This is a genomic window from Aeromonas sp. s13, from assembly GCF_040907905.1.
Classification (GTDB): domain Bacteria; phylum Pseudomonadota; class Gammaproteobacteria; order Enterobacterales; family Aeromonadaceae; genus Aeromonas; species Aeromonas veronii.
The window spans coordinates 56,556-171,898 of sequence record NZ_JBFOCS010000078.1; the positions used below are offsets into that span (position 1 = coordinate 56,556).

General features: G+C 59.3%; 96 protein-coding genes (2 of these 96 cut by a window edge). 61 read left to right on the forward strand and 35 right to left on the reverse strand.

All coding sequences use genetic code 11. From position 1 onward, the window contains the following. From AB5Y82_RS17365 to dapB, 4 genes are all read right to left on the reverse strand, one after another. On the reverse strand, positions 1–84 hold the 5' portion of the coding sequence (locus AB5Y82_RS17365) for a DUF1615 domain-containing protein (RefSeq protein WP_368174297.1). 1,068 nt of this gene lie to the left of the window's left edge; only the first 84 of its 1,152 coding nucleotides appear in the window; the start codon lies at positions 82–84; its stop codon lies off the left edge, out of view. Between the two features lie 301 nt (positions 85–385). After that, a complete protein-coding gene (carB, locus tag AB5Y82_RS17370; RefSeq protein WP_368174298.1) occupies positions 386–3,610 on the reverse strand; it encodes a carbamoyl-phosphate synthase large subunit in 3,225 nt (1,074 codons plus the stop codon). Positions 3,611–3,630: 20 nt separating this feature from the next. Beyond that, the gene (gene carA / locus AB5Y82_RS17375) at positions 3,631–4,767 is read right to left on the reverse strand and encodes a glutamine-hydrolyzing carbamoyl-phosphate synthase small subunit (protein WP_005337628.1); all 1,137 of its coding nucleotides are present in this window, start codon (positions 4,765–4,767) and stop codon (positions 3,631–3,633) included. Positions 4,768–5,436: 669 nt separating this feature from the next. Beyond that, positions 5,437–6,249 carry a 4-hydroxy-tetrahydrodipicolinate reductase gene (gene dapB / locus AB5Y82_RS17380; protein ID WP_005347132.1) on the reverse strand — a complete coding sequence of 271 codons (813 nt, stop codon included), beginning with the start codon at positions 6,247–6,249 and terminating at the stop codon, positions 5,437–5,439. A 273-nt stretch (positions 6,250–6,522) separates the two neighbouring features. Here dapB and AB5Y82_RS17385 point away from each other — a divergent pair, with 273 nt between their 5' ends. The 5 genes from AB5Y82_RS17385 (at position 6,523) to serA (ending at position 12,447) form a co-directional block, all read left to right on the forward strand. After that, the gene (locus AB5Y82_RS17385) at positions 6,523–7,503 is read left to right on the forward strand and encodes an alpha/beta hydrolase (RefSeq protein WP_252655578.1); all 981 of its coding nucleotides are present in this window, start codon (positions 6,523–6,525) and stop codon (positions 7,501–7,503) included. Between the two features lie 430 nt (positions 7,504–7,933). Continuing rightward, the gene (locus AB5Y82_RS17390) at positions 7,934–9,268 is read left to right on the forward strand and encodes a Na+/H+ antiporter NhaC family protein (RefSeq protein ID WP_252655675.1); all 1,335 of its coding nucleotides are present in this window, start codon (positions 7,934–7,936) and stop codon (positions 9,266–9,268) included. Between the two features lie 210 nt (positions 9,269–9,478). Next, positions 9,479–10,075, forward strand: a complete 597-nt coding sequence (locus AB5Y82_RS17395) for a 5-formyltetrahydrofolate cyclo-ligase (RefSeq protein WP_075115211.1) — start codon at positions 9,479–9,481, stop codon at positions 10,073–10,075. 161 nt (positions 10,076–10,236) lie between these two features. Further along, positions 10,237–10,890: a ribose-5-phosphate isomerase RpiA gene (gene rpiA, locus AB5Y82_RS17400; RefSeq protein WP_005353106.1), complete on the forward strand. Its 654-nt coding sequence runs from the start codon at positions 10,237–10,239 to the stop codon at positions 10,888–10,890. 324 nt (positions 10,891–11,214) lie between these two features. Further along, positions 11,215–12,447 (forward strand): phosphoglycerate dehydrogenase, encoded by a 1,233-nt coding sequence (serA, locus tag AB5Y82_RS17405; protein WP_368174299.1) that lies wholly within the window; start codon positions 11,215–11,217, stop codon positions 12,445–12,447. Positions 12,448–12,528: 81 nt separating this feature from the next. Here serA and AB5Y82_RS17410 read toward each other — a convergent pair whose 3' ends face one another. After that, on the reverse strand, positions 12,529–12,909 hold the full coding sequence (locus AB5Y82_RS17410) for a diacylglycerol kinase (RefSeq protein WP_111899524.1): 381 nt from the start codon (positions 12,907–12,909) through the stop codon (positions 12,529–12,531). 144 nt (positions 12,910–13,053) lie between these two features. Between AB5Y82_RS17410 and AB5Y82_RS17415 the strand changes: the two genes are divergently transcribed. Further along, the gene (locus AB5Y82_RS17415; protein ID WP_111899523.1) at positions 13,054–14,121 is read left to right on the forward strand and encodes a 3-deoxy-7-phosphoheptulonate synthase; all 1,068 of its coding nucleotides are present in this window, start codon (positions 13,054–13,056) and stop codon (positions 14,119–14,121) included. Positions 14,122–14,358: 237 nt separating this feature from the next. On the opposite strand, the gene AB5Y82_RS17420 is transcribed toward AB5Y82_RS17415, so the two are convergent. The 3 genes from AB5Y82_RS17420 to AB5Y82_RS17430 all read right to left on the reverse strand — a co-directional run bounded on the left by AB5Y82_RS17420 (position 14,359) and on the right by AB5Y82_RS17430 (position 17,058). Continuing rightward, the gene (locus AB5Y82_RS17420; RefSeq protein WP_162632481.1) at positions 14,359–15,156 is read right to left on the reverse strand and encodes an ATP-binding cassette domain-containing protein; all 798 of its coding nucleotides are present in this window, start codon (positions 15,154–15,156) and stop codon (positions 14,359–14,361) included. A gap of 65 nt (positions 15,157–15,221) precedes the next feature. Beyond that, positions 15,222–16,229 carry a vitamin B12 ABC transporter permease BtuC gene (gene btuC / locus AB5Y82_RS17425; RefSeq protein ID WP_368174300.1) on the reverse strand — a complete coding sequence of 336 codons (1,008 nt, stop codon included), beginning with the start codon at positions 16,227–16,229 and terminating at the stop codon, positions 15,222–15,224. Between the two features lie 97 nt (positions 16,230–16,326). Continuing rightward, positions 16,327–17,058, reverse strand: a complete 732-nt coding sequence (locus AB5Y82_RS17430; protein ID WP_111899520.1) for an ABC transporter substrate-binding protein — start codon at positions 17,056–17,058, stop codon at positions 16,327–16,329. A gap of 112 nt (positions 17,059–17,170) precedes the next feature. On the opposite strand from AB5Y82_RS17430, the gene AB5Y82_RS17435 reads away from it, so the two are divergent. Together AB5Y82_RS17435 and tapW are read left to right on the forward strand one after the other, a co-directional pair. Then, a complete protein-coding gene (locus AB5Y82_RS17435) occupies positions 17,171–17,527 on the forward strand; it encodes a DMT family protein (RefSeq protein ID WP_005337656.1) in 357 nt (118 codons plus the stop codon). A gap of 58 nt (positions 17,528–17,585) precedes the next feature. Then, the gene (gene tapW, locus AB5Y82_RS17440; protein ID WP_005353124.1) at positions 17,586–18,725 is read left to right on the forward strand and encodes a type IVa pilus ATPase TapW; all 1,140 of its coding nucleotides are present in this window, start codon (positions 17,586–17,588) and stop codon (positions 18,723–18,725) included. Positions 18,726–18,818: 93 nt separating this feature from the next. Here tapW and AB5Y82_RS17445 read toward each other — a convergent pair whose 3' ends face one another. Continuing rightward, positions 18,819–19,268: an isoprenylcysteine carboxylmethyltransferase family protein gene (locus tag AB5Y82_RS17445; RefSeq protein WP_368174301.1), complete on the reverse strand. Its 450-nt coding sequence runs from the start codon at positions 19,266–19,268 to the stop codon at positions 18,819–18,821. A 173-nt stretch (positions 19,269–19,441) separates the two neighbouring features. Between AB5Y82_RS17445 and alr the strand changes: the two genes are divergently transcribed. After that, on the forward strand, positions 19,442–20,668 hold the full coding sequence (gene alr, locus AB5Y82_RS17450; RefSeq protein WP_368174302.1) for an alanine racemase: 1,227 nt from the start codon (positions 19,442–19,444) through the stop codon (positions 20,666–20,668). A 64-nt stretch (positions 20,669–20,732) separates the two neighbouring features. Here the strand turns inward: alr and AB5Y82_RS17455 are convergent, their stop codons facing one another. The 7 genes from AB5Y82_RS17455 to AB5Y82_RS17485 form a co-directional block, all read right to left on the reverse strand. Then, positions 20,733–21,677 carry a TerC family protein gene (locus AB5Y82_RS17455; RefSeq protein WP_005337664.1) on the reverse strand — a complete coding sequence of 315 codons (945 nt, stop codon included), beginning with the start codon at positions 21,675–21,677 and terminating at the stop codon, positions 20,733–20,735. Positions 21,678–21,979: 302 nt separating this feature from the next. Beyond that, complete coding sequence (oppF, locus tag AB5Y82_RS17460; protein WP_005337666.1) at positions 21,980–22,975, reverse strand: murein tripeptide/oligopeptide ABC transporter ATP binding protein OppF; 996 nt, start codon at positions 22,973–22,975, stop codon at positions 21,980–21,982. Continuing rightward, positions 22,976–23,956 (reverse strand): ABC transporter ATP-binding protein, encoded by a 981-nt coding sequence (locus AB5Y82_RS17465; RefSeq protein WP_005337668.1) that lies wholly within the window; start codon positions 23,954–23,956, stop codon positions 22,976–22,978. It abuts the gene before it with no gap. Positions 23,957–24,010: 54 nt separating this feature from the next. Further along, positions 24,011–24,922 (reverse strand): oligopeptide ABC transporter permease OppC, encoded by a 912-nt coding sequence (gene oppC / locus AB5Y82_RS17470; RefSeq protein WP_005337670.1) that lies wholly within the window; start codon positions 24,920–24,922, stop codon positions 24,011–24,013. A gap of 14 nt (positions 24,923–24,936) precedes the next feature. After that, the gene (gene oppB, locus AB5Y82_RS17475; protein ID WP_005337672.1) at positions 24,937–25,857 is read right to left on the reverse strand and encodes an oligopeptide ABC transporter permease OppB; all 921 of its coding nucleotides are present in this window, start codon (positions 25,855–25,857) and stop codon (positions 24,937–24,939) included. Positions 25,858–25,955: 98 nt separating this feature from the next. Then, on the reverse strand, positions 25,956–27,575 hold the full coding sequence (locus AB5Y82_RS17480; protein ID WP_159157201.1) for an ABC transporter substrate-binding protein: 1,620 nt from the start codon (positions 27,573–27,575) through the stop codon (positions 25,956–25,958). Positions 27,576–27,854: 279 nt separating this feature from the next. Next, positions 27,855–28,490, reverse strand: a complete 636-nt coding sequence (locus tag AB5Y82_RS17485; RefSeq protein ID WP_005337678.1) for a YchE family NAAT transporter — start codon at positions 28,488–28,490, stop codon at positions 27,855–27,857. An 840-nt stretch (positions 28,491–29,330) separates the two neighbouring features. Between AB5Y82_RS17485 and adhE the strand changes: the two genes are divergently transcribed. Continuing rightward, entirely contained in the window at positions 29,331–31,997 is a 2,667-nt protein-coding gene (adhE, locus tag AB5Y82_RS17490; protein ID WP_019446648.1) for a bifunctional acetaldehyde-CoA/alcohol dehydrogenase, read from the forward strand. A 524-nt stretch (positions 31,998–32,521) separates the two neighbouring features. Here the strand turns inward: adhE and AB5Y82_RS17495 are convergent. From AB5Y82_RS17495 to AB5Y82_RS17505, 3 genes are all read right to left on the reverse strand, one after another. Continuing rightward, complete coding sequence (locus AB5Y82_RS17495; RefSeq protein WP_005337681.1) at positions 32,522–33,262, reverse strand: YebC/PmpR family DNA-binding transcriptional regulator; 741 nt, start codon at positions 33,260–33,262, stop codon at positions 32,522–32,524. A gap of 102 nt (positions 33,263–33,364) precedes the next feature. Beyond that, complete coding sequence (aspS, locus tag AB5Y82_RS17500) at positions 33,365–35,131, reverse strand: aspartate--tRNA ligase (protein WP_368174303.1); 1,767 nt, start codon at positions 35,129–35,131, stop codon at positions 33,365–33,367. A 32-nt stretch (positions 35,132–35,163) separates the two neighbouring features. Beyond that, positions 35,164–35,415, reverse strand: coding sequence for an FmdB family zinc ribbon protein (locus tag AB5Y82_RS17505; protein ID WP_005337686.1), 252 nt, complete (start codon positions 35,413–35,415; stop codon positions 35,164–35,166). A gap of 162 nt (positions 35,416–35,577) precedes the next feature. Here AB5Y82_RS17505 and AB5Y82_RS17510 point away from each other — a divergent pair, with 162 nt between their 5' ends. From AB5Y82_RS17510 to AB5Y82_RS17535, 6 genes are all read left to right on the forward strand, one after another. After that, a complete protein-coding gene (locus AB5Y82_RS17510; protein ID WP_111899515.1) occupies positions 35,578–36,426 on the forward strand; it encodes a DUF72 domain-containing protein in 849 nt (282 codons plus the stop codon). Positions 36,427–36,701: 275 nt separating this feature from the next. Next, positions 36,702–37,448 carry a carboxy-S-adenosyl-L-methionine synthase CmoA gene (cmoA, locus tag AB5Y82_RS17515; protein WP_005353159.1) on the forward strand — a complete coding sequence of 249 codons (747 nt, stop codon included), beginning with the start codon at positions 36,702–36,704 and terminating at the stop codon, positions 37,446–37,448. After that, entirely contained in the window at positions 37,445–38,422 is a 978-nt protein-coding gene (gene cmoB / locus AB5Y82_RS17520; protein WP_368174304.1) for a tRNA 5-methoxyuridine(34)/uridine 5-oxyacetic acid(34) synthase CmoB, read from the forward strand. Before cmoA ends, cmoB begins: the two co-directional genes overlap by 4 nt. Positions 38,423–38,474: 52 nt before the next feature. Then, positions 38,475–39,263 (forward strand): ATP-dependent zinc protease, encoded by a 789-nt coding sequence (locus AB5Y82_RS17525; RefSeq protein ID WP_005337698.1) that lies wholly within the window; start codon positions 38,475–38,477, stop codon positions 39,261–39,263. A 3-nt stretch (positions 39,264–39,266) separates the two neighbouring features. Further along, positions 39,267–40,805 carry an inactive transglutaminase family protein gene (locus tag AB5Y82_RS17530; protein WP_005337699.1) on the forward strand — a complete coding sequence of 513 codons (1,539 nt, stop codon included), beginning with the start codon at positions 39,267–39,269 and terminating at the stop codon, positions 40,803–40,805. Positions 40,806–40,808: 3 nt separating this feature from the next. Next, the gene (locus tag AB5Y82_RS17535) at positions 40,809–41,774 is read left to right on the forward strand and encodes an alpha-L-glutamate ligase-like protein (protein ID WP_005337700.1); all 966 of its coding nucleotides are present in this window, start codon (positions 40,809–40,811) and stop codon (positions 41,772–41,774) included. Positions 41,775–42,110: 336 nt separating this feature from the next. Here AB5Y82_RS17535 and AB5Y82_RS17540 read toward each other — a convergent pair whose 3' ends face one another. Beyond that, positions 42,111–42,713, reverse strand: coding sequence for a peroxiredoxin C (locus AB5Y82_RS17540; RefSeq protein WP_005337701.1), 603 nt, complete (start codon positions 42,711–42,713; stop codon positions 42,111–42,113). 146 nt (positions 42,714–42,859) lie between these two features. Here AB5Y82_RS17540 and AB5Y82_RS17545 point away from each other — a divergent pair, with 146 nt between their 5' ends. The 3 genes from AB5Y82_RS17545 (at position 42,860) to AB5Y82_RS17555 (ending at position 44,899) form a co-directional block, all read left to right on the forward strand. Beyond that, positions 42,860–43,768, forward strand: a complete 909-nt coding sequence (locus AB5Y82_RS17545; protein ID WP_005337702.1) for a hydrogen peroxide-inducible genes activator — start codon at positions 42,860–42,862, stop codon at positions 43,766–43,768. A 193-nt stretch (positions 43,769–43,961) separates the two neighbouring features. Further along, the gene (locus AB5Y82_RS17550; protein WP_005337703.1) at positions 43,962–44,411 is read left to right on the forward strand and encodes a C40 family peptidase; all 450 of its coding nucleotides are present in this window, start codon (positions 43,962–43,964) and stop codon (positions 44,409–44,411) included. Between the two features lie 311 nt (positions 44,412–44,722). Further along, positions 44,723–44,899: a hypothetical protein gene (locus AB5Y82_RS17555; protein WP_005337704.1), complete on the forward strand. Its 177-nt coding sequence runs from the start codon at positions 44,723–44,725 to the stop codon at positions 44,897–44,899. Between the two features lie 169 nt (positions 44,900–45,068). Here the strand turns inward: AB5Y82_RS17555 and dsdC are convergent, their stop codons facing one another. Beyond that, positions 45,069–46,013 carry a DNA-binding transcriptional regulator DsdC gene (gene dsdC, locus AB5Y82_RS17560; protein ID WP_111899514.1) on the reverse strand — a complete coding sequence of 315 codons (945 nt, stop codon included), beginning with the start codon at positions 46,011–46,013 and terminating at the stop codon, positions 45,069–45,071. A gap of 222 nt (positions 46,014–46,235) precedes the next feature. Between dsdC and dsdX the strand changes: the two genes are divergently transcribed. From dsdX to AB5Y82_RS17575, 3 genes are all read left to right on the forward strand, one after another. After that, positions 46,236–47,573 carry a D-serine transporter DsdX gene (gene dsdX / locus AB5Y82_RS17565; RefSeq protein WP_368174305.1) on the forward strand — a complete coding sequence of 446 codons (1,338 nt, stop codon included), beginning with the start codon at positions 46,236–46,238 and terminating at the stop codon, positions 47,571–47,573. 16 nt (positions 47,574–47,589) lie between these two features. Beyond that, positions 47,590–48,921, forward strand: a complete 1,332-nt coding sequence (locus AB5Y82_RS17570) for a D-serine ammonia-lyase (protein ID WP_182963584.1) — start codon at positions 47,590–47,592, stop codon at positions 48,919–48,921. A gap of 308 nt (positions 48,922–49,229) precedes the next feature. After that, positions 49,230–49,406: a hypothetical protein gene (locus AB5Y82_RS17575; protein WP_005337712.1), complete on the forward strand. Its 177-nt coding sequence runs from the start codon at positions 49,230–49,232 to the stop codon at positions 49,404–49,406. A 72-nt stretch (positions 49,407–49,478) separates the two neighbouring features. On the opposite strand, the gene icd is transcribed toward AB5Y82_RS17575, so the two are convergent. Beyond that, complete coding sequence (gene icd, locus AB5Y82_RS17580) at positions 49,479–50,732, reverse strand: NADP-dependent isocitrate dehydrogenase (protein WP_005347179.1); 1,254 nt, start codon at positions 50,730–50,732, stop codon at positions 49,479–49,481. A gap of 156 nt (positions 50,733–50,888) precedes the next feature. After that, positions 50,889–51,764: a helix-turn-helix transcriptional regulator gene (locus AB5Y82_RS17585; RefSeq protein ID WP_368174306.1), complete on the reverse strand. Its 876-nt coding sequence runs from the start codon at positions 51,762–51,764 to the stop codon at positions 50,889–50,891. 116 nt (positions 51,765–51,880) lie between these two features. On the opposite strand from AB5Y82_RS17585, the gene manA reads away from it, so the two are divergent. The 8 genes from manA to AB5Y82_RS17625 all read left to right on the forward strand — a co-directional run bounded on the left by manA (position 51,881) and on the right by AB5Y82_RS17625 (position 68,923). Continuing rightward, on the forward strand, positions 51,881–53,071 hold the full coding sequence (gene manA, locus AB5Y82_RS17590; protein WP_368174307.1) for a mannose-6-phosphate isomerase, class I: 1,191 nt from the start codon (positions 51,881–51,883) through the stop codon (positions 53,069–53,071). Between the two features lie 643 nt (positions 53,072–53,714). Then, positions 53,715–56,411, forward strand: a complete 2,697-nt coding sequence (locus tag AB5Y82_RS17595) for a GH92 family glycosyl hydrolase (protein ID WP_368174308.1) — start codon at positions 53,715–53,717, stop codon at positions 56,409–56,411. A gap of 55 nt (positions 56,412–56,466) precedes the next feature. Then, positions 56,467–58,869, forward strand: coding sequence for a GH92 family glycosyl hydrolase (locus AB5Y82_RS17600; RefSeq protein ID WP_111899508.1), 2,403 nt, complete (start codon positions 56,467–56,469; stop codon positions 58,867–58,869). Positions 58,870–58,931: 62 nt separating this feature from the next. Continuing rightward, complete coding sequence (locus AB5Y82_RS17605) at positions 58,932–61,454, forward strand: GH92 family glycosyl hydrolase (RefSeq protein WP_111899507.1); 2,523 nt, start codon at positions 58,932–58,934, stop codon at positions 61,452–61,454. Positions 61,455–61,759: 305 nt separating this feature from the next. Beyond that, positions 61,760–64,198: a GH92 family glycosyl hydrolase gene (locus AB5Y82_RS17610; protein WP_111899506.1), complete on the forward strand. Its 2,439-nt coding sequence runs from the start codon at positions 61,760–61,762 to the stop codon at positions 64,196–64,198. Positions 64,199–64,640: 442 nt separating this feature from the next. Further along, entirely contained in the window at positions 64,641–66,533 is a 1,893-nt protein-coding gene (locus tag AB5Y82_RS17615) for a PTS fructose transporter subunit EIIC (RefSeq protein ID WP_111899505.1), read from the forward strand. Positions 66,534–66,766: 233 nt separating this feature from the next. Continuing rightward, complete coding sequence (locus AB5Y82_RS17620) at positions 66,767–67,519, forward strand: DNA/RNA non-specific endonuclease (protein ID WP_182933849.1); 753 nt, start codon at positions 66,767–66,769, stop codon at positions 67,517–67,519. A gap of 300 nt (positions 67,520–67,819) precedes the next feature. Beyond that, positions 67,820–68,923, forward strand: coding sequence for an ElyC/SanA/YdcF family protein (locus AB5Y82_RS17625; protein WP_368174309.1), 1,104 nt, complete (start codon positions 67,820–67,822; stop codon positions 68,921–68,923). 82 nt (positions 68,924–69,005) lie between these two features. On the opposite strand, the gene AB5Y82_RS17630 is transcribed toward AB5Y82_RS17625, so the two are convergent. Continuing rightward, entirely contained in the window at positions 69,006–69,380 is a 375-nt protein-coding gene (locus AB5Y82_RS17630; protein ID WP_042056473.1) for a DUF805 domain-containing protein, read from the reverse strand. Between the two features lie 368 nt (positions 69,381–69,748). On the opposite strand from AB5Y82_RS17630, the gene AB5Y82_RS17635 reads away from it, so the two are divergent. After that, positions 69,749–71,674 carry an FAD/NAD(P)-binding protein gene (locus AB5Y82_RS17635; RefSeq protein WP_043821315.1) on the forward strand — a complete coding sequence of 642 codons (1,926 nt, stop codon included), beginning with the start codon at positions 69,749–69,751 and terminating at the stop codon, positions 71,672–71,674. Further along, entirely contained in the window at positions 71,671–72,876 is a 1,206-nt protein-coding gene (locus tag AB5Y82_RS17640; RefSeq protein WP_111899501.1) for a cytochrome c, read from the forward strand. Before AB5Y82_RS17635 ends, AB5Y82_RS17640 begins: the two co-directional genes overlap by 4 nt. Before the next feature lie 87 nt (positions 72,877–72,963). Here the strand turns inward: AB5Y82_RS17640 and AB5Y82_RS17645 are convergent, their stop codons facing one another. The 3 genes from AB5Y82_RS17645 to AB5Y82_RS17655 form a co-directional block, all read right to left on the reverse strand. Then, the gene (locus AB5Y82_RS17645; protein WP_162632473.1) at positions 72,964–73,299 is read right to left on the reverse strand and encodes a DUF3634 family protein; all 336 of its coding nucleotides are present in this window, start codon (positions 73,297–73,299) and stop codon (positions 72,964–72,966) included. Between the two features lie 106 nt (positions 73,300–73,405). Then, the gene (locus tag AB5Y82_RS17650) at positions 73,406–74,374 is read right to left on the reverse strand and encodes a nucleoside hydrolase (RefSeq protein ID WP_042057853.1); all 969 of its coding nucleotides are present in this window, start codon (positions 74,372–74,374) and stop codon (positions 73,406–73,408) included. Between the two features lie 223 nt (positions 74,375–74,597). Beyond that, positions 74,598–74,891 carry a hypothetical protein gene (locus tag AB5Y82_RS17655; RefSeq protein WP_005353197.1) on the reverse strand — a complete coding sequence of 98 codons (294 nt, stop codon included), beginning with the start codon at positions 74,889–74,891 and terminating at the stop codon, positions 74,598–74,600. Positions 74,892–75,103: 212 nt separating this feature from the next. Between AB5Y82_RS17655 and AB5Y82_RS17660 the strand changes: the two genes are divergently transcribed. Genes AB5Y82_RS17660 through AB5Y82_RS17675 form a run of 4 tightly spaced genes read left to right on the forward strand, consistent with a single transcriptional unit; the run spans position 75,104 to position 78,883 of the window. Next, the gene (locus tag AB5Y82_RS17660) at positions 75,104–76,549 is read left to right on the forward strand and encodes a coniferyl aldehyde dehydrogenase (RefSeq protein WP_368174310.1); all 1,446 of its coding nucleotides are present in this window, start codon (positions 75,104–75,106) and stop codon (positions 76,547–76,549) included. A gap of 11 nt (positions 76,550–76,560) precedes the next feature. Then, complete coding sequence (locus tag AB5Y82_RS17665; RefSeq protein ID WP_368174311.1) at positions 76,561–77,181, forward strand: TetR/AcrR family transcriptional regulator; 621 nt, start codon at positions 76,561–76,563, stop codon at positions 77,179–77,181. Continuing rightward, positions 77,162–77,680, forward strand: coding sequence for a hypothetical protein (locus AB5Y82_RS17670; protein WP_005361659.1), 519 nt, complete (start codon positions 77,162–77,164; stop codon positions 77,678–77,680). The genes AB5Y82_RS17665 and AB5Y82_RS17670 overlap by 20 nt, the downstream gene beginning before the upstream one ends. Before the next feature lie 18 nt (positions 77,681–77,698). Then, complete coding sequence (locus AB5Y82_RS17675; RefSeq protein WP_368174312.1) at positions 77,699–78,883, forward strand: iron-containing alcohol dehydrogenase; 1,185 nt, start codon at positions 77,699–77,701, stop codon at positions 78,881–78,883. Positions 78,884–78,886: 3 nt separating this feature from the next. Here the strand turns inward: AB5Y82_RS17675 and AB5Y82_RS17680 are convergent, their stop codons facing one another. Beyond that, positions 78,887–79,192 carry a hypothetical protein gene (locus tag AB5Y82_RS17680; protein ID WP_139493967.1) on the reverse strand — a complete coding sequence of 102 codons (306 nt, stop codon included), beginning with the start codon at positions 79,190–79,192 and terminating at the stop codon, positions 78,887–78,889. Between the two features lie 194 nt (positions 79,193–79,386). On the opposite strand from AB5Y82_RS17680, the gene AB5Y82_RS17685 reads away from it, so the two are divergent. From AB5Y82_RS17685 to AB5Y82_RS17730, 10 genes are all read left to right on the forward strand, one after another. Then, complete coding sequence (locus AB5Y82_RS17685) at positions 79,387–79,647, forward strand: GNAT family N-acetyltransferase (RefSeq protein WP_005337747.1); 261 nt, start codon at positions 79,387–79,389, stop codon at positions 79,645–79,647. Further along, positions 79,634–80,224: a nucleotidyltransferase family protein gene (locus AB5Y82_RS17690; RefSeq protein WP_368174313.1), complete on the forward strand. Its 591-nt coding sequence runs from the start codon at positions 79,634–79,636 to the stop codon at positions 80,222–80,224. The genes AB5Y82_RS17685 and AB5Y82_RS17690 overlap by 14 nt, the downstream gene beginning before the upstream one ends. 71 nt (positions 80,225–80,295) lie before the next feature. Further along, complete coding sequence (locus AB5Y82_RS17695; protein WP_368174314.1) at positions 80,296–82,119, forward strand: SulP family inorganic anion transporter; 1,824 nt, start codon at positions 80,296–80,298, stop codon at positions 82,117–82,119. A gap of 108 nt (positions 82,120–82,227) precedes the next feature. After that, positions 82,228–83,589, forward strand: coding sequence for an MATE family efflux transporter (locus tag AB5Y82_RS17700; protein ID WP_005361670.1), 1,362 nt, complete (start codon positions 82,228–82,230; stop codon positions 83,587–83,589). Further along, on the forward strand, positions 83,586–84,197 hold the full coding sequence (locus AB5Y82_RS17705; RefSeq protein ID WP_005361671.1) for a hypothetical protein: 612 nt from the start codon (positions 83,586–83,588) through the stop codon (positions 84,195–84,197). The genes AB5Y82_RS17700 and AB5Y82_RS17705 overlap by 4 nt, the downstream gene beginning before the upstream one ends. A gap of 275 nt (positions 84,198–84,472) precedes the next feature. Next, positions 84,473–84,688 (forward strand): YdcH family protein, encoded by a 216-nt coding sequence (locus tag AB5Y82_RS17710; RefSeq protein WP_005337763.1) that lies wholly within the window; start codon positions 84,473–84,475, stop codon positions 84,686–84,688. A gap of 162 nt (positions 84,689–84,850) precedes the next feature. Then, positions 84,851–86,044 (forward strand): extracellular solute-binding protein, encoded by a 1,194-nt coding sequence (locus AB5Y82_RS17715; protein ID WP_368174315.1) that lies wholly within the window; start codon positions 84,851–84,853, stop codon positions 86,042–86,044. After that, positions 86,041–88,179, forward strand: a complete 2,139-nt coding sequence (locus AB5Y82_RS17720; RefSeq protein ID WP_368174316.1) for a diguanylate cyclase — start codon at positions 86,041–86,043, stop codon at positions 88,177–88,179. Before AB5Y82_RS17715 ends, AB5Y82_RS17720 begins: the two co-directional genes overlap by 4 nt. A gap of 139 nt (positions 88,180–88,318) precedes the next feature. Continuing rightward, the gene (locus AB5Y82_RS17725) at positions 88,319–88,978 is read left to right on the forward strand and encodes a YceH family protein (RefSeq protein WP_139473807.1); all 660 of its coding nucleotides are present in this window, start codon (positions 88,319–88,321) and stop codon (positions 88,976–88,978) included. A gap of 84 nt (positions 88,979–89,062) precedes the next feature. Further along, positions 89,063–89,620: a HutD family protein gene (locus AB5Y82_RS17730; protein ID WP_368174317.1), complete on the forward strand. Its 558-nt coding sequence runs from the start codon at positions 89,063–89,065 to the stop codon at positions 89,618–89,620. 109 nt (positions 89,621–89,729) lie between these two features. Here the strand turns inward: AB5Y82_RS17730 and azu are convergent, their stop codons facing one another. Beyond that, the gene (gene azu, locus AB5Y82_RS17735) at positions 89,730–90,170 is read right to left on the reverse strand and encodes an azurin (protein WP_005337768.1); all 441 of its coding nucleotides are present in this window, start codon (positions 90,168–90,170) and stop codon (positions 89,730–89,732) included. A 335-nt stretch (positions 90,171–90,505) separates the two neighbouring features. Between azu and AB5Y82_RS17740 the strand changes: the two genes are divergently transcribed. The 11 genes from AB5Y82_RS17740 to AB5Y82_RS17790 all read left to right on the forward strand — a co-directional run bounded on the left by AB5Y82_RS17740 (position 90,506) and on the right by AB5Y82_RS17790 (position 103,237). Then, on the forward strand, positions 90,506–91,552 hold the full coding sequence (locus AB5Y82_RS17740) for an FAD:protein FMN transferase (RefSeq protein WP_362771338.1): 1,047 nt from the start codon (positions 90,506–90,508) through the stop codon (positions 91,550–91,552). A 159-nt stretch (positions 91,553–91,711) separates the two neighbouring features. Continuing rightward, the gene (locus tag AB5Y82_RS17745; RefSeq protein ID WP_368174318.1) at positions 91,712–93,358 is read left to right on the forward strand and encodes a tetratricopeptide repeat protein; all 1,647 of its coding nucleotides are present in this window, start codon (positions 91,712–91,714) and stop codon (positions 93,356–93,358) included. A 69-nt stretch (positions 93,359–93,427) separates the two neighbouring features. Continuing rightward, the gene (locus tag AB5Y82_RS17750; protein WP_005353221.1) at positions 93,428–94,390 is read left to right on the forward strand and encodes an ion channel; all 963 of its coding nucleotides are present in this window, start codon (positions 93,428–93,430) and stop codon (positions 94,388–94,390) included. Between the two features lie 115 nt (positions 94,391–94,505). Continuing rightward, complete coding sequence (gene xthA / locus AB5Y82_RS17755; protein ID WP_368174319.1) at positions 94,506–95,312, forward strand: exodeoxyribonuclease III; 807 nt, start codon at positions 94,506–94,508, stop codon at positions 95,310–95,312. A gap of 134 nt (positions 95,313–95,446) precedes the next feature. Next, positions 95,447–95,878, forward strand: a complete 432-nt coding sequence (locus AB5Y82_RS17760; protein ID WP_111899492.1) for a PPC domain-containing DNA-binding protein — start codon at positions 95,447–95,449, stop codon at positions 95,876–95,878. 8 nt (positions 95,879–95,886) lie between these two features. Then, positions 95,887–96,465 (forward strand): ECF transporter S component, encoded by a 579-nt coding sequence (locus AB5Y82_RS17765; protein WP_110302414.1) that lies wholly within the window; start codon positions 95,887–95,889, stop codon positions 96,463–96,465. After that, positions 96,465–97,166, forward strand: coding sequence for an energy-coupling factor transporter transmembrane component T (locus tag AB5Y82_RS17770; RefSeq protein WP_111899491.1), 702 nt, complete (start codon positions 96,465–96,467; stop codon positions 97,164–97,166). The genes AB5Y82_RS17765 and AB5Y82_RS17770 overlap by 1 nt, the downstream gene beginning before the upstream one ends. Beyond that, positions 97,163–97,981, forward strand: coding sequence for an energy-coupling factor ABC transporter ATP-binding protein (locus tag AB5Y82_RS17775; protein ID WP_111899490.1), 819 nt, complete (start codon positions 97,163–97,165; stop codon positions 97,979–97,981). Before AB5Y82_RS17770 ends, AB5Y82_RS17775 begins: the two co-directional genes overlap by 4 nt. Further along, positions 97,968–98,849 carry an energy-coupling factor ABC transporter ATP-binding protein gene (locus AB5Y82_RS17780; protein ID WP_368174320.1) on the forward strand — a complete coding sequence of 294 codons (882 nt, stop codon included), beginning with the start codon at positions 97,968–97,970 and terminating at the stop codon, positions 98,847–98,849. The genes AB5Y82_RS17775 and AB5Y82_RS17780 overlap by 14 nt, the downstream gene beginning before the upstream one ends. Before the next feature lie 74 nt (positions 98,850–98,923). Continuing rightward, positions 98,924–100,123: an efflux RND transporter periplasmic adaptor subunit gene (locus AB5Y82_RS17785; protein ID WP_005353223.1), complete on the forward strand. Its 1,200-nt coding sequence runs from the start codon at positions 98,924–98,926 to the stop codon at positions 100,121–100,123. Between the two features lie 9 nt (positions 100,124–100,132). Next, entirely contained in the window at positions 100,133–103,237 is a 3,105-nt protein-coding gene (locus AB5Y82_RS17790; RefSeq protein ID WP_124928955.1) for an efflux RND transporter permease subunit, read from the forward strand. Between the two features lie 59 nt (positions 103,238–103,296). Here the strand turns inward: AB5Y82_RS17790 and AB5Y82_RS17795 are convergent, their stop codons facing one another. From AB5Y82_RS17795 to AB5Y82_RS17805, 3 genes are all read right to left on the reverse strand, one after another. Continuing rightward, positions 103,297–104,382, reverse strand: coding sequence for an HlyD family secretion protein (locus AB5Y82_RS17795; RefSeq protein ID WP_005361696.1), 1,086 nt, complete (start codon positions 104,380–104,382; stop codon positions 103,297–103,299). After that, the gene (locus AB5Y82_RS17800) at positions 104,379–104,684 is read right to left on the reverse strand and encodes a hypothetical protein (protein WP_021231217.1); all 306 of its coding nucleotides are present in this window, start codon (positions 104,682–104,684) and stop codon (positions 104,379–104,381) included. Before AB5Y82_RS17800 ends, AB5Y82_RS17795 begins: the two co-directional genes overlap by 4 nt. Before the next feature lie 302 nt (positions 104,685–104,986). Then, positions 104,987–106,171 carry an OmpP1/FadL family transporter gene (locus tag AB5Y82_RS17805; RefSeq protein WP_111899487.1) on the reverse strand — a complete coding sequence of 395 codons (1,185 nt, stop codon included), beginning with the start codon at positions 106,169–106,171 and terminating at the stop codon, positions 104,987–104,989. Between the two features lie 391 nt (positions 106,172–106,562). Between AB5Y82_RS17805 and AB5Y82_RS17810 the strand changes: the two genes are divergently transcribed. The 4 genes from AB5Y82_RS17810 to AB5Y82_RS17825 all read left to right on the forward strand — a co-directional run bounded on the left by AB5Y82_RS17810 (position 106,563) and on the right by AB5Y82_RS17825 (position 112,391). After that, positions 106,563–107,063 carry a hypothetical protein gene (locus AB5Y82_RS17810; protein WP_368174321.1) on the forward strand — a complete coding sequence of 167 codons (501 nt, stop codon included), beginning with the start codon at positions 106,563–106,565 and terminating at the stop codon, positions 107,061–107,063. Positions 107,064–107,359: 296 nt separating this feature from the next. After that, the gene (locus AB5Y82_RS17815) at positions 107,360–108,868 is read left to right on the forward strand and encodes an efflux RND transporter periplasmic adaptor subunit (protein ID WP_162632472.1); all 1,509 of its coding nucleotides are present in this window, start codon (positions 107,360–107,362) and stop codon (positions 108,866–108,868) included. Continuing rightward, positions 108,865–111,993: an efflux RND transporter permease subunit gene (locus tag AB5Y82_RS17820; protein WP_368174322.1), complete on the forward strand. Its 3,129-nt coding sequence runs from the start codon at positions 108,865–108,867 to the stop codon at positions 111,991–111,993. Before AB5Y82_RS17815 ends, AB5Y82_RS17820 begins: the two co-directional genes overlap by 4 nt. A 44-nt stretch (positions 111,994–112,037) precedes the next feature. After that, positions 112,038–112,391 carry a copper-binding protein gene (locus tag AB5Y82_RS17825; RefSeq protein WP_368174323.1) on the forward strand — a complete coding sequence of 118 codons (354 nt, stop codon included), beginning with the start codon at positions 112,038–112,040 and terminating at the stop codon, positions 112,389–112,391. Between the two features lie 119 nt (positions 112,392–112,510). Here AB5Y82_RS17825 and AB5Y82_RS17830 read toward each other — a convergent pair whose 3' ends face one another. The 3 genes from AB5Y82_RS17830 to AB5Y82_RS17840 all read right to left on the reverse strand — a co-directional run. Continuing rightward, positions 112,511–113,428 carry an ABC transporter substrate-binding protein gene (locus AB5Y82_RS17830; RefSeq protein ID WP_368174333.1) on the reverse strand — a complete coding sequence of 306 codons (918 nt, stop codon included), beginning with the start codon at positions 113,426–113,428 and terminating at the stop codon, positions 112,511–112,513. Positions 113,429–113,511: 83 nt separating this feature from the next. Continuing rightward, positions 113,512–114,315, reverse strand: coding sequence for an ABC transporter ATP-binding protein (locus AB5Y82_RS17835; protein WP_005337795.1), 804 nt, complete (start codon positions 114,313–114,315; stop codon positions 113,512–113,514). After that, positions 114,315–115,343: the 3' portion of a FecCD family ABC transporter permease gene (locus tag AB5Y82_RS17840; protein WP_368174324.1), read on the reverse strand. 9 nt of this gene lie beyond the right edge of the window; the window shows 1,029 of its 1,038 coding nt (coding positions 10–1,038); its start codon lies beyond the right edge, outside the window; its stop codon occupies positions 114,315–114,317. Before AB5Y82_RS17840 ends, AB5Y82_RS17835 begins: the two co-directional genes overlap by 1 nt.

Consider the following 115,343-nt stretch of genomic DNA (forward strand, 5'->3'; position numbering starts at 1 on the left):
CGCGGAGGCGGGATCACTGGCACAACCAGCCAGCAACAAGGCAGAGCAGAAGGCAAAAAGACGACAGGAAGGCAAAGCGGTCATAAGCATGTCCATTTTTTGTTGGCCCTACAGGCAGCGCCGCTGGCACTGCACTGACAAGCAAAGTAGGGCCATTGTAGAGGATTGCTTGCTGCAGTTGAAACCCGCGCTCGCAGCATCCCCTCCCCTTGCCAGCTTTTGCCACCCCACACGCCATCCGTTGTCTGCGATGCGGAACTCATGACCTTCCTCAATGGCTCACCCGGCCCAAGCCGGACGGTGAGCGACAGATAAAAAGAAACCCCCGCCATCGCTGGCGGGGGTTGGTCGTCTGGCAAGTCGGGCTGATGCCCGCTGCAAACTCTTAGCGGTTTTTCACCTTCTGGTGCAGCTCCTGCACCGAGTTGACATTGGCGGTGGCATCCACGCTGATGGCCATGCAGGTGGCAAACGCCTCATTCATGGTGGTGGTATACGCCACTTTGTTCTGCAAGGCGGCGCGACGCAGCTGCTTGGAGTCCTGGATCGCCACCCGCCCTTCGGCTGTGTTGACGATGTAGGTGTACTCGCCATTCTTGATGCGGTCGAGAATGTGCGGGCGACCTTCGTGCACCTTGTTGACCAGGCGCGGGTTGATGCTCGCCTCACCCAGCGCGACCGCGGTGCCGTGAGTGGCATCCAGCTCGTAGCCCAGCTCCAGCAGCTTGGCAGCCAAGTCAACCACCTGCGCCTTGTCGCTGTGACGCACTGACAAGAGGGCTCGACCCTCTTTCGGTACGGCGTGGTTGGCACCCAGCTGCGCCTTGGCATAGGCCTCGGCAAAGCTGCTGCCCACCCCCATAACCTCACCGGTAGAGCGCATCTCTGGCCCCAGCAGCGGGTCAACCCCCGGGAACTTGGCAAACGGCAGTACCACCTCTTTCACCGAGTAGTAGGGCGGGATTATCTCTTTGGTAAAGCCCTGTTCTTGCAGCGACTGGCCGGCCATCACACGAGCGGCAATCTTGGCCAGCGGGGCACCGGTCGCCTTGGAGACGAACGGCACGGTACGGGCGGCACGCGGGTTCACCTCGATGAGGTAGATGTCATCGCCCTTGACCGCGAACTGCACGTTCATCAGACCGATAACGCCGAGCTCCAGCGCCAGCTTGCGCACCTGCTCGCGGATTTCGTCCTGAATTTTCTTGGACAAGGTATAGGGAGGCAGGGAGCAACCGGAGTCACCGGAGTGGATACCGGCCTGCTCGATGTGCTCCATGATGCCGCCGATGACCACGTCGGTGCCGTCGCAGATGGCATCTACATCCAGCTCGGTCGCATCGTCCAGGAAGCGATCCAGCAGTACCGGCGATTCGTTGGAGACGCTCACCGCCTCGGCGAAGTAGCGACGCAGATCCTGCTCGTCATAGACGATTTCCATGGCGCGGCCACCCAGCACGTAGGAGGGGCGAACCACCAGCGGGTAGGTAATGCGCTCGGCCAGCAGCACGGCCTGCTCCAGCGCGGTGACGGTGCCGTTTTCCGGCTGCTTGAGGCCGAGGCGCTCGACGGCAGACTGGAAGCGCTCGCGGTCTTCGGCGCGGTCGATGGCATCCGGACTGGTACCGATGATCGGCACGCCATTGGCTTCCAGTGCACGGGCCAGTTTCAGCGGGGTCTGGCCACCGTACTGGACAATCACGCCCTTGGGTTTTTCGATGCGGACGATTTCCAGCACATCTTCCAGGGTCACCGGCTCGAAGTAGAGACGATCCGAGGTGTCGTAATCGGTGGAGACGGTCTCCGGGTTGCAGTTGACCATGATGGTCTCGTAACCGTCTTCGCGCAGGGCCAGCGCTGCGTGCACGCAGCAGTAGTCGAACTCGATACCCTGACCAATACGGTTCGGGCCGCCGCCGATGATCATGACCTTCTCGCGGTTGCTCGGGGCCGCCTCGCACTCCTCGTCATAGCTGGAGTACATGTAGGCGGTGTTGGTGGCGAACTCGGCGGCGCAGGTATCGACCCGCTTGTAGACCGGGAAGATGTTGTGGCGGGCGCGCAGTTTGCGCACTTCCCCTTCGGCCACGCCGAGGATCTTGGCCAGACGGGCATCGGCAAAGCCTTTGCGCTTGAGGGCGCGCAGGAAGTCGGCATCTAGACCGGCCATGCCGCGCTCTTTCACCTCTTCTTCCAGCTTCACCAGATCTTCAATCTGTACCAGGAACCAGGGGTCAATCTTGGTCAGCTTGAAGATGCCATCCATGGAGAGACCGGCGCGGAATGCATCGGCGATGTAGAAGATACGGTCGCTACCGGCATCCTGCAGCTCGTGACGGATGCGGGTCAGGGAGTCCGGGGCATTGAGGTCAACCATGGGGTCAAAGCCGGTTTTGCCAGTTTCGAGGCTGCGCAGCGCCTTGTGCAGGGACTCCTGGAAGTTGCGGCCGATGGCCATCACTTCACCGACCGACTTCATCTGGGTAGTCAGACGGTCGTTGGCACCGGCAAATTTTTCGAAGTTGAAGCGCGGCACCTTGGTGACCACGTAGTCGATGGCCGGCTCGAAGGAGGCCGGAGTGCGACCGCCGGTGATGTCGTTCATCAGCTCGTCGAGGGTGTAACCGATGGCGAGCTTGGCAGCGATCTTGGCAATGGGGAAACCGGTCGCCTTGGAGGCCAGCGCAGAGGAGCGCGACACCCGCGGGTTCATCTCGATGATGACCATGCGGCCATCTTTCGGGTTGATACCGAACTGGACGTTGGAGCCGCCGGTCTCGACGCCGATCTCGCGCAGTACCGCCATGGAGGCGTTACGCATCAGCTGGTACTCCTTGTCGGTCAGCGTCTGGGCTGGCGCGACCGTGATGGAGTCACCGGTGTGGATACCCATGGGGTCGAAGTTTTCGATGGCGCAGACGATGATGCAGTTGTCGTTGCGATCCCGCACCACCTCCATCTCGTACTCTTTCCAGCCGATCAGCGACTCATCGATGAGCAGCTCTTTGGTCGGCGACAAGTCCAGACCGCGCTCGCAGATCTCGACGAACTCTTCGGTGTTGTAGGCGATGCCGCCACCCGAGCCACCCATGGTAAAGGAGGGGCGGATGATGCAGGGGAACCCGACCATCTGCTGCACGCCCCACGCCTCTTCCATATTGTGGGCGATGCCGGCACGCGGGCACTCCAGACCAATGCTGCGCATCGCCTTGTCAAAACGGGAGCGGTCTTCGGCCTTGTCGATGGCGTCGGCGGTGGCACCGATCATCTCGACACCGAACTCGGCCAGCACGCCATGCTTCTCCAGCGCCAGTGCGCAGTTGAGCGCAGTCTGGCCGCCCATGGTGGGCAGGATGGCGTCCGGGCGCTCTTTCTTGATGATTTCGCGCACCACTTCCCAGGTGATGGGCTCGATGTAGGTGGCGTCTGCCATCTCCGGGTCGGTCATGATGGTGGCCGGGTTGGAGTTGACCAGAATGACGCGGTAGCCCTCCTCGCGCAGGGCTTTGCACGCCTGGGCGCCGGAGTAGTCAAATTCGCAGGCTTGGCCGATGACGATGGGGCCGGCGCCGAGGATCAGGATGCTCTGAAGGTCATTACGTTTTGGCATGAAACTCTTTCCTCTATTTCTTAGGCGCGATACTGCTTAATCAATTCAATAAAGTGGTCAAAAAGACCGGCACAGTCGTGCGGGCCCGGGCTCGCTTCGGGGTGCCCCTGGAAGCTGAAGGCCGGACGGTCGGTGCGATGGATGCCTTGCAGGGAGCCATCGAACAGGGAGACGTGGGTGGCGCGCAGGCAATCCGGCAGGCTGTTCTCGTCTACCGCAAAGCCGTGGTTCTGAGCGGTGATCATGACGGTGTTGTCATCGAGGCTCTTCACCGGATGGTTGGCGCCGTGGTGGCCAAACTTCATCTTGACGGTCTTGGCACCGGAGGCCAGACCCAGCAGCTGGTGACCCAGACAGATGCCGAATACCGGCGTGTTGGTATTAAGGAAAGCCTTGATGGCCTCGATGGCGTAGTCGCACGGCTCGGGGTCGCCGGGGCCGTTGGAGAGGAAGATGCCATCCGGGTTCATCGCCAGTACCTCGGCGGCCGGGGTCTTGGCAGGCACCACGGTCAGGCGGCAGCCACGGTCAACCAGCATCCGCAGGATGTTGCGCTTGACGCCAAAGTCATAGGCTACCACGTGGTATTTCAGCTGGTCGGCATCCGGGGTGACGTGCCCCTTGCCAAGCTGCCAGCTCCCTTCGGTCCAGTTGTACGCCTCACCAACCGTCACCTCTTTGGCCAGATCCATCCCCTTCAGACCGGGGAAGGCGCGGGCCTGTTCGAGGGCATAGGCTTCATCGACCTGTTTCCCGGCCAGAATGCAGCCAGCCTGAGCGCCTTTCTCGCGCAGGATGCGGGTCAGTTTGCGGGTGTCGATGTCGGCGATGCCAACGATGTTGTGAGACTTGAGGTATTCGGAGAGGGATTGCTGATTTCGGAAATTGGAGGCAAGTATCGGAAGGTCCCGGATGATCAATCCCTGAGCATGGATCTGACTGGACTCTTCATCTTCGCTGTTGGTGCCGGTGTTGCCTATATGGGGGTAAGTGAGGGTGACTATCTGACGGGAATAAGAGGGATCGGTGAGGATTTCCTGATAGCCCGTCATCGACGTATTGAAAACCACTTCACCAACGGAACATCCCTCGGCGCCTATCGACACGCCTTTGAACACAGTTCCATCTTCCAGCACTAGCAATGCAGTGTGATTCAAGACAACCTCCAGTTATTTAGCTTTAAATTCAGCAATTTACCTGGGTGTTGCGGGCTCGGTTCCGGTCTTGGACAGGACTCGAACCCGGCAGATTTCTGGCAAATTGGGCGCATTCTACTTAAAAAAAGTGGCATTTCAACGTCTTTTCTCAGATGAAATGCATCTAAATTCAATAAAAAAGCAACATTACCCATTATCTATGCACTTAATCGCTTTGCAACCCCCTCCCGCGAAAGAAAAGGAAAAACCACCATCAAAAGATGCCACCAAGCCAGCGATAACGACAAAAACAAACAAAAAAAGCAATTAAAACAATGGCATTTATTTTTACACAAAAAACATTAATGACAAATTTAACGCTTTTATGATGACAAGATTGAACATGAAAAATGGAAAACGTTTTTCCTCATTTGAATTTTTAGTCTTTTTCAGCCCGTGTAAAAAAATGGCTTTATCCGCCATAAAGATGCTCAAATCTGTTACCTGGTGATGACATTCAGGAAGGGGAAATCTGGCGGATAACGCAATAGTGTGATTTATAAGGCGTTCAGTTAAAAATTGCAGGCAGCGTGTCTTTTTACACAAACTCTGGCTGACTGACAGCAAAAACCCCGGCAAGCCGGGGTTTTTCACTGGATAGCAGTAGTACGAAAGTGCCGCTCAGAGGCATCACTTGAGATTGAGCACATCCTGCATGTCATAAAGACCGGCACCCTGCTGACCAAGCCACTTGCCCGCCCGCACAGCACCGTTGGCGAAGGTCAGGCGACTGGAGGCCTTGTGGCTGATCTCCACCCGCTCGCCGATATCGGCAAACATGACGGTATGCTCCCCCACCAGATCGCCGGCGCGAATGGTGGCAAAGCCGATAGTGTTGCGATCCCGCTCGCCTGTGATCCCCTCGCGACCATAGACGGCGCACTCCTTGAGATCCCGGCCCAGGGTTTTGGCGACCACTTCCCCCATGGAGAGCGCAGTACCGGATGGCGCATCCACCTTGTGGCGATGGTGGCCCTCGATGATCTCGATGTCGGTGTAATCCCCCATCACCTTGGCGGCCTGCTCCAGCAGCTTGAACACCAGGTTGACCCCGACCGAGTAGTTGGAGGCGAACACGATACCGATCTGCTTGCCAGCCTCTTTCAGAGCAGCCTTGCCTGCATCGTCAAAACCGGTGGTGCCAATCACCATCTGCTTGTGGTGGGCCAGCGCAAAGGCCAGATTGGCAAGGGTCACCTCGGGGCGGGTGAAGTCGATGATGAGATCAAACTCATCGCGCACCTTGTCCAGACTATCGCTGATGGCCACGCCCAGATGGCCCAGCCCATTGAGCTCACCGGCATCAAGGCCGATCACCGCCGAACCCGGCCGCTCCAGCGCGGCACCGACCACTACGCCATCGGTGTTGGTGATGGCCTCCAGCAGCACCTTGCCCATACGACCATTACAGCCCATCACGGCCACACGGATCGGATTGTCCATCTCCACCCTCTCATCTCTTTTAATTATGGAAAGAGACCGTTTTACCAGCCCGCGCCGGGTTTGAAAAGCCATGATGCCACCACGCCTTGCTGCGCTCGCCAACGGCAGCGCACACTGGCTGGCCAAGAACTTCCTTTTGGTCACAGGCCGTTTTTCATCGTCTCACTCCATCATTTGGCAGACCGGGTGCCATCTGATAGGTTCGAACGAGTGAAATGCCAGCATAAGCAAAATCAGGGCAACGCCCGTGTCGATATCAAACGAGGTGCAAGGATGAGCGCAGGATTGCTGTTTGCTGTGGGGTTGATATCACTGACCCTTGTCATACTGGCCGCGGCTCTGCTGTTTGGTGGGCCGAGCTCGGCATCGGCGATGGCCAGCATCAACGACCCTTTCAAGGGGAGTGGCTGGAGCAACATGCCACCCCTCTCAAGATACCCGGCGCGTGACGGCACACAGTTGGCCTATCGGCACTATGGCGCAAAGGAGCACGCAGAGAACAACAAGGTCAAGGGCAGCGTGGTACTGGTTCACGGCTCTTCTGCCAGCAGTCAGAGCATGCACAAGATGGCGAACGCCTTTTCGCAAGCGGGATATGACGCCTACTCCCTCGATATTCGCGGCCATGGCGCATCGGGCGACAAAGGCACCATTGCCTACATTGGCCAGCTTGAAGACGATCTGGAAGATTTCATCAAGTCGGTGGCCCCCGGCAAGCCTGCAACACTCGTCGGCTTCTCGTCAGGGGGTGGCTTTGTGCTGCGCGTTGCTGGCAGCACGCGACAAACCCTGTTCGAGAGCTATCTGCTGCTCTCCCCCTATCTCGGCCCCACCGCCGCCAACTACCGGCCCAACAGCGGTGGCTGGGTACGTGTCGGCTTGCCTCGCCTCATCGCCCTGAGCATCCTCAACGGTCTCCATATTTCCACACTCAACCATCTGACCGTGCTGAACTTTGCCCTTAATGATGAGGCGAAATCTCTGCTGACCCCCTCCTACTCCTTCAACCTTGCCTCTAACTTTCAGCCAGAGCGCGACTATCAGCAGAATTTACGCAATGTGCAACGCCCCTGCGCCGTGATCGCGGGCGCAAATGACGAAGCCTTTCACACAGATCAACTTGAACCTGAGTTAAGACGTCTCGGCATCTCCTGGCCTGTCACCCTGCTGCCCGGTATTGGCCACATTCCGCTGACGCTGGAACAGGATGCTCTCGCGACAGCCGTTCAGGCGGTGGAGAAACTGACACAGTAACCACACATCCTGGGTCTTGTGTCCACGCGTTCTGGAAATATCCGCACCAGGCTCACATAGAGAGATGTAGCTGACGTTTGGCAGCGGGAGAAATCCCCAAGATGGCATGCAGAGATCTTATCGTTTACCTCTTTCCTTATTAAAGGCACGCGATATCCCCAGATACCCGCGGACTGCGCCAGAACAGCAATGAACAATAATCAGCACTAACTTTTTTTTCCGAATATTCTTTGGATATCTCAATAACACCAGAATCATCAAACAAAAACACCTATCCATCTGGACGTCTATCTTGACCAAGCGATGTTGACTCACTACTGTGGGCACCCCAATGCGGCAGGATGCCCGCCCTGTTTTCCCCCTATCCCTATCCGATACAGGTACAAAGCAGTTTATGACAGGAGGTCATTGTTCAATGTCAGAGGAACACATGATCCAGACTCAACCCAGTGCCAGGGCCTTGTTGCCACTTCTGGTTTTTCTCGCACTCTTTATCGGTACCGGTACCTGGCTGACCCTGCAGGGGGTCGAATTCGCCTTCTATCAGCTGCCCGCTCCGGTTGCTGCCCTGCCTGCGGTGATGCTCGCCCTGCTGCTTGGCAAAGAGAGCTTCAACAGCAATCTGGAGACCTTCTTCAAGGGGGTCGGCCACAGCAATATCATGGCGATGTGCCTTATCTATCTGCTGGCGGGGGCCTTTGCCAGCGTGGCCAAGGCCACCGGCGGGGTTGATGCCACCGTGGCGCTGGGCCTGTCACTCATCCCCGGCTGGGCGCTGTTGCCCGGGCTGTTCCTCATCTCTGCCTTTATTGCTACTGCTATGGGCACCTCCATGGGCACCATAGGTGCCGTGGCGCCGGTCGCGCTGGGCGTGGCACAGGCGGCCGGTATCGATCCGGTGCTGATGGCGGGAACCATTCTCTCCGGCGCCATGTTTGGCGATAACCTCTCCATCATCTCCGACACCACCATAGCAGCAACCCGCAGTCAGGGGTGCGAGATGAAGGACAAGTTCCGCGAGAACTTCAAGATTGCGGCCCCTGCCGCCATCGCGGTGATCCTGCTCTATCTGACCTTGGGCTCAGTGGGTGAATCACCTGCCAGCAGTAGCGCCATCGAGCTGTTCAAGGTGATGCCTTATCTGCTGATCCTGGGGCTGGCGCTCGCCGGGGTGAATGTGTTTGTGGTGCTGGGGATCGGTATTCTGGCCGCCGGTGCGGTGGGCATGATCAACGGCTACGCCATCGGTCAGTTCAGCAAGGATATCTATCAGGGCTTTACCGGCATGCAGGAGATCTTCCTGCTCTCCATGCTGATTGGCGGCCTCGGCGCCCTGATGGAACGTCAGGGTGGACTGGCATGGATCAGCGAGCGCATCAGCGCCCTGATTGCCCGTTTCACTCGCGAGCACAACGGTGAACAGAACGAGAAAGCGGCAGAGCTCGGCATCGCCGGGGTGGTGAGCCTCACCAACCTGTGCACCGCCAACAACACGGTGGCTATTATCGTCGCCAGCAAAGTAGCCCGGGATCTGGCCGAACACCACGGAGTCACCCCGCGCCGAGCCGCCTCCATGCTCGATATTTTCTCCTGCGTTGTACAGGGTCTGATCCCCTGGGGCGCACAGGCGCTGCTGCTGGGCTCCATCTTCGCCCTGTCACCGCTGGCGGTAGTGAGCATGAGTTTCTACCCGATGGCACTCGCGGTAGCGGCACTCATTGCAGTGTTTGTGAAGCACCAGATGCGCGGCAAAGCTGACAAGTAACAGACCAGAGGCTGGCGCGCCGACATGCTGTCAACAGGGGCCACACCCTGGCCCTTATTGACTCACTGTCGGATCCGCCAGCATTTATCCTACCGTCCCGGGCATCAGCCGTCCGGGACGGGGTTCCCCTCCCCCCTTAACGTCAAGAGTGAATGTGCTAAGGTAGAGCGCGTTCAAGCCATCGATGCGCAGCTATACCAGAGGTTCCCCATGCATGAGTCCCAACCCGAACGTCAATCCCTGCGCCAACTGGTTCGTCAACGCCGCAAAAATCTGAGTCCGGCCGAGCAGCAGGCGGCGGCCCAACAGCTGCTGGCCCAGTTCAAGCAACACCCCGAGATCCTCGCCGCCAAGCGCATTGCCCTCTATCTGGCCAATGATGGGGAGATCAATCCCTTGCCCACCATCCATTGGCTGTGGGCCCAGCACAAAGAGGTCTACCTGCCGGTGCTCCACCCCTTTACCCCGGGTCACCTGCTCTTTTTGCGCTATACCGCCACCAGCCCCATGGTACGCAACCGCTACGGCATCGAAGAGCCGGAGCTGGATATCCTGCAGGTGGTGCCCCACAGCACGCTCGATCTTATCTGCACCCCGCTGGTCGCCTTCGATGCCGAGGGCAATCGTCTTGGCATGGGGGGCGGCTACTACGATCGCACTCTCGCCATCTGGCATCAGCACAAGCTGGGCCCCAAGCCACTCGGTATTGCCCACGACTGCCAGCAGGTAGATGCCGTCCCGCAAGAGGAGTGGGATGTGCCGCTGCCCCAGATCATCACCCCGAGCCACTGCTGGCGCTTTGAATAGGCTGTTTTTGGCAGGCAGTCCCTGCTTTGTGCGCGCAAACGCAGAATAAACAGGCAAACGATTTACAAAGTCCCTCTTTTTGCCCTGGAACGTGAGCAACAAGGTCGCGACGGGGTACCGGGTTGGATATAATGCGCCCGCTTTTTTCTTAAGGAACGATCATGACTCAAGATGAAATGAAGAAGGCGGCCGGTTGGGCTGCGCTCAAGTATGTGGTTCCCGGCACCATCGTCGGGGTGGGCACCGGCTCTACCGTCAACCACTTTATCGACGCGCTGGCGACCATGAAGGACGAGATCAAGGGGGCGGTATCCAGCTCCGTGGCCTCTACCGAGCGCCTCAAGGGCTTCGGCATCACCGTATATGATCTCAACGAGATCGACGCCCTCTCCGTCTATGTGGATGGCGCCGACGAGATCAACGCAACCCGCGACATGATCAAGGGCGGTGGCGCAGCCCTGACCCGCGAGAAGATCGTTGCCGCCGTCGCAGACAAGTTCATCTGCATCATCGACAACACCAAGACCGTCGACGTGCTTGGCCAGTTCCCGCTGCCGGTGGAAGTGATCCCGATGGCCCGCGAATACGTGGCCCGCGAAATTCGCAAACTGGGTGGCAACCCGGTGTGGCGTGAAGGGGTGGTCACCGACAACGGCAACCACATTCTGGATGTGAAAGGCATGGCCATTACCGACGCCAAGGCGTTGGAAGTGCGACTGAACGCCATTGTTGGCGTGGTCACCAACGGCCTGTTCGCCGCCCGCGGCGCCGATGTGGTCCTGATCGGTACGCCGGACGGCGTGATTACCCAGTAATCCCGATACCGGTAACACAGTGCAGCGGTATTCTCCCTCGCCCGCCAACGCCACTCTGCCAGCCCTGACGCAGCAGCGGCATTGATTGAGCCCCGGGATGGGATATGACCCAAACATTGCACTGTGAATAAATGACGGCGCCTGATGGCGCCGTTTTTATTTATCCCTCAACAAGTTGCATACGGATGTTTACAACATTCGTTGATAACTTCAAAGAATTTGACTTTCGTCACAAATATTCCCTCTCCCAAACGTTTTTGCTACTTTACGGTTTTCTTCGCACACCAAATCTGCACTTACGTTTGCACATACAGAGGGATCGTCATGACTGCCAAGTTTTCGTTGGACAAGGATAAAATCAAGGTTCTGCTGCTGGAGGGGGTTCACCCCAACACCGTAGAGACCTTTCGTGCCGCAGGTTACACCAGTGTGGAGTATCTCAAGACCTCGCTCTCCGAAGAGGAGCTGATCGAGCAGATCCGCGACGTCCATTTCATCGGGCTGCGCTCCCGCACCCAGATCACCGAGAAAGTCCTCGACGCCGCCAACAAGCTGGTCGCCATCGGCTGCTTCTGCATCGGTACCAACCAGGTCGAGCTGGAAGCGGCCCAGATCCGCGGTATTCCGGTCTTCAACGCCCCCTTCTCCAACACCCGTTCGGTCGCCGAGCTGGTACTGGGCGAGATCCTGCTGCTGCTGCGCGGCATCCCCGAGAAGAACGCCAAGTGCCATCGCGGCGTGTGGGAAAAACTGGCCAACCGCTCGGTGGAAGCGCGCGGCAAGAAGCTCGGCATCATCGGCTACGGCCACATCGGAACCCAGCTTGGCATCATCGCCGAGAGCATCGGCATGAAGGTTTATTACTACGATATCGAGAACAAGCTCTCGCTGGGCAACGCCATTCAGGTGCCGAGCATGGTCGAGCTGCTGAATATGTCTGACGTCATCAGCCTGCACGTGCCGGAGACCGCCTCCACCAAAAACATGATCGGTGCCGAGCAGCTGCGGATGATGAAACCGGGCGCCATCTTCATCAACGCCGCCCGCGGTACCGTGGTGGATATCGATGCGCTGGCTGACGTCATCAAGAGCGGCCATATTGCCGGCGCCGCCATCGACGTCTTCCCGGTCGAGCCCAAGTCCAATGAGGAAGAGTTCCAAAGCCCGCTGCGTGGGCTGGAGAATGTCATCCTGACCCCGCACATTGGTGGCACCACCCATGAGGCGCAGGAGAACATCGGGCTGGAAGTGGCCAACAAGCTGGTCAAATACTCCGACAACGGCTCCACCCTCTCCGCCGTCAACTTCCCTGAAGTGTCGCTGCCGGGCCACAAGGGCTCCAGCCGCCTGCTGCACATTCACCACAACCAGCCGGGCGTGATGAACCAGATCAACCAGATCTTCGCCGAAGAGGGGATCAACATCGCCGGTCAGTACCTGCAGACCAGCAGCCATATCGGTTACGTGGTGATCGACGTGGAGACCGAGCACAGCGAGAAGGCGCTCGCCAAGCTCAAGGAGATCAACGGCACCATCCGTGCCCGCATCCTCCACTGATAGCCCCTTATCTGCGCAGCAAAAAGCCCGTCGTGATGACGGGCTTTTGTATGAAGTAGAACCTCAAAGCAGCGTGATGGCTTACCACCACCCCAACAGATTGCGGCCCACCAGCGCCCCCCATACCAGGGCATTGAGGGCCAGCGCGATAAAGACGGCGGCAGAGCCCAAATCCTTGGCGCGACCGGAGAGCTCATGATGCTCGGAGCCAACCCTGTCTACCACAGCTTCAATGGCGGAGTTGAGGATCTCGACGATCACCACCAGCCAGCTGATGACGATAAGCAGCAGGATCTGATTGAGGGAGTCGCCAATCCAGAAGGCAAGTGGCATCAGCAACAGGATCAGCATCAACTCCTGCCGAAACGCCGCCTCGTTAATCCAGGCTGACTTGAGCCCCTTCATGCTGTAACCGGTTGCGTTGATGATGCGGGTGACCCCGGTTGCCCCTGGCTTTGCCACGCTAACTACCTCATTTGGAATCGATTTTGGCCTCACATCCTATCAGAGCCCCCCAAGGTTTCAATCAGGGGACTTTTGCTTTATTTTATCTCTTTGCTTTTTCGCCCCTTGCGGCTGACACCACCCACTCGAGACTTGAGTTGTATGTCCATTCACACAGATGAATTGCGCACCCGTCGCCTGGAGTCACTGATCACTCCGAGCGAGCTTGCACACGCGTTTCCGATCACCGATACCATTGCCCAGAATCTGCTGGATGCCCGTCGCGAAGTGGAAGCCATTCTGGCCGGAGACGATCAGCGCCTGCTGGTCATTGTCGGCCCCTGCTCTATCCATGATCCCGCTGCTGCTCGCGAGTATGCCCAGCGCCTCAACGCCCTGCGCGAGCAGTATAAAGAGAGCCTCTGCATCGTGATGCGCACCTATTTCGAGAAGCCGCGCACCATCGTCGGCTGGAAAGGGCTGATCAACGATCCGCGCCTCGATGGCAGCTTCGACGTCAACGAAGGGCTGAAACTGGCGCGCAAACTGCTGGTCGACATCAACGAGATCGGCATGCCCACCGCCACCGAATTCCTCGATATGGTGACCGGCCAGTATATTAGCGATCTCATCACCTGGGGCGCCATCGGCGCACGTACCACCGAATCCCAGGTACACCGCGAGATGGCCTCGGCTCTCTCCTGCCCGGTCGGCTTCAAGAACGGCACCGACGGCAATACCCGCATCGCCATCGATGCGGTGCGCGCCGCCCGTCACAGCCACATCTTCTATTCGCCAGACAAAGACGGCAAGATGACCATCTACCGTACCGCCGGTAACCCCTTTGGTCATGTGATCCTGCGTGGTGGCCACCGCCCCAACTACGACACCGCCAGTGTCGATGAAGCCTGTGAAGCGTTGGCCGATGTGGGCCTGCCGGAGCGTCTGGTGGTCGATTTCAGCCACGGCAACAGCATGAAGGATCACCGCCGTCAGCTGCTGGTGGCGCAAGATATCTGCGATCAGCTGCGCCGCGGCCGTACCGGCATCGCCGGCATCATGGCCGAGAGCTTCCTGGTGGAAGGGCGTCAGGATGTGGAGAACGGCTGCGCCGCCACCTTTGGCCAGAGCATCACCGATGCCTGCCTGTCATGGAGCGACACCGAAACCCTGCTGGCGATGCTGGCCGAAGCCGCGCTGGTACGGCTGAACAAAGCAAACCTGCGGTAAGACTGCGACATCACCCTTCGGCCAGAGCATCACTGATGCCTGCCTGTCATGGAGCGATACCGAAACTCTGCTGGCGATGCTGGCAGAGGCGGCGCAGGTGCGCCTGAGCAAACAGGCTTGAACTGCGAATAAAACCAATGGGGCCGGTATTTTTGATACCGGCCCCTTCTTCTTGCTGTCAGCCGATTACGCTTCGCTAATCGGCCCTACATGCGCCCTCTTTCCTGTACACCCTACTCACAAACTGGGCATAAACCACACGCGCCCTGCCGCTTCGATACGGTCGGTGCGAATCTGGAACACCTGCGCCAGCAGCGCTTCATCCACCAGCTCGACACCCCCTTCACGCACCACCGCGCCCCCTTGCAGGCAGAGAATGCGGTCGGCCCAGTCGATGGCCAGATTGATATCGTGGATGGCGAGCACCACCAGCAATCCCTGCACGGCCAGGGTTTTCAGCAAGCGCAACAGCGCCAACTGATGATGCAGATCGAGCCCTGCTAGCGGCTCGTCTAGCAGCAGCACCTTGCCGGTCGGATTGAGGCTCGGCCACAGCTGCAACAGGGTGCGGGCAATCAGCACCCGCTGCTGCTCGCCCCCCGACAACCGGCTGAAGTCACGAGCCAGCAAAGCTTCCAGCTCCAATGCCTCGCACAATGCATTTATCGCCTCGTTCTGTCTGGCAGGTGCAACCATCTCATCGAGCCCCAGGCTCAACACCTGAAACACCGGAATATGAAACAGCTGGGGCTGACGCTGGGGCAGCATGGCGCGCCGTTTGGCAAGCTCGGGCCAACTCATGTCAGTAAGCACTTCCCCCCCCAGCAGCACTGTGCCATCGGCGGGTAAAATCCCCGCCAGCGCCCCGAGCAGGGTCGACTTGCCACTGCCATTGGGGCCAAGCAGCGCCACCAACTGGCCGCCATGCCAGCGGATATCTAGGGGAGAGAGCCGTCCGGCAATGGCGAGTGCGCGCGCCTCCAGCATCGGCGCAGCAGCACGAGAAGAAACCGGCATGGGATCAGCGGGTGACATCGGCATCTTGCCTCAACAACGGGTAAATAAGAAGACTGCGCGCCCCGACCAAATCATGCAGATATTCATGCAGCACCATCGGCAGTTTGCCTCAATAGCAGGTAGATAAAGAGCGGCGCCCCCACCGAGGCGGTGATGACGCCGATAGGCAACTCCCCCGCGCTCAGGGTGGATCGAGCAACCAGATCGGCCGCCAGCAGCAGGGCCCCGCCGCCAAGCGCCGAAGCAGGCAGCAAAAAGCGCTGATCGCTGCCACCGCAGAGCCGCAGCAGATGGGGCACCACCAACCCGACAAAACCGATGACACCACACAACGACACCGCCACACCGGTCAGCAGACAGACCGCCAGCACCAGCCGCATCCGCATCTTGTCGACATCCATCCCCATCAGGCGGGCCTGGGTCTCCCCCAACAACAACTGTTGCAGCGCCTTGCCCTGCCAGCAGAGCCAGCCCAGGGTGAGCGGCAGCACCAGCCACCACCAGCCGAACTGCTGGCTGCCGTAAGAGAGGCTGCCCATCATCCAAAACATGAATTCACGCAAGGAGCCATCATCGGCAAAGTACATCAACCAGGTCATGGCGGCATTGGTAAGAATACCGATGGCGACGCCAAACAACAGCAAGCGGGCATGACCGAGACGCGCCCGGCGAGCCAGCCGAATGAGCAGCATGGTCACCAGCAAGGCGCCACCAAAGGCCGCCAGCGACAGCCCCCAGCCGGGCAGATAGAGGCCGAGGGACTTGGCCACCGCCATCGCCACCATGGCGGCTAGTCCGGCTCCACTAGAGACGCCAAGCAGACCGGGTTCGGCCACCGGGTTGTGCAGCATCACCTGCAACACGGCGCCGCCACAGGCGAGCGCTGCGCCAGCCAATAGGGCCAGCAAGGCACGCGGCAGACGCAGCTCCAGCAGGATGCGCTGTTCGAGCTCGCCAAGGGGCTGCCAGGGCAGCAGCACAAACTCGCCCCAGACGAGGGAGAAGAGAAACAGCAGCAGGGTCAGCAGCGTCAGGCCACAGAGCCAGCGCCGCTGCCAGCGCTGCTGGCGGGCGATAAGGGAGAGGTACAAGGAGGATCCCCGAATAACAAGGCTTCCCCCCGGCCCTGTCGCAGCGCCAGGGGAGAAGCAGGAAAAGGGCATGATAACAGTGGCTTGCCACCCAAGGTCAAGGCTGGTAACGCTTGGCCATCACGCTTATCTCGCCGCTGGCCACCAGATTTTGCAGCGCCACCAGCAAGGGCTGGCGCAGCGACTGGTGAGGTGAGTGCTTGCTCATCCCCAGATAGAGGGTCACCGGCGTGGCGGGGCGGTAGTCCGCCTTGCCTATCCGGCTGGCATTTCCCTGACTCAGGGCATAGTCCACCTGACAGTCGGTGCCAATCATCAGCGGCAGGTGGCCGCGCTGCACCATGCGCAGCAGCTGATCTTCGGTGGGTACTCCGTGCTTGTCGAGGCGGCTGTCACTGTTGAAGGGCTCAAAGTAGGCGGAGTTGAGCACATAGCCCACCTTCACCCCCTGCAGATCGCGGTATTGGTGGATCCGGGCCACATTGACCGGCTGACCATAAAACGCGGGCCAGCATTGGTAATAGGCAGGCTGCAGATAGTCGATAAACTGCGCCCGCTCGGCGGTATAGGCGAGGCCAATCATCAGATCGACCTGACCGGTCTGCATCTGCTTGAGCGCCCTGCCCCACGGCATCCGCCGAACCTGCAACTCAATGCCGCTCGCCTGTTGCAACCGGCGCAGGATGTCCATGTCGAGCCCCTGCAACCGGCCATCCGCTTGCAGGATGCGAAATGGCGGCCACAGATCGGTGGCCACCGTCAGCGTCGGGGCCGCACGCACCAGCATGGCAAATAACAGTAACAACACTATCCCGCATAACTTGCCCATCCCGTCGCATACCTCGCACGGCTTATCCTGTTGGTTAAAAATACCCTCCCGCACCACGTATGAAAACCCATGGTTCAGGGATAAAATGCGCCGGATTTTCAAGGAGAACCCTATGAACCCGATTTTCACCAGTATCGGTCTGCTGCTCTGCAGCAACGTCTTTATGACCTTCGCCTGGTACGCTCACCTCAAGAGCATGAACCATAAACCCTGGATCATTGCCGCCCTGGTGAGCTGGGGTATCGCCCTGTTCGAATACCTGCTGCAAGTACCCGCCAACCGCATCGGCCATACGGTGATGAGCGTGGGCCAACTTAAAATCCTGCAAGAAGTGATCACACTCACCGTATTCGTCCCCTTCTCTATCTTCTATCTCAAGGAAGATCTGAAATGGGACTATCTCTGGGCAGGGCTCTGCATTCTCGGTGCGGTCTTTTTTGTCTTTCGCGAGAAACTGACCGGCGCCTGAGGCTGTACACTCAATATCATCCCGCTCATGGCATCTCATTGATCGACGAGGCAAAAAAATGGAATTGCGAGACATGTTACAGATCCTGGCCAAGCAGGATGGCTCAGACCTCTATCTGTCGACCGGCGCGCCCCCCTGCGCCAAGTTTAACGGCGGCCTGCGCCCCCTCAACGAAACACCGCTGGAGCCGGGTGAAGTGGCGCGGATCGCCGCCGAGATCATGGATGGCGAGCAGAAGCAGCAGTTCGAGAAGGATCTGGAGATGAACCTCGCCATCTCCCTGCCCCAGATCGGCCGCTTTCGGGTCAACATCTTCAAGCAGCGCAACGAAGTCTCTCTGGTGGCCCGCAACATCAAGACCGAAATCCCCCGCTTTGAAGATCTCAAACTCCCGCCTGTGCTGCTCGACACCATCATGGAGAAACGAGGCCTAGTGCTGTTTGTCGGCGGTACCGGCTCGGGTAAATCCACTTCGCTGGCGGCGCTTATAGACCATCGCAACCGCAACAGCGGCGGCCACATCATCACCATCGAGGATCCGGTAGAGTTCGTTCATCGTCACCGCAAGAGCATCATCAACCAGCGGGAGGTGGGGGTAGATACCCGCAGCTTCCACGCTGCCCTGAAAAACACCCTGCGTCAGGCGCCGGATGTCATTCTTATCGGCGAGATCCGCGATCGCGAGACCATGGAACATGCGCTGGCCTTCTCCGAAACCGGCCACCTTGCCATCTCCACCCTGCACGCCAACAACGCCAACCAGGCGCTGGATCGCATTATCAACTTCTTCCCCGAGGAGCGCCGCCCCCAGCTGCTCAACGATCTGGGCAACAACCTCAAGGCTTTTGTCTCCCAGCGGCTGGTGAAAACCACCGATGGCGGTCGCCGGGCCGCGGTGGAGATCATGCTTGGCACCCACACCATCCGCGACATGATCAAGCGCGGCGAATTTGGCGGCCTCAAAGAGGTGATGGAGAAATCCAAAGCCCTCGGCATGGTCACCTTCGACAGTGCACTGTTCGATCTGGTGGTGGAAGGGGTAATTGAGGAAGAAGAGGCGGTGAAGAACGCCGACTCGGCCAACAACCTGCGCCTCAAGATCAAGCTGTGGAAGGAGAAGGGACAGATTGCCAGCAGCAGCGATGCCACCGGCTGGAGCCTCGAACCCACCAAGGACGAGAAGGGCGATTTTTTCTAACTAGCCCCTCGAGAACCCCGGGCCCGCCCGGGGTTCTCTTTATCCAGCACGGCTAACCCGACTTAGCCCTCAGCTCACGCAGATCACAGCCAGTCAGCACCAACGGCGAACTCGCTGGCAATACGCCACATACTCGTCGCCGAAACGGGCGCGCAGCAGCCGCTCCTCCGGCATGATCTGAAAGCGGGTCAGCCAGGCCACCAGCACGATTGGCCCAACCCAGACCCAACTTCCACCGAGATAACAGCCCCAGGCGGCCAGCCAGCAGAGCAGCCCCAGATACATGGGATTGCGGCTGACACGATAGACGCCACAGGTCACCAGACGACTGGTGTGCTGAGGTTTGGTGGGGCTGACCGTGGTCTGGTGGTGACGAAACCGCTGCAGGGCACCAAAGCCCATGATGGCCCCCGCCACGACCAGCATAGCCATCGGCGTCATTGCCCAGATGCCGGGCTGGCTCTCCCCTCTTAGCCACCACATGGCCCCTGCACAGAGCAGGAAGATCAGCGGTGGTGGCAAACGTAACTCAAGATTGACCATTTTCTTCCCCTGACGAGTGTCGGCCGAACCCGTGTTGCGGTAGACTCCCACCCAGTCAGCGCCTGTTGAGAGTGACAAAGATCATAATAATAACAACAAGTTGTGGTTAAACCACCACCAATGTGGCCGACCCCGTCCAAACTATCCAACGCGAATAACAAAAAGGAATCACCATGCACAAGAAAACTCTGCTGGCTACCCTGATCTTCGGCCTGCTCGCGGGCCAAGCCGTTGCGGCTCCCTATCTGCCCCTTGCGACGGATCATCGCAGCGGCCAGGAGCAAACCGCCAGCAACGCCTGGTTGGAAGTGGATCTGGGCGCCTTTGAACACAATATCCAGACCCTCAAGGATCGCCTCGGCGAGAAGGGCCCGCAGATCTGCGCCATCATGAAGGCCGACGCTTATGGTCATGGCATCGACCTGCTGGTCCCCTCCGTGGTCAAGGCCAATATCCCCTGCATCGGCATCGCCAGCAACGAAGAGGCGCGCGTCGCCCGCGAGAAGGGCTTTACCGGCCGTCTGATGCGGGTGCGTGCTGCCACCCCGGATGAAGTAGAGCAGGCCCTGCCCTACAAGATGGAGGAGCTGATCGGCAGTCTGGTGAGTGCCCAGGGTATCGCCGATATCGCCCAGCGCCACCACACCACCATTCCGGTGCATATTGCACTCAACTCCGCCGGCATGAGCCGCAACGGCATCGACCTGCGTCTGGCCGATGCCAAGCAGGATGCACTGGCCATGCTCAAGCTAAAGGGGATCACCCCGGTCGGCATCATGACCCACTTCCCGGTGGAAGAGAAAGAGGACGTCAAGATGGGGCTGGCCCAGTTCAAACTGGACTCCCAGTGGCTGCTGGAAGCGGGCAAGCTGGATCGCAGCAAGATCACCATCCACGCCGCCAACTCCTTCGCCACTCTGGCCGTGCCGGACGCCTACTTCGACATGGTGCGCCCGGGCGGCCTGCTCTACGGTGACTCCATCCCCTCCCACACCGAATACAAGCGGGTGATGGCATTCAAGACCCAGGTCGCCTCTGTCAACCACTATGCAGCGGGTAACACCGTCGGTTATGACCGCACCTTTACTCTCAAGCGTGACTCCTGGCTCGCCAACCTGCCGCTGGGCTACTCCGATGGCTATCGCCGCGCCCTCAGCAACAAAGCCTATGTGCTGATCCAGGGTCAGAAGGTACCGGTGGTCGGCAAGACCTCCATGAACACCATCATGGTGGATGTGACTGACCTGAAAGGGGTGAAACCCGGTGACGAGGTGGTGCTGTTTGGCCGTCAGGGTGACGCCGAAGTGAAACAGGCGGATCTGGAGGAGTACAACGGCGCCCTGCTGGCGGACATGTACACCATCTGGGGCTACACCAACCCCAAAAAGATCAAACGCTGATCACGCGATATGAAAAAGGGCTCCCGCGGGAGCCCTTGTTGTTTGGTATTAAATAATGTTGCGTTTAAGCGGCCTTTTTACGGGTCACAAACAGACTCAGCCCCATGGATGCCAGCAGGATCAACGCGACTACGCCCAGTGCTATGCCGGTCGGGATCTTGAAGATATCCAGCAGCAGCATCTTGACCCCGATAAACATCAGGATCAGCGCCAGACCGTATTTGAGCAGGGCGAAGCGATCAGCCACACCCGCCAGCAGGAAGTACATGGCACGCAGACCCATGATGGCGAAGATGTTGGAGGTCAGCACGATGAAGGGATCCGTGGTCACCGCGAAGATGGCCGGGATACTGTCCACCGCAAAGATGAGATCGCTCACCTCCACCAGCACCAGGATCAACAGCAGCGGGGTGGCATAGCGCACACCGTCCCGCCAGACGAAGAACTTCTCCCCTTCCAGCGTCTCGGTCACCTTGAAGCGACGGCGCATCCAGCCCAGCAGCGGGTTATTGGCGAGATCAGGCTCCTTGTCGGCCGCCCACAGCATCTTGGCACCGGTCAGCAGCAGGAAAGCGCCAAACAGATAGAGGATCCAGTGGAACTGCTCGATGAGCCAGCTGCCCGCGAACACCATACCGGCACGCATCACGATGGCACCCAGTACCCCGTACAGCAGCACCCGGCGCTGCAGCTCGGCTGGAATGGCAAAGTAGCCGAACAGCATCAGCCAGACGAAGACGTTGTCCACTGCCAGCGCTTTCTCGATAAGGTAGCCGGTAAGGAACTCCAGCCCCTTCTGATTGGCGATTTCACGGCCCGCGCTGTGATCCAGCCAGAGCCAGATAGCCAGGTTGAAGAGCAGCGCCACGCTGACCCAGATGAGGGACCAGACACCCGCCTCTTTGAGGGACACCTTGTGTGACTTGCCGCCACCAACAAAGCGTATGTCTATCCATAACAGGACCAGCACTATGCTGAAGAAACCGGTCCACATCCACCATTCACCCATTTTCACTTCTCCCAAAAACGACAAAACCCACGACCGAGAGGCGTGGGTTTGCGTTTGGAGCAGATACACCTTGCCTCTCGGCAAGGTCTCACTTACAGCTGATTTTCGTCAGCTGCCCGGCTGCCGGGTGCACTGCAGGATATGGGTGCACCGTAATGACGACAAACCGGCGAGAAGTTACTCCCCTTGTTGCGCGGATAGTAGCAGCGGTAAAAGATAACGCCAAGAGGCATCTTCACTGCCGTCAAAAATAAATCGGGGCCCCATCAAGGAGCCCCGCAAACAGGTTCAGCACATCCCCATCAGAGCGGGTCGACCTTGAGGCAGGAGACCGCGTGATCGAAGTTCCCCTCCAGCACGGGGCGGGTCTTGGCGCACTCGGGGCCAGCCACCGGGCAGCGGGTACGGAACACGCAACCTGACGGCGGATTCATCGGCGATGGCAAGTCCCCCTCCAGGATCTGGATCACCTTGTTGCGCTCCAGCTCAGGGTCCGGAATTGGCACCGCTGACATCAGCGCCTTGGTGTAGGGATGCAACGGGTTGGCAAAGATCTCCTTGCGGGTCCCCAGCTCAACGGCGTTGCCCAGATACATCACCAGCACCCGATCGGAGATATGCTTGACCACCGACAGGTCGTGGGCGATGAAGATGAGCGACAGCCCCATCTCCTTTTGCAGGGATTTGAGCAGGTTGACCACCTGCGCCTGAATGGAGACGTCAAGCGCCGACACCGGCTCGTCGCAGATGATCATCTTGGGCTCGAGGATCAGCGCCCGGGCAATCCCGATCCGCTGGCACTGGCCGCCGGAGAACTCGTGCGGATAGCGGTTGACCAGGTTGGGCAACAACCCCACCTTGCTCATCATGGCGCGCACCTTCTCTTTCACCTCTTCCCGCGGCAGGTTGGGATAGAAGGTGATGAGCGGCTCGGCGATGATGTCGCCAATGGTCATGCGCGGGTTCAGAGAAGCCAGCGGGTCCTGGAAAATCATCTGGATCTCTTTACGCTTCTCGCGCAGGGCATTCTGATCGAGCTTGGTGAGATCGTCACCCAGCCACACCACCTTGCCATCGGTGGCCGGTACCAGACCGATGATGGCGCGGGCAAAGGTCGATTTGCCGCAGCCGGACTCCCCCACCACGCCGAGGGTTTCACCCTCATAGAGACGCAAGGTCACGCCATCGACCGCCTTGAGGTCAGACGGCTTGGCCCAGGGCCACGCCTTGCCACTCTTGATACTGAAGTGGACCTTGAGGTCAGACACTTCCAACAGCAATTTTTTGTCGGCACCCATTTAGTTGGCCCCCTTGTTCATGGCATCCGAAACCCAGTGGCAAGCACGCTCCCGACCGTCGTTGAAGGGGGTCAGGATCGGTGACTGCTGGCCGCAAATTTCGCTAACCCGGTGGCAACGCTCCTGGAAGGGGCAGCCGGTGGGCAGACGCAGCAGGTTGGGCGGATTGCCCGGGATGGTGGGCAGCACTTCCCCTTCGGTATCGAGACGAGGAATGGCGCGCAGCAGGCCTTCGGTGTAGGGGTGGCTCGGGCGATAGAAGATATCGTCTACCTTGCCGTACTCCATGGTACGACCGGCATACATCACCAGCACCTTGTTGCAGATACCGGCGACCACGCCAAGGTCATGGGTGATCATGATAATGGCGGTGTTGAACTCGCGCTTGAGCTCGTTCATCAGAGTCATGATCTGGGCCTGAACGGTCACGTCGAGCGCGGTGGTCGGCTCGTCGGCGATCAGCAGTTGCGGCCGGCAGAGCAGCGCCATGGCGATCATCACCCGCTGACGCATGCCGCCGGAGAACTCGTGGGGATACATGCCCATCCGCTTGCGTGCTTCGGGGATCTTCACCGCATCGAGCATCCGTACCGACTCTTCGAACGCTTCCGCCTTGCTCACCCCTTTGTGCAGCATCAGCACTTCCATCAGCTGATCCTGCACCTTCATGTAGGGGTTGAGCGAGGTCATGGGGTCCTGGAAGATCATGGCGATCTTCTCGGAGCGGATCTTGTTGAGCTTGGACTCCGGCAGGTTGAGGATCTCTTCGCCCTGAAACTTGGCGGAACCGGTAATAATGCCGTTTTTGGCCAGCAGCCCCATGATGGCAAAGGCCGTCTGGGATTTGCCGGAGCCGGACTCGCCGACGATCCCCAGGGTTTCCCCCGCAGAGAGAGAAAAGTTGAGGTCGTTGACCGCCACCACATTGCCGTCCGGGGTCTTGAACTCGACCCGCAGATCTTTCACATCCAGTAACTTCATATAAAAACTCCTTATCGATCTTTCGTGATGCTTTCCTGTCGATCCGATGCTCGATTAACGATCTTTCGGATCGAGGGCGTCACGCAGACCATCCCCGAGGAAGTTGAAGCAAAACAGGGTCACCACCATAAAGCAGGCGGGGAACAGCAGTTGCCAGATGGCCACTTCCATCGACTTGGAGCCTTCATCCAGCAGGGCACCCCAGCTGGTCATCGGTTCCTGAACACCAAGGCCCAGGAAACTCAGGAAGGATTCAAACATGATCATCCCCGGCACCAGCAAGGTGGCGTAGACGGCCACGATACCGAGTACGTTCGGTACGATGTGACGGGTAATGATCTTCCACTTGGAGACGCCACAGACGTGGGCTGCCTCGATAAACTCCTTGCTCTTGAGACTCAGGGTCTGGCCCCGCACGATCCGCGCCATGTCGAGCCAGCTCACCGCCCCGATGGCGATAAAGATGAGCGCCAGATTGCGGCCAAAGAAGGTGACCAGCATGATGACAAAGAACATGAAGGGGAAGGCGTTGAGGATCTCCAGTACCCGCATCATCAGGCTGTCGACCCGACCACCGATAAAGCCGGAGGCCGCGCCATACAGGGTGCCGATGATGACCGCCACCATGGCGCCCATGATGCCGACCATCAGGGAGATGCGACCGCCCAGCAGGGTGCGCACGAACAGATCGCGCCCCAGACTGTCGGTTCCGAAGTAGTGACCCGCTTCCATATCCGGCGGCGACTGCATGGCGCCCCAGTCCGGATCGTCAAAGGTGTATTGGGACAAATGGGGGCCAAAGATGACCGCCAGACCGATGATGGTCAGAATGATCAGGCTGGTCAGGGCCGCCTTGTTGCGCAGGAAACGGCGACGGGCATCCTTCCACAGGGAGCGCCCCTCCACCACTTCCACTTTTTGCGCGAACGCCTCGACGGCATCGCGTTTTTCAGTTGAAACAACCATGATGAACTCCCGAATTAGTAACGGATCTTGGGATCGATAAAGGCGTAGAGAATATCGACCACTGCGTTAAAGGTGATGGTGAGGGCGCCGACCAGAATGGTCAGACCGAGCACCATGGAGTAATCACGGTTAAGGGCACCGTTGACGAACAGCTGACCGATCCCCGGCAGGCCGAAGATGGTCTCGATCACCACGGAACCTGTGATGATGCCGACAAAGGCCGGGCCCAGATAGGAGACCACTGGCAGCATAGCCGGACGCAGCGCGTGTTTCAGGATGATGTGGCGCAGCGGCAAGCCCTTGGCACGGGCGGTACGGATGAAGTTGGAGTTCATGGTCTCGATCATGCTGCCCCGCATGATCCGCGAGATGGCAGAGATGTAGTACATCATCATGCCGAACACCGGCAGCACCATAAACTGGATGCCACCACCCTGCCATCCACCGGCAGGGAACCAGCCCAGATGAATACTGAAAAACAGCACCAGCAAGGGCGCCAGCACAAAGCCCGGGATCACCACCCCGGCCATGGCCGACGACATCAGTAGATAGTCGATGATGGTGTTCTGTTTCAGTGCCGCTATGGTGCCGAAGGTGACCCCCAGCAGCACGGCGAAGAAGAAGGCCGTGGTCCCGATCTTGGCGGAAACAGGCAGCGCCTGACTCACCAGATCATTGACGGTGAAATCTTTGTATTTGAAAGAGGGGCCCAAATCACCCTGCACCAGGTTGCCCAGGTAGGTGAGATATTGCATGCCAATGGGTTTGTCGAGCCCATATTTGGCCTCGATATTGGCGATGACTTCGGGGGGCAGTGAACGCTCGCTGGTAAAGGGGTTACCGGGGGCGAAACGCATCATGAAGAAAGAGACGGTGATCAAGACCAGCAGAGTCGGGATCGCTTCCAATAGCCGTTTAAAAATGAATTTCAACATAGACATTTCCTGTCCTGTACTGCTTCCAAATGGTCGCGGTTGTAATAAAGGCCCGCCGTCCGGCGGGCCCTGCTTGTTATGCGACTTGTTGCTTTAAATCAGTGAGCAATGATGTACATATCTTTGCTGTAGAGGTTATCCAGCGGGTTGGCCGGGTAGCCGCCTACATAGGGTTTGACCATACGGGCAGTCACGTACTGGTAGATGGGGGCGATCGGCATGTCCTTGGCCAGGATCTCTTCAGCCTGGACGTAGAGCTTGTTACGGGCCGCAACATCAACCTGATCACGGGACGAATCCATCAGCTTGTCGAACTCCGGATTGGAGTACTTGCCGTCGTTGTTGCCGTGGGTGGTCTGCATCAGATCCAGCATGGAGGAGGCTTCGTTGTAGTCGGCGATCCAGCCGGCACGACCTACGTCAAACTGACCCTGTTTCTTGGTTTCCAGGTAAGTTTTCCACTCCTGGTTGACCAGGCTCACCTGCACGCCCAGCTTCTTCCACATGGATGCCACGGCCACAGCCACTTTCTTGTGGTTGTCGTCGGTGTTGTAGAGCAGCTCGAACTTCAGCGGCTTGCTGGCATCGAAACCGGCCTGTTTCAGCAGCTCTTTTGCCTTGGCATCGCGCTCGGCCTGGGTCATCTTCGACCATTCCGGAGCCACCGGCTTGAAGCCATCGACGAAGTCCGGCACCAGGGTGTAACCCGGCGTCTGGCCCTGACCCATCACCTTGTCGGCGATCACGTTGCGATCGATGGCATAGGAGAGCGCAGTACGGACACGCACATCGTCAAACGGCTTCTTCTTGACGTTGTACTGGTAGTAGTAAGTACCAACATAACCGGTCACTTTCAGCTCGTCCGGCTTCTCTTTCTTCATCTGCTTGAAGCGCTCGATGGGCATCTGATAGGTGATGTCCACTTCGCCCGCCAGATAGCGGCTCAGGTCGGCGTTGGTAGACTGGATGGGCAGATAGACCACCTTGTTGATGACGGTCTTGCCATCGTTCCAGTAGTGCTTGTTGCGCTCCACTTCGACGCGCTCGTTCACCACCCAGTTCTTCAGGGTATAGGCACCGTTGGATACCATATTTTCCGGCTGGGTCCACTTGTCACCGAACTTCTCGATCACCTTCTTCGGTACCGGATAGGTGGTGGTGTGGGAGAGCATGCTGACGAAGTAAGGGATCGCTTTCTCGAGCTGCACTTCGAAGGTGTAGTCGTCGGTCGCCTTCACGCCCAGCGTATCAGCCGGCTTTTTACCTGCGATGATCTCGGAGGCATTGGCAATGGTCGGGATCTCCAGATACCAGGAGTAAGGAGAGGCGGTTTTCGGATCAACGGCACGCTGGAAAGCAAAAACGAAATCGTGGGCAGTGACCGGGTCACCGTTGGACCACTTGGCATCTTTGCGCAGGTGGAAGACGTAGTGCTTGTTATCCTTGGTTTCCCAGGATTCAGCCACCGCCGGGAGAATTTCCCCTTTCGGGCCGGATGCAACGAGACCTTCGAACAGGTCGCGCAGGATATTGGATTCGACCGTTCCTTCGGTCTTGTGCGGGTCAAGGGTCGCAGGCTCGGAGCCGTTGCCTTTTACCAGTTGCTGGACTTCAGCCAACTTGGTTCCCGCCGGGACATCGGCAGCCTGAGCCACATTGACGCCACCAAACAGTGCAGCCACCAGCAATGTGTTAATCATTGTTTTTTTATGAGTCATTTCCCTACTCCAACAAGAACATTCCATGCGTTTTTTAAAGTGACGGGGTTAAAACCCGCTCCCAGCATAATTCCCTGCCAATTCCGATAATGCAATAGATATTGTCAGGGTAATCGTCATTTTCTGGTCAAAAAATCAGCCATCATGCGCTTTTTCAGTATTAAAACACCAGCAAAGCGCTCATTTTTCACACAAACGACCGATTCTAGAAAAGACCGGGCAAAAAGCAACCAATAAAAAGCCGGTCACGAGGACCGGCTTTCATAAAGCGGAGCTGGCTCACATCAAACTGGGGAAAACCCCCTTGATACCGGCCACCATGATCTCGATACCCAGCGACATCATGATAAGACCCATGATACGGGTCACCACGTTGATGCCGGTGTTGCCCATGATCTTGAACAGCAGCGGCGCGGCGCGGAAGATAAGCCAGGAGCAGAAAGAGAAGACCACGACAACCACTGACATGCCGAGCAGCTGCTGCCAGTGGCTCTGGCTGGCATAGACAATCACCGAGGAGATGGCACCGGGGCCCGCCATCAGCGGCAGCGCCAGCGGTACCACGGCGATAGACTCGCGCACCGCCAATTCGCCCTTCTCCTGTTTGTTGTGCTTTACCTCGCCCAGCTTGCCCTGCAGCATCGACCAGGCAATCAGGGTAATCAGCGACCCACCGGCGATCCGGAACGATGCCAGCGAGATGCCAAATCCATCCAGGATCAGCTGCCCCATATACATGGAGACCAGCAGGATCACCATCACCGCGATATTGGCGGTAGTGTTGGTTTTCATCCGCTCGGCCTGGGTATGGTGGCTGGTCAGGCTGACAAACACCGGCAACAAACCAAGCGGGTTGATAATTGCGAACAAACCGACAAAAAACTTCAGATACAACGAGACGTCAATTGCTGCCATAGGCGCCTTCCAATAGGGTTTCGGGCCCAGCGGGCCAGTCCATTAATTTCGTGCGTAAATTTACATCATAGCCAGAGCGGGCACCAATCAAATAATCTCACCATTTTGAGGGTTTTTTAGTTAGTTCATCTAATGCATCCGCGCTAACTGGCATAAACCGATGCCAAAAGCCCTTTCTACCGCCCGACACGCGCCAGAAAAGTGAGCGCAAGCCTGCTTAATCATGACCAGAGAGTCCGACGATGACTGACCGAATGACCAAGCGACTCGAGAGAATCCAAGCTTTGCCTTCCTACTATTTCAGGCCAGACATCACTTCATTGACTCGGCAATAGAGCCACAATGCAAAAACCGGGAAAGGGGGCAGAAATGGCCCCCTTGGGGAATAAAGCGGATTAGTCATGGATTAAAACAACAATCATTTTTGCAACAAACGCTGGAATAAAGTGCGTTTGTCGGTGATTTTGAAACCAATTCACTCATATTTGCTAACCTATACCGCCAAAATAGCTCTACTATCCTATGACCAAGTGCAATTAACCACTTGATAAATGTGGTTTATTACCCTGCGTTAACAAGTTTCTCATCTTTCCCTTTGATGCACATTCCGATAACATCAGTCAAACAAGGATTGTGAAATAAAATTTCTTTTGTTCTTTTGTTACACATGATCCAGATCAAGTTTTTCTGAGTCAGCCCCGCTCTATAATCGACTCAGAAAGCGATTTAGTAAGGCATGTGAAAAAGCTGTTGCAACGATACCGTCTTGACAGGGCGACTATAATTGCCGGGCATTGCCAACGTCTTACTAAACAGTTTTCAAATAATCAGGAGATAAACATGGCAGTAACCAATTTGGCTGAACTGGATGCACTGGTCGCCCGCGTTAAGGAAGCCCAGCGTGAATTCGCCAGCTTCTCTCAAGAGCAGGTAGACAAGATCTTCCGTGCCGCCGCCCTGGCCGCCAACAACGCCCGTATCCCCCTGGCCCAGATGGCCGTGGAAGAATCCGGTATGGGTATCATCGAAGACAAGGTTATCAAGAACCACTTCGCCTCCGAATACATCTACAACAAGTACAAAGACGAGAAAACCTGCGGCATTCTGAGCGAAGATGATCAGATGGGTACCATTACCATCGCCGAGCCGGTAGGCATCATCTGTGGTATCGTTCCGACCACCAACCCGACCTCCACTGCGATCTTCAAATCCATGATCGCGCTCAAGACCCGCAACGCCATCATCTTCTCCCCGCACCCCCGCGCCAAGAACTCCACCAATACCGCTGCCAAGCTGGTACTGGATGCCGCTGTTGCCGCCGGTGCACCGAAAGACATCATCGGCTGGATCGACCAACCGTCTGTTGAGCTCTCCAACGCCCTGATGAAGCACGAAGACATCAACCTGATCCTGGCCACCGGTGGCCCGGGCATGGTGAAAGCAGCCTACTCCTCCGGTAAGCCTGCTATCGGTGTAGGTGCCGGTAACGTACCTATCGTTATCGACGAAACCGCCGACGTGAAGCGTGCCGTTGCCTCCATCCTGATGTCCAAGACTTTCGATAACGGCGTGGTCTGTGCTTCCGAGCAGGCAGTCATCGTTGTTGATGCCATCTACGACCAGGTTAAAGAGCGCTTTGCATCCCACAAGGGCCATGTGCTCTCCAAAGAAGATGCTGACAAGGTACGTAAAGTCATCCTGATCAACGGTGCCCTGAACGCCAACATCGTTGGCCAGCCAGCCACCAAGATTGCCGAGATGGCAGGCGTGACTGTGCCGGCTGATACCAAGATCCTGATCGGTGAAGGCGTCAAACTATGTGCAGAAGATGAGTTTGCTCACGAGAAATTGTCCCCGCTGCTCGGTATGTTCCGTGCAAGCAGCTTCGAAAACGCCGTTGATATGGCCTGTGACATGGTCAACATCGGTGGTATCGGCCACACCTCAGGTCTGTACACCGACCAGGACCGCAACGCTGACCGCATCAAGTACTTCGGCGACAAGATGAAGACCGCGCGTATCCTGATCAACACTCCGTCTACCCAAGGCGGTATCGGTGACCTGTACAACTTCGCAATGGCACCGTCCCTGACCCTGGGTTGCGGCTCCTGGAGCGGTAACTCCATCTCCGAAAACGTGGGTCCGAAGCACCTGATCAACAAGAAGACAGTCGCAAAACGGGCAGAAAACATGCTGTGGCACAAACTTCCGAAATCCATCTACTTCCGTCGTGGTTCCCTGCCGATCGCTCTGAGCGACCTGGAAGGTAAAAAGCGTGCCATGGTCGTAACTGACCGCTTCCTGTTCAACAACGGCTACGCCGATGAACTGGTCAGCCTGCTGAAAGCACAGAATATGGAAGTGGAAGTGTTCTACGAAGTAGAAGCTGACCCGACCCTGGCTGTGGTTCGCAAGGGTGCCGAGATGGCCAACTCCTTCAAACCGGACGTTATCCTGGCGCTGGGCGGTGGTTCACCGATGGATGCTGCCAAGATCATGTGGGTGATGTACGAGCACCCGAACACTGCGTTCGAAGATCTGGCCATGCGCTTTATGGACATCCGCAAGCGTATCTACAAGTTCCCGAAAATGGGCGTGAAGGCCGAACTGGTCTGTATCACCACCACTTCCGGTACCGGCTCTGAAGTCACTCCGTTTGCAGTAGTAACCGATGAAGTGTCTGGTCAGAAGTATCCGCTGGCTGACTACGAGCTGACCCCGAACATGGCCATCGTTGATGCCAACCTGGTCATGGGTATGCCGAAGTCCCTGTGTGCCTTCGGTGGTATCGATGCCGTGACTCACGCCATGGAAGCCTATGTTTCCGTACTGGCTAACGAGTACTCCGACGGTCAGGCGCTGCAAGCCCTGAAAATGCTGAAAGAGTACCTGCCATCCAGCTACCAGAACGGTGCCAACGACCCGATCGCTCGTGAGAAGGTGCACAATGCTGCCACCATCGCCGGTATCGCGTTCGCCAACGCCTTCCTGGGTGTGTGCCACTCCATGGCTCACAAACTGGGTGCCGAGTTCCACATTCCGCACGGTCTGGCTAACGCCCTGCTGATCAGCAACGTCATCCGCTACAACGCGAACGACAACCCGACCAAGCAGACTGCGTTCTCCCAGTACGATCGTCCGCAGGCTCGTCGTCGTTACGCCGAAGTCGCTGACCACCTGGGTCTGACTGCTGCCGGTGACCGCACCGCAGCCAAGATCGAGAAGCTGCTGACCTGGCTGGACGAGCTGAAGGCTACCTTGGGTATCCCGGCCTCTATCCGCGAAGCTGGCGTGACTGAAGCTGACTTCCTGGCCAAGGTTGACCAACTGGCTATCGAAGCTTTCGATGACCAGTGCACCGGCGCCAACCCGCGCTACCCGCTGATCAGCGAGCTGAAGCAGGTTCTGCTGGACTCCTACTACGGTCGTCCGTTCACCGAAGCCGCTCCGGTAACTGCTGCCCCGGTTGAAGCCAAGGTTGAAGGCAAGAAGAAATCCAAGGCCTGATAACCAGTCCTGAGATAACAAGCCCGCGCACTGCGCGGGCTTTTTTTATCTGTCACTTATCACAGAGCTCCTCTCTCCAGCCGATTGCGGTAGTGCAGCCCCTAACTTCCCAACCAACCAACTCGCCCCAACCAATCCGTTATCGACATCCCAACCTGTGACTCTGTATTGATGGGCCCCTGTGATAACAAGAGCACGCTCCATCACCTCCTATCCCCTACCCGCAACGAATTACCCTGACGGGCAGATGTGAGCAGTCAACGCCATCTCAAGAGCTAAAGGTGTGATAAACAGGATAAGCGGAGCCTCGCTAACGCAATGCAGCAGAACTGCGACTGGCATACGTGCAGGGCCAACCGACTGGCAGAGACAGAGCAATGATAATTCGCAGAGAAAGCGGGAAAGACTGTCAGTGAAGAGAGTTGCAGCACCAGTTGCGCAACCGACGCATCAGCAGTTGCCACGATACAAAGATAAAAAAATGGCAGCCATCAGGCTGCCATCGGGAGAGCACGATTCAGCGATCAGAGGGTCGCAGCGACTTCATCGGAGATGGAGCCGTTGTGATACACCTCTTGCACATCGTCCAGATCTTCCAGCATGTCGATCAGACGCATCAGCTTGGGTGCAGTTTCTGCATCCAGCTCCGCTTCGGTGGAGGGGATCATGGTCACTTCGGCGCTCTGGGCCTTGAAGCCGGCAGCTTCCAAACCATCCAGCACGGTACCGAAGTCGTTCGGGGTGGTGTACACCTCGATGGTGCCATCCTCTTCGGTGACCACGTCATCGGCGCCCGCTTCCAGCGCGGCATCCATCAGGGCATCTTCGTCTACGCCCACGAAAGTCAGCAGACCTTTCTTGCTGAACAGATAGGCAACGGAGCCGTCGGTGCCCAGGTTGCCACCGCACTTGCTGAAGGCGTGACGCACTTCGGCTACGGTACGGTTACGGTTGTCGGTCAGGCACTCTACCATCACGGCAGAGCCAGCCGGGCCGTAACCTTCGTACACGATGGTCTCGAGCTGTTCGCCATCGCCACCACCGGCGCCACGCTGAATGGCACGGTTGATGGTGTCGCGGGTCATGTTGTTGGTCAGGGCGGCAGTCACCGCAGCACGCAGACGCGGGTTGTTGGCGGGATCGGCATCACCCAGACGCGCGGAGGTAGTGATTTCGCGGATCAGTTTGGTGAAGATCTTGCCACGCTTGGCGTCCTGAGCGGCCTTGCGGTGTTTGATGTTGGCCCATTTACTGTGACCTGCCATAGAGACTCTCCGTTATTTTTTAAATGTCAGTAACACTGATCATGACTAACCCAAGGGAAACACAGAGACCGCACGGCGGCGGCCTCCGGTGCCGGTATCGGCTTACTCGTCGCCCTTGACGGTGGTTGCAATCGCCAGCTCACCCAGTTGGGCGGCGTTGGCAAGGCTGGGGGCGTCTGTCATCAGACAGGCGGCCGCGGTCGTTTTCGGGAAGGCGATGACGTCCCGAATGTTTTCGGTGCCGGTCAACAGCATGCTGAGACGGTCCAGACCGAAGGCCAGACCGGCGTGCGGCGGGGTGCCGTACTTCAGGGCATCCAGCAGGAAGCCAAACTTCAGGCGCTGCTCGGCCGGGGTGATACCCAGGATATCGAACACGGTGGATTGCATCTCGCTGTTGTGGATACGGACAGAGCCGCCACCCACTTCGTAGCCGTTGATCACCATGTCGTAGGCGTTGGCGTAAGCACCCACAGGGTTGGCTTTCAGCTCGGCCGGGCTCATGTTGCTCGGCGCGGTAAACGGGTGGTGCATGGCGGCCAGACCACCTTCACCATCTTCCTCGAACATCGGGAAGTCGATGACCCACAGCGGTTTCCAGCTGTTCTCCAGCAGGCCCAGATCGCGACCTACTTTCAGACGCAGGGCGCCCATGGCATCGCAGACCACTTTCTTGCTGTCAGCGCCAAAGAAGATGATGTCGCCGTCGGCTGCGCCGGTACGGGCCAGGATCTCGCGCACGATCTCGTCAGAGAGGAACTTGGCAACCGGAGACTGCACGCCTTCGATACCATTGGCCGCTTCGTTGACCTTCATCCAGGCCAGGCCCTTGGCACCGTAGATGCCGACAAACTTGGTGTATTCGTCGATCTGCTTGCGAGAGAGCTCGGCACCGCCAGGGACTTTCAGGGCAGCCACACGGCCTTTCGGATCGTTGGCGGGGCCTGCGAACACGGCGAACTCGACAGCAGTCAGCAGATCAGCCACATCAACCAGCTCCATTGGCAGACGCAGGTCCGGCTTGTCGGAGCCGTAGCGACGCATGGCTTCGTCGAAGGTCATGATCGGGAAGTCGCCCAGATCCACGTTCAGGATGTGCAGCCACAGTTTGCGGATCATCTCTTCCATCACTTCACGCACCTGCGGTGCGGTCATGAAGGAGGTCTCCACGTCGATCTGGGTGAATTCCGGCTGGCGGTCGGCACGCAGGTCTTCGTCACGGAAGCACTTGACGATCTGGTAGTAGCGATCGAAGCCGGACATCATCAGCAACTGCTTGAACAGCTGGGGGGATTGCGGCAGAGCGTAGAACTTGCCCTTGTGCACGCGGCTCGGCACCAGATAGTCACGGGCACCTTCCGGGGTGGCCTTGGTCAGCATCGGGGTCTCGATATCGAGGAAGCCGTGCTCGTCCATGAAGCGGCGTACGAAGGCGCTGGCCTTGGCACGGGTCTTCAGGTACTTGGCCATCTCGGGACGACGCAGATCCAGGTAGCGATACTTGAGGCTGATCTCTTCGCTGTTGACCTGATTGAAGTCCAGCGGCAGCGGCTCGGCACGGTTGATGATGTTGAGTTCGTGGGCGAACACTTCGATGGCGCCAGTGGCCATGTCGCTGTTGCGCTGGGAGTCGGGGCGGGTACGCACCACGCCGGTCACCTGGATGCAGAACTCGCCGCGCAGCTCGGAGGCCAGGGAGAACGCCTCCGGCTTGTCCGGATCGAAGAACACCTGAACGATCCCTTCCCGGTCGCGCATATCGATAAAGATCAGACCGCCGAGATCACGACGACGATGAACCCAACCGCACAATGTAATGGTCTGCCCTGCATGGGCCTCATTGACCTGTCCGCAATAGATAGAGCGCATGGACTTCTTCCTTCGAAATTGTAGAGAGACGGTTAACCTTGGGCCGCCGGGCACGACTGGCAAGCACCGTCTGTCTCACAGCTGGCCAGATTCTTTTTCTTACCCGGTTTGAAATCAGTCTCGTACCATCCGGTTCCCTTGAGCCGGAAGCCTGCCGCCGATATCAGCTTGACCAGATTCGGCTTGCTACAGGCCGGACAGTCGGTCAGGGGGGCATCGGAAAGCTTTTGCAGTTTTGCCAATTCATGGCCACAGACGTCGCAACGATATTCGTAGATAGGCATGGGTCACAAGAAATTGAAAAACAAAAGGGCTGGCATTATAGAGGAAAACCCCCTTTTGGGTAAAATGGCCAGCAGCCTCCTTTCGCCAGTTTTTTGCACTCGATGGCAAAAAGCGGGCAAAAAATCGGCACGAATGCACCAAGAGCGAAGAGAATAGCCACCATGAGCCTCTATTTGGGCCTGCCGCAGTGGTCCCACCCCAGCTGGCCCGGCCAGTTGCTGGGCCTTGGCGCCAAGCCTGCCGAACACCTCGCCCACTACGCGACCGTCTTCAACTCGGTGGAGGGTAACACCACCTTCTACGCCCTGCCGACACCGGACACGGTACAGCGCTGGGCCGATGCGGTGCCCGATCACTTTCGTTTCAACTTCAAATTTCCGCAAACCATCAGCCACCAGAGCGATCTGGTGAGCGCAGACAAACAAGTCGCCGACTTTATTCGCCTGCTTGCCCCGTTGCACGACAAGCTGGGGCTGCTCACCCTGCAGTTGCCCGCCCGTTTCGGGCCACAGGGGCTGGCCAGACTGGCGGCCTTTATCGATCGGCTGCCGCGGGCGTTTCGCTACGCCCTCGAAGTGCGCCACCCTGAGTTCTTCGCCAAGGGGGAGGCCGAGCGGGCATTGAACCGGCTGCTGATGGAACAGGATGTGAACCGGGTGATGCTCGACAGCCGGCCACTCTTCTCGGTGCCAGCAACCACGCCAGCCCTTGTCGATGCCCAAGGCAAGAAGCCACGCCTGCCGGTACATCTACTGGCCACCGCCAACGCTCCTATGGTGCGCTTTATCGGCCTGCCGGATCCGGCGGCCAATCACCCCTTCCTGCCCAGCTGGCTCCCCCACTGGCGCCAGTGGCTCGCGGAGGGCAAGGACCTCTACCTCTATATACATACTGCCGACAACGCCCAGGCACCTGAGCTGGCCCGTCAGATCACCCGCTTGCTGGAGCAGGAGATGGCCCCCTGGCCGGGGGAAAACGATCGCGCACGGCAGGGAGTGCTGCGCTTTTAGCCAACCCATTCTGCGGCCATCGTTTCGCTGCAAAAAAAGTGCTTTTTTGTGGCGTGGCAAGCCCTGGCGTCAAGACAAACGGCCATCAATCCTCTACACTACCGCCCCAAGTAAGGGTCCGGAACATGGCCCGTACGAACAGGACAGGTCCAAAGGATTTCACGACCAGCCACCCCGTTCGTAAACAGGTGATAAATCTACTCTGATGGGTGTCACCCAACGACTCAATTGAACAATACAGCCGGGTGATGTCCCGACTGTCAGGTTGCGCCAGCATGCATACCAAAGATCAAATTTTTGCCGCCCCGATCGCCCGATTGGGAGACTTCTGTTTTGACGAACAGGTCGTCGACGTTTTTCCCGATATGATCCAGCGCTCGGTGCCGGGTTACAGTAACATCATCTCCGCCATCGGCATGATGGCCGCCCGCTACGCCCAACCCGAGAGCCGACTCTATGATCTCGGCTGCTCACTGGGCGCCGCGACCCAGGCGATGCGTCGCCATGTCAGCCAGCCCGGCTGCCGCATCACCGCGGTGGATCTCTCCCATCCGATGATCGAGCGCGCCCGCGCCCACCTCTCCGGTTTCAAATCCGAGGTGCCGGTGGAGCTGGTGGAAGCAGATATCTGCGACATCGAGATCGAGAACGCCTCCGTGGTGGTGCTCAACTTCACTCTGCAATTTGTCGAGCCAGAAAAACGGGCCGCCCTGATCCAGCGCATTCACGATGGTCTGCGCCCGGGCGGGATCCTGATCCTGAGCGAAAAGTTCCGCTTCGAAGATGAACCAGTCAACGAGCTGCTCATCGATCTGCATCTCGACTTCAAGCGGGCCAATGGCTACAGCGAGCTGGAGATCAGCCAGAAACGCACTGCCCTTGAGAACGTGATGCGCACCGACAGCCTGCCGGTGCATCAGGCACGCCTGCGGGATGCCGGTTTCGTCCATCAGGATCTCTGGTTCCAGTGCTTCAACTTCGGCTCCATGATTGCCATCAAATCCAGCGACGCCCAGCCATGATCGACTTTGCCAATTTCTATCAACTGATTGCCAAAAACCGGCTGAGCCACTGGCTGCATACCCTGCCCGCCCAGCTGCACGCCTGGCAACATGACAACCAGCATGGCGACCTGCCGCGCTGGAACCGCGCCCTCAACAAGCTACCGGTGGTCTCCCCCGGCAACATCGAGCTGAAAAGCCGGGTCGAGATTGGCTCGGCCGAGAGCCTTGGCGAAGGTGAACGCAAGAAGGTCGAGAGCCTGCTGCGCCACTTCATGCCCTGGCGCAAGGGGCCGTTCACCGTGCACGGCATCCACATCGACACCGAGTGGCGCTCTGACTGGAAGTGGGATCGGGTGCTGCCCCATATCAGCCCGCTCGAAGGGCGTTACGTGCTGGATGTGGGTTGCGGCAGCGGCTACCACCTCTGGCGCATGGTGGGTGAAGGGGCCAAGCTGGCGGTCGGCATCGACCCTAGCCCGCTGTTCCTCTGCCAGTTCGAGGCCATTCGCCACTTCGCGGGCAATGATCAGCGCGCCCACCTGCTGCCGCTCGGTATTCAGGAGCTGCCGGAGCTGCGTGCCTTTGACACCGTCTTCTCCATGGGGGTGCTCTATCACCGCAAATCCCCCATCGAGCACATCGAGCAGCTGCGCAATCAATTGACAGATGATGGCGAGCTGGTGCTGGAGACGCTAGTGATTGACGGCGGGGTCAACGACGTGCTGATGCCCACCGATCGTTACGGCAAGATGCGCAACGTCTGGTTTATTCCCTCAAGCCGCGCCCTCAAGCTGTGGGTCGAGCGCTGCGGCTTCACCGACGTGCGGATAGTAGACGAGAATATGACCAGCACCGACGAACAGCGTCGTACCGACTGGATGATTAATGAATCCCTGAGTGACTATCTGGATCCAGACAATCCGGCACTCACGGTAGAAGGACACCCGGCGCCGAAACGTGCCGTACTGATTGCCCGCAAGGCCAAAGACTAGCCGATGGCGATTCAGGAAGTTACACTGACCCAATTCCAGGAAGCACAGTTAAATGAATGACATGAAAAGCAAATTAAAAGGAATGACCCTGCTCTCCCTGCTTAGTCTCGGCGGGTGTGTCAATATGGAAAAAGCGCCTCAGGTTCCTGCTCTGACGCTGGCCGAGCTTCGTAGCGAGCTGAGCCAGAGCGAGCAGCGCCTGCAAACATCCATGGAACAGCAACAGAAGCAGTATGTGCAGCAACAGCACCTGCTGGTTCAGCTCAACACAGATGTCACCAATATGAAAGAGTCCGTCAAGCAAGTAGACCACAAGCTCGCCACCCTCCCCTCCGAGCCGCCCAAGCCGATGGCCATCCCCACCGAGAAGTGCCCGGCCCCCAATCAGGGTCACACCATCGATGGCAAGCTGATGGTCGGTGAAGCCGAGTGGATCTGGGTTGATGCTGCCAACGACGCCTTCCAGGCGCGGGTCGATACCGGTGCGACCACCTCCTCCATCAGTGCGCAGGAGATCACCATTTTCGAGCGCAACGGCAAAAACTGGGTGCGCTTCTTCCTGAGCCATCAGGAAGTGGACGACAAGATCCAGATCGAAGCGCCGCTGGTGCGCCATGTGCGGGTGCGTCAGGCCTCTGCCGACGATCTGGACCGCCGTCCGGTAGTGCGTCTGGCCGTGCGCATTGGCGACATGACCGAGAAAGCCGAATTTACCCTGAAAGACCGTAGCGACATGACCTTCCCTGTGCTGCTGGGTCGCGAATTTTTGAAAGACATCGCCGTGGTTGATGTGGCCCGCGAATATATCCAACCCAAACCCAAGCTCAAGGATGTGAAATAATCCATGGTTTCCCGTAAGCCGTTCTATTTGCTGGTAGCCCTGCTGTACATTGTCGGCCTGGGGATGACGATCTATCACCATATCGCGTTGGATGTACCGCTGACGCCCGGTGAAAAGCGCCAGATCTGGTCCATCGAAGCCAAGCTGGAGTTCGAGGCGACCGGTGAGCCGGTGATCGCCTCTCTGGCCATTCCGGGCACCCAGCCCGGTTTCACCCTGATGAACGAGAACGCCGCCAGCCCCGGCTACGGCCTCTCCTTCGTCGAGAAAGATGGCGATGCCCGCGCAGAGTGGTCCATCCGCACCGCCTCTGGCCGTCAGGAGCTTTACTACCGCGTCGACATGATGGCGGATGCCCATGCCAAACCGGCCGCCAATCCGCAGCCGCCTGCCATCGAGAAGCAGATCGAGAGTGAGCCTTATGCCACCGCGATGAAGCAGATCCTCGAGCGGGCGCAGGAGCGCTCTGCCGACGGCTACACCCTGACTCGCGAGATCATCAAGGAGATCGAGAAGCAGGAGCAGAACGCCGAGCTGCTGAAAAAGCACAAGAGCCGCGCCAACCTGATCGCCGAGCTGCTCAACAATGCTGACGTCCCCACCCGCGTGGTGCATGCTCTGAATCTGGAAGATGGCCGCCGTCGTCAGGAGCTGGTGGATTATCTGCAGGTATTCAACAGCCCGACCGACTACAAGCTGTTCAACCCGCAAACCGGTGAACAGGGTCGTCCGGCCAACCTGCTGCTGTGGGAATACAACTCCGGCGCCCTGCTGGACGTGACCGGTGGTCACAACTCCCGTGTCAGCTTCTCGATGATCGAACAGGAGCAGCCGGTCAGCGTGGCACTGGCGCAGAAGTTCGAAAAATCAGAGATGATGAACTTCTCCATCCACAGCCTGCCGCTGGAAGAGCAGACCCTGTTCAAGGGCTTGCTGCTGATCCCGATCGGCGTGCTGATGGTGGTGTTCCTGCGGGTTCTGGTTGGGATCAAGACCTCAGGTACCTTTATGCCTGTGCTGATCGCGGTCGCCTTTATCCAGACCTCGCTGGTCACCGGTCTCATCGGCTTCCTGCTGATCGTCGGCACCGGTCTCATCATCCGCTCCTATTTGTCGCGGCTTAACCTGCTGTTGGTCGCCCGAATATCGGCCATCATCATCATGGTTATCTCGATGATCGGTATCTTCTCCGCGTTCGCCTTCAAGCTGGGGCTGACCGACGGTATGAAGATCACCTTCTTCCCGATGATCATCCTCTCCTGGACCATCGAACGGATGTCCATCCTGTGGGAAGAAGAGGGCCCGAAAGAGGTGTTCCGCCAAGGCGGTGGCTCTCTGCTGGTGGCTGTCATCGCCTATCTGGCCATGGATAACGAGCTTATTCGTCACCTCACCTTCAACTTCCTCGGCCTGCAGCTGGTGCTGATGGCGACCGTGCTGTTGATGGGTAACTACACCGGCTACAAGCTGAGCGAACTGAAGCGCTTCAAGCCGCTGGTGGACGAGATGAAATCTGGCGTCACCCCAGGTAAGGACAAGTAACCGATGTGGTTCTGGGAAAAATACACCACCCCGTGGAGCCTGTCCCAATCAGGCATCCTCGGCATGAACAAGCGCAATCACTCCTACATCAGCCGCTACAATCCGCGCAGCCTCTATCCGCTGGTGGATGACAAGCTGCAGACCAAGCAAATTGCGCTGGATGCAGGGGTCACCGTGCCTGAGCTGATCGGTACCATCCGTGCCCAGCACGATGTGGGTCGCATCACCGAGCTGGTAAAAGATTGGCCGGGCTTCTGCATCAAGCCGGCCCGTGGCTCGGGCGGCAAGGGGATCCTGGTGATCCTGCGTCAGGAAGATGGCCTTTTCTACAAGCCCAACGGCAGCGCCTCCAACGGTCAGGATCTGGAGCGCCATGTCTCCAACATTCTGGCGGGGCTCTATTCGCTTGGCGGCAAACCCGACGTGGCGCTGGTTGAAGGCCTCATCAACTTTGATGATGTGTTCGACGGCTACTCTTTTGAAGGGGTTCCCGATGCCCGGGTCATTATCTTCAAGGGGTTCCCGGTGATGGCGATGATGCGCCTCTCCACCGCCGCCTCCGATGGCAAGGCGAACCTGCACCAGGGCGCCGTGGGGGTGGGTCTGTGCCTGCGTACCGGTCGTGCCCTGCGGGCAGTGCAGTTTGGCAATCCGCTGCGCCACCATCCGGACACCGGCCTCGACCTCTATGAGCTCAAGGTGCCCCACTGGGATACCCTGCTCACCCTGGCCGCCTCCTGCTACGAGATGTCGGGTCTGGGTTATATCGGTACCGATATGGTGCTGGACAAGTTCCGCGGCCCCATGCTGCTGGAGCTCAATGCCCGTCCTGGTCTTGCCATCCAGATCGCCAACGGTCGCGGCCTGGTGCCCAACCTCAAGACCATCGAGAAACTGGGACAGGTTAAGATGAACGTGGAGCAGCGGGTCAATTTCGCCAAGGATCACTTCGGGATCTTTGAGGAGTAACACCTCCGCTTGTGAACTGAGCGCGCCTATGGCGCGCTTTTTTTATGGCGATTGTCTGTCGGCATATCCCCCCACCCAGCCATACGGATCAGCACCTCATTTCGAAACGATGAGTACGCCAGCGAACGGCTGCTTGGAATAGCGAGGAGAGCGATGGAACGATGGAACGATGGAACGATGGAACGATGGAACGATGGAACGATGGAACGATGGAACGATGGAACGATGGAACGATGGAACGAGAAGAGTGTGACCGCAATGTCAGGGGATGGATAAATCTCAGGTATAAAAAAACCGGCGCCAAGGCGCCGGTTCTTCACGCAGAGTGCAGCCCGATTACAGGGAGTCAGCATTCTCGGACAGGTACTTGGCAACGCCGTCCGGAGAGGCTTGCATACCTTTTTTGCCTTTTTCCCACTGAGCCGGGCACACTTCGCCGTGCTCTTCGTGGAATTGCAGGGCATCGACCATGCGCAGCATCTCGTCGATGTTGCGGCCCAGCGGCAGATCGTTGACAACCTGATGGCGAACGACACCGTTCTTGTCAATCAGGAAGGAACCACGGAACGCCACACCGGCTTCCGGATGCTCAACGTCATAGGCTTTGCAGATTTCGTGTTTCACGTCGGCGATCAGCGGGTACTTGACCTGACCGATACCGCCATCTTCCACTTTGGTGTTACGCCATGCGTTGTGGGAGAACTGGGAATCGATGGAAACACCGATCACTTCCACGCCACGCTTCTGGAACTCTTCATAACGGTGATCGAAGGCAATCAGCTCAGACGGGCAGACGAAGGTGAAATCGAGCGGGTAGAAGAAGACAACGGCAGCTTTGCCTTTGATGTGGGATGACAGGTTGAATGAATCAACGATCTCGCCATTACCCAGAACAGCTGCGGCGGTAAAATCGGGTGCGGGACGGCCTACCAATACCATATTCAATTCCTCTTTATGTGAAGTGAACAATCCGGTGAGGATTGGGCTACCTAGAGCCAAGTCCATCTAATTCAAGCGACAAACTATAGACCCGGTGGTAGATTAGTTAAATCAAATTAAATAGATAGCATTAATCGGGTTTTTCTATGCAACGTTGGCCCAGCCTCAAACAGCTGCAATATCTGGTCGCTCTCGATGAGCACAAGAACTTCAACCGCGCCGCCAAGGCCTGTCATGTCAGCCAGTCGACCCTGAGTACCGGGATCCAGACGCTGGAGGACATGATGAACCTGCAACTGGTGGAGCGGGACCACAAGAGCTTCATTATGACCCCGGTCGGCATGGAAATCGTCGAGCGCGCTCGCAATTTGCTCTCCGATGCGCGGGATCTCATGGAGCTCGGACAACATCAGGGTGGCGTGATGCAGGGGACGGTACGTCTTGGCTGCATTCCCACCATCGCCCCCTTCCTGCTGAGCAAGCTGCTGAAAGAGTGCAGCAAAACCTATCCTGACCTCGAATTGTTGCTGCGTGAAGACACCACCAGCAATCTGCTCAAGCAGCTGGAACAGGGTCAGCTCGACTTGCTGATCCTCGCCCTGCCCATCGAGATCGGGGGATTTCACTGCAAGACCGTCGGCCAGGATCCGTTCCACATGGTGATGCCCGCCAGCATGGCGGCCGGCCTGCATACCCCGTTCGACTACAAGGAGCTGCCCAACCAGAGCATCTTCCTGCTGGAACGGGAGCACTGCCTCACCGAGCACGCAGTGAGCGCCTGTCGCCTGCGGGACAAGAGCAAGATCAACCCGTTTGCTGCAACCAGCCTGCACACCTTGGTGCAGATGGTGGAAGCGGGTCTTGGCACCACCTTCCTGCCACAGATGGCCATCGATGCCGGCATTCTTGCCAACTCCGATCTGGTGGCCATCCCGCTGCCGGGAGAGACCTCCTATCGCGAGATCGGTCTGGTCTGGCGCCCCAGCACCACCCGGGTGCAGACCTTCTACAAGCTGGCCGAGCTGCTTAAACCGCTGATCAGCCACAACGAGTGACAACAAACGCCAGCCCTCGGCTGGCGTTTTTCAGTTCCCCGCCACATTTTTCCTATCGGAGACTAGGTCTGGAGCCAGATCCCTGTTTATGATGGAAAAGTTGTCGCGTGCCCTCCTGCCGCCAGAGCGATTTGGCAGGATATGGCGTTCGATAAATGTCTCGTTTGGTAGACCCGTCCGTGGAGAGAGCCCGATGTATCGCAAGCTGCTGCTATCCCTGCTGACTCTGCTGCTGGCCGCCTGTTCCAGCACGCCGGAGCCGCCTCCGGCCCCCCGGCAGAGCAGTGCCTTCGATGGCTTCTACCAACAGTGGCGCGGTGTTCCCTACCGCATGGGCGGCGCCAGCCGCGCCGGGCTAGACTGCTCCGCCTTCACCCAGCTCGCCTACAGTCAGGTGCTGGGCTTCAACCTGCCAAGAACCACCGAATCTCAGGCCAGCATTGGCAAACCGGTGGATCGCTACCGGCTGCAACACGGGGATCTGGTCTTCTTCAAGACCGGCTGGCAGCAATACCATGTGGGGGTCTACACAGGTGCCGGCGAGTTTATTCACGCCTCCACCAGCAAGGGAGTGATCCGCTCCCGCCTCGACAACGTCTACTGGAACAGTCGCTACTGGCAGGCACGTCGGGTGACCCAGTAACCACTCAAACGCCTGCTTGCGGCACAAGTTGCGTGCCGATACTCTCCGTCAATCCCTGTCGCGATGTCGGGACTCACAACCCGCGCTTATAACTCAATTGGCCCCAAAGCCTGCATATCACACCATTTTGTGATAAGGTGGTGGCCAATTTTTAACACTTTCGCCTTTTTCTCATACGCTCTCTGTCCTGATTGACAACACGCGCGGCGATAACAAGCAACGCGCGGCGAAAGTGGAGTGTGGCGCGACACTGCCGGACGGGTGTCCCACAGCTGCAGTATCAAGGGTTAAATAGATAAGGAGATCGTGCAATGAAACAGTATCAAAGCTGGCTGGGGCAATACCTGATGAGTCGCCGTGACGGTGACCACGCCATGGCATGCGAGATGGCGAGTTCCATCTGCGAGTTCTGGCAGCAGCAGGGTGATGAAAACGAACTGGACAAGTGGCAGCAGATTTACCAGAACCATCTGGAAAAGACCACCTGATCCCGACCGTTGCCTTGCTGCCAGCCACCCGGTGTTGGCAGCAAGGCCACTCGCGACCAACCACCATCAGCCAACCCCTCTCCCCCCTATTTTCCTGCTACGTTAAACCGCTACCTTCGTTCACTCGCGCTTTACCATCTTCATTTTGCTCTTGCGCACCGGCCTCTGTTCATTCCATCTCGGCAGCCATTTCCTGCGCCCAGTCGATAAAGGCCTGGATCTTGGGACACGCCCGATTGGGCAGGGTCGCCATGTAATAACGCTGCTCGCACTTGACCTCCAGCCCGGCAAAAGGGGCCACCAGCTCGTTGCGTGCCAGTCGCTTGCTCACCAGATTCTTGCGCCCCATGGCGATCCCGGCGTGATTCATAGCGGCGATGATGGCGAGATCCGAGCGATCAAAACCCATGCTCAGCTGGCATGCCTCGAGGCTGACCCCGGCGTGGCGAGCCCAGCAGCTCCATTCATCGGTATCCGAGTCAAATCCCCATGCCTGCCGATCATGGAGCAGCCGGCACAAGGACAAGTTGGCGGGATTGCCGACAAGCCCGTGCTGCTCGGCATATTCCGGGCTGCAGACCGGCAGCATGAACTCATCCATCAGTGGGTGGATGGCAAGCCGCTCCGGGCTCTTCTCATCGAAATAGAGGGTCAAATCGATGCCATAACCATGCAGGTTGATGTTCTCGTTGCCGGTGATGATATTGAGCTCGATCTGTGGATGCAGGCGGGAGAAATCAGCCAACCTGGGCACCAGCCAGCACTGGGCGATGGAGGGACGCGAATAGATGGTCAGGGTACCGGAGAGCTCCTGATTCTTGATCTCCAGGATCTCCTGATTGATGAACTCCAGCGAAGATTTGAGCGCCCAGAACACCCGCTGCCCATCCGCCGTCAGTACCACCTTGCGGTGAAAACGCTCAAAGAGCTTGAACCCCAGCTCCTCTTCCAGCGCGCTGATCCGGTGGCTCACGGCACTGGGACTCAGCGACAATTCATCAGCCGCCATGGCAAAGGATCCGTGGCGGGCGGCCGCCTCGAAGGTGTGCAGCTTGGCCAACTGGTAGCCGCTCAACAGCTTGTTGCGCGATATGTAATTATCCCCGTTATACATTCATCCCCCTCTTCGCAATGGCCGTCGATGATACACCCACAGGCCACTTTCAGGATGAAACCAAAAGACCCAAAGAGTGTGATTTCGATACATTGTGACCAATGTAGCGCCTTTGCATCACCTCAACTCATCCAAGTGGCTGATTTCATCATTTGTCAGCCCCGCCTCATTTTCATTCAATAGCGCATAAACAATCACACACAACAGATGTCGAGGCACAGTATGAGTTCAGAGGTATGGGTCATCGCTACCTTGCTAAGTAGCATCGTTCTTATCGTGGTTACCATAGTGAAGGGCAAGGTGCATCCTTTCCTCGCCCTGCTGCTGGCGAGCTTCTATGTCGGCACCCTGATGGGGATGAACCCGGTCAACATGGTCAATGCCATGGAAGCGGGCATTGGCGGCACGCTAGGCTTTCTCGCCGCCGTCATCGGTCTTGGCACCATACTTGGCAAGATGATGGAGGTGTCAGGGGCAGCGGAGCGCATCGGTCTCGCCCTGCAGAGATGCCGCTGGCTCTCGCCTCAGGTCATCATGGTACTGGTCGGTCTAGTGTGCGGCATCACCCTGTTTGTCGAAGTGGGGGTAGTGCTGCTGATCCCGCTCGCCTTCTCCATCGCCCGCAAGACCAGAACCTCGCTGCTGACCCTGGCCATTCCGCTCTGCACCTCCCTGATGGCCGTGCACTGCATAGTGCCGCCCCACCCTGCTGCCCTCTATGTCACCAATCAGCTGGGCGCCGATGTGGGTTCTGTCATCGTCTATGGTCTGGCGGTCGGCCTCTTTGCCTCGCTTATCGGCGGCCCGCTGTTCCTCAAACTGCTGGGCAACCGGCTCCCTTTCAAGGAGGTGCCCTCTGCCTTTGCCGACATCAAGGCCCGCGATGAAGCCACTCTCCCGACCTTGAGCGCCTCGCTCTTTACCGTGCTGCTGCCCATCCTGCTGATGCTGGCCAAGACGGTCGCCGAGCTCAATATGGAGCACGCCAGCCACCTCTACACCGTGCTGGAGTTTATCGGCAACCCCATCACCGCCATGTTTATCGCCGCCTTCACCGCCTACTACGTGCTGGGGATCCGCCAGCAGATGAAGATGGAAGGGCTGCTCAACAAGACCGAGGAGTGTTTCTCATCCATCGCCAATATCCTGCTCATCATCGGGGCGGGTGGCGCCTTCAACGGGGTGCTCAAAGCCAGCGGGCTGGGCGACTCTCTGGCCACTATCCTCTCACAGCTGGATATGCACCCCATTCTGCTGGCCTGGCTGGTGGCCATCGTGCTGCACGCCGCCGTGGGCTCCGCCACCGTCGCCATGATGGGCGCCACCGCCATCGTCTCCCCCATCATGGTGCACTACCCGAACATCAGCCCGGAGATCATGACCCTGGCCATCGGCTCCGGTGCTATTGGCTGCACCATGGTGACCGACTCTCTGTTCTGGCTGGTCAAGCAGTATTGCGGCGCCACCCTGAACGAAACGCTCAAGTACTACACCACCGCCACCTTGGTCGCCTCCCTGATGGCGCTGGCCGGTACCTTCCTGCTCTCCTATATCGTGTAACAAGACCGAGAACACTATGAAAAACATCGATGTACAACAGCTCACAGCGCAATTTCCACTAGTGCAATCCCTGATCGCGCTTGAGCCAGTCACCTGGTTCAACCCCAACACCACCACTCTGGCTGCCGGTCTGCCCTATGTGGGGCTCGATAACAACAATGTGGCGGACGCTTCCGCTCGGCTGGCCCGCTTCGCCCCCTACATGTGCGAAGTCTTCCCCGAGACCCGCGCCAGCAACGGCATTCTGGAGTCCGAGATCGCCGCTATTCCGGCGATGCAGGCTACGCTCAACCAGCGCTACGGGGTCGAGGTCACCGGTCGACTGCTGCTGAAAAAAGACAGTCACCTGCCCATCTCCGGCTCCATCAAGGCCCGTGGCGGTATCTACGAGGTGCTGACTCACGCCGAACAGTTGGCGATCAAGGCGGGACTGCTCTGCGAAGAGGATGACTACCGCAAACTGTTCAGCGACGAGTTTCGCCAGTTCTTCAGCCAGTACAGCATCGCAGTGGGCTCTACCGGCAACCTTGGCATGTCCATCGGCATCATGAGCGCCAAGCTCGGTTTTACCGTCACCGTCCACATGTCGGCCGATGCGCGGGAGTGGAAGAAGCGCAAGCTGCGTGAACACGGCGTCATCGTGGTCGAATATGCCGAAGATTACGGGGTGGCGGTGGAACAGGGGCGCAAAGAGGCCGAACGCGACCCCAACTGCTTCTTTATCGATGATGAGAACTCCCGCACCCTGTTCCTCGGCTACTCGGTGGCGGGCGAGCGGGTGAAAAAGCAGTTCGACGAGATGGGTATCAAGGTGGATGCCGACCACCCGCTGTTTGTCTACCTGCCCTGCGGCGTGGGTGGCGGCCCGGGCGGCGTGGCCTTTGGTCTCAAGCTCGCGTTCGGGGATAACGTTCACTGCTTCTTCGCCGAGCCCACTCACTCCCCCTGCATGTTGCTGGGGGTCCACACCGGATTGCACGATGCCATTGCGGTGCAGGATCTGGGCATCGACAACCTCACCGCAGCCGACGGCCTCGCGGTAGGTCGCGCCTCCGGCTTCGTCGGCCGCGCCATGGAACGGCTGCTCAATGGCTTCTACACCCTGAGCGATCAGGAGATGTATGACCTGCTCGGACTGCTGGCGCGCGATGAGCTGATCACACTCGAACCCTCCGCTCTGGCTGGTATGGCTGGCCCATGGCGGGTGGCAGCCAATCCCGAGTGGCTAACCGGGCGCGGTTGCGATGCCGCAACCATGGCACAGGCCACCCATCTGGTGTGGGCCACCGGCGGTGGCATGGTGCCCGCCGAAGAGATGGCAAAGTACCTGGCCAGCGCCAAGATCTAGGCTTTTTCGCCACATTTATCTGCAAATCAACCCGCCATCACGGCGGGTTTTCTGTTTTGGGAACAAGGGGATGGGGCAGTTCTGTCGCAATCCATGGCGACAATTTCCCCAAGTTGGTCAGTTTGTGCTAAAATGGCGCTCATTTTTTGACATCTCGCGTCACGTTCGCCGCCAGATTGCCCATCAGGCTCTCTGCCCGGGCCGTGACTTTGCACCATCATGCCTGATGATGTTCCCCCCAGGATGAGCCGACAGGCTCCCGTCAAGGTGGGCACCCTCAAGGGCACATGAGATAAGGAGATCGGGTAATGAAACAATATCAAAGCTGGCTGGGAGATTATCTGATGAGTCGACGTGACGGAGATCACGCGATGGCTTCGGAACTTGCCAACACCATCTGCGCCTTCTGGAAGGCCCAGGGTGATGAAGCAGAAACCAGCAAATGGCAGCAACGCTATCAGCAACACGTAGAGCAGGCGCAATAAGCCCCTTCACTCTTTCGCGATAAAAAAACCGGCGCACATGGCGCCGGTTTTGCGTTTCTGGCAAGCAGCAGATTACATCTGGTCGATCATGTCCTGAGCAAACTGGGAGCAGGAGCGCAGGGTGGCCCCTTCCATCAGACGCTCGAAGTCATAGGTGACGGTCTTGTTGCGGATCGCCGCTTCCATCCCCTTGATGATGAGATCGGCCGCTTCGACCCAGCCCATGTGGCGCAGCATCATCTCGGCAGAGAGGATCAGGGAGCCCGGATTAACCTTGTCCTGACCGGCATATTTCGGTGCAGTGCCGTGGGTCGCCTCGAACAGAGCCACACCATCGCCGATGTTGGCACCCGGCGCGATACCGATACCGCCTACCTGAGCGGCCAGCGCGTCGGAGATGTAGTCGCCGTTGAGGTTCATACAGGCGATGACGTCATACTCGGCCGGGCGCAGCAGGATCTGCTGCAGGAAGGCGTCGGCGATGACATCCTTGATGACGATGGTCTTGCCGGTTTTCGGGTTCTTGAAGGAGCACCAGGGGCCGCCGTCGATCAGCTGGGCACCGTACTCGTTCTGGGCCAGAGCATAGCCCCAATCCTTGAAGGCACCTTCGGTGAACTTCATGATGTTGCCCTTGTGCACCAGGGTCACGGAGTCGCGATCGTTGTCGATGGCATACTCGATAGCGGCACGCACCAGACGCTCGGTACCGGCCTTGGACATCGGCTTGATGCCGATCCCGCAGGACTCGGGGAAGCGAATTTTCTTCACGCCCATCTCGTTTTGCAGGAAGGCGATCACCTTGTTCGCTTCGGCACTGTCGGCCTTCCACTCGATACCGGCGTAGATGTCTTCGGCGTTTTCGCGGAAGATCACCATGTCGGTCAGATCAGGACGCTTCACCGGGCTCGGGGTGCCGTCGTAGTAACGCACCGGGCGCAGGCAGATGTAGAGATCCAGCTCCTGACGCAGAGCCACGTTGAGAGAGCGGATACCGCCACCGACCGGCGTGGTCAGCGGGCCCTTGATGGCCACACAGTATTCGCGAATGAAATCGAGGGTTTCGGCCGGCAGCCAGGCACCTTCGCCATAGACATGAGTCGACTTCTCGCCGGTGTAGATCTCCATCCAGGCGATCTTGCGCTCGCCCTTGTAGGCTTTCTCGACCGCAGCATTCACCACATTCAACATGGCCGGGGTTACGTCAACACCGATGCCATCCCCTTCAATAAACGGAATGATCGGATGGTTGGGAACCTGCAGCTTGCCGTTGGCATCGACTGTGATTTTCTGACCCTGGGTCGGGATTACTACTTTGCTTTCCATCGGCATCTCCTAACTTCCGTTTGTTATCAACTTGTTTGTTGCGCGCGGCCATCTTAGCCCATTCATTTTCATAATAAAACGACAAGAAAGCATGTCAGACCAAAGAGGTAGCCACCCGCCAGTGCGCCGTCACCACGCCTTCCCGACACAGCCCCGTTATACCTCCAGCTCGCTGGCCGCAGCCTGCGGCTGACTCAGGGAACGATACTGGGAAGGGGTCAAGCCGGTCTTCTGTTTGAACACCCGGCAGAAGTAGTTCACGTCGGTAAACCCGCAGCGATTGGCGACCTCTTCGAGACGGAAGCGATACTTTTTCAGCATAAACTTGGCCCGCTCCAGCCGCACCCAGCTGATGTAGTCCGCTAGCCGCATGTGCCCCTGCTGGCGGAACAGGCGTGAGAGATGGCTGGGTGAGAGATTGAAGCGGGCGGCGATGCATTCGCGACTGATGGGGCGGTGGAAATTTTCCTGAATGTAGATGCAGATGCCGTGAAAAAGATCGGAGCCACGAGGACGACCGCTCTCCGACTCCACCAGCAACTGCCGTGAGTAACTGAGCAGCGCCTGCAGCAGGTAATTGTCCATCGGCGCCCTTATCGGCTCCTGCGCCAGGGTATTAAGAGAAAGCAGGATATGATCGAGCGCCCGTCCGGCACCGGCCTGAATACTGTGCTTCTGCACATCAAAGAAACCGGTATCCCCCTTGTGCTTGCTCACCAGACTAAAGCCTATCTGACGTTTGCCGAACAACAGGCTGAGCACGGAACAATCATTGTCCCAATCCGGCTTGTTCCAGCCGTTGGGGGGAATGTACATCGCCTCCCGCTGACCCATCTGAACCGACTGTACATCCCCTTCCGGGGACCAGATCTGGTTGAGATAGTGACCGCTGAAGACCAGCTCGAGACGCGGGAAGTTGACCTGATAACTGAAGCAGGGTGGTACCCCTTTGTCAGAGGCAAACAACACCTTCTCAAAGCCTTCCCCCTCACTTAGAAAGCCATCCAACAGCTGGGTAAAGATGATACTCATGAATGATCCTGATCAAGATGCAGAGAGCAACCGATTGCGGTGCGCTGCCCCTGCCATGCTATAGTCCGCGCCAGACTGAAATTCCCAAAAAATCGTTCTGATACAAGGAGCCATCCATGAGCTACCCGCCGTTTTTTCTAATGTGCAACCCGATCCAGGATTATGTCTGGGGCAGTCGTGACTCCCTGACCACGCTGTTTGGCATCAAAAATCCCGAAGGCAAACCACAAGCTGAACTGTGGATGGGCGCTCACCCCAATGGCTGCTCCGAAGTAACCCTGGCAGGCGAGACCGTGAAGCTTTCCAGCCTGATTGACGCCAACCCCGTCGCCATGTTGGGTGAAGCTACCCAGGCTCGTTTCGGCTCACTCCCCTTCCTGTTCAAGGTGCTCTGCGCCGAGCAAGCCCTCTCCATTCAGGTACACCCGAGCAAGGCACAGGCCGAAGCCGGTTTTGCCAGAGAAGAGGCCGCGGGCATCGATATCAAGGCGAGCAACCGCAACTACAAGGATCCGAACCACAAGCCGGAGCTGGTCTTTGCCCTCACCCGCTATCAGGCGATGAACGGCTTTCGCGCCATCCCGGCCATCCTGGCCCTGTTCGATCGCATGGCGCTGCCCGCACTGGTCGACCTGACCGCGGCGCTTCGCCAGTCACAGGATGAAGCTGGCCTGCAGCACTTCTTCCACCAGTTGCTGATCCTCAGCGGTGATCGCAAGGACGAGGCGCTGGCTGGCCTGCTGGCATATGCCGCCGCCCATCAGGATGAAGAGACTTTCGCCACCATCAGCAATCTGGCCAACCAGTACCCGGGGGATGTGGGGCTCTTCTCGCCGTTGCTGCTCAACGTGGTGACACTTGAGCCAGGTCAGGCGATGTTCCTCGATGCCCAGACCCCCCACGCCTACATCCACGGCACTGGCCTCGAGATCATGGCCAACTCCGACAACGTGCTGCGTGCCGGTCTGACCCCCAAATACATGGATGTGCCGGAGCTGCTGGCCTGCACCCGCTGTGTCGCCAAACCGGACGACCAGATCCTGCTCACCCCTCGCATGGAAGGCACAGTACAGCACTTCGACGTGCCGGTACCGGACTTCACCTTCAGCGTATATGGCGCAGGCGAACATGCCCTCACCACCGGCAATGCCGAGATCCTGTTCGCCATCGATGGGCCCATCACCCTCATTGGCCAAGATGGCGAGCGTCTGACACTGACCATAGGGCAATCTGCATTTGTACCCGCCAGCACCGGCGATTATCGCGTGACGGCTGAAGGGCGTTTTGCCCGCGCCAGCAACCGCTGATCCTGGTGGGCCATCGACTCATCACCGTCTGTTCAAAGGGCCCAGCAGGGCTCTTTTTTTCAGCTCATCTGATCATGTGGAGCCCGATACGACTCACAAAATCGGCCATTTAACTCAACGTTGAAGAATAACACGTTGACTTATAATGATTAATATCATTTAGCCTCCCTGGTCACGCCACCCTGCGGTTATGCGAGCCAGCTCACACCCTTCCCCACACGTCATAAAAATCCAGTTAATGCCATTTTTTTCCTCTGTCCCAGGATATTAATCAACGAAATAATAGAAACCGTTAATTTACAGGCAGCAGGAAAAACATTTAAGAGCATTTATATATTCCAGATGTAACACAGCTCAGCCACTTATTTCATAAGTGTAAGGGGCGATTTTTTAAATCAGGCTATGGGTGCCTGTTATTTTCCTGCGCATTTATTTTTCCGCCTGTATGGACAGATCGTTTTCACTATCATTTTTATCTGGCGGATATTCCCCCCACCCGTCACCCTCTATATCCAGTGACAGTCGGGGTAATACATGCAGATGGCTCTCTCATCCGGCAGATATTCATTGGCTGGCCCGGCGTTCTGCATTACCTGTTTTGATACGTTCGATACCCTACTTTCATTAACCTGTGGCGACAAATATGAAACTGAAACGTTCCCTGCTCGCGTGTGCCGTACTGGCTGGCCTGGTTGGTATATCCGGTTGTCAAAATGACTCGGATACCGCTGTCGATAACAATAAAGAGACTAACTTCTCCCGTTACGTCAATCCGTTCATCGGCACAGGTAATTTGGGCAACACCTATCCCGGCGCCACGACCCCGCATGGCATGGTGCAGCTGTCGCCCAATAATGGGGCCAATGGCTGGGAATATATCTCCGGCTATTACTACCACGACAACCGCCTCGCCGGGTTTTCCCACACTCACCTCTCGGGGGCCGGAGCTGGAGATCTCAACGATATTCTGGTGATGCCGATCAACTCACGCTCCAATTTCATGCTGAACGAGGGGTCGGCCTCACTGAATCTGGAGGCCTCCCGCTACAGCCACAAGGATGAAGAGGCAACGGCGGGCTACTACAAGGTCAATCTGAAAGATTACGGGATCAAGGCCGAGCTGACCGCCTCGGATCGGGTGGGGGTTCATCGCTACACCTTCCCGCAAGATAAAAAATCGGAAATCGTGGTCAACCTCGGCTTCAAGGTCAACTGGGACTACACCTCCGACTCCTATCTGAAATGGGACAAAACCCACAACCGGATCGAGGGCCATCGCTTCTCTGACGGCTGGGCCCCCAGCCAGAAAGAGTTCTTCGTGATGGAGTTCGACCAGCCCATCAAAAACATCCGCTTCGCCTACTTTGACAAAGACCAAAACCGCTATCTGGACCTGCCGGAAGGCACCACCGAGATCGGCAACGAGACCCGTGGCAAATATCAGTACGCGCGTGCCTATGTGGAATTTGATACCGCGGCGGCGGGCTTGATCGTCGAGGCCAAGGTAGCCCTCTCCAACGTCGAGATCGGCCGGGATGGCAACGCTGGCGCCTCACTCAACATGACCGAAGTGGCCAATATGTCGTTTGACGATGTCCGTCAGGCTGCGACCCAAAAATGGGAAAAGGAGCTGGGCAAGATCCGGGTCAGTGGGGATGAGGAGTACAAACAGACCTTCTATACCGCGCTCTACCACACCTATCTGGGCCAGACCATTCACTCTGATCTGGACGGACGCTACCGCCAGGTGCATCAGGGGCGCAACGCCTATCCGGATGGCAACACACCGTGGGGCGAGCAGATCGATACCCTCAAGGAGTCGGTTCGCACCGCCGATGCCAACCGGGATGGCAAAGCGGACTTTACCCGTTACGACACCTTCTCCCTGTGGGACACCTACCGTGCAGTACAACCCCTCTCGTCACTGCTGGAGCCGGATCGCCTCGCCGATGTGGTGCTCTCCATGCTCTCCTACGCCGAGGAGGAGTGGATGGACGATCTGGGCAACCTGCGCAAGGGCAGATTGCCGGAGTGGACCTTCAAGGGTAACGAGACCGGCATGATGATGGGGATGCACTCCACGCCGGTGATCCACGACGTGCTCTCCAAAGGCTCGCTGGACAGACGGATGATCGCGCTGGGCTTCAGTGATGCGGAACGTCAGGAGATCAAGGAACGACTGGTGACAGCCATGATCACCGACGCCCGCGCAGCCACCAGCCAGGGGGTTGCCTGGATCAAGGAGTACGAGCAGCAAGGCTATGTGCCGGCCCAGTTGCATGACACTCCGCCGGGCAATGACTGGGAATCGCACTCCCCCTTCAAGGATGCCTGGACCTCATCCTACTCGCTGGAGTACTCCATGAATGACTGGGCGATCGCCCAATCGATCAAGGCAGTATTTGGTGAAAGTGACCCCCGCTATCAGGAGTTTGCCGATCGATCCAAGAACTGGCAGGCGCAGTTTGACTTTGGCGGCAAGCAGTACAAGGGGTGGTTCAAGGCCCGCGACTACGCTGGCAACTTCATTGATGCCGGTTGGGTAGACCCGAAAACCGGCCGGGCAGTGGGCAAGGATTGGCGCCCCGACATGTTCAACTGGTCATTCGCCGAGTCCAACGGTTGGCAATACGCCTTCAGCGTTCAACATGACATTCATGGCCTGGTCGATCTGATGACCCGGTTCGACCAGACCCAGAATCCTCAGGCCAAACGGGGCGAACTGTTTGCCAAACGGCTGGACGAGTATTGGAGCACCTATCCGGATCGCAACGCTGGCGACAACCAGTTCCCGGTATTCAACACCGGCAACGTGGGACAGCATGTGCAGGGCAACGAGCCCGATATCCATGTGCCCTACCTCTACAACTACGTAGGACAGCCCTGGAAGGGACAGGCCGCCATCGTTGCAGCCACCAACGTCTGCTACAAGAACACCCCTGACGGCATCTGTGGCAACGATGACTTTGGCACCCTCTCTGCCTGGTTCGTGTTCCGGGCGCTGGGCTTCTTCCCGGTCAATGCCTCCTCCGGCATCTACGAGATTGGCTCCCCCATGTTCGAAACCGCCTCGCTCGATGTGGGAGCGGGCAAGCAGTTCACCGTCTCGGCCCAGAATGTCAGCCGCGACAACATCTACATCCAGTCCGCTCGCCTCAATGGCAGCGAGTTCAATCGCAGCTACCTCACCCATGAGGAAATCCTCAGTGGCGGCAAGCTTGAATTCGTGATGGGCGATAGCCCTAACCAGAATTGGGGCAGCCAGCCGGAAGATCTGCCGCCCGCGCAAGGTATCGGCACCTTCCTGCACGAAGGCAACCTGCCTGCCGGTTCCCGTTAATCACCTGTTCGGGGGAGGGTTCCCTCCCCCATCACCACTCAAAAATGGAATGACCATGTTCAAGTGCAATCTTCTTTCTTTTGCGGTGATTGCCGCGCTGACCGGTGGCATCGCCGGCTGCAACAGTGAGAGCGAGTCTACCGCTATCGAAAAACCGGTGACTCCGGTTGTAGATCTGTCGGTACTGAAATACGTTGATCCCATGATAGGCACCGCCGCATCCGGCCACACCTTCCCCGGTGCCACCCGCCCTGCCGGCATGGTGCAGCTCTCGCCGGATACCTTTATTGGCTCCAACACCGATCACGAGAGCGGACTCAACCCCTGGCACTCAGCCTCCGGCTACTGGGACTCTTCCAATTACCTCACGGGCGAGATCGTCGCAACCGATGTTCCGCTCTACGGCTTCTCCCATACCCATCTCTCCGGCACCGGCGCTACCGATCTGGGCGACATTCTGGTACTGCCCTACGCCGAGATGGCCGACGCCCAAATAAACGCCTTTGACAAAACCAATGAGCACGCCAGCGCCGGTTATTACAAAACCAGACTGAACAAGGGGGAGATTGAGGTTGAACTGACCACCACCAAACGGGTCGGTTTGCACCGTTACACCTTCGCCAAAGGAGCGGATCGGAATGTGAAATTCGATCTGGGCCACACTCTGCTCAACAACAACGGCCAATCGCTGAAAAACAAAGTCGAAGTGGTGGATGAGTACACCCTGCGTGGCCGCAAAACCTCCACTGGCTGGTTCCAGGGACAGAACCATCAGGGCCAGAACATCTTCTTCTACGCCAAATTCAACCAACCTGTGGCTAGGGCCATGCTGGGCGAGCAGGACAAGATACCGACCAGGGAGATGCGCCCCAACAGCGTCTATCAAGGGGATGACCTGACCGCCTACCTCAATTTTGGCCAGGGTGACCAACCGCTCGAGATCCGGGTCGGTATCTCGGCGGTGAGCTGGCAAGGAGCACAGAAGAATCTGGAGGCGGAAGCCCCCACCTTTGATTTTACCAAGGTGAAGTCAGACGCCGAATACGCGTGGGCCGAAAAGCTGGCAACACTCAAAACCGAAGGGGGGACGGAGACCGAGAAGACCAATTTCTACACCGCTCTCTACCACATGATGATCGCCCCTATCGAGCTCTACGATGTGGATGGCAAGTATCTTGATATGCAGGGCACCCTGCGCACCCTGCAACCTGGTGATACCCCCAACTACTCCATCTACTCGACCTGGGATACCTTCCGCGCCGTTCACCCCATGTGGACCATCATGGACCCGTCACAGGCGACTCTCTACGCCAAGGATCTGATCCGCAAATCCAACGTGGAGTTCGGCCTGCTGCCCAAGTGGGAAGGCCACGGCTCGGAAACCGGCACCATGATTGGCTACCCCTCGGCGGCCATCCTTGCCGATGCGGTGACCAAGGGGCTGATCGATGCGCAAGAGGCACTGGAAGCCTCGGTCAAATCGGCCCACTACCGGCCTGCCGATTACCCGCAGATCCATGACGACATCCTGAGCTCGCTGATGGCCGGTCAGCTCAGCTATCACGAGAAAGAGCAGTGCGTCCGTTATCCCAACTGGAACTCGGTCTCCTACTCGCTGGAGTTCTCTTTCTACGACTGGACCATCGCCGAGATGGCGAAAGCCGCGGGCGACATGACCACCTATCAGGAGTTCAAGGCACGATCCTACAACTCGCTCAAACATTGGGATCCCCAGGCTGGCAATGCCGATGGCAAAGGCTTCTTCGTACCGACCGAGCTGAAAAACGGTGACCCGTGCGCCCTGAAATACGCGCCAGCCGATTTCGATCCCTACAAGTCGGATGCCTTCTACTACACCGAGGGCAACGCCTGGCAGTGGCAGTGGTCATTTATGCAGGATCTCGACAAGCTGACCGAGATCATGGGTGGCCAGCAGGGACTGAACGACAAGCTCGACAACCTGTTCAACGCCGACCCCAACGGGGGCGAAGCACATCAGGACATGACCGGTTACATTGGGCAGTACATTCATGGCAACGAGCCCTCACACCACGTCATCTATCTCTACAATCGCACCGCCCAGCCCTGGAAAGCGCAGGAGTACCTCGACCGGGTCTATAAGGAATTCTACAAAACCACCCCGGATGGCCTGATCGGCAATGAAGACGTCGGCCAGATGTCGGCCTGGTACATCATGAGTGCCATGGGCTTCTATCAAATCTCTCCGGGCGACCCGACCTACACCATCGGTCGTCCCATCTTCGACAAGGTCACCATCAACCTGCCCGACGGTCAGTTCAGCGTGATCGCGCAGAACAACAGCCCGGACAACCTCTATGTCAAAGAGGTCACCATCAATGGCAAGCCACTCAACCAGTACAACACCTTCGCCCACAGCGAGATCCGTCCCGGTGGTGAGCTGCGTTTTGTGATGACCAACCAGCAACCGACCCCGTAACTCTACAAGCGGCAAGCCACCCGGCTTGCCGCTTGTTCATCTCCGGAATTTGAGGAACAACAATGTTCAAACCCCACAAGCTGGCCATCATGGTGACAGCCCTGCTTGGCCTCTATGGCTGCAACACAAACGATGAGACTACTGACAATGGCCGCCCCGATAATGCCCTGCAGGTGCTGCAATATGTCGATCCGCTGATCGGCACCGATGGGCTGGGCAATGTCAATCCGGCCCCTGTCATGCCGGAAGGGATGATCCAGCCGGGTCCGGACAACTGGAATCCGGCCAACTGGAATGGCAAGGGATCCCCTTCCGACTATCACCACCATCTAGCCAAGCTTTCCGGCTTCAGCAGCACCCATATCTCGGGGGCAGGCAAGGGGGATCTCAATGATTTCGCCTTCTTGCCCTTCACCGGCAACAATACCGACCCGGTCACCATCAACAAGACGAGCGAACAGTCGGAAGTAGGCTATTACAAAGCGGATCTGGTGGAGACCGGCATCAAGGCCGAACTCACTGCCACCCAGCGGGTCGCCTTCCACCGTTACAGCTATCCGGCGGGTGAAGATCGTAAAGTCCAGCTCGATCTGCAGCACGAGCTGCTGGAGCAGTATGGCAACCACTCCCGCAATATTTACTTCAAGCGGGTGAGAGACAACGCCATTGCCGGAGCCAGAACCAGCAACGAGTGGGGGCAGTGGCAGACGGTCTTTTTCTACGCCGAGTTTTCCGAGCCGTTTGTGGATCAGATCCTCTATGTCGATGGCAAATTGAGCAACGACACCGAGGTGGGGTTGGCCGATTACATCGGGTATGGCGAAACCAGACCCCGGGTACGAGATGTGGTGACCCAGCTCAACTTTGCCAAAGGGGAACGGCCCATCACCATGAAGATGGCCATCTCGGGCACCGGCATTGAGGGGGCCATGGCCAACCTGCGCGCCGATGAACATGGCTACTGCTTCGATCAGGTGGTGCAGGAGAACAAGCAGGCATGGGCGAAAGTGCTCAATAAGTTCACCCTGGAGGGTGGCAGCGATGCCGACAAGACGATGTTTTATACCTCGCTCTATCGCACCTACATCGCCCCCTTCGTCTATCAGGATGTGGATGGTCAATATCGCGGAATGGATGGCAAGGTGCATCAGGCCAAGCCGGGCTTTACCAACTATTCGGTCTACTCCATGTGGGACACCTTCCGCGCCGCCCACCCATTGAAGACCATCATCGAAAAAGAGCGATCCATCGACTATGTGCACGATCTGCTCAACAAATATAAAACCGGCGGCATCATGCCGAAGTGGGAGCTGCACTCCGACTATACCGGCGAGATGGTCGGCTACCCGGCGGTCTCCATCATCGCCGATGTCATCGTCAAATATCCGGATGCATTCACGCCAGAAGAGATAAAGCTGGCATTGCAGGCGGCCAACGTCTCCGCCAATTTTGACCTCGAGCTGACCAAAACCTGGGTGCCCTATCAGGATCCCTGGAACGGTGACAAGCGCTTCACCGTGATGACCCGTCACGGTCAGTATGTCGAGCAGCACGGCTATGTTCCGGCCAACGTCAAATACAAGCCGGAAGAGGGCGGCATGGCCCAGGACAAGTATGATGAGCTGGTCAACGAGTCCGTCTCGTACGGCGTCGAGAATGCCTACTACGACTGGTGTATCGCCCAGCTGGCTCGCCTGGCGGGCGACAAGTCTGCCGAGAACCGCTATCTGACCCGGGCCACCACCTGGCGCGCCTATTTTGACTACAACCCGGCGGAGTATGGCAAATATGGTTCGACCGGTTTTATGCGCCCCAAAAATTACGATGGCAGCTGGGTCAACAACTACCCCTCCTGTGCCATCGACAACAATGGCAACCCCGTTACACCACCACAGAACTGTGACATCAACGATCGCAACCGTTATGACATCTTCTGGCCCTATCGGGCCGAACACAGGGGACAGGACTTTACCGAAGGCAACACCTGGCAGTGGAGCTGGTTTGTTCCCCACGATATCGAGGGGCTCAAAGAGGTAATGGGTGGCGAGGAGAAATTCAGGAAGAATCTGGATGCCCTCTTCACCGCCAACTCCAATGCCGACACCTCGCAAGGGGATATGACCGGCTATATCGGGCAGTTCGTGATGGGGAACGAACCGGATCATCATGTACCCTATCTCTATAACTGGACCAAAGAGCCGTGGAAAACCCAGGAGTATGTGGATCAGGCGGTGCGCAGCTTCTTCCACCCGACCACCACCGGGCTGATTGGCAATGAGGACGTGGGGCAAATGTCCGCCTGGTACATCATGAGTGCCCTTGGCTTCTATCAGGTCACGCCGGGAGTCCCGGTCTACACCATAGGTCGGCCGCTGTTTGACAAGGTGACGATGGATATTGATGGCGGGACATTCACCGTGAACGCCGAAAACAATGGCCCCCAAAATATCTATGTGGAATCGGTCACCATCAATGGCAAACCGTTGGGGGAAAACCTGACATTCAACCACAGCGATATTCGGGCAGGTGGAGAGTTGAAATTTATCATGACGGCGCAAAAACCAACCCGCTCAGATAATAAATAACCATCATTGATTGCCAATATATGTTCAGGTCCAAAGTTTCCTTTGGGCCTCTTTTTGGTCGATTCACAAGAACACTCAAAAAATATGACGTGCTGCATCACATGATACGCGGATCACAAACAGACAGCCTTGTCACAAAAGTCTAGTGAATGACACTTTTTTACTCTGTCGATGAAACAGGATCCATGGAAATAATAGCGCTCGCCGGGATTGACAGCGCCTCTCCTTGATATTGTGCAGGCACCACTCCGGCATCAAAAAATAAATTATGACTGCTCACCCCCTACCCTATGGAGCCGTTCCATATGTTCAAGAGAAATATTCTGGCTATTACCCTGACCAGCACCCTGGCCATGTTATCCGGCTGCGATTCAGATAACAGCAGCACCGATAACGACGAGCAAAAGCCAACGCCAACCAATGTGTTGCAATACGTGAATCCATTTGTTGGCACTGGCTTTAACGGTCACACTTTTCCCGGCCCCGTGGTACCGGAAGGCATGGTGCAACTCTCGCCGGATACCGAACTGATAGGGTGGCACTCCTCCTCCGGCTATCACTTCGACAAAGACACCCTGTTCGGTTTTTCCCACACCCATCTCTCCGGCACCGGCATGGGGGGGCTCGGGGATATTCTGTTCCTACCCTTTACCGAAGATAAGGCCAAATACATCGAGCCGAACAATGATTACCGCAAGGCCATCTCGGTCAAAATGGACAAAAAATCCGAGCAGGCCGAGCCTGGCTACTATGCGGTGCGTATCGCCGAAAATGGCATCAAGGCCGAGTTGACCGCCTCCGAGCGGGTGGGCTTTCACCGCTACACCTATCCGCAGGGCCAACCACAACGACTGAAGATCGACTTGAATTCGATCCTCAACAGCGACTGGGGATCGAGTTCGCTTCGCAACAAGCTCACTGTCAGCGAAGATGGCTACACCATCACCGGCGAACGGGATGCCACCCACTTCTCAGGCTGGGCAAAAAACCAGAAGATCTTCTTCTATGCGACCTTCGACAAGAAGATCAAAGGGGTCTACCTCCTCGCCGGGGGTGTGCCGGTAGAGGGGTTGAGCGCCGAGCACAAGGCCAAATCCAACGCCGATGTCACCGCCTACGTCGAGTTTGAAGAGGGTGGTTCTGCCCAGCTCAATGCCAAAGTTGCCCTCTCGGCGGTTGATGCCACCGGCGCACGGAAAAACTACCAGGCCGAAGGGGATATTTCGTTCGACGAGGCCCGCGCCAATGCCCGCGACAAGTGGGCCAACGCCCTCAATTTCACCATCGAGGGGGGCAGCAAGGAGCAAAACGAGATCTTCTACACCGCCCTCTACCACACCAAGATCGCCCCCATCGTCCATCAGGATGTGGATGGCAACTACCGCGGCATGGGCAAAGGGGCGCAGGCCAAGGGGGAAGGCAGCTACTCGATTTACTATGGTCAGGCGAGCGAAGATCAGCCCAACTTCTCGGTCTACTCACTGTGGGACACCCAGCGGGCGCTGCACCCGCTCAAGACCATCACTGAACCCACCCGCGCCGTGCAATATGCCAAGAACCTGCTCCAGAAGTATCTGGAGAGCGGCCTGCTGCCCAAGTGGGAGCATCTGGGGGATGAGACAGGCACCATGGTGGGCTATCCGGCGGTGGTGGTAATTGCCGACGCCATCACCAAATACCCCGAGGCCTTCACCGCGCAGGAGAAAAATCTGGCACTCAAGGCCGCCATAGACTCCTCCACCTATACCAACTACCCCGTGCTGGCGACCGAGTGGGACAAGGCGGTGCTGGACAAGACCCTGACCAACCATATCGATTACATCGAGAAGAACGGCTTTGCCCCGGCAGTGCAGCGGATCGACGGTCAGCCCGTCTTCGCTGACTACACTCTCGAGTCGGTCTCCTACGGCCTGGAGAACGCCTTCTATGACTGGGCCATCACCCGGATCGCCAAGGCGGCCGGCAACCCGGCGGCCGAAGCGCGCTATCTGGCCCGTTCTAACGGCTATCAGCGCTACTTCGACCACAATGCGTCCGAATACGCCCAGTACGGGGTGACCGGTTTCATGCGTCCGGTGATGATCGATGGCTCCTTCATGACGCCGTTTGATCCCTATGGCACCGAACATGAGACCGGCAACTATACCGAGGGCAACGCCTGGCAGTGGACCTGGTTTGTGCCCCATGACATCAAGGGTCTGAAAACCGCGATGGGCGGAGAAGAGGCTTTCAAGCAGAATCTGGACGCCACCTTTGCCGCCGAGAGTCAGGGGTCGGAGACCGCTGACATGACAGGGATGATGGGTCAGGTGGCCTTCGGGAATGAACCCTCCCACCATATCCCCTACCTCTACAACTGGACATCGGAGCCCTGGAAAACTCAGGAGACGGTCGACTACATCCTCGACACCATGTACTCGAACACCCCGGCAGGCATCATAGGCAACGAGGATGTGGGCTCCATGTCTGCCTGGTATGTGATGTCAGCACTTGGCTTCTATCAGGTGAATGCGGCAGATCCCGTCTACACCATTGGCCGCCCGCTATTTGCCAAAGCGACCATCCCGGTCAAGGGGGGAACCTTCACCATCATCGCCGATAACAACAGCGCCAAGAACCGCTATGTCCAGTCGGTCACCATCAATGGCAAACCGCTCAAGGATGGTCTCTTCTTCGAGCACAAGGAGTTTGTACCGGGGGGCAACCTCCACTTCGTGATGGGCGATACCCCGCCACAAAAGTAACGATCGATAGCATTGAGGTGACATTCAGCACGCAACCCGAAAATGTCACTTTGTGATACCCGACGGCCCACGCCAGATGGATTGATAAAATCCGATCAGCGCTGGGCCATTTTATTTTCCAGTGGGAAGCCCTGGTTCAGCCATTAACCCATTTTTCTAAAATCTGCCTTAAATCGGGCAATAAACCGCAAAAAATGGCTGTAAATCCCATTACAAGGGTTTTTCTTTCATACCTTGACCGCTGTCACAGCCTGCCATTAATTAAACAAAAACAGCTATTGAGTTAAAGAACAACAATTTGCGAGCTGGATCACACCAGCAAAACAATGCAACAAAAATCCAGTTATTGCTACATTCATCGCCTGTCCAACCCTACCCTTGAGGGCAATAATGAGCCCAATTCGCAACGCATGACTTAGCCCTTACAGGGAAGGAGAGTGAGATGTTACCCACCATGACCAACGGCAGACTCATCTGCCTGGAGTTGAAGGCCACCAGCAAGGAGGCCCTGTTCGACGAGATGGCACAGATGCTGGCGCGCGATGGCGCCGTGTCTGATCAACAGCAATTCGTCAAGGATATCTGGGCCCGCGAGCAGCTGGACTGCACCGGCTTCGAGCAGGGTGTCGCTCTGCCCCACGCCAAGAGCAAGGCGGTCAGTCGTCCGGCCATTGCCATCGGTGTCAGCCGTCAGGGTATCGAATACGGCGCCGAAGATGGCAAGCCAACTCAACTGATCTTCATGATCGCCTCCCCGGATGGCGGCGCCAACCACCATATCGAAGTGCTGGCCGAACTCTCTACCCGTCTGCTGGAGCCGGGTTTTATCGAGCAGATGAAGGCGGCCACTACCGTCGAGCAAGCCCTGACCCTGCTCAAGCAAGGCCCGAAAGCGGAAAAACCAGCGCCAGCCGCCAAACCTGCTGCCACTGCGCCGGTTGAACCCGACGAGCGCACCTTCAAGGATCGCCTCAACACCATGAAGCAGCACCTGCTGTTTGGTACTTCCCACATGATCCCCTTCATCGTGGCGGGCGGTGTGCTGCTCTCCCTGTCAGTGATGATGAGCGGCAAGGGCGCCGTGCCGGAAGCGGGCTTCCTCAAAGACATGGCGACTATGGGTATCGCCGGTCTGACTCTGTTTACCGCTGTACTGGGTGGCTACATCGCCTACTCGCTGGCTGACAAGCCGGGCCTGGCTCCGGGCATGATCGGCTCCTGGATTGCCGTTCAGCACTATCAAACCGGTTTCCTCGGCGCCATTCTGGTGGGCTTTATCGCCGGTTTCGTGGTCAATCAGCTCAAACGGATCAAGCTGCCTGACTCCATGACTTCGCTTGGTTCCATCTTCATCTATCCGCTGATCGGTACCTTCCTGGTGTGTGGCATCGTGATGTGGGGGATCGGTGCCCCGATCGCCGCCATGATGGAAGGGATGAACCACTGGCTCTCCAGCATGGCGGGCTCAGGTAAAGTGATGCTGGGTGCCATTCTGGGTGGTATGACTGCCTTCGATATGGGCGGCCCGGTCAACAAGGTTGCTACCCTGTTTGCCCAGACTCAGGTCAACACCCAGCCCTGGCTGATGGGCGGCGTCGGTATCGCCATCTGTGTACCGCCGCTGGGTATGGCACTGGCGACCTTCATGTCTCCGAAGCGTTACAAGAAAGAAGAGCGTGAATCCGGCAAAGCGGCCGCCATCATGGGCATGATCGGTATCAGTGAAGGTGCCATTCCATTCGCCGCTGCTGACCCCATGCGTGTTATCCCGGCCATCGTCGCAGGCGGCATCGTCGGCAACATCACCGGCTTCATGATGCACAGTATCAACCACGCCCCCTGGGGTGGCTGGATTGTCCTGCCGGTTGTTGAAGGCAAGATGGGCTACATCCTGGGTACTATCCTCGGCGCCCTGACCACCGCCATCATTGTCAACCTGCTGAAAAAGCCGGTGAGCGAAGAAGATGACGTGACCACCACCCAAACCAGCTTCGAAGTCATTGAAGCGGAGGGGGAAGCGGACGTACTGGCCATCACTGCCTGCCCGTCTGGCGTGGCCCACACCTTCCTCGCCGCCAAGAGCCTGCAGAAGGCCGCCGCCAAGCAGGGGATCAAGATCAAGGTCGAGACCCAGGGTGCCAACGGTATCATCAACCGCATTACCGCCAAGGATGTCGCCAACGCCCGCTGCGTCATCTTCGCCCACGACGTGGCTATCAAGAACCGCGAGCGCTTCACCGATATCGAAGTCATCGATGTGAAGACCAAGGAGGCGATTCACAATCCGGAAGCACTGCTGGCCCGCACGCTGGGCAACAAGGCAAACGCCGCCTGATAGCAGTCAGACAGCTCATCACAAGGGGCCCATCGCGGGCCCCTTTTCGTTGTCTGCCGAGCAACCGGACATCATCCCACCGACCAAGCCACTGATTTAAAACATATTAACCTGTCACATCACGGATCTTGGCGAGCCGTCACAGAACGGTGACGTGTAAAAAAACAGCAATTGAAGCGCTGGTCAGATCTCATGTCAAATGGCTCCGCCTACTAAACTGGAGCATCACAAAAATGATAAAAATCAATAAACTGGTTCTGGCTGTTACCCTCACCCTCACTGCCACCCCCTTGCTGGCCGCCCATTGGGAGTGCGGTGAGCACGTGCGCTTCGGCCTGCCCTCCGAATCGGATCAGAAGCTCTGCCGTGAAGGGTATGCCGTCGGCTACAACTACGACTACAAGGTGGCGGACTGGGTCTCCTACCGAATGACAGCCCAGAGCGCACAGGGCACAGTGCCGCGCAAGGATGCCTTCGCCGAGGACAGGGAGATCCCGGTTGCCTACCGCGCCACCCTCTCCGACTACAAGGGCTCGGGCTACGATCGTGGCCATCAGGCCCCGGCGGGGGACATGAAATCGAACAAGAACACCATGAAAGAGAGCTTCCTGCTGAGCAACATGACACCGCAGATCGGGGTGCTCAACCAGAAGGCGTGGCGCGTGCTGGAGGACAAGGTGAACAAGTGGGCGGTCTCCCGCAAGGATGTGCAGGTGATCACCGGCCCCATCTTTACCGGCTCTGAAGAGTCCATCGGTCAGGGTGTGGCGATCCCGAGCGCCTACTACAAGATCGTGATGGACCCGGCCAAACTGCAGGCCATCGCCTTTATCATGCCGCAGGAAGAGGTGCCCATCAGCCAGATCGCCGACTACCGGGTCTCGGTGCGTCAGGTGGAAGAGCAGACCCAGCTCAACTTCTTCAGCGATATGCCCGAAGAGCAGCAAGAGACGCTGGAAGCCCGCGTCTCCCCGATGTGGAACTGAGCGCGAACACTCGCCAACAGATGGATTGAGACGCCATCTGTCTTGCATCGCAACAGAGGGAGGGGGAGTCACGCTCCCCCTGTCCCTTTAAGATGGCTGCTGACCCTTTGCGGCCATTTTTGCGGCCACAGGTGTGGCATCACCCGACGACCCGCCCCGACTCACAGTTTGCCACGCCGTTAGCTGCTATATTGCCCTCTCTTTGGCACTAACAGACTGAATTGACGCACATTTGCCTTATCCCATCGGCCCACAAGCCGGCGCACCACGGCGCGATTCAGCCCGAAAGAGGACCTTTTGATGAAACAGACCCTTCTTGCCCTCACCCTCGGCGGCCTGCTGGCGCTCTCGCCCCTCGCCCTGCAAGCGGCCGAGAGCTCGATGCAAATGGAGCACGACCTCAATACCCTGGTCAGCAAACGCCAGGCGGTGGACATGTTGCTCGGCGAAGCGCTGCAAATCTACAAGTCGCCAGCCAAGATCTCCCACGCCGGTTTTACCGCCAAGATGCCGAGCAATATGGAGCTGGTGACCGAGCGGCTGCTGGCCGCCTACCAGCTTGAACCCTACCGCACCGACCTGCTCATCTCGGCTGCCAACGCCCAGATCTACAACGGCAACCTGAGCCGCGCCATCACCTTGCTGGAGCAGGCGCAGGCCGTCGCCCCCGATGATCTCGACATCAACAGCTATCTCGCCATCTGGCAGCTGGTGAAGGGTAACAAGGAGGCTTCCCGCAGCTATCTGGCGAAAGTGGCGGATCGCAACAGTGGCCGGGCTGCCGATCTTGAGGAGATCATCGCCCGGGTGCAGCGGATCACCGCCGCCCCGCTGCAGACCGAACTGACCGAGGATCAGCTCAAGGCTACCCAAGAGGGCAAACGCGCCATCGTCACCCTGGGCTACGCCCTCAATCCCGACGGCAGCATGGACAAGATCCTGCTGGGCCGTCTGCAAACCACCCTTGAGCTGGCCAAGGCCGACCCGGAGGCGCTGATCATCCTGACTGGCGGCGTGCCCCAGAACCGCCAGACCGAGGGCAAGCTGATGGCCGACTGGCTGGCCAACCACGGCATCGATCGCAGCCGCCTGATTGAAGAGAACTACGCCACCAGCACGGTGGATAACGCCCTCTACAGCGCCTATGCCCTCGCCCGCCACCAGATTGACTATGCGGTGCTGGTAAGCTCCGCCAGCCATGTACGCCGCGGTCAGACGGTGCTGGAAATCGCCTGCGACCAGATTGGCCCGGCCAACATCAAGGTGGCGAGCGTCAGCTACCCCGACAAGCCGCTCGAGGAGCTGGCCACCCCGAGCGAGAGCGAGCTGCTCGGCATCTACCGCGACGCCCTGCGCACCTACGGCATGTGGAGCTACCGCTCCGCCCCGTTGATCGAGCGTTGATCGGCCATCAACACGAAAAAGAGAGGGAGGCATGATGCCTCCCTCTCTTTTGATTGGCCGATGATTGGCCAAGCCGCGCCCGTTAGCTGACGATAAAGCCCTGCGAGGGGGCCGCTTTGGGATCGTCACCGAAGCGGTTTGGCCCCTGTTGGCCGTTGCACACCATAAAGTAGATGAGCACCAGGGTGCCGATAACGGGGATAAGCCCGAGCAGCAGCCACCAAGCGCTGCGGTCGGTATCGTGCAGGCGACGGGCCGCCACCGCCAGCGATGGCAGCAGCACCGCCAGCGAATAGATGGAGCTGATCAGCTCATTGTCGCCGCCGATCAGCTTGTCCACCATGCCGAGCAGCAGCATGACGATGACGTTACACAGCACGAACATCCAGTATTCGGTGCGACGGGCCCGCCCGCTGAATACCGCATATTGCTTGAGGACCGAGATATACCAGTTCATTGCGCCTCCTGAGTGGCCTTTATGCCTATGAATAAAAAAAGAGCGTCGATAAAACAAGTAGTTAAGAGCTTAACGCGATCATCCCCCCGAGTCGACAATGATGCCCGAACGCTTCCCAAACTAATCAGCTGCGGCAATCATTGACCGACCGAGCCGGAAGACAATTCGCCCTGTAACAGGGAAAATCACCCCCATCAGCGCATCACTCTCGTCACAAGCAGGAAAATGGTGCTTAATAATCCATTAGCAATCGTATGGACTCAGCGTGAGGATAGCGGTAGATTCGGCGCCCAATCCTGAACAGGATCTGTGTCTCCCTCCCATAATGAATCCACTTATTCATTACTTCTCCTAACACAGGGATAGCCATGAGTATTACACGCAGAGATTTTCTCAACGGCGTTGCCATCACCATTGCGGCAGGCGTCGCTCCCATCAATCTGCTCAAGGCTGCCGAAGGCGGCAGCACGCTGGCGGATAAAACCCTGGCCTACCCGCCCGCCCTCACCGGGCTGCGCGGCAACCACCCGGGCTCCTTCGAACCGGCCCACAGCATCGCCCGTGACGGCAAGCAGTATGACTTTGCCAATATTCCCCTCGAGGGGGAGTACGATCTGGTGATCGTCGGCGCCGGGATCAGCGGTCTGGCCGCCGCCTGCTTCTATCAGCAACTGCTCGGCGCGGATAAGAAGATCCTGCTGCTCGACAACCACGACGACTTTGGCGGCCACGCCAAGCGCAACGAGTTCACCACCCCCGATGGCCTGCGTCTGGGTTACGGCGGCAGTGAATCCCTGCAATCACCGCGTTCGGTCTACAGCCCGGTGGCGCTCGGTCTGCTCAAGGCGCTGGAGGTCAACATCGACGAGCTGGCCGCCGGTTTCCAGCAGACCTTCTATCCGGATCTGGGGCTGAGCCGCGGCGTCTATTTCGACGAGAAGCACTTTGGCGTCAACAAGATAGTGAACGGCGATCCGGGCCACAACGTAGCGGATGACATCCCCCGCGATCGTCTGAACGGCCGGCCGCTGGCAGAATTTATCGGTGACTTCCCCCTCGATGATGCCGACAAGGCCGCCCTGTTGGCCCTGCACGAATCGAAGATCGACTACCTGAGCGGCATGACCCGCGAGCAGCAGGACGAGTGGGTGACCCGCAACAGCTACACCACCTTCCTGCGCGATAAAGTGGGCCTGAGCGAGCGGGCGATCACTTACTTCCAGCAGCGCACCAACGACTTCCAGGCGGTCGGCATCGACGCCACCGCCTGCGCCGATGCGCGCCTCTGCGCCTTGCCGGGTTTCGACGGCCTCAATCTGACGCCGCTGGATGCCGAGGAGCAGGCGGAGCTGGACGATCCCTACATCTTCCACTTCCCCGATGGCAACGCCGGTCTCACCCGCCTGATGGTGCGCAAGCTCATTCCGCAGGTGGCGCCGGGTCACACCATGCAAGATGTGGTGCTGGCCAAGTTTGACTACAGCAAGCTCGACCTGCCGGAGCACAAGGTGCAGTTGCGCCTTGGCAGCACGGCGCTGCAGGCCAAAAACGTGCGCCTCGCCGACGGCAAGCTGGCGGTGGATGTCACCTACATCAAGGAGGGGAAACTGCACCGGGTGCGGGCCAAGCAGTCGATCATGGCGGGCTACAACATGATGATCCCCTACATGGTGCCCGAGATGCCGGAGCCCCAGAAGGAGGCGCTGCGCCAGAATGCCAAGGCGCCGCTGGTCTACACCAAGGTGGTGATCAAGAACTGGCAAGCCTTCGTCAAGCTGGGGGTACACGAGGTCTACTCCCCCGCCGCACCCTACAGCCGGGTCAAGCTCGACTATCCGGTCAGCATGGGTGGCTACGAGCATCCCAAGAGCCCGGATCAGCCGATGTGCCTGCACATGGTCTATGTGCCGACCCTGCCGGGCAGCGGCCTCTCGGCACGCGAACAGTCCCGCAAGGGGCGCGCCATGATCCTCGGCATGCCGTTCGAGCAGCATGAGCAGATGATCCGCGAGCAGTTGCAGGGGATGCTGGGCAGCGCCGGTTTCAACCATGAGCAGGATATCCTCGCCATCACGGTCAACCGCTGGTCTCACGGTTACTCCTATGTCACCAACACCCTGTTTGATGACGAAGCGCAGTGCGAAAAATGGATTGAACTGGGTCGCCAGCCGATCGGCAACATCACCATCGCCAACTCGGATGCGGGCTGGAGCCCCTACGCCCACGCCGCCATCGACGAAGCGTGGCGCGCCGTCAACGAGCTGGTAGCCATGAGCAAGGGAGGTGCCCAATGAACCGCGCCCTGTCACTGACCGCCAGCGCCCTGCTGCTGGCCCTGCCCACCCTTGCCGCCAACGCAGCCCCCGCCATGTCGGCAGGCGAATACGTGGCCAAGCTGGGCGATTGCGCCGCCTGCCACACCAGCGAAACCAGCAAGCCGCTGGCGGGCGGCAAAGGGTTCCCGACCCCCATCGGCACCGTATTTGCCACCAACATCACCCCCGACAAGACCCACGGTATCGGCAACTACAGCCTGCCGGAGTTCATCAAGGTGATGCGTGAAGGGGTGGCCCGCGATGGTCATCGCCTCTATCCGGCCATGCCCTACACCGCCTATGCCAAGATGAGCGATAAGGATCTCGAAGATCTCTATCACTATCTGATGAAGGAGGTGCAGCCGCTGGCCATCGCCAACAGGGAGAGCGACATCCCCTGGCCCCTCAACATGCGCTGGCCGCTGATGGGCTGGAACTGGATCTACCACGATGACAGCCGCTTCACCCCGGTGGCGGGCAAGAGCGAAGAATGGAACCGCGGCGCCTATCTGGTGCAGGGTGCCGGCCACTGCGGCAGCTGCCACACTCCGCGCGGGCTCGGCATGCAGGAGAAAGCGCTGACCGAGGCGGATCCCGTCTACCTGAGCGGTGCTGCGCTGGATGGCTGGTATGCCCCCGACATTCGCGGCAGCCGTTACAGCAAGCAGGCGCTGATCGACCTGCTGAAAACCGGCCGCAGCCAGCATGAAGCGGTCGCGGGCCCCATGGGGGAAGTGATCACTCACAGCAGCCAGTATTTCAGCAACGCCGATCTGGCCAGCATCGCCACCTATCTGACCGATCTGAAAGATGAACCGGTGGCGGAGAAAGGGGCCCGCGCCTACGCCAGTGCCAGCGGCAAGGCGGACTACGCCATGTACTGCTCCACCTGTCACGGGGTCAACGGCCAGGGCAATGACCACGTCATCCCCTCGCTGGTCAACAACCGCACCGTGCTGGCGAGCGATCCGTCGAGCCTGATCAATGTGCTGCTGCACGGCGCCGAAACACCGGTCACCCACGGCCATCTGGGTTACCACATGCCGGGCTATGGCTGGACCATGGATGACGAGCGGCTCGCCGAGCTGGTCAACACCCTGCGCGCCTCCTGGGGCAATGAAGGCACCGCCGTCAAGGCGGCGGCGGTCAAGACCCAGCGCGAGCTGCACGGCAAGGAGTAAGGGCTGTCAGCTCTCTCTTGGCCAAGTGCCATAAAAACGGGCCTCCACTGGAGGCCCGTTTGCTATTGATGAACCACGTTCCGGTGCTTATCCCTTGCGGGATTTTGGCCCCGGCAGTGGCGCCGTTGGCTGGCGGTAATCGCCATAGGGGAAGATATTGCGAAAACGCTGGGCCACCGGCTCGGGGATGGAGCGGGAGAAGATCAGCTTTACACCATCGCCATCACGCTGCCCCACAATGCGCCCACGCACCGTATCGTGGCGCAGGATCTGCTTGGCATGCTCAATAAAGGCGGGCGACACCTTGCCCTGCTTGACCACTACCCTGCCGGGAGCAATGCGGATTTCGAACAGGGCACCACGCCCCAGCTTCATCAACCACCAGATCAGCGCAATCGCCACTATCAAGGAAATCCAGGCCATCTTCATCCCTCCCAAGCTCTTGATATAAGGCAGTATAAGCGGCCGTGCGCTCCGATTGTTTGGCGCCGATCACAGCCCCCGCGTCAGCGCAATAGCGCCCCTTTGCTCAGCAATCCTTGCCCCAGCCCACCAGCGTCTCGCGATAGAGCGCCAGCAAGGCTTCATCGCGCACCGCCACCCCGACCTGCTGCGGACGATAGGCTGCCCAATCATCGTGGGAGTGGCGTTTGCCATCGAACTTTTGCAGGGTGTGGCCGATGGCCGGGCCGCTGGTGATGACCCGCACCGGCCCCTCGCGCAGGGTAAAGAGGGTCGGGTCAATGACATAGGCGATGGCGGACGGATCGTGAACGTGGCAACCAGAGAGCCCCAGCTTCTCGGAGTAGAAGCGCAGATAGAAGCGGCTCACATCCCACAGGAAGCGGCCCGGCTCCCCCGCCTTGTCCCTGAGCTCATCCAGATAGGCGCTGCTGAAGAAGCTCTGCTGGGTCACGTCCAGCCCGATGATCACCACAGGCCAGTCGGCGGTAAAGACCCGGTCGGCGGCATCGGGATCGTCGTGGATATTGGCTTCGGCATAGGGGGTGACGTTGCCGCGATGGCCGTTGACGCCAAAGGCGCCCCCCATCACCACCACCTGTTTCACCAGCGAGACAATCTCGGGCGCCTGTTGCAGCGCCAGCGCCAGATTGGTGAGCGGGCCGATAGTGACGAGGGTGATCTCCCCCGGCGCGGCTTTCACCGCCTCGACAATATATTGCCAAGCGGGGCGAGGATCCGGAGCGATAGTCACCTCCCCCGCCTCCATATCGCCAAAGCCGCTCGGGCCGTGGACTATGGTGGTGGGGCCAACCGGCTCGCGCAGCAGCGGGGCGGCAGCACCTTTGGCCACATCCGCCTTCATGCCGTACTTCTGCTTGAGCCAGAGGGCGTTGCGGGTGCCATTGTCGATAGTGGCGTTACCAAAAACAGTGGTGATGGCAAGCAAGTCGATGGCGGGGTGGGCCTCGGCAAACAGGATGGCCATGGCATCGTCGATACCCGGATCGGTATCCAGAATGATTTTATGGGTCATGAGAAATTCCTACGGTGACAAACCCTGCGACAAAAGGGAGAGTCTACCCGGCTGACGGTCTCGTATCCCGGCATGGGATCACAGACCGGGCCTTTGCTCCCGGCAGCGGGGGCGCTGCTGGCGACAATCTGCACAAAAAACGGCGCGGCCCTGTTGCCAGCGCCGCGCTCTTTATCGTTGTTCGTTATCTGCTGTCTGGCACCGATCTGCCTGACTACGCCCCTCAGTGCTTGCGGTGCCAGCGCGGTGAGGTCGCCTTCTCCCCCCAGGGGGTGACGCAGGGGAGCAGCGCCCCTTCAATCACCATCTCGCTGCCCGCCAGCGCTTCGGCGATCTTCTGGTGCAGCACCCGCAGTACCTTGCCCTCGTGCTCGGCCAGAGAGTGGCCCGCGGCAAAGAATTCCGGCTGATATTGCAGTGCCAGCTTCTGGGCGAATTCGTAGGTGTTGAAGCAATCCGGCATCCGCTCAACCACATCTTCAAGCCGGGCCAACAAGCTGTTCAGTTCCCTGGTCATAGTGCTCTCTCCGTGTAGGTTAATAGCCAAAAACTACCCCTTATTGGATAAGTCACCAACGAGCAAACCACAAAAGTGTGGGGAGACACACAGTTCTCTCTTGCGTCTGGCTCGCGATGAACGGCAGACAGCTTGCCAGCTTTACATTCCGGTAACAAACAGCTAGATTTAGACCGACTAATCAGTCGGTCATTTTTCATGCGGAGAACAACATGGGTGCGGCGCAGCTTCAACACACTCCTGAGGATATCCTCGCCATCAAATTGTCCCTGCCGGATCAGCTGGCGCGGCTCAAGCGGGCGAGTCTGGCTCACCCCATGCCTACCCTGGCCGAGCGCCGGGCGCAGCTGACCAAACTCAAACAGGCGTTGCTCGCCCACAAGGGACAGCTGTGCAAGGCGCTGGCGGCAGATTATGGTCAGCGCAGCCACTACGACAGCCTGATCGCCGATGTGCTGCCCTGCATCATGCAGATCAACTACACCCAGAAGCGGCTCAAACGCTGGATGCTGCCCCACCGCCGTCACACCGGCCTGCTGCTGGCCCCCGCCAAAGTGGAGGTGCACTTCCAGCCGCTCGGGGTGGTCGGCATTATCGTGCCGTGGAACTTTCCGGTGATGCTGAGCCTTGGCCCCCTCATCACCGCCATCGCGGCGGGCAACCGGGCGATGCTGAAACTCTCCGAGTTCACTCCCCATACCAATGCCGTGCTGCGCACCATGCTCACCAGCGTATTTGACGAAAACGAGATCGCCATCATCGAGGGGGATGCCCAGATGGCGGCGGCGTTCAGCTCACTGCCGTTCGATCACCTGCTCTTTACCGGCTCCACCATGGTAGGCAAGCTGGTGATGGCCGCCGCCGCGCCCCAGCTCACCCCCCTCACCCTTGAGCTGGGTGGCAAGAGCCCTTGTCTCATCGCCCCCGACATGCCGGTCGCCACCGCGGTCGAGCGGATGATCTTCGGCAAGAGCCTCAACGCCGGGCAGATCTGCGTCGCCCCCGACTATGTGCTGCTGCCCCGCAGCGAGGTGGATAACTTTATCGCCGCCTATCGCCGCCACTTCAGCAAGCTCTACCCGCAGGGGCTCAATAGTGCCGACTACGGCGCCATCATCAACGACCGCCAGTATCAACGTCTCGTCAGCTGGCTCGATGAAGCCGAGCAGGCGGGTGCCCAGCTCCACCCCTGTGGCAGCCCGGCCCGCGATGACCAGCGTCGCCTGCTGGTGCCACACCTGCTTACCGGGGTACCAAGTCAGTGTCAGGTGATGCAGCAGGAGATCTTCGGCCCGCTGCTGCCGCTCATCCCCTACGACACCCTGGAGGATGCACTCGCCTATGTGGCCGAGCGGCCCCGCCCGCTGGCCCTCTATCTGATGAGCTTCGACCCCGAGCTGCAGGCGCGGGTGACCCGGGAGACCCACTCCGGCGGCATGGCGATCAACGAGAGCCTGTTTCAGGTGGCGGCCGACGATGTGCCGTTTGGCGGCATCGGCGCCTCCGGCATGGGCCACTACCACGGCCACGAGGGGTTTCTTACCTTCTCCAAGGCGAAAACCGTGCTGACCCGCGGCAAGTTCACCACCGGCTCCCTGATCCATCCGCCCTACCACAGCTGGATCCAGAAGCTGATGATGGCCTTCTTCCTGCGCTGATGGAGATGACCATGCACCAGGCTATCCCGCAGCCACAAACCATGACCGACAAGCGCCGCCAGATCCTGGATGCCGCCCTCGCCCTCTGCGCCGAAGATGGCCTGCAGGGGGCAGCCACCGCCCGTATCGCCAAGGCGGCCGGGGTAGCCAACGGTACTCTGTTCCACCACTTTCCGAGCAAGGAGGCGCTGATCCTCGCCCTCTATCAGGATGTAAAGACCCGGATGGGGAGCGCCATCCATGAAGCAGATCCGACCCTGCCGCTGTACGACCAGACCCGCCACTACTGGCAGCTGGCGATGGGGTGGATGCTCGCGCATCCCAATGAGCTCAAATTCGTGCTGGGCTTCTTTCACTCTCCGCTGCTGGCCAGACCGGCCCGCAGCCAGATCCTGAACGATGCCCTGCGCTTTCTGCCTGCCCTGCTGGCAAAGGGGCAGGCCAGCGGCGAGCTGATGCAGGCCCCCGCGCCACTGTTGCTGGAGGTGTGTCAGGGCCAGTTCCTCGCCTGCGCATCACTGTTTGTCGATCAACCGGAGCTGGGACAGGACGACTACTGGCAAGCCAGTGCGTTCGCTCTCTTCTGGTCAGCCATCTCAGGAGCCAATCCTCATGCAAACACGGATGTTTGAACCTGCGGCAGCCCTTGGCCGCCGCCTCTGGATCACCACTCTGCTCTGGGTGGTGGGTCGCACCCTCTGCCGCGCCGCCCGCACCGACGAGGCAGTGCGCCGTGAATTGGCGCCGTTGCCGGACGGGCTGGCAATCCGCCTCGAAGTGGGCGGCATCGGCTACGCCATGAACATGCACAAGCAGGGTGGCCGCTGGTATCCCGGCGCGCCAGTCGCCCCTCATGCCACCATCCATCCGCTACGGGTGCGCTTCAAGCATCCCAATATCGCCTTTCGCGCCCTGAGTTTTCGGCTCGGGGTCAATCAGGCATTTGGCGAAAACCGGCTGCTGGTGGAGGGAGATCTGACCGTTGCCATGCATCTGGTGCGGGGGCTTGAGCAGTTGCAGTCCCTGATCCTGCCCGCCTTTATCGCGCGGCCGTTGCTGCGCCACTATCCCGCCCCGACCAACAAGATCGGCCGGGCCTGCAACATCTATCTGGGTCTGGTGACCGGCTAACGCGCAAGGAGCCTTGAAATGAGCCGCTATTACGATTTCTTCTGCCCGGTCAAACTGCTGGCCGGTGAACAGGCGCTGGAGCAACTGGCCAGCGAGCTGGCCAGCCTCGGGGCCTGTCGCCCGCTGCTGCTGACCGACAAGGGGGTCAATGCCACCGGCCTTGCCACCCTGCTGGCCAATGTGCTGGCCGAAGGGGAGCTGCCGGTCGCCGCCATCTGGGACGAGATCCCGGCCGACTCTTCCACCGCCGTGGTGGAGCGGATCGCCAAACGCTATCGCGAGCTCGACTGCGACAGTCTGGTGGCGCTGGGGGGCGGCTCGGTCATCGACACCGCCAAGGCAGTCAACATTCTCACTTCCATGGGGGGGGATCATCTGCTCGACTACTCGGGCGCCGGTTGCCTGACCCGTCCCCTCAAGCCGCTGGCGGTGGTGCCCACCACGGCGGGCACAGGCTCAGAAGTGACATTGGTTGCAGTGATCAAGGATGAGGCGAGCGGGCGCAAGGTGCCCTTCACCTCCCCCTTCCTGCTGCCCCAGCTGGCGGTGCTCGACCCGCGCCTGACCCAGGGGCTGCCCCTCAATATCACTGCCGCCACCGCCATGGACGCCATGACCCACGCCATCGAGGCCTTTATCGGTACCGCCAAGAACCCGGTGAGCGATGCACTGGCCCTGATGGCAGTGGAGAAGATCGCCAGCGCCCTGCCGCAAATCATCCACGACCCGCAAAACAAACAGCTGCGACTGCAACTGGCGGAAGGCTCAACGCTGGCTGGCATGGCTTTTTCCAACTCCATGGTGGGGCTGGTGCACGCCCTCGGCCACAGTCTGGGAGCCCGCTGCCATCTGCCCCACGGGCTGTGCATGAACCTCTTTTTGCCGACCGTTCTCGACTACAACCGCCCCGAGGTGGATAGCGAGCTGGCCCGGCTGCTGTTGCCGCTGGTGGGGGCTGAGCGCTTTGCCGCCACCCCGGCCCATCAGCGGGCGGAGGCGACCATCACAGCCATTCGCACCCTGCGCGACACCTTGTGGCAAGCGGTCAAGCTGCCGCGCACCATGAGCGAGGCTGGGGTAAGCGATCGCTCACTACTGACCGAGATCCGCGATCTGGCGATCAACGACGGTGCCCTGCTGTTCAATCGCAAGGACGCCAACCGTGAGCAGTTACTCACCCTGCTGGAGCGAGCCTGGGCCTAGTGGCTAATCGGCTACAACCTCACAAATAAACTGGAATGGCGCATCAGGATGGTGCGCCAACAATGAAAAGAGTTGATCAAAATCATCTTGGTTCTTTTTGCTCGCTCGGTTGTGGCTATACCAAATAGCCCCCGTATCCCCCATCCACATTGAGATTCTCTTGGCCAACAACAGCCGAATTTTTCTATTTTTACCTGCTGTTTCAAACTGAGCCTTGAGTTCAGGGCATGATGCATCGGAAATCGCAATCTGCCGCTGATCCGGGCTGTTCTGACTTTGAGCCAACACCTTCCGGGTAACTTTCAACATTACCGTGTCCATTCTTACCTCTTCCGAACTTGCTGATTATCGCCACATCGATTCGTGCCAAGATAAAAGTCAGAGAGCAAGAGCTGGCTCAATAATCCTGATAACAATCGATACATCATCCACTATCTGTTCTATACCTTGGCTAACAGTTATGTTGTGCCGAGAGACCCAACTTTATGCCAGAGGTGCCCACCATGAGCGACATCATCCATCAGGCCAACCAGCAGCAGTTCATCTGTATGGTGGAGGGGAAAGAGTCGAGACTGCGCTACCGACGGCTCGATGCCAAGACCATCGACGCCTACAGCACCTTCGTGCCCCCCGAGCTGCGGGTGCAGGGGATTGCCGATCAGCTGGCGCGCGCCTTCTTCAACTGGACTCAGGCGGAGGGGCTCACTATAGTGCCGAGCTGCCGCTACATTGATGTCTGGTTACGCCGCAATGCCAACAACTGAACCTCTGAACACCGTCCTAGAACAGCAATTCCAAGCCAAAACAGAAGCCCTGCTGCGGGCCGATCCGCAACGGATGGCCTGCCTGCAAGCCGCGGCCGAGTTCAATCTGCCCGACTGGGCGCTGGGGGCCGGTTTTATCCGCAACCTCATCTGGGATCACCTGCACCACAAGGTGGTGCCCACCCCGCTCAACGATATCGACCTTATCTATCTCGATAAAACCGATCCGCAAGGGCTGGCCGAGGCAGAGCACGAAGCTTGGCTCGCCAAACGCCTGCCCGGCCAGCAGTGGGAGGTGCGCAATCAGGCCCGCATGCACACGCGGCAGCTGGTGGCGCCGTTTGCCAGCAGCCTTGAGGCGCTCAGCCACTGGGTCGAAGTGCCCACCTGCATCGGCGTGCGCCTGAATCAGGATGGCGAGTTCGAGTGGCTCGCCCCCTACGGCTTTGCCATCAACTGGTCGCTGCAAGTGAGTGCCAACCCCAGATGTCGCCAGGACAAACAGATTTTTACCCAGCGCATCAAGGAGAAACGCTGGCAGGCTATCTGGCCTGACCTTCAGGTAAACTGGCCATAACCTGATTGCAATCTTTCGATAACCTTGGGCACACTAGGGGAAAAGCTGGTTGTAACTCAATGGGTTAAATAATGCGCGACTTCTTCTCTCTCGAACGCTGGCTACCGGGCCTCGCCGCCCTGCTGCATTACCAGCGCGCCTGGTTGATGCCAGATCTTCGCGCCGGACTCTCGGTGGCGGCAGTGGCGCTGCCCGTCGCCATCGCCTATGCCGAGCTTGCCGGGGTGGGTGCCATCGTCGGCCTCTACTCCTGCATCCTGCCCATGCTGGTCTATGCCCTATTCGGCACCTCCCGTCAGCTGATCGTCGGCCCCGATGCCGCCACCTGCGCGGTCATCGCCGCCGTGGTAACGCCGCTGGCCGCAGGCGACCCGACCCGCCACTGGCAACTGGTGATGACCATGACCGCCATGACCGGCTTCTGGTGCCTGATTGCCAGCCGCTTCAAGCTGGGAGTGCTGGCGGACTTTCTCTCCCGCCCCATCCTGATGGGGTTGCTCAATGGTGTGGCTATCACCATCATGGTGGGCCAGCTCTCCAAGATCTTCGGCTTCACCTTCAGCGAACGTTACCTCATCGAGCGGATCGCCAGCGGGGCCACCTATATCACCCAGACCCATCTGCCGACCCTGGCCATGAGTCTGGTAGCCCTGCTCACCCTGCTGCTGGCCAAGCGCTACAAACCGGCATGGCCCTCCTCCATGGTGGCCATGGTGGTGACCGCTGCGCTGGTGTGGGGCTTTAATCTCGGCCAGTTTGATATCGCCACCCTGGGGGCGGTGGGTTCCGGCCTGCCCGCGTTCCAGATGCCGGAATTTCCCCCCGGCCTGATGCGGGAGCTGGTGCTGCCCGCCCTTAACCTGGCCATGGTGAGCTTCGTCTCCATGATGCTGACCGCTCGCAGCTTTGCCGCCAAAAACGGTTACGAAATCGACGCAGACAAAGAGTTTCGGGCCCTCGGTATGGCGAACCTCGCCTCCGCGGTCTCCCAGGGTTTTGCCATCAGCGGCGCGGATTCACGCACCGCGGTCAACGACGCCAACGGCGGCAAGAGCCAGCTGGTCTCTATCATCGCTGCGACGGTGATCGCCCTCATCACCTTCTATCTGACGGCGCCGCTCAAATATATTCCCACCGCCGCCCTCGGGGTGGTACTGGTGATGGCCTCCCTGTCGCTCACCGATTTTCGTGGCCTCTGGGCCCTGCGCCACTCCGATCGCTCCGCCTTCTGGCTGGCGCTGGTCACCTTTATCAGCGTGCTCACCATGGGAGTGATCCCCGGGATCACCCTTGCCGTGTTGCTGGGGCTGTTCCAGTTCCTGCGCAATGTGATGCGCCCCACCGATCAACTGCTCGGCATGGATGACGAAGGGGTAGTGCGTACCCTGGGGGACAACGAACAGGCCAAAGCGATCCCGGGTATTCTGGTCTATCGCTTCAACTCACCGCTGACCTACTTCAATGCCCCCTATTTCAAGCGCCGGGTGCTGGCCCTGCTAGTGCAGGATCCCCGAGCCCCCAAGTGTCTGGTGATCGATGCGGTCGCCTGCTTCACCCATCAGGACATCAGCGTGATGAGCATGGTGGGAGAGCTGCACAAAGAGCTGAAACGGCGCGGCATCCATATGGTGATGGCGGGTCGCCACGGCCAGATGACCCACTGGCTAAAGCAGGCGGGCGTGCGGGTGGACGATGAAGGGATCATCCTCTGCCCCGACATGTATCAGGCTCTGCGCCTGACCCGCTGCTACCGCGAGCCGGTGTTCAAGGATGATGCGGTGGTGGAGAGCACCACTGATGCCATCCGCTCCAACTGGCCGCAGGATGATACCCTGCCCGACTCGGCGCGCCTCACCCTGCCAAGCGAACAGGAGGCGGGCGCCACGCCAGCCTGATCCCCTGGCCGATGCAATCCTGCACAAGGATTGCACCGGCCTTGGCCTTGGTGTTAAATGCGCCCCCAGAGGGCACTCCCCCGTGCCCTCCCAGCTGTTGGACATGCCATGCAATCTCAATCCCACGCAGGCCCGGGTACCCTCTTTGCGCTGACCTGGCCGCTCTTTATCGATCTCGCCCTGCACTTTCTGACCGGTGCCCTCAACACCTTCATGGTGGGTCACGTCTCCTATCAGGGAGTGGCCGCGCTGGCGGTCGGCAATCAGGTGTTCGATCTCGCCATCACATTGTTCAGCTTCGTCAGTATCGGTACCAGCGTGGTGATCACCCAGTATCTGGGGGCCGGCGATCGGGAGAAGAGTCGGGTGGTGATCCACACCGCCATCGGCTTCAACCTGCTGATCGGTCTGGTAGCGGCCATTGGCGTGATGGCGGGGGCCAGCACCATGCTGGCGCTGATGAACCTGCCTGCCAACCTGATGAGCGACGGGACGCTTTACTTGCAGATCATCGGTCTCTGCCTGTTACCGGAGGCCGCGGCCCTCTGTCTGGCGGCGACCCTGCGCGCCCATGGCCACACCCGTCAGGCGATGTATGTGACCCTGATCGTCAACCTCATCACCTTCGTTGGCAACCTGCTGCTGCTCTACGGCTGGTTCGGCTTGCCCCAGCTGGGGGTCGCCGGTGTCGCCATCAGCACGGTCGCGGGGCGACTGGTGGGTGTAGTGCTGCTGGTGTGGCTGGTGGCCCGCAAGACCGGCATTCGACTGGTGGTGCGCGATATCGTCCACCCCAGCCGGGAGATGCTGGGCAAGGTGCTCCATATCGGCCTGCCGGCGGCAGGAGAGAACCTCTCCTGGATGCTGCAGTTTATGGTGGTGACAGCCTTTGTCGGACTGCTGGGTGACAAGGCGCTGGCGACCCAGTCTTACTTCTTTCAGATCTGCCTGTTTATCCTGCTGTTTGGCCTCTCCATCGGCCTTGGCAACGAGATCATCATCGGCCATCTGGCGGGAGCAAGACAGTTCGATCGCGCCTATCAGCAGCTGCTCAAGAGCCTCAAGCTGGGGTTGGCAGTTACCTGCGTCATCGCCGTGGCGGCGGCCCTCAATGGCCGTACCATCATCAGCCTCTTTACCGATGATGCCGACATCATCACTCAGGTGGCGCAACTGTTTCTTATCAGCCTTATCCTCGAACCCGGCCGCACCTTCAATCTGGTGGTGATCAACGCCCTGCGGGCCACCGGGGATGCCCGTTTCCCCCTCTACATGGCGTTGCTATCCATGTGGGGAATTGCCGTGCCACTCTCCTATTTCCTCGGTATCATGCAGGGTTATGGACTGGTCGGTATCTGGCTGGCGCTGGCCTGCGACGAGTGGGTGCGCGGTCTGGCCATGTTCTGGCGCTGGCGCAGTCGTCGCTGGCAAAACAAAATTCTTGTTGAAACAAAAGCGGAATCACAATGAAGAAGATAGGACTCTTGCTGGCTGCCATCCTGCTCAGCCCCCTGGCCATGGCGCAAACTGCCCCTGCCGCTCCCAAGGCTCAAGCCACCCAGACCTGGTATGTGGCCCCCATCGCCATCGATGAAACCAGCGATGCCCAGAAGGCGCTGACCAAGGACTTCATGGCCCAGATGATCAAGACCATCAAGATCAACGAGTACCAAACCGGCAAGGCGGTAGGCAACACCAAAAAGCCCAAGTGGCTGATCCGCACCAAGCTGATCCCCGCCAGCAACGAGCCGCTGGTCGGCAAGAAGCACCCCCAGGGTCTTACCTACGGCAAGGGCAATCCGACCCAGGAGATCGTCGGCGAGCTGTTGATGAACGGCACCCTGGTGGCCCACATCGGCCAGGGCTGGCGCGAGCCTATCGTCCCGGGCACGCCGGTGGCCGAAAAGCTCTCCATCGCCAACTATCGCTACGCCATCGGGGATCAGGCCAAGTCGGCGGATCTGGAAGAGCTGGCGGCCCAGATTGGCTTTGAAGCGGGCAAGGTGATCCATCGCGACGGCAAGCCGCTGCCCGAGAAGAAAAAGAAAAAAGAGCAGGCGGACGAAGAGAAAGAGTAACGTTGCCTGCATCCATAAAAGGGGCCACTCGGCCCCTTTTTTGATCCTGCACCCTCACGCCAACACTGCCCCTGTTGTGACTTGCCGCACAGTTTGGCTCACCATTCAGATTGACAAATCACTTATCTTGTTTTGATTCAACAAGTTATAAATATCCCGCCGAATACCCCAAATCATTGCCCCCAAATCCGATCAGGATCACATTTATCCCCGGCACTAAGGGGTAGCTTTGGTCTTACAGGCACAATCAAACGAAACCAAGGAGGCTCCATTACATGTTCCCAGAGTACAGAGAACTTATCTCGAAACTGAAGAGCAGTGATGTCCATTTCCAGAAGAAGTTTGACTTGCACAACGACCTGGATGCGGAGATTAGAAAGTTGGAAAAGCATCACGCCAGCGACTATAGCGCCGAGGTGAGAGATCTGAAAAAACAGAAACTCAAACTGAAAGAGGAGATATACGACATCCTCAAACAACATCCACAATAGATGCCTCGAAGAATATGCGGATAAGCAATTTATCCCCCAGCCCGGCCCACGCGCCGGGCTTTTTGTTGTTTCAGTCAATTAGTTGACACCCGAGCCTACCGATCTTGCCGGTAGTTTGTTACATTTTTCCCTTGGAATTCAGGGAATAACGGTGATGATAACATGAGCAGAAAACGATCTTTTTATCATCTCTTGCTGCTTTGCCTGTTCGCATTGAGCCATCCCCTGCAGGCTCAGGAGCCTGAACTGGAGCTGTGGCACTCCCAGCAAGCCGGTTACGTGATCGACGACGTGATCGCCCGCTTCAATCAGGAGGGGAACCACAGAGTACGGGTCACCCAGATTGAGCCGGGCAAGATCAAGGCGGATCTCCTGCTGGCGGCTCAAGCCAGGGGGCAGCCCGATCTGATGCTGATCCCCTCCGATTTTATCGGCCTCTATCGCCAGATGACCCTCGCTCCCCTCCCGGCCGAGTGGTTTTCCCCTGCGCTGATGGCCAGCGCCTTGCGTTATGTCACCCTGGATCGGCAACGCTGGGGCATGCCCATGATGCAGGGCAACCATCTGATGCTGTTTTACAACAAGGCGCTGGTCTCGACTCCGGTGACCCAATGGCAGCAACTGACTGCTATCACCCCGGCCCTCAAGGCCAAGGGGGTCTACCCCGTCAGCTGGCCCTATCACGACATGTACTACTTCGCCGCCTTTTTACACACCTTTGGCGGCTCGCCGGTGACCGAAGGGCACATCACCCTCGACAGCCCGGCCATGGTGCAGGCGCTGGAGGCCTACCGCACCGTCGCCAGCGAACAGTGGGTCGATCCCGAGTGCGACTATGACACCGCCCTCGCCCGCTTCAATGAGGGCAAGAGCGCCTACCTCATCAATGGGGACTGGGCGTTCAATGATCTGGTGAAGAACATGGGGGATAAGCTGGGCGTCGCCCTGCTGCCCCGCTGGCAAAGCCATCCCATGCACTCCATGAGCGGCGCCTACGTGTTGGGAGCCTCCCGCTGGGCGATGGACGATGAGGATCGGCAACCCGTCATCAAGGCACTGATGGCCTTTATCCAGCGTCAGGATATTCAGCAGTTCATCTATCATCAGGGGGCGCTGCTGCCGGTCAATCAGCAGGCTTTTACCGCCATCAGCCGCCGTCCCACGCCTCAGGAAAAAGTACTGCTGGAACAGTTCACCCTCAGTACCCCCATGCCCTCCGACAGCGCCATGTCCATCGCCTGGCAAGCGATGGAGAAAGGGTTCGAGCGATTTAAAGAGGGGATCAGTGCTGCCGACACCGCCCGCTATATGCAGCAGCTGGCCGATCAGCAGTACCGGCAGGTCAAAACACCATGAAACATCGCACCTTTCGGCTCGGCCCGACCCTCATCATCATCCTGTTCACCGTCGCCTTGCTGCCGGCACTGCTGGCCAGCACTGTGCTGCTGATCCGCCAGCACCAGATCATCGCCCAGAGCGAGCAGTCACAGCTGGAGCGGGCCCTCACCAGCATGACCCGCGAGGCCCGCTTTCGCAGCGAACTGATCGGCACCCAGCTCAATCAGCTCAGCCAGGATCGGGTGCTCCATCAGGCCCTCGACAACTTTCTCTTCTCCAGCCATGCCCGGCTGGCGCTGGCCACCTTTGTCAAATCCAACAGCCTGCTCACCTCGGCCTACCTCATCGATGACAAGGGGTTGGTGGTGGAGTACATCAATGGCCAGGCCTCCCACCTCGAATCGAGCAACCTGATGCCGCAGCTGATGGCCTGGGGCAAGACGCGCGAGGCAAAACAGGGCAAGCATCTGCTGCTGCCCGTCGATGATCCCGTGCTGGTCGACGACATGGAGCAAAACCGCAGCGGCGGGCTGGCGCTGGTAGCCCCCATCTATCGCAACCACCAGCGCGCTGGGGTGATGCAAACCCCTTCCGGCTTCGTGATGGCCATTCTCCCCTGGCGGCAGATGGCCCAGTTGCTGGAACCCTATCTCAAGGGGAGCGAATATCTGGTGATCTCCCAGGGCGAGAACCGTCTTTATGAAGGGGCTCACCAGAGCGCCAACGCCATGGATGACAGGGATCCAAGCAAGATGGCGCAGCCCCTGGCCATTGGCTGGCCCCAACTGGAGCAGGAGATCACCCCCACCATCACCCTCTACAGCTACAGCAATGACAGGGTCAGCGAGCTCAACAAATCCCAACAGCTGCTGACCGTCAGCATCGCCGTCATGTTGCTGCTGGTAGCCATCGGCTGCGTCTGGCTCACCCGCTGGCTCACCCGACCGCTGCGCTCGCTGGCCGCGCTGGTGCGCAGCTATGGCAAGGGCAATTACCAGCAACGGCAGGCGCCGCTGCGCTTTGTGGAGTACGACGAGGTGCGCCAGCTGCTGCAAGAGATGGCCAGCACCATCTCGGATCAGGTGCGGGCGCTCTATCAGCAAAATGAACAGCTGCAGCAGGCCAATAGCGAGAAAGAGGCCTTCAACCAGCGGCTGCTCGGCTTCAACGACGAACTGGAACAAGAGGTCGCCTCGCAAACGACCGCCCTGCGCTCGGCCCTGAGCCGGGAGGAGCGTAGCCGCCATATCCTGCAATCCTGGCTGCAGTTCGGTCTGCACCAGCAGCTGGATATCGATATTGCCGAGCTGGCCAGCTCTGCCCTGCTGCAACTCTCGCAGCTCTATCCCGGCCACCGCTGGGGGCTGGTGATCCGCCGCGATGGCCAGCCCCACTACTCCCTGACCCAGGGGGTCGATGCCCCCTTGCGGGATGCCTTGCAGGAGAAACTGGCTCAACTGATGGATGAGGAGGTTAAACACTCCGAATGCCAGTGGGATGACGCTCTCTGGAAGATCATGACTCTGCCCGGTAGCCAAAGTGGCGTGCTGTTTGGTTATCTGATGGTGAGCGCAGAAGGGCTGGAGTCCGAAGACAGGGCCATCTTGCGGCTGTTTGCCAAGCAGTTGGCGGTGGGCATCGAGGGGCGCCTCTTCACCGACGAGCTGGCGCGGGTCGCCCGCACTGACAACCTCACCGGGCTGCCCAACCGGCAGGCGTTCGAAGAGGCCTTCCACCACTATCAAGCAGTGCTGGCGCGCCATCCGGAGCGTCACCTCGCCCTCTTCATGCTCGATCTCAACGGCCTCAAGCGTACCAACGACCAGTATGGGCACGAGGCTGGCGACGCCCTGCTGATCCAGATGGCTCGCCAGCTGCGCACCCTCTGCCGTCAGGATGAGAAGATTTTCCGCATCGGCGGCGACGAGTTCGTGCTGCTGGCGGAGGCAGATCACCTCGCCAGCCAGCTGCTGGCAGGCAGGTTGGAGGCAAGCCAGCAGCACGCCATCGTGCAACATGGGGAGCACAGCTTCCCGCTCCGTTTTGCCATCGGCTGGAGCAGCAGCGACCAGACCCCCCTGGCGGAGCTGAGCCGGGTGGCTGACGATGCCATGTATGCCAATAAGGCGCGCTTCTATCAGGGGCAGCGATAAAAAGCGGAGGTCTGTAGCGTTGGCGAGCCTTTCGCCAACCCCCTGATCAGCTCGCAAAAATGGCGCGCAACGCTAGACGCGGCGCGGACCATGACTAAGATAGGGGCTCTTGATGTCTCGATTTGGAAGGGAGTAGGAAATGGAGTTAGTACTTGGCCCGCTGGAAGCCCGCGTCATCGGCTGTCTGATTGAAAAAGAGATCTGCACCCCGGATCAATATCCCCTCTCCCTTAATGCACTGGTCAACGCCTGCAACCAGAAGAGCAACCGCGAGCCGGTGCTGGAGCTCTCCGAGCTCGATATCCGCGCCGTGGTAGACGAGCTGATCCGCAAGCGGCTGGTGGTCAACACTGCAGGCTTCAACGCCCGGGTGCCCCGCTACCAGCACAGATTCTGCAACACCGAATTTGGCGAGCTGAAATTCAGTGCCCAGGAGCTTGGCATCGTCTGCGAACTGCTGCTGCGCGGCCCGCAAACCCCGGGGGAGCTGCGCTCGCGCACCAACCGCCTCTGCAGCTTCGATGATGTCACCGAGGTAGATGCGGTGCTGACCCAGCTCATCGAGCGTGGCCCCTACGTGGTCAAGCTGCCGCGCGAGCCGGGCAAGCGCGAATCCCGCTACGCCCACCTGTTTAGCGGCGAAGTGGATATTCAGGCGATGATGGATGCCGCCCCCGCCGCGGCCTATGCCTCCCCTGCCGCCGACCGCCTGAGCGAGCTGGAGCAGGAGGTGAGCGATCTCAAGAGCCGTCTCGCCGCCATGGAAGCGCGGCTGGCTGCGCTGGATGGTCAGGGCTGATCGCCTTTACCATCGCCAATCTCTATCAGGGAGCCGGGGCTGATGTCCCCGGCTCCCTGCGTTTTTTATCGTGAGGACGTGCCCGTGATCACCCTGATTAAAGAGTCTGACCACCAGAAGATGCCCTGGAAAAACCAGCAGGGCACCACCAGCCAGATCCTCATCTCCCCCAAAGGGAGCACCCTTGCCAAACTCGACTTTGACTATCGACTGAGCTCGGCCCCCATCAAGAGCGCGGGCCCCTTCTCCCCCTTTCCTGGCTATCAGCGCATTTTGCTGCCGGTGAGCGGGGCTGGCTTTGTGCTCAATGGTCACCCCTACGCCACCTTCGAGGCGGCGCACTTTAGCGGCGATGAGGAGACCCACTGCGAGTTGCTGAAAAAAGAGGTGACCGATCTGGGGCTTATCTACAATCCGGATCGCATCAGCGCCAACGTGCGGGTACTGAACCTCCCCTTCCCGCTGACCCTTACCCTCGAGCCAGAGAAGACCTACCTCTGTCACCTGCTGAGCGGCCAGCTGGCAGTGCAGGGCAAAGAGGTGGCAATCAACGAGACGCTGGTGGTGACCGGGGAAGAGAGCATTCACTTCGAATGCCAGAAGAAGACCGCCATCGCCTTCTTTACCCTGCTGGCCAAATAGCGCGAAAGTCGGCGGTGTGCAGTCATGCCACACACAAACAACAGAGATGAAAAAGCCGGGTAATCCCGGCTTTTGCTATCGAGGCAACCGGCTCGTGCCGGTCAGCACCTTAGTTGACCTTGAAGGAGCCCTTCATCATGGCGAAGTGGCCGGGGAAGGAGCAGAAGAAGGTGAGATCCTTGCCCGCCAGACCGTCGGTCTTGAAAGTGACGCTGCTGCTCTCGCCGCCGCCGATCAGCTTGGTGTGAGCCAGCACACGGGGATCATCCTTGGGCAGATAGCCGTTCTCGGCCCCGGCGCTCATCCCGGCAGTTGCCACGGTCTGATAGTCGGCGGTGCTGGCCAGCACCCAGTTGTGACCCATGGCGGTCACAGGCAGCTTGCCGGTGTGGTTCAGGGTGACCGTCACCTCCTTGCAGGTGGCCGGCACGCTCATCTCTTTGAGGTTGTACTGCATGGCATCATTGCCTTCAATGACCAGTGCACACTCATCCGCCAGCACGGGGGCAGCCAGGGTACTCAGAAACAGCAGGGTAATCGCCTTTTTCATCATCTTCTCCTTTGATTGGCAATGGATGGCAACGACTTGGCGGATGCGGTGAACGCTTCGCAAAGATGCCGTCTAAATCGACCTTCATTTTACTCAATTGTCTTCAATCGGCTATGGCTTTTGGCCAAAGCTGCGGGCCAGGTCACCAGACGGTGCTCTACTCGCCACTCTCTCCCTCACGGATGGACGATACGACCCGCTCCCGCCACAGGTTCAAAACTGTTTAATTTTTTCTGCTCTTTTCCCTCCGATTGCCCCTATCAGGGCTCGCCCAGCGGGCGCCCCTTGGCTAAGCTAGCGCCCCGATATGAACCTTCTCCAAATGAGAGCGCCGGATGAATGCGATAACCCCCGTGGCGGCCCTGCGCGGCCTGCTGCTGACCCTGCTGCTGGCGCTGGCCGGCTGCCAGCCCACCCCGCCTGCCCAGACCCGTATTCAGGGCAAGACCATGGGCACCTACTATGTGGTGACCCTGAGCGATAGCTACCCCGGTGGGGAGCCCGCCCTCAAAAGCGACGTAGAGAGCCTGCTGGCCCGGATGAACAAGGAGATCTCCACCTACGATCCGGGTTCGCTCATCTCCCGTTTCAATCAGGGACCCGCCAACACCCCGTTTGCCATCCCGCCCGCCATGGCCATCATAGTCCAGCAGGGGATTGATGCCGGTAAGCTGACCGACGGCAAGCTGGATGTGACCGTGGGGCCTCTGGTCAATCTGTGGGGCTTTGGCCCGGACAAACGGCCGGTCAAGCGGCCCGATGAGGCAGCCATCGCCGCCGCCCGCCACAAGGTGGGCATCGACAAGCTGACCCTGACCCCGCAAGGGGATCACTTCCTGCTCGAAAAAACGATCCCGGATCTCTATCTCGACCTCTCCACCCTCGGCGAGGGGGCGGCCTCTGACGAGATTGCCGCCCTACTCGAAGGCAAGGGGGTACACAACTACCTGATCGAAGTGGCCGGTGCGGTGCGCAGCAAGGGCAACAACAGCAAGGGCTCGCCATGGAAAGTGGCCATCGTCGAACCCTCCGATCAGCCGGGAGCGTTTTCCGATATCGTCATCCCCAACGGCATGGCGCTCAGCACCGCGGGCAGCTATCGCAACTACTACGAGCTGGATGGCCAGCGTTACTCCCATATCATCGACCCCGCCACCGGCCAGCCGGTCACCCACAAGCTGGTCTCCGCCAGCGTCATCACCCCGACCGCGCTGGAGGCCGACGCCCTCGATACCGCGCTGATGGTGATGGGGCCTGAAGCGGGGTTGGCATTTGCCAAACAGCACCAGCTGGCGGTCTATCTCATCATCAAGACCGAACAGGGGTTCAAGGCCGAGTACACGCCGCAATTTGCTCCCTATCTGGCAGAGAAAAAACATTGAGTTCAAGGCCCTGGCAACAGGGCCTTTTTCTTTCACTCATCGCGGACAAAAGGCGGACAAACGGAGATGGTTCGCAATCGACAACTTGGCCAATTGCCTCTTCGGGCGCTTTGGTGGCACACTTTCCCTCATCAGCCCGTAGCGCCTCGACCCAGACAGATGCAGACACCTGAACAAGAGCCAGAGAAAAAGAGCCCAGCCAAGCCACAACGCATTCTGATGGTCAATGAGCAGCGCTCGTTTCAGGTGATGATGAAGGCGATGCTGCTCAATCTGGGTATCAGCAACATCACCTACTCCAATACCGCCGAGGATGCGCGGCGCCGCTGCCAGAAGGGCAGTTTCGACATCTATCTCATCGATTACGATCTCGGGGTTGGCGAGAATGGCCGCCAGCTGCTCGAGAGCCTGCGCGACAAAGATCTGATCCCGCCCCAGAGCGTGGTGATCATGGTGAGTGGCGACAGCTCCCGCGCCATGGTACTGAGCGCGCTGGAAGCCGAGCCCGACGAATACCTGATGAAGCCCTTCTCTCAGGAGCAGTTCTCGTTTCGCTTGAAGCGGGCCCTCGCCCGGCGCAACGCCCTGGCCAGCGTCTTTACCGCGCTGGCCGATGACAATCTGGCAGCCCTCATTACCGCCTGTGCCGAGCGGGCCGATGCGGTGCCCCGTTTTGCCAACTATTGCCGCTGCCTGCAGGCCGATACCCACCTCAAGCTGGGTCAGGCGCAGGAGGCACGCGCCCTGATGCGCCAGCTGCTGGCCGGGCAGGAGAACAGCTGGGCCCGCCTGACACTGGGCAAGGCGTGCAACACCCTGGGGCTCCACGAAGAGGCGGTCAGCCATCTGCAGGCGACCCTCAAAAATACCCCGCTGATGGTGGAGGCTCACCTCTGGCTGGCAGAATCCCTGCTGGCCCTTGGCAATGACGAGCAGGCGCAGCAGGAGCTCAGACGGGCGGTGGATATCTCCCCCCAGTCGGTGCAACTATCCCGCCGGCTGGCGGAGGTTTGCCTGCAGCGCCACGACTACGCCCAGGCCAAGGATGTGCTGATGTCGCTGATCGACCTGTCGCGCAACTCCATTCACCGCACGCCCCATTATCTGGGGGCCTATATCCAGACCCTGACCCTCTACGCCCTCAACAGCAACGACAGCTACCACATCGCCAACCTGCAAAAGCAGGTCAATTCTGCCCTGTCGCGCATCCGCGATTCGCTGATGATATCGGAGTTCAACTACCCGGTGTTCGAGCAGATCTGTCAGGCCCGGGTGCAGATTGCGCTGGGCGAGCTGCTCAAGGGCAAGAAGATGCTCTATCGCGCCAACCAGAACTGGCTCGATGAGCCGGCCACCATGCCCCCCGCCCTGCTTGGCGAGACCATCCTCGCCCTCTATCAGCTCGGCGAGTTCGAATATGCCGAAAGCCTGCAGGGGCTGCTGGCGGAGGACGAAGATCGGTTGCTCACCACCTGCATTCAGGCAACCCGGGATGACAAGACGGTGCTGGAGCGGCGTCAGCGCTACCAGCAGCTCAACGATCTGGGGATCAAGGCCTATCAGAGCGGCGAGCTGGAGCAGGCCCTCGGCCATTTTCGCGAGGCCCTGCGCCGCGCCCCCGCCAATACCGGTGCGGCTCTCAACAAGATCCAGGTGCTGCTGCAACTGATGCAGAAAAACCGCAAGAGTCCGGAATTTGGTGCCGAGTGCAAAGACACCCTGGACGTGCTCGACGGTATCCCCCTCAACCCGGCCCAGCAGGAGCGTTTTCGCAAGCTGCGTCAGGAGTTCAACCAGTTCAGCTAAGACGACGCCGCCACGCCCCTTTTTCCCCGCCTATGCTGAAACCAGTTCGGCAATGCGAGGGAAACGAAGATGGCGATGTGTCGTTATCTGGTGGCCGATGGCCGCCACTGCAGTGAAGAGGCTGGCGAGCACGATCTCTGCCACTGGCATGATCCCCACCATACCCATCAGGAAGCCCACACCGCCGAGGCGCTTGAACAGTACGTTCGCGCAGGCGGACTCTGCCACGGCCTGCAGCTGTCACGGGCCAATCTGGCAGGCCTCAATCTGGTCAACAAGGAGTCCGATCAGGGATTTTTGCTGGAGCAGTGCAACCTCTATCGCGCCAACCTGCGCGGTGGTCACCTCTACGGCCTGCGCATGAAGGGCGGCAGCCTGATGAAGGCCGATCTCAGTGATGCCAACCTCCAGTGCGCCACCCTCGATGACGTCAACCTGCTCGGCATCCGCTGGCACAACACCCGGCTCGACAACATGCAGACCGGCAAACGGGTGATGCAGGATCGCAAGGGGCGCCGCGAACGGGATCCCAAACAGGCGCGCATCTGGTTCAAGGAGGCGGAAGAGACCTACCGGGATCTGCGCAAAGCCTCCGAGGCACAGGGGATCTTCACCATGTCCGGCAACTATATCCAGCAGGAGCTCACCATGCGCCGCCTGCAACTGCCGTTCTGGTCGACCCAGCGTTTTACCTCCTGGGTGGTCGATCTCTTCTGCGGCTATGGCGAGGCCCCGATGCGGGTGGTGCTCTTCTCGTTGCTGCTCATCTTTATCTGCAGCATCTTTTACTTCTTCTGCGGACTGCATTTTCAGGGCGAGCACCTCATCTACCAACCCGGTGCCCCGCTCGAGCAAAATGCCATCTTCCTGCTCGAATGCCTCTACTACAGCGTGGTCACCTTCACCACATTGGGGTACGGCGACTTCACTCCAGTCGGCCTCTCCAGGATCTTTGCCGCCTTCGAAGCCTTCACCGGCAGCTTTACGCTGGCGCTGTTTGTGGTGGTTTTCGTCAAAAAGATGACCCGCTGACACCTCTGCCCACCCCGCGGTGCCTGCCACTGATGCAGGCCCGCGGCCACACTTGCATCCACCGCCGATTCCTAGTCCAATAGCCACTTATAAAAATGACATGAGCATCCCGGACATGAAGATCATCTCTTTCAATATCAACGGCCTGCGCGCCCGTCTGCACCAGCTGCAAGCCATCATCGACAAGCACCAGCCCGATGTGATCGGCCTGCAGGAGATCAAGGTGCACGATGAGGCCTTCCCGCTGGCCGATGTGGAGGCCATGGGCTATCACGTGGAGTTTCACGGCCAGAAGGCCCACTACGGGGTCGCCATCATGAGCAAGCAGAAGCCGGTCAAGGTGGAGAAAGGCTTCCCCACCGACGATGAAGAGGCCCAGCGCAGGATGATCATGGCCACCTTCGAGCGTGAAGACGGCTCCCTCATCAAGGTGATGAACGGCTACTTCCCGCAGGGTGAAAGTCAGGATCACGAGACCAAGTTCCCGGCCAAGCAGAAGTTCTACGAGGATCTGCAGTACTACCTCGAGACCAACCACACCCCGGACGACCAACTGGTGCTGATCGGGGATATGAATATCTCCCCCACCGATCTCGACATCGGCATCGGCGAGGCAAACCGCAAGCGCTGGCTGCGGGATGGCAAATGCTCCTTCCTGCCCATCGAGCGCGAATGGATGGAGCGACTGAAAGGGTTCGGCCTGACCGACACCTTCCGCGCCGCCAATCCCACCGAGTGCGAGCGTTTCTCCTGGTTTGACTACCGTTCCAAGGGCTTTGACGAGAACCGTGGCCTGCGCATCGACCTCATCATGGCCTCCGATGCACTCAAGGACAAAGTGACCGAGACCGGCATCGACTACGAGCTGCGCGGTATCGAGAAACCCTCCGACCACGCCCCCATCTGGGCCTGCTTCGCCTGATGTGGCGCCGGATGCCGCAATGATATCGCCAATCTGTGAAGCGGCTCGCGGTTGCCTGCGATAAAAGGGCGTAAACAGCCTATCCAGACAAGGTGCCTCAGGGCACCTTCTTTTTGCAGCAAGGAGTGCCAGCAGTGACCCCAACTCACCTTCCTCTCTCCCCCGCCCGTTTTCTGGCCCTGCGCCTGCTGCCGGGGGAGGATCTTATCGCCGGATTGCGCGCCCAAATGGCCCGACACGGCCTGCAGGCGGCCTGGATCGCCGGGGCGGTCGGCAGCCTGACCCACGCCAACCTGCGCTATGCCGCCCAGCCCGATGGCACCCTGCTGGAGGGGGCCTTCGAGGTGATCGCCCTTGGCGGCACCCTGGATCCGGAGTGCGAACACCTGCATCTCTCCATCTCTGACAAACAGGGATTGATGCGCGGCGGCCACGTGCTGCCCGGTTGCCGGGTGCGCACCACCCTCGAACTGGTAGTCGGAGAGCTGGAGGCGTACCGTTTTGGCCGTGCCCCCTGCCCCCAATCCGGTTATGAAGAGCTGCTCATTACCCCCAGAACCTTGTGAGGATCACTATGTCCGTCAGTAAACTCTCCAGCTACAACCTGGCTTTTATGGTCATCTGCATCGCCATCAACATGGTGGCGGGACAGGCCGCTTCCATGCTCAAGCTGCCCATCTTCCTCGACTCCATCGGGACTGTGCTCTGCGCCATTCTGGCGGGCCCCTGGATGGCGATCGCCACTGGACTGCTCACCAACCTGCTGTGGGGCCTGCTCACCGGCCCCATCGCCGCAGCCTTTGCCCCGGTCGCCATGATGATTGGCCTCAGTGCCGGTCTGCTGGCGCGGGCCGGCTGGTTCAACAATCTGCCCAAGGTGGTAGTGAGCAGCGTGGTGATCACCCTGGCGCTCACCCTGGTGGCAATTCCCATCCGCTCCTACCTGTTTGGTGGCGCCACCGGCAGCGGTGCTGATTTCGTGGTTGCCTACCTGCACGCCATGGGTAGCGATCTGCAGGAGTCGGTCGCCGTCACCGTGCTGGGTACCAACCTGCTGGACAAGCTGCTGACCGTGCTGATCGCCTGGGGGCTGGTACGCCGCCTGCCGCAGCGCACCCTGCGCCACTTCCCGCAGATGGCCGCCGTGCGCTGATGCACCCGTTTACCTCCCTCGCACTCTGGCTCTGGTTTTCGGTCACGGCCAGCATACTGCCGCCCCCCTGGCTCTGGGGCTGGAGCCTGCTGCCGCTGCTCGGCCTGGTGCTGCTGCCGGGTGCCCGCTCCCGGCTCAAGTTGGTGCTGGCGGTAATGCTGCCGCTGGGACTGGGGCTCTATCTGGTGCACGGCCCCTGGTTGCGGATCCTGCTCGGCATGCCAGCGGTTCCAGCCAGCGAAGCGTTTCCCATTCTGCCCCTTTGGTGCCGGCTGCTCGCCTGTCTGGCCAGCGCCCAGCTCTGGCTGTGGGCGGTCTCGACCGAACGGTTTGTTCATGCGCTCTTTGCCAGCCGGCTGCCCATCGCCCTCTCCTACCTCTGCTGCGGCCCGCTGTTGCTCAAAGAGCAGCTTGGCCACCAGCTGCGCGGTATCAGGGAGGCCCAGCTAGCCCGCGGCGTGCCCTTTGACGGCAATCCGCTGGCCCGGCTAAAGGCAACGCTCCCGCTGCTCTCGCCGCTGGTCGGGCAGGCATTGAGTGAGCTGGCCACCCGCAGCATGGCGCTGGATCTGCGCGGCTTTCGCAGCCAGCCGACACGCACCCGCATGACGGAGATCCCGCAGCAACGTTACGAGCCACTACTGCGCTATCTGTTGCTGTTGCTGGTAGTGCTGGAGATTGTCTGGAGGTGGTGGCCATGATCTCGCTGCAAGGGTTGACCATCGGCCACGCGGCCCACCCTGACCACTTTCAACTGGGCCCACTCGATATTGAGCTGAAAGAGGGCGAATGGCTGGCCATCCTGGGTGGCAATGGGGCAGGCAAATCCCTGCTGGCCCAGCTGCTGGCGGGGGGCTGGACCCAGCTGCACCTCGACACGCTGACGGGAGAGGGCGTCATTCTCGGGCAGCCCCATGATAGCGGCCAGCTCAATCACCATGCGGCTGTGCGTCAGTGGGTACAGCAATCCCCTTATCTGCAATTTTCCGGCTGCTGTTTTTCGGTCGCCGATGAGGTGGCGTTTGGCCCGGCCAATCTCGGGTTGCCGCCTGATGAGGTCAGCCGGCGGGTATCCGATGCCATGGCGCTCTGCAACTGCGAGGTGCTGGCAGCCCGCCATCCCCTCGATCTGTCGGGAGGTGAAGCCCAGCGCGTGGTGCAGGCCTGTGCCCTGGCGATGGCTCCCAAGCTCTTGATCCTCGATCAGGCTTTCAGCCGTCTGACCCCGGCGGCAACCCAAACCATGCTGCGGCAGATCCGCCGCTACAGCGAGGAAAGCGGCTGCAGCGTCATCTTGCTGGAGCAGCGGCTTTTTCCGGCCGCTCACTTCTGCGAGCGATTCCTGCTGCTCGACCATGGCCGCCAGCTGGCCTGCGGTGAGCTGGGCGAGGTGCTGCCCCATCTGCCCGGGAGGGTTATCCTGCCGGACTCCCTGCGCGAGACGCTACAGGTGCGCGACCCGCGCCATCACCCCTACCCCTTGGCCATGTTGCGGGAGTTTTATGCTGAGCTTTGACCACCTCTGCTTCTCATGGGCACCGGACAATCCCTGCCTGCACGACATCACATTGCAAATTGCCAGTGGGGAACAGGTCGCCATCGTCGGGGATAACGGCGCAGGCAAGTCAACCCTGCTGCGACTGGCAGCGGGTCTGCTGGTCCCCACCTCGGGCACGGTGAGCTGGCAACAGCAGGCGCTCTGCAAGCAGCGGGCACTGGCCCGTGCCAGTCAGATCGGCTTTCTGTTTCAGGAGTCTGAGCGTCAGCTGTTTCACAGCTGGGTCGAGGATGAAATCGCCTTTGGCCTGCGCCTGCAGAAACTGCCGCGCGAGGAGATCCGGCTGCGGGTCGCCACCGCGCTGGAAGAGTGCGAGCTGACAAAGTGGGCGGCCTCCCATCCGCTCGATCTCGATGCCGGTCAGCGGCGCATGGTGGCGGTGGCCTGCCTCCATGCCATGCAGCCCGCCTTGCTGCTGCTCGACGAACCGAGCCGAGATTTCGATCCCCGCTGGCTGGCCATTCTGGAACGCTGGCTGGCCAGCGAGCGGGCGAAGGGCACCACCATAGTGGCCATCAGTCACGACGCCGAATTTGTCAGACGCAACTTCACCACCCTGATCGAGCTGAAAGCAGGGCGTCTGGTTGGCCACGGCCACACCTGCGAGCGACTTTCTGCCCTCAATGGCTATCACCAAGACGAGAAGAGCAGTGCCTTGCTGTTGGCTGCCCTGGCCCGGGATGAACATCCCCGAAGCCCCCCCCATATCGGAAAAGTCAGACTTTTTTCGTCAATCGGCAACCCTAATTGCCACTTTGAGAAGGTTGTGTTCAAGGTTGCCGCCCTATCATCTCCCATTCCAATCATAAAGAAGTTGTTTTTTTAATCATGAAGTTAATGATGTGTATGGAGAAACATGCTGAACGCAGCAGCCGAAATCGATCCAACAGGAGTGTGATGATGAAGGTGCCCAATGCCGGAAGAGAGGTTTACAAACGCAGCTTGCTGACCCTGGCGCTGATCAGCGGTCTGAGTGCCTGTGGCGGCGAGACGACCCAGACGGCACAGACCATGCCCGCCGTCCCTGTGGTGGTCGCCGAGGTCAAGCTGACCGATGTGCCGCTCACCACCGAGATGGTGGGAGAGACCGCCGGTTTTCGCGAGATCGATGTGCGCTCCCGGGTCAGTGGCATCCTGCTCAAGCGCACTTATGTGGAAGGCCAGCCGGTTACCGCCGGTCAGGAGCTGTTTCTGATTGACCCAGAGCCCTACAAGGTGGCGCTGGAGCAGGCCAAAGGGACTTTGGCTCAGGAGCAGGCCCGTCTCAACAAGGCCCGTGCCGATCGGGATCGCATCATTCCCCTCTTCAAGCGTCAGGTGGTGAGTCGCAAGGACTATGACGACACCATCGCCAACTATGAAGCGGCCATCGCCAGCCATCAGGCCGCTCAGGCCAAGGTGAAAGAGGCGGAGCTCAACCTCAGCTACACCCAGGTGACCGCCCCCATCAACGGCATGGCGAGCAAGAGCTCCCAGTCCGAGGGGAGCCTTATCTCCACCAGCGGCGACAACGGCCTGCTCACTACCATCACCCAGTTTGATCCGCTCTACGTCAACTTCTCCTACTCGGAGCAGGATCGCCTCAACTTCGAAAACTCGGTAAAGAAAGGGGTGATTGAGGCGAAGGATGCCACCACCTGGCGCACCCATATTCGTCTGGCCGATGGCTCCCTCTATCCGGAGGCGGGCAAGCTCAACTTCTCCGACAACCGGGTCGATCCCCAGACCGGCACCATCCGTGCCCGTGCCATCTTCGACAACAAGGACGGCGTACTTCTGCCCGGCCAGTTTGTCCGCATGACCATCGATCTGGGCACCCGCAAAAACGCCATCGTGGTGCCGCCGCGCGCCATCGTCCAGTCCCAGGCTGACCGCATGGTGATGGTGGTCGATGCCGACAACAAGGTAGTGCCCCGTCCGGTGACCCTGGGCGCAGCGGTCGACTCCGGCGTGCTGATCGAGAGCGGCCTGCAGGCTGGTGAGCGCTATATCGTCGAAGGCTTGATGAAGGCCCGCCCCGGCGCTGTGGTGAAACCTGTCTCTGCCGACGAGATGAAGGCGATCACCGGCAAGGTGGTCAGCCAGTCTGCGGCCAAGTAAGGAGCCCGTATGTTTTCCAAGTTCTTCATAGAACGCCCCATCTTCGCCAGCGTGATTTCGATCATTATCGTGCTGGGCGGGTTGGCGGCGATGCGGGCGCTCCCCATCGAGCAATATCCCCAGATCACCCCGCCGGTGGTCTCGGTCACGGCGTTTTATCCGGGCGCAACCCCGGAGGTGATCTCCCAGACCGTGGCAGCGCCGCTGGAGCAGCAGATCAACGGCGTCGAGCGGATGATCTACATGCAGTCGGGGTCGGCCTCCAACGGCCAGATGAACCTCAACGTCTACTTCGAGATCGGCACCGATCCGGATCAGGCCACCATCAACGTCAACAACCGGGTCTCGGCCGCCATGGCCCAGCTGCCGGAAGAGGTGAAAAAGCAGGGGGTGACGGTCAAGAAGAAATCGACCTCCATCCTGCAGGTGGTCACCCTCCAGTCACCGAACGGCTCGTTTGATACCACCTATCTGTCGAACTACGCCCTGCTCAACATCATCGACGAGCTCAAGCGGATTCCTGGTATCGGTGATACCACTCTGTTTGGCGGTACCGACTATGCGATGCGTATCTGGCTCAGGCCGGATCGACTGGCCCAACTCGAGCTCACCCCGAGCGACGTGATTGGCGCCATTCGCGAGCAGAACACCCAGTTCGCGGCAGGCAAGATTGGTGCCCAACCCACCACGGCCCCCATCGACTTCACCTACACGGTGCAGACCAAGGGGCGCCTTGAGGATGTGAAGGAGTTCCAGAACATCATCGTCCGCTCCATGCCCGATGGTTCCAAGATCCGGGTCCGCGATGTCGCCCGGGTCGAGCTGGGGGGCAAGGATTATGATCTGGTGGCCCGCGCCAACGGCAAACCGGCCATCGGTATCGCCACCTATCTGCAGCCGGGCGCCAACGCCGTCGCGGTCGCCGATGCGGTACACGCCACCATGGAGCGACTCAAGGAGCGCTTCCCGCAGGATATCGAGTACCAGATCCCCTACGACACCACCGAGTTCGTGAAGATTTCCATCGAAGAGGTGGTACACACTCTGTTCGAGGCGATCGTACTGGTATTCGTGGTGGTCTACCTGTTCCTGCAGAACTTCCGCGCCACCCTGATCCCCTGTATCGCGGTGCCGGTGTCTCTCATCGGGACCTTCGCCGGCATGCTGGTGCTCGGTTTCTCCATCAACCTGCTGACCCTGTTCGGCATGGTGCTTGCCATCGGCATCGTGGTGGATGACGCCATCGTGGTGCTCGAGAACGTCGAGCGGATCATGAGCGAGAAGAAGTGCTCGCCCAAAGAGGCTGCCATCCTCGCCATGCAGGAGGTCTCCGGTCCGGTGGTCGCCATCGTGCTGGTGCTCTGCGCCGTGTTCCTGCCGGTCGCCTTTATGGGCGGCATGACAGGGGTGATGTACAAGCAGTTCGCCATCACGGTCGCGGTCTCGGTCGCCATCTCCGGTCTGGTGGCACTGACTCTCTCCCCGGCCCTCTGTGCCGTGTTGCTGAAAGAGGGACACCACAAACCGGCCCGCTTCTTCGTCTGGTTCAACGAAAAATTTGACCAGCTGACCCGCGGCTATGTACGGGGTGTGGCCTTCCTGAACCGTCGGGTGGGGGTCGCCTTTGCCATCATCGGCGTGCTGATCCTCTCCATCTACGGCCTCTTCCTGAAAGTGCCGGGCGAACTGGTACCGAACGAAGATCAGGGCTACCTCATCTCCGCCGTCATGCTGCCGGATGCCGCCGCGATGAGCCGGACCCAGGCGGTGGCGGATCAGTTCGACAAGATCGCCATGGCCAACCCCCATGTGAAGGATGTGATCACCTTCTCGGGCTTTGACATTCTCTCCAATGCCATCATCAGCAACAGCGGCATGACCTTCATTACCCTGAAGGACTGGAGTGAGCGTCAGGGGGCCGGACAGGACTCCTTCTCGCTGGCCAAGACCTTCCAGGGCTTGAGCCTGATGGGGCTGGCGGATGGCTTTGTCGCCTCCTTCAACCCGCCTCCCATTCAGGGGATGTCCACCACAGGTGGCCTTGAGGCCTATCTGCAAAACCGTGGCACCGGCAACGCCCAGGCCTTCTCAGGCGAAGTACAGCGCTTCCTCGAAGCTGCCAAGGCGCGCCCGGAGTTTGCCAGCGTCACCAGCACCTACCGCGCCAACGTGCCGCAGGTCTATCTGGACCTGGATCGCGAAAAAGCCAAGGCGCTTGGGCTGCCCATCAACGCGGTGTTCGACACCATGCAAGCCACCTTCGGCCAGGTCTATGTCAACGACTTCAACCAGTTCGGCCGTACCTACCGGGTGCAATTGCAATCCGAGGCAGACTATCGCGCCAAGAAGAGCGACATCCGCAACGTCTATGTCCGCTCCGACAAGGGGGAGATGATCCCGCTCAGCAGTCTGGTGACGGTGCGTGATGCCACCGGCCCCGAACTGGTCGAACGCTTCAACATCTTCCAGGCCGCCAAGATCATGGCCCAGCCCGCCCCAGGCTACAGCTCGGGTCAGGCCATCGCCGCGCTGGAAGAGGTCGCCAATGAGGCTCTTGGCAACGACGCCAAGCTGGAGTGGACCGGCTCCGCCTATCAGGAGAAAGCGGCCGCAGGCAGTGCAGGCATGGCCTTTGGTTTCGGTATCGTGATGATCTTCCTCATTCTGGCTGCCCAGTATGAACGCTGGAGCCTGCCGTTTGCGGTGATCACCGCCGTACCGTTCGCCCTGTTCGGTGCCCTGCTCGCCACCTGGCTGGTGGGGCTGACCAACAACGTCTACTTCCAGATCGGGCTGGTGACCCTGGTCGGCCTTGCCGCCAAGAACGCCATCCTGATCGTGGAGTTCGCGGTGATGAAGCACGAAGAGGGGATGAGCCTCATCGAGTCGGCACTGGAGGCGGCGCGCCTGCGTTTCCGTCCCATCGTGATGACCTCGCTCGCCTTCATCCTCGGCTGTGTGCCGCTGGTCACCTCCAGCGGGGCCGGTGCGGCAAGCCGTCACGCCCTCGGCTGGCCGGTCATCGGCGGCATGCTGGCGGCCACCTTTATCGCCATCTTCTTTATCCCGCTCTTCTTCCGGCTCATCATGCGCCGCTCGGAGAAACGGGCCTGACCACTGCGGTCTCGCTCACCAAGCCCCTCCCTCACGGAGGGGCTTTTTATGTCACTCCGTTACATCGCAAACAGATAGGCCTTCATCGCCTTGAGGCGTACGGTGGCGGCACCGATGATGTCGATAAAGCCAAGCAGCGGATGGGGTTTATGTGCCGAAATCCAGGCTGAGCCGGTTGCCCCAATTGGCAGGTCCACACCGTCCGGCACCAGCATGTCGAGTACCACTGTCCGGCCATGGCTCGACATGTTGTTGCCCACATGCTGTCGTACATCTTGATCCCCCTGCGCAACACTCATCTGGGCCTCCCCCGTACCAGTAAGTACTGAGTGCACCCGTGCCCGAAAGATGCGCCCGGGATAGGCATCTACATAAAACTCGGCAAACTGGCCTGGTGCTATGTTGCGAAAACTCTGATCCGGAATGCGAAACTCCAGAAACTTGCGAGAAGTGTCGTATAGGTGCATGTTGCCGGTACGGGAACCGCTGGCAATATTGACTATCGAGACCTGACCATCAAACGGAGCCCTGATCACCTTCTCTTCATTCCGTCGCTCCTGCAAGGCCAGCTCTGTCTCTAGATTCAGCACCTGAGCTTCAATCGCCTGAACCTTCGCTTCACTGGCACTCAGTTGCGCCAGATCGCCATCAATTTGGGTCTGCAGCTGGTCACGGCTCTGAATACTGGCAAAGTTACCCAACTGGGTCAGCCGAGCCAATTCCTTGTGATTGAGGTTCAGTCGTGACTGGATCGCTCGCTGCTGGCTTACCTCTGACGCCACCTGGGCATGCTGGGCGTCAATCTGATAGCTCAACGCCTGAGACTTACCGTTACTCTCCCAGTCCGCAAGACTATAAATGGGCTGACCACGCGCAACACGCTGATTATGCGCAACATAAATCTGATCTATCTGATGAAACTGGTTGATGCCTAGTAAGGGTCCCAACACCGCATGAGGTGCCTTGACTGTCGCTGAATCGGTAAAATCCACCGGAGCCAAATGGCGAGAAGTAGTCAACAAACCAAGCGCCAATAACGCGCCAATTGCGGTACTCCAAAAACCAGTTTTTAGGTTCCAAGGCAATATGTTCAGCTTGACCAGCAACCACACGATCAGGATATAGGGCAGCAGGATCTCTTTCATGATGCCTCCCCCTCATGACGACCACGTCGAATACCATGGCCGATAATAAGGCTCATCCGCTCGCTCAGCACATCCCAACGAGCAAAGGCGATGATGACGGCAAGCACCCACCAGGTCTTGTCGATAAACAGTCCGCACAAGGAGAGCGCAAACACCAGGGTGATATGCACCGACTCAGACACCTTGGCACGATGCACAGCGATCTCATGCAGTTGCCACAGCAGATAGACCAGATAGAGGACCACATAGAGAGTGATCACAGTAATCACCCCCATAAAGATCTCGGAATCAAGCAGTACCATGATGGCTGGCAAAGCATGGTTGAACCTGGTCGCCTCAATTGGATCGATGTGGGCACCTTTCGAGAAGAAGACAACCAGAGCGACCGTGACCAATATAAACGTCAGGCGCCAAAGCCACCGCGCTAACGCAGAGGTTGATTGTGATGACATTTGATGTTGTTCCTTGAGTAACGGATGAGCAAACAAGTGGACCTCACGAGCCACCCAGCTAATAACGCGCCGGATCGGCGCGACGGGCAGGATCGGCGCGACGGGCAGGATGAAGAAGCCCCCAACCAGTGAAGGCTTGCAAGGCTCACAACTCAGAACTGGTGTTGCACACCGATGTTGAAGAAGTTCAGGTAGCTGTTGTTGTAGCTGCCGGACAAGTGCGGGCGACCGATCCCGTCCTGATCCACTGGCATATCACCCAGCCAGGCCAGGGTATAGCTGGCTTCCACCTTGGTGGCTGGGCTCAACTGATAACTGGCCCCCAGACCCCAGCGCCAACCAGAACCCACTGGAAGCATCACGGTACGGAACTCATCACTTACTGCACTACTGTCATAGCCAATTCCGCTGCTCAAACGCAGTGCAGGGGTGACATCAAACTGAGCCCCCAGGCTGGCATGCCATGTATCCTTGTAATTCATATCAATGGTTTGGCTGCCCATGGCAGATGCCACACCGATATCGCCAAAACTGGACCACTGCTGCCAGTTGGCACTGGCCAGCAAGGCCCACTGGTCGTTGAGCTGGTGATAGCCACTTAGCGTAATGGTCTGCGGAATCATGATCTCGACCCCTAGACCTGCCACATCAGCACGTGGGAAGAGCTGATCTTCCAGCTCCCACTTCAGTTCGGAGAAGTAGCTCAGGCCGATACGGGAGTGCTGATCCAACTCGTAAAGTACCCCGAAGGAGGCGCCATACGCCCAGTCGCTATTGGAGAATTCCCGCCCTTCCCCCATTCCGGACGTCAGATCCACAGAGGCTTCCAGCGAACCATTCATGGCGATCAGGCTGGCTCCCACTGACCAATTTGAGTCAATGCGGTACGCCAGACTAGGAGCAAAGGCGATGCCGGTCAGCTTGGCCGACTGGGTATAACCACGACCATCCCAGCCATCGCCATAATCGATACCCAGACCGTGACTGCCAAAGACGCCGATACCTGCGACCCATTGATCGTCGATGGCATGAGTCAGATAGAGGCTGCCGAGCGGCGCGGTCTGCAGGGCATTTCCACCGTTGTTACCGCCGTTGTCCAGATCCAGCTCAAGGTCGCCGTATACCACACCGCCATTGACCTGCAACTGGGTACCTTCCAGTTTGGTCATACCGGCCGGGTTGCTTGCGATAGTATCTGCCCCTTGGGCACGGGCGGCAGACCCTGCGTTGGCCAGCGCACTGTTGGCAGTGCTGGTCTCGTAGAGGGCAAGGCCGCCAGCCATGGCTGATGGACTCAGCAAAGCGGCAAGCATCAGCGACAGCAGTCGTGGCTGCATTTCAATACTCCTGAATAGTGAACATGGTGAGCACCCGGCAAGGTGTGCTGCTCAAAAACACGGTTTGACTCTTTGATTGTCAGCATCCGGGAGACCTGCGGCTTTATACTGCTCGCTAATGGCGTCACGGGATGGATAAGGTCGGCAAGCACTCCTGCCGCAATCATTTATGCCGAAGCAAAAGAGTGAACCATCACGCCATCGTGGTAACTGACAGGGGGCATCCTAACGGGATGAGAGGCATGCTTCATTAGGGTTGGGCATACGCAATGGTTAAGCATTGCTTAAATATCCCCCCAACACAGCACCTCTATGACATCACCGGCGCCATTGACCTTCACCTCGTGGCAAGGTTTACAGTCCCGCCATCTGCTCCCGAAGGATGCCCGGATTGTCACTCACCCAGCTTGCTGCAAGATTGCCCTCTGTTGCTCTGGCCCGGCTATTGCTGGCGCTGCTGTTCGTCTGCAATCTGACTCTCTGCATCAGCTGGCATGGTTCTCCCCTCTCCTCCGAGCCGACCCCAAGCAGCGCCCAATCGATGGTGATGTTCGATTCATCCATGGCGATGGCGGATGGCGATATCTCTCATGCAATGCCCGCTATGGATAACCCGGGCGATGTCATGACCCTCTCCTGCCATCAGGGAGACGAGGGGTCAGCCATGGGCGATGAGTGCCAGATGCAGACAGGCATCAATGCCTCCTCCTTCGGCGCGATGACTCTGCTTGGGGTACTGGTCGCTCTGCTGCTCTTTCCCTTTCTACTTGGCAACAACGTCGCAGCGTCACTGCTTGATAACTGGTTGCGGGATCCCTTCCTGCGCTCGCGCGGCACTCACCCTCCCTCCTGGCCGCGCCGACATCTGATGCTGTCGGTGTTACGCCACTAGAAAGTCCTTCTCTTGCGGCACAGGCAAGCTTTAACTTGCCCGTTTCCTGCCGCCTTGCCTGACCCTGTGCCCCGGCCAAACCGGTCCGCTCACAGGGAGCCGTGCGCACTGATACAGCTGCGCCCCGTTTGCCGCCAGCCCCTTGGGTGATGCCTTGCACCTCACCCGACCGGCGGCCTGCAAAAGAGAAGACGTATTATGTCACCAGCCCACTTTTCACCGTCCAAGGTTGCTGCCTTTGCGGGCGCATTACCCTCCTGCACTTTCTGCATGCAGACCCGCGCCGGAGGCCAGTCATGAACAAGAACATCCTGATGTCGGCCCTGCTGCTCGCCCTTGGCGCCGGTGGCGGCTACTGGGCCGCCAAACATACCTCCGATGGCGCAAGCGCCAAAGAGAAGACGCCCCTTTACTGGGTCAACCCCATGGATCCCCGCGACAAGCGCGATGCACCTGCCAAGGACAACATGGGGATGGACTTTATCCCCGTCTATGAGGAACACAAAAACGGCTCGCCGGGCACCGTCACCATCAGCCCCGAGATCCAGCAGAACCTGGGGGTGCGACTGGCTAAGGTCGAGCGACTGCCAATCCACCAGCAGATCGAGACGGTGGGCTATGTCGGGTATGACGAGGATCGGCTGGAGGCGATCAACGCCCGCATGGCGGGCTGGATCCGCACCCTCGCAATCAAGAGCGAGGGGCAGCAGGTGAGCAAGGGGAGCCTGATTTACGAGCTCTACGCGCCGGATCTGGTCAACGCCCAGCACGAATACCTGCTCGCCCTCAACACAGCCAACCCCCTGCTGCTGCGCGCAGCCGAGGGCAAGCTTAAATCCCTGCAGGTGCCAGCGGATCAGATAGCGGCCCTCAAACGTACCCGTCAGGTGCGCGAAACCATCAGCATTTACGCCCCCAGCAGCGGTTATGTCTCCGAGCTCAAGGTGCGCGAGGGCCAGTATGTGGAGCCCGCTGCGGCGCTCTTTAACATCAGCACCCTCAAGAAGGTGTGGGTCAGTGCCGAGGTGTTCGAGCGTCAAGCCGCCCAGCTGAAGGTGGGGGATCCGGTCACCATGACTCTCGACTATGCCCCCGGTCGCAGTTGGCAAGGTAAGGTGGATTACCTCTATCCGACCCTCGATGCCGCTACTCGCACCCTCAAGGTGCGGCTGCGCTTTGACAACCCGGACGAGTTTTTGAAACCCAATATGTTTGCCAAGGTGAGCATTCGCACCGGGCAGGGAGAGCCGCAATTGGTGGTGCCGAGCGAAGCGGTGATCCGCACCGGTAGTCAGGATCGGCTGGTGCTGGCGCTGGGGGATGGCAACTTCAAGTCGGTCGCCGTCACTCTCGGCCCCCAGTTTGGCGACAAGGTTGCCATCAAGGCAGGGGTAGAGGCTGGGGATAACATCGTCAGCTCGGCCCAGTTCCTGCTCGACTCCGAGTCGGCCATCGATTCGGACTTCCAGCGCATGACGGCAGTGCGCCCCGCCCAGGTGTGGACTCAGGGCGAGGTTGAAAGCATCGATCTGGCCAACCGAACCCTGATGGTCTCCCACCAGCCCATCCCCGAGTGGCAGTGGCCCGCCATGGAGATGGAGTTCACCGTCGCCGACGGGGTCGATATCAGCAAGCTGGCCGAAGGGCAGACCTTGCACCTGCAAGTGATGCAGGAGGGGGATGAGTACCGCATCACCACCATCCATCAGGAGCAAGCGCCCGCTATCGGCGACTCAGCCAAACCCGCAGCGGATGAGATGGAAGGCATGGACCATAGCCAGCACGATATGGGAGCCAAGCCATGATCCCCTCGATTATTCGCTGGTCCGTGGGCAACCGCTTTCTGGTGCTGTTATTGACCCTCATGCTCACCGCCTGGGGGCTCTGGTCGGTCAAGCAAACCCCGGTGGATGCCCTGCCGGATCTCTCCGACGTGCAGGTGATCATCAAGACCTCCTACCCGGGCCAGGCGCCCCAGGTGGTGGAGGATCAGGTCACCTACCCGCTCACCACCGCCATGCTGGCGGTACCGGGGGCGACCACGGTACGCGGCTACTCCTTCTTCGGCGACTCCTTCGTCTATGTGCTGTTTGACGACAGCACAGATCTTTACTGGGCCCGCGCCCGGGCGCTGGAGTACCTAAGCCAGGTCGCGCCCAACCTGCCCGCCTCCGCCCGCCCCCAGCTCGGCCCCGATGCCACCGGGGTGGGCTGGGTCTATCAGTACGCGTTGGTAGACAAAACCGGCAAGCATGACCTCAGCCAGCTCACCTCGCTGCAAAACTGGTTCCTCAAGTACGAGTTGCAGACGGTGGAGGGGGTCTCCGAGGTCGCTACAGTCGGTGGCATGGTGCGCCAGTATCAGGTGCGGGTCGATCCGGACAAGCTGCGCGCCTACGGCATTCCGCTCTCCCTTATCGAGACTGCCATCAAACAGGGCAACCAGGAGACCGGCGCTTCCGTCATCGAGATGGCGGAAGCGGAGTACATGGTGCGCTCCAACGGCTATCTGAAAAACGTCGAGGATCTGAAGCAGATCCCGCTCGGTACCAATGTGCGCGGCGCCCCGCTGCTGCTGGGTGACGTGGCGGATGTGGTCACCGGTCCCCAGATGCGGCGCGGTATCGCCGAGCTCAACGGCGAAGGAGAAGTGGTGGGCGGCATCATCGTCATGCGCTACGGCGAGAATGCCCAGCACACCATAGACGGGGTCAAGGCGCGGCTGGATGAGCTGAAGAGCAGCCTGCCAGAGGGGGTGGAGATCGTCACCGTCTATGATCGCTCCGACCTTATCCAGCGCGCTATCGACAACCTCTCCGGCAAGCTGCTGGAGGAGTTTGCCGTGGTGGTGCTGGTCTGTCTGGCCTTCCTGTTCCACCTGCGCTCGTCCCTGGTTGTGGTCATCACCCTGCCCATCGCCATCCTGACCGCCTTCATCGTGATGCAACTGCAGGGGATCAACGCCAACATCATGTCGCTCGGGGGCATCGCCATCGCCATCGGCGCCATGGTGGATGGCGCCATCGTGATGATCGAGAACGTCCACAAACACATGGAGCGGGAGGCGCTCACCGACAAGAACCGCTGGCGTATCATCACCGAGGCGAGCATCGAGGTGGGGCCCGCCATCTTCTTCTCCCTGCTGATCATCACCATCAGCTTCCTGCCAGTGTTTGCGCTGGAGGCGCAGGAGGGGCGGATGTTCCACCCCCTCGCCTACACCAAGACCTACGCCATGGCGGCGGCGGCTGGGCTCGCCATCACGCTCGTACCGGTGATCATGGGGTACTTCATCCGTGGCAAGGTGCTGGCGGAGCAGGCCAACCCGCTCAACCGCTGGCTCAGCCTGGGCTATGTGCCACTGCTCAAAGCCGTGCTGGCTCGTCCGAAAACCACTCTGGCCATCGCCGCCGTGGTCACGGTGGCGGGCTTCTGGCCGCTCAAGTACCTGGGCTCCGAGTTCATTCCGCCGCTGGACGAGGGGGACATCATGTATATGCCCACCACCGCAGCCAATATCTCGGTGGGCAAGGCGCGGGAGATATTGCAGCAGACCGACAAGCTGATTCGTACCGTGCCCGAGGTGCAGAACGTGTTCGGCAAGGCGGGGCGCGCCGAATCGGCCACCGACCCTGCCGATCTGGTGATGATGGAGACCAGCATCCAGCTCAAGCCCAGGGCTCAATGGCGCCCCGGCATGACCCCGGAGAAGCTCAAAGAGGAGCTCGACTCCCTCATCCGCTTCCCCGGCCTCACCAACGCCTGGGTGCCCCCCATCAAGACCCGCATCGACATGCTGGCCACCGGTATCAAGACCCCGGTCGGCATCAAGATAGCGGGCCCCGATCTCAAGGTGATCCAGCAGCTCGGCCAGCAGCTGGAACAGATCGTCGGCAAGGTGGAAGGCGCCTCATCGGTCTATGCCGAGCGGGTGGCCGGTGGCCGCTATGTGAAGGTGGATATCGACCGGCTCAAAGCGGCCCGTTACGGCCTCAACATCGCCGATGTGCAGGCGGTGCTCGCCACCGCGGTGGGCGGCATGGAGGTGGGCCAGACCATCGAGGGGCGCGAGCGCTACCCCATCAACCTGCGCTACCCCCAGAGCTATCGCGATTCGGTGGCCAGTCTGGAGCTGCTGCCGCTGGTCACCCCGAGCGGCGCGCGTATCGCGCTGGCGGATGTGGCACGGGTCTACATCAGCGACGAAGCCCCCATGCTGCGCAGTGAAAACGCGCGCCTCAACGGCTGGGTCTACGTCGATATTCGCGGTCGCGATATCGGCTCGTTCGTCGATGAGGCCAAGGCCGAAGTGGGCAAGCAGCTGGTGCTGCCGGCGGGCTACGCCCTCACCTGGTCCGGCCAATACGAATACATGGAGCGGGCCAAGGCCCGCCTCGCCTACGTGGTGCCGCTGACGGTCGCCATCATCGTGCTGCTGCTCTATCTGGCGTTTCGCCGCGTTCAGGAGGTACTGCTCATTCTCACCACCTTGCCGCTGGCGGTGGTGGGCGGGATCTGGACCCTCTGGCTGCTCGACTTCAACCTCTCGGTGGCGGTCGGGGTGGGCTTTATCGCTCTGGCGGGGGTGGCGGTGGAAACCGGCGTCTTGATGCTGGTCTACCTCAACCACGCCTGGGATGACCTGGTGGCCAGCGGCAAGCCGGACAAGGCGGGTCTGCATCGGGCGGTGATCCAGGGCGCCGCCCTGCGCCTGCGTCCCAAGATGATGACGGTGGTCACCATCATCGCGGGCCTCTTGCCCATCATGTGGAGCCACGGCACCGGATCCGAAGTGATGCAGCGCATCGCCGCCCCAATGATCGGCGGCATGGTGAGCGCGCTGGTGCTGACCCTGCTGGTGCTGCCAGCGGCCTATTACCTGTGGCGCAGCCGCAGCCTTGGCAAGGGCGCGAACCCGCAATCCGAATAACCCGATTTAACGATCCATATTGACTGAACGATGAGGAAACCATCATGAACTACAAGACGCTGACCCTGACATTGCTGCTTGGCTTTGCCACCCACACCAACCTGCAAGCCGAAGAGATGATGCACCATGAAGGGCACGAGATGAGTCAGACGGGTGAGATGAGCGAACAGGCCGCAATGGTGATGACCAAGGGGGTCATTACCCGCCTCGATGAGGGGAGCGGCAAGGTCGGCATCAAGCACGAGGCGATCGAGAATCTCAAGATGCCCGCCATGACCATGGTCTTTCGAGTGGCAGCTCCGGCCCAGCTCAAGGGGCTGAAGGTGGGGGATGCCATCCACTTTCATGCGGAAAGCCAGAGCGGCAAGCTCACAGTGACAGCCATCCAGCCGCAATAAACGGCTCTGGCTCGCCGAAAAGGTCACGATAGACAGTGACAACGCAAGAGGGAGGCATCAGCCCCCCTCTTCTTTTGATCAACCTGTTCGTGTGGTCAACCTCTGGCGCGCGATAGCACTCAGCTGCGGGTTGCCAGCAACTGCTCCACATCCTCGATCACCTTGAGGGCCGCCTGCGGGCCGCCGCTGGAGGTCCAGAGCGACCCGTCCACGGCGCCAAAGCGCTTGGCCTTGATCACCGGCAACTGCTGAAACGCCGGGGTCTGCTCCGCCTGACGCATGGCATCCACCGCATCACCGCTGGCGCTCAGAGTGCCGACCACCAGCCAGTCAGCATCCAGCAGGTTGAGGGACTCCAGACTCAGCGCCGGTGAGTGGGGTGCACCAGTCCCCTGCTGCTTGCTTGGGCGTACCAGCCCCATCGACTCCACTACGCTGCTGGCAAAGGTACCCTGATACATGAAGCTCGGCCCCTTGGGGTTCCAGCGCACTATGCTGATGCTCTCCCCCTGATGATTTGCCAGCTTGCTGCGAGCCTGAGTCAACCGCTCGGCATACTGCAGCAAGAAAGTATCCCCTTGCTGGTCGCGGTTAAGGGTGTGAGCGGTGCGGCGGAAGCTATCCTGCCACGGCTCACCCCACTTGCTGGTTACCACGGTCGGCGCGATCTCCCCCAGCAAGGTCAGCAGCTCGGGACGGGTCTGGCCTGTCAGGATAAGGTCGGGCTCCAGCGCAATCAGCGACTCCAGATTGGGGCTGTCGAGATCGCCGATCACCTGGATCCCCATGCCCGCCTTGTTCAGCAAATAGCGAGGCAAGGTGGGTTGACCACGGCCATTGACGGCGCCGATGGGGGTCAGCCCCAGGGTCAGGGTGCTGTCGAGTTCGAGCTCGCTCAGCACCACCACCCGCGTTGGCTGGACTGGCACCTGCACCTTCTGGCCAAACGCATCGGTCACTTCACGCATCTCCTGCGCCTGAACCAACGGCGCGGCCAGCATCAGGATGGCTGCTGCCAGGGCGGCAAAACGCTTCATCATCTCACTCCTTCTCGTTGCACGGCCCGGATAATCGGCCGCGTGAATACACTCGGTGGGCCCACAGAGCAGGCCCATATGACTCAACTCGCCGAACGCAGGGCGCGGCCATGTTCGTGACGACGGGGCACGATAATGGGCGCCCCGTCGCCGGGGGCATGCAGAATGTCAACACTGGTCTGGTAGAGCCGGTCGATCAGGGACTTGGTCACCACCTCACGGGCCGGGCCCATGGCGGCAATGGTCCCCTCGCCAATGGCGATCAGCTCGTCACAGTAACGGGCCGCCATCGCCAAATCGTGGATCACCAGCAGCACGGTTTTGCCCTCGGCGGTGATGCGGTGGATTGCCTCCATCACCTCGGTCTGGTGACCGATATCGAGGGCGCTGGTGGGCTCGTCGAGCAGTACCATGTCGCTGTCCTGCGCCAGGATCATCGCAAGCCACGCCCGCTGTGCCTGCCCGCCGGAGAGGGACGCTGCGCTCTGCTGCCAGATGCTTTCAAGCTGCATCCGCTCGCAGGCAATACGCACCATGCGGGCATCCTCCTCACCCCACTGATTGAACCAGCCCTGATGAGGGTGGCGGCCATACTGCACCAGCTGCTCCACCAGAATGCCGGCAGGCAGGGTCGGCCGCTGGGGCAGATAGGCGAGCTCCCGCGCCAACCCCTTCATGGGGTAGCTGGCAAGCGGCTTGCCCTTGAGCAGGATCTCGCCGCGTTGGGCTTTCATCTGGCCGGATAGCAGCTTGAGCAGGGTCGATTTGCCGCAGCCGTTGGGGCCGACGATCCCCACCAGCTTGCCTCTCGGCACGCTGAAAGAGATGTCCCGCAAAATGGGGGTCTGCTGATAGGCGAAGTGGAGGCGATTTACGGTGAGCGTCATCAGTCAGCCCTCTGGCGATCGTTAACGAGAAGAAACAGCAGCAACAGGCCGCCGAGAATGCGGGTCATGATGCCGGTCGCCACCTCGTGAGGGCTGGCCAGCACCCGGACCAAGGTATCGCTGGCAAGCAGCAGCAAGGCGCCGCTGAGTGCCGCCAGCCAGAGCGGCACCACTCGGTCTTTCACCAGCCAGGAGGCAAGAATGGGGGCCGCCATGGCGATAAAGACCACGGGGCCGCCGATGGCGGTGCCGAGCGCCGCCACCAGAATGGCCTGGGCCAGAATGCCCAGTTGTACCCGATCGCCGTTGACGCCAAGCCCTCTGGCCATCTCGGGACCAAAGCGCAGCACCGCCAGCTCGCGGGAGAGATAGACGATCCACGGGCAGAGCAACAGCAACAGAATGGCGATGGGGGTGATGGTGCTGTAACCCACGGCGATAAAGCTGCCCATATTCCACAGATAGAGGGAGCTCAGGTGCAGCAGGGCCTGAGTGGACATCACAAACTGGCCGAGCGCCTCGAACAGCTCGGAGAGGCCGATGCCGATCACCACGAACAGATAGCCCTGCTCACCCGGTTTGCGGCAGAGGGCATAGAGCACCAGCGCCGCGAAGATAGCGCCGATGGGGGCAGCCCACCAGGGCCAGCTGCCTACCGTCAGGTAGAGGGAGAAGACGATGATGGCCAGAGAGGCGCCGTTGTTGACTCCCACCATATCGGGTGTGGCCAGCCGGTTTCGAACCAAAGTCTGCACCAGACAGCCGGAGAGCCCCATGGCCGCCCCCGCCACCACGACCCCAAGGATGCGCGGCAGCCGGATCTTGAACAGGGTGAGCTGCTCAAGCCGCGTCCCCTCCCCCAACAGGGTGTTGACCACCCCGGCAAAGCCGAGTTTGCCGCCGCCAACGCTCAGGGCCAGCAGAGCAAGCGCCAGCAGCGCCATGGCCAGCAGAGCCAGCCAACGCCAGCTGGGCAGATGGATCAGCAAAGAGCGGTTGCCGGCCCGCAGGCAGAGCATATCGGTAGG

Excerpts from the sequence above, each read along its gene's own strand:
- AB5Y82_RS17535 (WP_005337700.1), top strand. The coding sequence starts at position 40,809 with ATGTGGTTCTGGGAAAAATACACCACCCCGTGGAGCCTGTCCCAATCA.
- AB5Y82_RS17750 (WP_005353221.1), top strand. The coding sequence starts at position 93,428 with ATGGCGATGTGTCGTTATCTGGTGGCCGATGGCCGCCACTGCAGTGAA.
- AB5Y82_RS17670 (WP_005361659.1), top strand. The coding sequence starts at position 77,162 with ATGCAAACACGGATGTTTGAACCTGCGGCAGCCCTTGGCCGCCGCCTC.
- AB5Y82_RS17610 (WP_111899506.1), top strand. The coding sequence starts at position 61,760 with ATGTTCAAGAGAAATATTCTGGCTATTACCCTGACCAGCACCCTGGCC.
- AB5Y82_RS17685 (WP_005337747.1), top strand. The coding sequence starts at position 79,387 with ATGAGCGACATCATCCATCAGGCCAACCAGCAGCAGTTCATCTGTATG.
- cmoA (WP_005353159.1), top strand. The coding sequence starts at position 36,702 with ATGCATACCAAAGATCAAATTTTTGCCGCCCCGATCGCCCGATTGGGA.
- AB5Y82_RS17495 (WP_005337681.1), bottom strand. The coding sequence starts at position 33,262 with ATGGCAGGTCACAGTAAATGGGCCAACATCAAACACCGCAAGGCCGCT.
- AB5Y82_RS17715 (WP_368174315.1), top strand. The coding sequence starts at position 84,851 with ATGAGCAGAAAACGATCTTTTTATCATCTCTTGCTGCTTTGCCTGTTC.
- AB5Y82_RS17630 (WP_042056473.1), bottom strand. The coding sequence starts at position 69,380 with ATGAACTGGTATATCTCGGTCCTCAAGCAATATGCGGTATTCAGCGGG.
- manA (WP_368174307.1), top strand. The coding sequence starts at position 51,881 with ATGAGCTACCCGCCGTTTTTTCTAATGTGCAACCCGATCCAGGATTAT.
- oppB (WP_005337672.1), bottom strand. The coding sequence starts at position 25,857 with ATGTTGAAATTCATTTTTAAACGGCTATTGGAAGCGATCCCGACTCTG.
- AB5Y82_RS17435 (WP_005337656.1), top strand. The coding sequence starts at position 17,171 with ATGAACCCGATTTTCACCAGTATCGGTCTGCTGCTCTGCAGCAACGTC.
- AB5Y82_RS17430 (WP_111899520.1), bottom strand. The coding sequence starts at position 17,058 with ATGGGCAAGTTATGCGGGATAGTGTTGTTACTGTTATTTGCCATGCTG.
- AB5Y82_RS17570 (WP_182963584.1), top strand. The coding sequence starts at position 47,590 with ATGAAAAACATCGATGTACAACAGCTCACAGCGCAATTTCCACTAGTG.
- AB5Y82_RS17830 (WP_368174333.1), bottom strand. The coding sequence starts at position 113,428 with ATGAAGCGTTTTGCCGCCCTGGCAGCAGCCATCCTGATGCTGGCCGCG.
- AB5Y82_RS17640 (WP_111899501.1), top strand. The coding sequence starts at position 71,671 with ATGAACCGCGCCCTGTCACTGACCGCCAGCGCCCTGCTGCTGGCCCTG.
- AB5Y82_RS17675 (WP_368174312.1), top strand. The coding sequence starts at position 77,699 with ATGAGCCGCTATTACGATTTCTTCTGCCCGGTCAAACTGCTGGCCGGT.
- AB5Y82_RS17455 (WP_005337664.1), bottom strand. The coding sequence starts at position 21,677 with ATGGGTGAATGGTGGATGTGGACCGGTTTCTTCAGCATAGTGCTGGTC.
- AB5Y82_RS17805 (WP_111899487.1), bottom strand. The coding sequence starts at position 106,171 with ATGCAGCCACGACTGCTGTCGCTGATGCTTGCCGCTTTGCTGAGTCCA.
- AB5Y82_RS17775 (WP_111899490.1), top strand. The coding sequence starts at position 97,163 with ATGATCTCGCTGCAAGGGTTGACCATCGGCCACGCGGCCCACCCTGAC.
- AB5Y82_RS17615 (WP_111899505.1), top strand. The coding sequence starts at position 64,641 with ATGTTACCCACCATGACCAACGGCAGACTCATCTGCCTGGAGTTGAAG.
- AB5Y82_RS17385 (WP_252655578.1), top strand. The coding sequence starts at position 6,523 with ATGAGCGCAGGATTGCTGTTTGCTGTGGGGTTGATATCACTGACCCTT.
- AB5Y82_RS17465 (WP_005337668.1), bottom strand. The coding sequence starts at position 23,956 with ATGAAGTTACTGGATGTGAAAGATCTGCGGGTCGAGTTCAAGACCCCG.
- dsdX (WP_368174305.1), top strand. The coding sequence starts at position 46,236 with ATGAGTTCAGAGGTATGGGTCATCGCTACCTTGCTAAGTAGCATCGTT.
- AB5Y82_RS17745 (WP_368174318.1), top strand. The coding sequence starts at position 91,712 with ATGCAGACACCTGAACAAGAGCCAGAGAAAAAGAGCCCAGCCAAGCCA.
- AB5Y82_RS17540 (WP_005337701.1), bottom strand. The coding sequence starts at position 42,713 with ATGGTATTGGTAGGCCGTCCCGCACCCGATTTTACCGCCGCAGCTGTT.
- aspS (WP_368174303.1), bottom strand. The coding sequence starts at position 35,131 with ATGCGCTCTATCTATTGCGGACAGGTCAATGAGGCCCATGCAGGGCAG.
- AB5Y82_RS17555 (WP_005337704.1), top strand. The coding sequence starts at position 44,723 with ATGAAACAGTATCAAAGCTGGCTGGGGCAATACCTGATGAGTCGCCGT.
- AB5Y82_RS17445 (WP_368174301.1), bottom strand. The coding sequence starts at position 19,268 with ATGGTCAATCTTGAGTTACGTTTGCCACCACCGCTGATCTTCCTGCTC.
- azu (WP_005337768.1), bottom strand. The coding sequence starts at position 90,170 with ATGAAAAAGGCGATTACCCTGCTGTTTCTGAGTACCCTGGCTGCCCCC.
- alr (WP_368174302.1), top strand. The coding sequence starts at position 19,442 with ATGCACAAGAAAACTCTGCTGGCTACCCTGATCTTCGGCCTGCTCGCG.
- serA (WP_368174299.1), top strand. The coding sequence starts at position 11,215 with ATGACTGCCAAGTTTTCGTTGGACAAGGATAAAATCAAGGTTCTGCTG.
- AB5Y82_RS17790 (WP_124928955.1), top strand. The coding sequence starts at position 100,133 with ATGTTTTCCAAGTTCTTCATAGAACGCCCCATCTTCGCCAGCGTGATT.
- AB5Y82_RS17660 (WP_368174310.1), top strand. The coding sequence starts at position 75,104 with ATGGGTGCGGCGCAGCTTCAACACACTCCTGAGGATATCCTCGCCATC.
- AB5Y82_RS17765 (WP_110302414.1), top strand. The coding sequence starts at position 95,887 with ATGTCCGTCAGTAAACTCTCCAGCTACAACCTGGCTTTTATGGTCATC.
- AB5Y82_RS17835 (WP_005337795.1), bottom strand. The coding sequence starts at position 114,315 with ATGACGCTCACCGTAAATCGCCTCCACTTCGCCTATCAGCAGACCCCC.
- icd (WP_005347179.1), bottom strand. The coding sequence starts at position 50,732 with ATGGAAAGCAAAGTAGTAATCCCGACCCAGGGTCAGAAAATCACAGTC.
- AB5Y82_RS17665 (WP_368174311.1), top strand. The coding sequence starts at position 76,561 with ATGCACCAGGCTATCCCGCAGCCACAAACCATGACCGACAAGCGCCGC.
- dsdC (WP_111899514.1), bottom strand. The coding sequence starts at position 46,013 with ATGTATAACGGGGATAATTACATATCGCGCAACAAGCTGTTGAGCGGC.
- AB5Y82_RS17595 (WP_368174308.1), top strand. The coding sequence starts at position 53,715 with ATGAAACTGAAACGTTCCCTGCTCGCGTGTGCCGTACTGGCTGGCCTG.
- AB5Y82_RS17655 (WP_005353197.1), bottom strand. The coding sequence starts at position 74,891 with ATGACCAGGGAACTGAACAGCTTGTTGGCCCGGCTTGAAGATGTGGTT.
- AB5Y82_RS17825 (WP_368174323.1), top strand. The coding sequence starts at position 112,038 with ATGAACTACAAGACGCTGACCCTGACATTGCTGCTTGGCTTTGCCACC.
- AB5Y82_RS17690 (WP_368174313.1), top strand. The coding sequence starts at position 79,634 with ATGCCAACAACTGAACCTCTGAACACCGTCCTAGAACAGCAATTCCAA.
- AB5Y82_RS17510 (WP_111899515.1), top strand. The coding sequence starts at position 35,578 with ATGAGCCTCTATTTGGGCCTGCCGCAGTGGTCCCACCCCAGCTGGCCC.
- AB5Y82_RS17740 (WP_362771338.1), top strand. The coding sequence starts at position 90,506 with ATGAATGCGATAACCCCCGTGGCGGCCCTGCGCGGCCTGCTGCTGACC.
- AB5Y82_RS17695 (WP_368174314.1), top strand. The coding sequence starts at position 80,296 with ATGCGCGACTTCTTCTCTCTCGAACGCTGGCTACCGGGCCTCGCCGCC.
- dapB (WP_005347132.1), bottom strand. The coding sequence starts at position 6,249 with ATGGACAATCCGATCCGTGTGGCCGTGATGGGCTGTAATGGTCGTATG.
- tapW (WP_005353124.1), top strand. The coding sequence starts at position 17,586 with ATGGAATTGCGAGACATGTTACAGATCCTGGCCAAGCAGGATGGCTCA.
- oppF (WP_005337666.1), bottom strand. The coding sequence starts at position 22,975 with ATGGGTGCCGACAAAAAATTGCTGTTGGAAGTGTCTGACCTCAAGGTC.
- AB5Y82_RS17415 (WP_111899523.1), top strand. The coding sequence starts at position 13,054 with ATGTCCATTCACACAGATGAATTGCGCACCCGTCGCCTGGAGTCACTG.
- AB5Y82_RS17720 (WP_368174316.1), top strand. The coding sequence starts at position 86,041 with ATGAAACATCGCACCTTTCGGCTCGGCCCGACCCTCATCATCATCCTG.
- AB5Y82_RS17815 (WP_162632472.1), top strand. The coding sequence starts at position 107,360 with ATGAACAAGAACATCCTGATGTCGGCCCTGCTGCTCGCCCTTGGCGCC.
- rpiA (WP_005353106.1), top strand. The coding sequence starts at position 10,237 with ATGACTCAAGATGAAATGAAGAAGGCGGCCGGTTGGGCTGCGCTCAAG.
- AB5Y82_RS17650 (WP_042057853.1), bottom strand. The coding sequence starts at position 74,374 with ATGACCCATAAAATCATTCTGGATACCGATCCGGGTATCGACGATGCC.
- AB5Y82_RS17525 (WP_005337698.1), top strand. The coding sequence starts at position 38,475 with ATGAATGACATGAAAAGCAAATTAAAAGGAATGACCCTGCTCTCCCTG.
- AB5Y82_RS17505 (WP_005337686.1), bottom strand. The coding sequence starts at position 35,415 with ATGCCTATCTACGAATATCGTTGCGACGTCTGTGGCCATGAATTGGCA.
- AB5Y82_RS17485 (WP_005337678.1), bottom strand. The coding sequence starts at position 28,490 with ATGGCAGCAATTGACGTCTCGTTGTATCTGAAGTTTTTTGTCGGTTTG.
- AB5Y82_RS17700 (WP_005361670.1), top strand. The coding sequence starts at position 82,228 with ATGCAATCTCAATCCCACGCAGGCCCGGGTACCCTCTTTGCGCTGACC.
- AB5Y82_RS17645 (WP_162632473.1), bottom strand. The coding sequence starts at position 73,299 with ATGGCCTGGATTTCCTTGATAGTGGCGATTGCGCTGATCTGGTGGTTG.
- AB5Y82_RS17550 (WP_005337703.1), top strand. The coding sequence starts at position 43,962 with ATGTATCGCAAGCTGCTGCTATCCCTGCTGACTCTGCTGCTGGCCGCC.
- AB5Y82_RS17605 (WP_111899507.1), top strand. The coding sequence starts at position 58,932 with ATGTTCAAACCCCACAAGCTGGCCATCATGGTGACAGCCCTGCTTGGC.
- AB5Y82_RS17395 (WP_075115211.1), top strand. The coding sequence starts at position 9,479 with ATGCATGAGTCCCAACCCGAACGTCAATCCCTGCGCCAACTGGTTCGT.
- AB5Y82_RS17710 (WP_005337763.1), top strand. The coding sequence starts at position 84,473 with ATGTTCCCAGAGTACAGAGAACTTATCTCGAAACTGAAGAGCAGTGAT.
- carB (WP_368174298.1), bottom strand. The coding sequence starts at position 3,610 with ATGCCAAAACGTAATGACCTTCAGAGCATCCTGATCCTCGGCGCCGGC.
- AB5Y82_RS17780 (WP_368174320.1), top strand. The coding sequence starts at position 97,968 with ATGCTGAGCTTTGACCACCTCTGCTTCTCATGGGCACCGGACAATCCC.
- AB5Y82_RS17620 (WP_182933849.1), top strand. The coding sequence starts at position 66,767 with ATGATAAAAATCAATAAACTGGTTCTGGCTGTTACCCTCACCCTCACT.
- xthA (WP_368174319.1), top strand. The coding sequence starts at position 94,506 with ATGAAGATCATCTCTTTCAATATCAACGGCCTGCGCGCCCGTCTGCAC.
- AB5Y82_RS17785 (WP_005353223.1), top strand. The coding sequence starts at position 98,924 with ATGAAGGTGCCCAATGCCGGAAGAGAGGTTTACAAACGCAGCTTGCTG.
- AB5Y82_RS17625 (WP_368174309.1), top strand. The coding sequence starts at position 67,820 with ATGAAACAGACCCTTCTTGCCCTCACCCTCGGCGGCCTGCTGGCGCTC.
- AB5Y82_RS17635 (WP_043821315.1), top strand. The coding sequence starts at position 69,749 with ATGAGTATTACACGCAGAGATTTTCTCAACGGCGTTGCCATCACCATT.
- AB5Y82_RS17575 (WP_005337712.1), top strand. The coding sequence starts at position 49,230 with ATGAAACAATATCAAAGCTGGCTGGGAGATTATCTGATGAGTCGACGT.
- cmoB (WP_368174304.1), top strand. The coding sequence starts at position 37,445 with ATGATCGACTTTGCCAATTTCTATCAACTGATTGCCAAAAACCGGCTG.
- adhE (WP_019446648.1), top strand. The coding sequence starts at position 29,331 with ATGGCAGTAACCAATTTGGCTGAACTGGATGCACTGGTCGCCCGCGTT.
- AB5Y82_RS17420 (WP_162632481.1), bottom strand. The coding sequence starts at position 15,156 with ATGTCACCCGCTGATCCCATGCCGGTTTCTTCTCGTGCTGCTGCGCCG.
- AB5Y82_RS17795 (WP_005361696.1), bottom strand. The coding sequence starts at position 104,382 with ATGAAAGAGATCCTGCTGCCCTATATCCTGATCGTGTGGTTGCTGGTC.
- AB5Y82_RS17770 (WP_111899491.1), top strand. The coding sequence starts at position 96,465 with ATGCACCCGTTTACCTCCCTCGCACTCTGGCTCTGGTTTTCGGTCACG.
- AB5Y82_RS17390 (WP_252655675.1), top strand. The coding sequence starts at position 7,934 with ATGATCCAGACTCAACCCAGTGCCAGGGCCTTGTTGCCACTTCTGGTT.
- AB5Y82_RS17800 (WP_021231217.1), bottom strand. The coding sequence starts at position 104,684 with ATGGTACTGCTTGATTCCGAGATCTTTATGGGGGTGATTACTGTGATC.
- oppC (WP_005337670.1), bottom strand. The coding sequence starts at position 24,922 with ATGGTTGTTTCAACTGAAAAACGCGATGCCGTCGAGGCGTTCGCGCAA.
- AB5Y82_RS17480 (WP_159157201.1), bottom strand. The coding sequence starts at position 27,575 with ATGACTCATAAAAAAACAATGATTAACACATTGCTGGTGGCTGCACTG.
- AB5Y82_RS17545 (WP_005337702.1), top strand. The coding sequence starts at position 42,860 with ATGCAACGTTGGCCCAGCCTCAAACAGCTGCAATATCTGGTCGCTCTC.
- AB5Y82_RS17705 (WP_005361671.1), top strand. The coding sequence starts at position 83,586 with ATGAAGAAGATAGGACTCTTGCTGGCTGCCATCCTGCTCAGCCCCCTG.
- AB5Y82_RS17680 (WP_139493967.1), bottom strand. The coding sequence starts at position 79,192 with ATGTTGAAAGTTACCCGGAAGGTGTTGGCTCAAAGTCAGAACAGCCCG.
- AB5Y82_RS17530 (WP_005337699.1), top strand. The coding sequence starts at position 39,267 with ATGGTTTCCCGTAAGCCGTTCTATTTGCTGGTAGCCCTGCTGTACATT.
- AB5Y82_RS17725 (WP_139473807.1), top strand. The coding sequence starts at position 88,319 with ATGGAGTTAGTACTTGGCCCGCTGGAAGCCCGCGTCATCGGCTGTCTG.
- AB5Y82_RS17820 (WP_368174322.1), top strand. The coding sequence starts at position 108,865 with ATGATCCCCTCGATTATTCGCTGGTCCGTGGGCAACCGCTTTCTGGTG.
- AB5Y82_RS17585 (WP_368174306.1), bottom strand. The coding sequence starts at position 51,764 with ATGAGTATCATCTTTACCCAGCTGTTGGATGGCTTTCTAAGTGAGGGG.
- AB5Y82_RS17600 (WP_111899508.1), top strand. The coding sequence starts at position 56,467 with ATGTTCAAGTGCAATCTTCTTTCTTTTGCGGTGATTGCCGCGCTGACC.